Genomic DNA, 113852 nt, shown 5'->3' on the forward strand with positions numbered 1-113852 from the left:
CTGTTCCCCGCGATTGGAGAAGCTCGCCTGCCAGCGGCCATTGGCCGTTTCCACCAGCCGATTGCTAGTGACCGGCAGGTCGATCCCGTTGGCGTGCAACAGGTGAATGATGGCGAGATCAAACCCGTCGGACACCACGGAGACGGTCGCGCCGCGGAGCCAGGCCCGGGTGACGAAGGCGGCGAAGTGCGGATCGAGCTTCACATCGGCGAGGGCTGTCAACATGGCGGCGCGGGGCGCTTCCAGCAAAGCGACCTGCCGCGACATGCATTCCCGCGAGCCGATGCGGCCGGCGCACCATTCTTCTTCGATTTCCTGCCAGGTCCTATCCGCGAATGTCGCGAGCAGAAGATCCGTGGTGTCGACGAGGCTTATGGTGCCGTCAAAATCGAGAGCGAAGTGAAGTTGCATTTGGCCTCACGAACTGCGCGCCGTTCCCAACGCAAGCGTGGTGCCAATTGCTAACCGACTGATGCAACTACGTTATCCGTGGAGGCGTGATGGCAGGCCGCCCCGAGATGCGAAGGTTCCTCCAAAAATTGGAGAGGCGCCCAGGCGGAACGCCATAGAGACGCGCTTCTCGCCCGCGCCGTGATGGGGCGGCGCATGGATCGAAGTCAGCGCGCTACGCGCCGCCGGCCTCGATCGATCCGAACTTGCCGCGATAGTCCTGCGGGTTCACGCCCAACCGCCGGCGAAAGGCGCGCCGCATCCTCTCTTCGTCGGCGAAGCCGCAGCGCACCGCGATTTCCTTGATGCTCTGCCGTGTCTCCTCGAGTGCTCGGCGGGCGGCATCGAGCCGCAATTCCTCCACCACCTTCGCCGGTGTGCGGCCGGTCCGCGCGGCATAGAGCCGGGCGAAGGTGCGCGGGCTCATGGACACGCGCTCGGCGAGCGTCTCCACCCGCAGGTCCTGGTCGAGGTGGTCGCTGATCCAGCTGTGCAGGGCCTCGAAGCCGCCGTCGTCCGCCGCCTGCAAGGCCAGCGGAACGCTGAATTGGGTCTGCCCTCCGCCACGCTTCAGGAAGACCACCAGCCGCTTGGCGACGCGGATGGCCTCGGCGTGGCCGCGGTCGTCCTCGATCAAAGCGAGCGCCAGATCGATGCCCGCGGTCACGCCTGCGGAGGTCCAGACGGGACCGTCGTGCTCGTATATCGCATCCGGCGACACCGTCAGGTCGGGATAGCGATCCTGAAGCAGCCGGCAGGAGCCCCAGTGCGTCACCACCCGCCGCCCGCCCAAAAGCCGGGCTGCCGCCAGCACGAAGGCGCCCGTGCAGACGGAGCAAACCCGGCGGATGCCCCCGGCGCGATCGGAGATCCATGCCAGCAGGCGGGGCTCGCATGCGGCCAGGTGCACCCCCGGCCCACCGACGACCACCAGCGTATCCACCTCACCCACGCCGGAGAGCGGCTGGCTCATCAGCTCCAGTCCCGACGACGTTCGCACCAGCCCGCCCGCCACCGACGCCACCGTCAGGCGGTAAGGCGGCGCGGCGCCTTCGGAGGTCTCGCAGGACAGCTCGAACGCTGCCAGCGGACCGGAGAGGTCGAGGACCAGGGCGTCGGGGAACACCACGAAGACGACGTGTCGCTGCTGCAAGCCGCCCTCCATCGCGTTGCCGGTCGTTGGCAGGAAAGGTGGGTAGAATGTCGTTTCCGCCGCGCCCTGTCATGCCCAATCTCATGCCGCAGCATCGAAAGGGAACGACGTGACAAAAACGACATTGGACATCGGACTTCTCTTTTTCCCCGGCATGACCCAGCTGGACGTCACGGGACCATTCGAAGTCCTGGCCCGCCTGCCCGGCGCCCGGATGCACCTGCTGTGGAAGTCCATCGAGCCGATCACGAGCGACGTGGGGCTTACCCTCATGCCGACGACCACTTTCGCGGACTGCCCGCAACTGGATGTGCTCTGCGTCGGTGGTGGTCCAGGGCAGATGGCGCTGATGGATGACGAGGAGGTGATGGCCTTCGTCGCCCGGGCGGGCGCGGGTGCGCGCTATGTGACGTCCGTGTGCGCCGGGTGCTTCATCCTCGCGGGTGCCGGGCTGCTCGATGGCTACAAGTCCGCGTGCCATTGGCTGTCGCGCGATCAGCTCGCAATCCTCGGTGCCATCCCGGTCAAGGAGCGCATCGTGGTGGATCGCAATCGCATCTCCGGCGGCGGCGTCACGGCGGGAATCGACTTCGCCTTCCAGGTGGCGGCCGAGCTGTGCGGCGATGATGTCGCCAAGCGGGTCCAGCTGATGCTGGAGTATGACCCAAAGCCGCCCTTCGACATCACCGAGGACAACGCTCCGGCCGCGCTTTTGGCCGAGGTCCGGTCCGCCGCGCGCCCGCTGCTCGAGGAGCGGCTTCGCTCCAGCCAGCGGGCCGTCGCGCGGATGCAGCAGGGCAGGGGCCCGCGGGAGGCTCATCCCGCCGCGTTCCCGTCCAGCACCGGGGCATCGTGATGACCTTGCAACTGACCCGCATGGAGGAAGACGGCCAGCTCATCTTCCGGTTCGAGGATTCCGACTGCGACCTGTCGGGGGTCATCGTGGTGGACTCGCTGGCGCTGGGGCCGGCGACCGGAGGCTGCCGCTTCTGGCACTATGACGATGCGGCCGCCATGCTCTCGGATGCCCGCCGCCTCGCGCGCGGCATGAGCTACAAGAACGCGATGGCGGGCCTGCCGTTGGGTGGCGGAAAGTCCGTCATCCGGCGGCCCGATGGCACCTTCGACCGCGCCGCCCTGTTCCGCGCGTTCGGTCGGGTCCTGGAGGAGATCGGCGGCGACTATCTGGCGGCCGAGGACGTGGGCACGACGCCGCGCGACATGGAAGTCGTGCGCTCGCAGACGCCATTCGTCTTCGGGCTTCCGGCCGATGCAGATCAGGCCGGCGGCGATCCCTCGCCGTGGACCGCCCTCGGCGTGTTCCTCAGCATCGCCCATGTGTGCGCACGGCGGGGCCGTCCGCTTTCGCAGAGCCGGATCGCGGTGCAGGGCCTCGGCAGCGTCGGTGCGGACCTCTGCCGGCGCCTGCAGGGGGCCGGCGCCGCGCTGGTGGTCGCTGACGTGCATCCGGAGGCGGCGGAGCGCCTGCGCACGACGATCCCCGTGGAGGTGGTGTCGCCGGCGGCGATCCATGCGTCCGACGTCGACCTGTTCGCGCCCTGCGCGCTCGGTGCCGGGCTGAACGAGGTCACCATTCCGCAGATGCGCGCGCGGCTCGTCGCCGGTGCGGCGAACAACCAGCTCGCAACGCAGGCGGATGCCACCCTCCTGCACGAGCGGGGCATTCTCTACGTGCCCGACTTCGTCGCAAATGCCGGGGGCATCATCAATGTCGCGGCAGAATATCTCGGGCATGACCGCGGCATGGTCCATGACGCCGTGCACCGCATTCCCGGCCGCCTCGCGCAGGTGCTCGATCGCGCTGAGGCAAGCCGGACGTCGCCTGCGCAGGTGGCGGACGTCATGGCCCGGGAATTGATCGCACGGGCCACCGGGGCGATGGCAGAAAACGAGGGAAAACGGCCGTTGTAGCCTTCCGCCTCACAGCGCAGGATTTGCAAAGGACCAGGCGACGGCGGACCATTTTGCCCGGTTCCACCCGCCGCCTGCAACCAATCCAGGAAGCCGATACGGCTCGCAGGGGAACACCGGAAAATGAACCACGATCAAGGCATGCGGAGCCGCAGGGGTCTCCTGCGCGCGTTCTGGATATCAGGTGTCGGCGCCCTCACGGCCCTCGCCCTCGCGGCGACGCCGGCGGCTGCGGAAATCTCGGATGGAGTCGTCAGGATTGGCATCATCAATGACCAGTCCGGCCCGCTATCGGATCTTTCCGGCAAGGGATCTGTGGTCGCCGCCAAGCTTGCCATAGAGGATTTCAGGAAACGCTCGCCCGACATCAAGGTGGAACTCCTCGTCGCCGATCACCAGAACAAGGCGGACGTGGGCGCCCAGATCGTGCGGCGCTGGTTCTCCGAAGGTGTCGACATGGTGGCCGACATCGGAAATTCGGCAGTTGCCCTCGCCATCCAGTCTCTCGGGCGAGAAAAGAACAAGCTGGTCATGTACTCCGCCGTGGGCACGGTGGAGATCACCGGCAAGCAGTGCGCGCCGACCGGGCTGGCGTGGCTCCACGATAACTACAACCTGGTCGCAGGCCCCATCCGCAAGCTGGTCGGCCAGGGGCAGGACAAATGGTTCTTCATCGCGGCCGATTACGCCTTCGGACGCAACATGGTGGCTGAGTCCGAACGCATGCTGGGCACCGTGGGCGGCATATCCGTCGGCTCGGTGTTCCACCCGCTTGGCAATGCGGACTATTCCTCCTTCCTCCTCCAGGCGCAGAGCTCGGGCGCCAAGGTCGTCGCCTTCGCCAACGCAGGTGAGCAGCTCGTTTCTTCCATCAAGCAGTGGAACGAGTTCAACATGAATGCCGGTCCCCAGACCCCGGTCGCGCTGCTGATGTTCCTCACCGACATCCACGGCATGGGCCTGGAGATGGCGAAGGGCCTGACGGGTGTCACCGCCTGGTATTGGGACTTGAACGACAACACCCGCGCCTTCGCCAAGCGCTTCTATGCCCTGCACGGCGCCATGCCGACGGCGCCGCAGGCCGCGGTCTATTCCGCCGTGTTCCACTATCTGAAGGCCGTGGCAGCCATCAATTCGGACGACACGGATCGCGTGATCGAGAAGATGCGCGCGACGCCGGTCGACGACTTCTACGCCCCGGGCGCCAGGCTCAGGGCCGACAACAAGCTGATCCACGATTTCTATCTGGTGCAGGTGAAGGAGCCGAAGGAGCTGGAAAAGCCCTGGGCCTACTACAAGGTCCTGGAGACGATCACCGCCGATGTCGCCTATCGCCCCTTGAGCGAGAGCGACTGCCCGCTGGTTGCCGGCAAGCCGAAATAGACCGAGCGCGCCAAAAGTGGCGCGGGTGGGCGGGCATGTGAAGACGGGCGGAGGCGGAACGTCGTGCCGAGCGAAGCTTTCGATTGCATCATTTCCGGGGGCCGGTTGATCGATCCCGAGACCGGCCGCGACGAGGTCGCCGATGTCGGGGTGAGGGACGGCGGCATCGTGCAGATCGGACGCATCCCGGAAGCGGACGGGATGCGCCGGATCGATGCGACCGGACGCGTCGTGTGCCCCGGCTTCATCGATCTCCACGCTCACGGCCAGTGCGTCGCTGCGGATTGGATGCAGGCGTTCGACGGGGTGACGACGACGCTCGAGCTGGAGGTTGGCGTCCTTCCGGTCGGCGCCTGGTACGAGCGGCAGGAGAATGCCGGGCGGGTGCTCAATTACGGGGCTTCCGCCAGCTGGATCTTTGCCCGCAAGCAGGTGATGGCCGGCATCGTGCCCGATCCGGGCCGGCATCCGATGGAAATGATGGGGGAGGGGGCCGACAATCGCGGCGGGTGGTCGAGCGAGGTTGCGGGGGCGCGCGCGGTCGAGGACATCTGCTCCGTCATCGAGGCCGGACTGCGTGAAGGGGGGATCGGCATCGGCATCGCCCATGGCTACGCGCCGGGCGCCGGCATCAAGGAGATGACGCGGGTCTGCGACCTCGCCGCCCGCCATGCGGCGCCAACCTTCACGCACATCGCCCATATGGCCAATGCGGATCCGCTGAGTTCCGAAGACTCCTATGTCCGCATCATCGGCCTCGCCGCGGCCACCGGCGCGCACATGCACATCTGCCACCTCAACTCGACCTCGCTGCACGACATCGCGCGTTGCCGGGCGCTGATCCAGCGCGCACAGGCGCGCGGTCTGCCGGTCACGGTGGAGGCTTACCCCTACGGGACAGGCTCGACGGTGATTTCGGCGAGCTTCTTCGCGGCTACGGATTTTCCGGAGCGGACCGGGTCGGGATATGACAGCATCGAGCTGATCCACAATCGTCAGCACCTGAGGGACAGGGCCGACCTCCTTTCGGCGCGGGACGCGGACCCCGCCGCGCTGGTGGCGTGGCATTTCCTCGATATCGAGAGCGAACCGGCGTTCCAGAACCTTCTCGACCTGTCGGTGCTCTACCCCGGCGGCATCATCGCCTCGGATGCAATGCCATGGGTGGAGCCCGACGGCGCCATCTATCGTGGCGAGGAATGGCCGCTGCCCCGGCGCCTGTCGTCCCACCCGCGCTCAGCCGGAACCTTCACCAAGTTCATCGGCGAGTATTGCCGCGACCGCAGCAAGATCGGCCTCGTGGAGGCGCTGGCCAAGTGCACGGTGCTGCCGGCCCGCCTCATCGAAAGTTGCTCGCCCGAAATGAAGCGGAAAGGGCGCCTCCAGGAAGGCTGCGACGCGGATATCCTTGTGCTCGATCCCGCAACCATCGCCGCCCGGGCCAGCTTTTCCGACATGACGGCGCCGGCCGCAGGGGTCGAGGCGCTGCTGGTGGGTGGGCGACCGGTCATTCTGGACGGCCGGCTTGACGCGCGCGCCCGGCCGGGGCGTGCGCTGCGTGGCCGAGGGCCGGCGCATGCATGAGGACCGTGCCGCGCGTCCTGTTCCCGTTGTCGTGGTCACGGGCGCGCTCGGAGCCGGAAAGACGAGCCTGATCAATGCCATGCTGGGCGGCGACTTGAAGTTGTCCCTGGCTGTCATCGTCAATGATTTCGGCGCCATCGCCATCGACGAGGCGATCCTCTCCGCCACCGGCCTTCCGATCTTTGCACTGAAGAACGGATGCATCTGCTGCTCGTTGCAGGGCGACCTGCTGCGCACGCTTGCAGGGGTGTTGTCGGTCGGCCGACCAATCGATGCCATCGTGATCGAGGCAAGCGGCGTGTCCGACCCGCGCGGGATCATCGAGGCGCTGCATGATCCCGTCTTGCAGAAGGCCGTGCGGCTCGACGCGGTGGTGACGGTGGTGGACGCCGAGGCGCATGATGTTGCCGACGACCTCTGGCAGGCCCAGGTCCGGGCTGCCGACATCATTGTCCTCGCCAAGGTCGGCGAGACGGCCGCCGCCGATCATGCAAGCTTGCGGGTGAGGCTGGAGGGCATGGGCAAGTCGCTGGTCTTCGTCGCGGACGAGGGCGGCGGCATTCCGCTGGAGCTTCTCTTCGCCCAGCCCTTTCCGCGCGAGCCGGCCGCTCCCGCCGAGGCCCCTGTGATCCGCGACGATCGCTTCGTCCAGGTCGAATGGATGTCGCTGCGTGCCGTGGTCCTCGCGCGGTTCGGGGCCGTCATCGAGAACCTTACGCCGCGTCTCGTGCGGGCCAAGGGCCTGATCCGAGTCGCCGAGCGGCCGGGCCAGACCTTCCTGTTCCAGCTCGTCGGCCGCCGCGCCAGCCTGCTGCCCTCGGATCTGCCCGTGGAGGGCGCGCGGCTGGTGCTCATCGGACGCACGGGCATCTTCGACGCAGCGGCGGCAACGGCCGAGCTCGAAGCGATGGCTCAGGAATAACAGTACAGTCTGCGGCCCTCACGCGGGCGGCTCTCGGGGAAGCAGCATGGCTGAAATTGCAGTTCTCGGTGCCGGCATGGTCGGCGTCGCCACGGCGCTGGCTTTGCAGGAGCGGGGACACGACTGTGTCGTCATTGATCGCGCGCCACCCGGTTCGGAAACGAGCTACGGCAATGCGGGCATCATCCAGGCGGAAGCTGTCGAGCCGTACGCGCTGCCGACAAGTCCGCTGGCGCTCCTCGCGATGGCTGGAGGCGCCAGGAACGCCGTCAACCTGCACTGGCCGTCTCTGCCTGGGCAGGCGCCCGCGCTGTTCGGCTATTGGCGGTCATCCCTGCCCGGTCCGCTGGGCAGGGTCATTCCGCTCTGGCGCCAACTGGTATCGGAGGCCGTGCCCCGTCACGCCGCCCTCATCGAGGCGGCGGGCGCCGACGAGCTGATCCGCCGGGACGGCTATTGGGAGGTCCATGATACGGAGCAGGGCCTTGCAGCCGCCGTGCGGGAGGCGGAGCGCAAGGGGCGTGAGCATGGTGTCACCTTCTCCGTCGCCGACAGGGCGGGGCTTGCCGCAGCCGAGCCTGCCTTGCGGCGGGCGCCGGCAGGGGCCGTTCACTGGACAGCGCCCTGGACCTGCCTTGCACCGGGAGGGCTGGTCGATGCCTACGCGCGGCTGTTTGAGGATCGCGGCGGTCGGATCGTCGCCGGCGATGCACGGACCCTCCAGCGCTCCGGCGCCGGCTGGCAGGTCGCGGGAATGGACGCGAAAATCGTCGTCGTGGCGCTCGGGCCCTGGTCGCCGGAGTTGCTCCGGCCCCTCGGCTATCGCGTACCGATGGTGCGCAAGCGCGGCTATCATCGCCACTATGGCGGCACCCACGGCCTCACCCGGCCCATATTGCTTGCCGACCACTCCGTGGTGCTGTCGCCCATGCGAGACGGCCTGCGCATTGCCACCGCCGCAGAGCTGTCCGCCGCCGCGCCCGCCGCCAGCCCGCGCCAGCTCGCGCGGGGGGAGGCTGCAGCCCGGTCTCTCGTGGATCTGGGATCGCCCGTGGAAGCAACGCCCTGGTCCGGCACGCGCCCCTGTCTGCCGGGCCTTCTGCCGCTCGCCTGCCGCGCGAGGCGCCACCCCGGCCTGTGGTTCCATTTCGGCCACGGCCACCAGGGGTTTACCCTTGGGCCTGTCACGGCCGAGCGTCTGGCACGGGCCATTGACGGCGATGCGGCCGCGGTCGACGGTCTCGACCGCGGGATAAAATAGCCGCCGATGACCGGCTCACCGCCCGCGGGCCGCTGCCGCTCTGGCAAGGTCGAGCCGGCGCGCCTTCGCCACCTTCATCCTCTCCTGAAGCAGCGCCAGAACGTCGGCCGGGGCCGTCTCCGGCGATCCGGCGTTGAACGGGGGCGCAGGATTGTATTCGAGGCGCAGCTGGATGGCTTCGGCGGTCCTGCGATCCACCAGCTCGGAAATCACAGTCAGGCCGAGATCGATGCCGGCGGTGATGCCGCCGCCCGTGATGCGGTTTCCGTCGATGCACACCCGCTCGCGGCTCGCGGTCACGCCGAAGATGGGCAGGACATCGATGGCGCTCCAGTGGGTGGCGGCCTTGCGACCCTCCAGCAGCCCGGCCGCGGCAAGCACCAGCGAGCCCGTGCAGACCGAGGTGACGAACTTGGCGCCGGCGGCCTGCGCGCGCAGGAAATTCAGCACCTCGTCATCGCCCATCAGGTCGTCGGTACCGTAGCCGCCCGGAACACAGATGACGTCGAGTTGGGGGCAGTCGGCGAAGGCGGTGGTGGGCAGGATGGACAGCACCGTGTCGCTCTGCACCGCCTCGATGCGCTTCCAGACCAGATGGATCTCAGCGCCGGGCAGGCTGGAGAACACCTGCAGGGGCCCGGTCATGTCGAGCTGCGTGATGCGGGGAAAGACGAGCAAGCCGAATTTCAGGGATGAGGACATTCTACGACCTTCGGGGTCCGATCTTGACCCGCCGAGCATGGCATGGTGCGATCATATGTAGAATGTCACGGTTCCCTCGTTTTCAGCCATAGCGATGATCGGCATCCTGATCTTCCCGGATTTCCAGCTTCTGGACGCATCGGGCCCGGCATCGGTGTTCGAGATCGCGCGCCGCCTGGTTCCCACCGCGCCGAACGTGCAGATGATCGCCGCACAGCCCGGGCCGGTCCGCAGCTCCTGTGGCGTGGAGGTGGTGGCCTCCAGCCTCAAGTCGGCCAAGGCCATCACGACGCTCGTCGTCGCCGGCGGGCTGGGGGTCGAGGCCGCCATCGACTGCCGGACGACCCTCGCCTTCGTCCGCCGCCATGCCACGCGTGGCGGACGGGTGGCGAGCGTGTGCTCCGGCGCCTACGTCCTGGCGGCGGCGGGACTGCTGGACGGCCGCAAGGCCACGACCCACTGGTGCCGCACCCAGGATTTCGTCTCCCGCTATCCAAAGGTGCGGCTCGATCCCGATCGCATCTTCCTGCGCGACGGCAACGTCTGGACCTCTGCCGGCATCACCGCCGGGATCGACCTCGCGCTGGCCATCGCCGCCGAGGAGCACGGGGATGCGGTTGCAAAGGACATCGCCTGCCAGCTGGTGCTCTACCATCGCCGCAGTGGCGGGCAGTCGCAATTCTCCTCGCTGCTGGAACTGAAGACACCGAACGGACGGTTCGGCACCCTGCTCACCTGGGTGCGGGAGCATCTGGACAAGCCGCTCACCGTCGACATGCTGGCCGACCGGGCGGGGCTGAGCCCCCGCCATTTCGCGCGCATTTTCACCGCCGAGACCGGGACGACGCCCTCCAAGGCCATAGAGCGCTTGCGCCTGGAAGTCGCGCGAGAGCACGTGCAGTCATCTTCGGACCCCATCGAACGGGTCGCAGAAGTGACCGGCTTTCGCGATCCGGAGCGCATGCGCCGCGCCTTCGTCCGCGCCTTCGGCCAAGCCCCGCAGTCGCTGCGGCGGGCGGCTCGGACCATCTAGGACCGCGCTTGAACTCTTACCCTGGCTCTAGGTTCAAGAACCTGCGTCCCGACCGTCACAGTTGTGCTGGATGCTTCGGTGGAGGCGCAGCCGCTTTCCCAATTCGGGGTCATCCAGGGCATCGCTGCGGCATCCATCCCCGCAGGTGGCTCCACCGCCGACAAGGCGCTGGAGGTGATCGACCAGGCGCAGGGGGGCATTGACCGGATCTCTCCGGCGACGAATTCCGACCCCGGTCCCGGCAGCGCAGGCAGTAACGGTTATGGCGCATGCGGTATCGTTCGAAGACTTCGTCGCGCAGGCCTGTCAGCGCGCTCGGAGCCGTGCGGCAATGCGTGCCACTTCGGGATTGTCCGGCTGAAGGCCCGCCAGGCGTTCCGCAAGCGCGCGGGCGCGGCTGACGTCTCCGGCGCCCAGCGCCGCGTTAAGGACAAGTCCGATCAGCGCCGGATCGTTCGGGCTCTGCTCCAGCCCCTGCCGGGCCACGTCCTGTGCTTCGGATTGGCGGCCGAGCGATTGCAGGGCGATCGCCTCCACATAGGCGTAGCGCGCTTCGGCGGGCGCCAGCGCGCGGGCGGTGGCGAGCGCCACCAGCGCGTCGTCATAACGCTTCTGCCGCACGAGGGTGAGCCCGAGCGCATGGTGGAGGGCGGCGTCATTGCGCATGGCGAGGCCCTCGCGCAGCACCGTTTCGGCCTCCGCCTCGCGCTTCTGCCGCCGATAGAGGTCCGCCATGTTGACGCGCAGGGGCGCGAAGGTCGGATCGAGCTTGAGACCGGCGCGGTACTCCATCTCCGCCCCGGCTCCATCGCCCCGGCGCAGAAGGAAGGTGCCGAGATTGGCCCGCGCATCCGCCCGGTCCGCATTCAGCCTCTGGGCCGCCTCGTATTCGCTGAACGCAGCGAGGAGGCGGCTGCGCTCAGGCTCGACCACCTCATCCGGCGGGACATCGGCGAGCTGGTCCGCCGCCTCCAGCCGCACCGCGGCGGACGGGTCTGACAGAAGCGGCGATGCCCTCCGCCAGCGCTCCGCGCGCGGCAGGCCGGCCGCCGCCCGCAGCCCCGCCACACGAACCATGGGATCGGGATCGGCGAGGGCTGCCCGAACCGCGTCGTCGCTTGTGCGCGCCGGGAACTGCGCCAGCGCCCCGACGGCGGTGGCCCGAACGAGGCCCGGCACGTCCCGATTTCCAGCCAGCGCGACAAGGGCCGCACGGGCCTCTGCTGCCCCAAGGCGCGCGGCATGAAGCGCCGGCCCCCAGCTCTGGAAGCCCTTGCGCTCCGGCCCATGCCAGCGCTCGACCGCCTCGGCGGCCCAGATCGCAGGCTTTTGAGTGTGGCAATCGGTGCAGGCATTGGGCGTGTCGAGCGCAACGGAGAGATCCGGGCGCGGAATGCGGAAGGAATGGTCGTGGCGCGCGTCGACCACCATGTAGGTGCGCTTCGGCATATGGCAGCCGATGCAATCCGGCGCGCCGGGTCCCGGGGCGTGGCCGGTGTGGCTCTGGACCGCGAAGCGCTCCGGCAGGTGACACTGGCTGCATACCGCCGCGCCGGGCGCCTTCAGGGCCGCGGTGTGCGGATCGTGGCAATCGGAGCAGGCGACGCCGCGCTTGTACATCAGGCTCTGCTTGAAGGCGTGATCGTTGAACACCTCGTCCTGATTCTGCCCGTCGGGCTCGAACAGGCCCTGCTCCAGCAGCACGGGCATGTGGGTCTGCGTCAGCGGCTGGCCGGGTTGCCAGCTTTCGGAGGAGACGCCGCGGCGGGCGTGGCAGCGCGCGCAGGTCTCGACAGCGTCCCCAGCCGGCCGGTCCACACCTTGGGCCGGGCTTCCGGTCTTCGGATCGGGAGTCCAGTCCACGACGGGCCGGGGTGCGGCCGCGCTGGCAAATCCTGCATTAGATATCGCGCGATCGCGCGGCCCCTTCGCCCAGGCAAGATGTCCTGCCCCGGCACCGTGGCAGCTCTCGCAGCCGACGCTGATCTCGGAGACGCGCGTGTCGAAGCGGTCGGCCGCCGCATCGTAGGCCTTGCGCAGCGCTGTGGAATGGCATTCCGCGCACATGTGGTTCCAGTTCTGCTGCGGCCCGGTCCAGAACAGAGGGTCGCTTGGCAGGGGCGCGTCGTCGCCATAAAGATGGAACCAGCGCTGGCCGCCCTCGGAGGCCGGTCGGGTGTCATAGGCAAAGGGCAGCGCCTGCACGCGCCCGTCCGGCATGGCGACCAGATATTGCTGGAGCGGGTAGAGCCCGAACGTATAGGCGATGGGGTAGACCGTCCGCTTCCCGTCCGAGCCGGCGATCTCCACGCGATAGCCCGTCCCCTCCCGGAAGAAGCGAGCGCTCGCCGGACCTTGACCGACCTCCGCCCCGTCGAAGCGACCCTTGACGGTTGCGTCCGTTGGAAGGCTCATGGCGCCGGAATGCTGCGAGGCCAGCCAGGCCTTGGCCTCCGCCGCATGACAGCCCGCGCATGCCGCCGAGCCGACATATCCCTCCGGCGCCTGCGGCGTTAACGCCCCGATGCCGCCGGACGAAAGTTCGGCAGGTGCGGCCAGGGCACCCGCTTGGCGACCTCGGTCGCTCCGCGCCGCCGCGATGAACGAGATCATCAAGGCTGTGAGGACGCCAGCCAACAAGACTGACAGGATGCTCCTGAGCCGCATCCTCTTCTACCTTCCACGGTACAGGTCCAGCAACGAAGACTATGACCCGGAGCGGTCTCGCCGCCCCGCCGGGGCCGACCTCATCTCTACCGCACTCATCGCCCCCACGCATCAGCCAAGGTCGCGTACCGACAGGGGACCATAGCTGATTTCGCCTTTAGAGATCATTGGATGGCCGTGATCGGGCGCGAGGGCGGCCGGCGCGACCTTCCCCTCGCTCGGCCAGCGCACTCCCATCGCACTGCATGGCCTTGGCACGCAAATTTTGAATGAATTGACTGACGTCAAGGCTATAATCGAACCTCCGATATCCTGATATACATGTAATTATGTTCAGAGGTTTCAGAGTAGCGACGCCAGACTGAGCGTGTAGCGGTGGTAAATTCGAGACGCGGGATAAAAGCGGGTCGGCTGACGTGAGCGGATATCTGGTCCGGCGCCGGCCAATGCCATGCATGAAAAGAAGAACGCGATCACAATCGCCAACCAGGGAGGTCCGCCATGAAGCCAGCCACTCTCCTTTCGATGGCCTGCATCGGCCTCGGCGTGGCCATCGCCGGCCCCGCCGCGGCCCAGCAGACCCAGCCTGTGGGGCCTTACAAGGACTTCAAGGGCAAGATCGAGCTTGATGTGCGCGACTCGGTGGCGGATTGGGGTCCATTCACGCCCAGGAAGGCGCCGGAAGGTGCGCCCAACATCCTGTTCGTGCTCTATGACGACACCGGCCTGGCTGCATGGTCGCCCTATGGCGGGCGGATCAATATGCCGACTTTGGACAAGCTGGCTGCGGAAGGGCTGACCTATACGCAATGGCATACGGCGGCGCTGTGCTCGCCCACGCGTTCGACACTGCTGACCGGCCGCAACCACACGCTCAACGGCATGGCCGCGATCACCGAGGGGGCCAACGGATTTCCCGGGGCGAGCGGGCGTATTCCCCCGCAGGCTGCGACCATCGCCGAAATCCTCAAGGACAATGGCTACAGCACCTTTTGGCTGGGCAAGAACCACAATGTGCCGGAGCAGGACGTGGCTTCGGGTGGAAATCGCAGCACCTGGCCCCTGGGCATGGGCTTCGACCGCTTCTACGGCTTCATCGGCGGCGAGACCAATCAATGGTATCCAGATCTCGTCGAAGACAATCGCTTCATCGAGCCGCCTTCTGCACCGCAGGACGGCTACCATTTCTCGAAGGATCTGGCCGATCAGGCCATCCGCATGATCCGCGACCAGAAGGCCACCAACCCTTCGAAGCCGTGGTTCATGTGGTACAACCCCGGCGCCAATCACGCTCCGCATCAGGCGCCGCAAGACTTTATCGACAAGTACAAGGGCAAGTTCGACGACGGCTACGAGGCCTATCGCGGTTGGGTGCTGGCGCGCATGATCGAGCGAGGCGTCCTGCCCAAGGACACGCAGCTGACGCCGCTCAACCCGCTGCCGGCGGACGCTGCCTATGCCCCGGACATGGTGCGGCCCTGGGACAGCCTCTCGCCCGACGAGAAGAAGCTGTTCTCGCGCCTCGCCGAGGTCTATGCCGCCTTCTCGGAATACACCGATGTCCAGATCGGTCGCATCATCGACTATCTGGAAAAGTCCGGACAGCTTGAAAACACCATCGTCATCTACGCGGCGGACAATGGCGCCTCCGGCGAGGGCTCGCCGAACGGCTCGGTCAACGAGAACAAGTTCTTCAACGGCTATCCCGACGATATCGCCGAGAACATGAAGCTGATCGACAAGCTCGGCGGCCCCGACACCTACGAGCATTTCCCCACCGGCTGGGCTGCGGCGTTCTCGACCCCGTTCCAGATGTTCAAGCGCTATTCGCAATATTCGGGCGGCACGGCGGACCCCCTGGTCATTTCCTGGCCGAAGGGCATCAAGGCGCGCGGCGAGATCCGCAATCAGTACCACCACTCGGTGGACATCGTACCGACCTTGCTTGATATCATCGGCATCGAGATGCCCAAGGTCTATCGGGGCGTGGAGCAGTTCCCCCTGTCCGGCGTCTCCATGCGGTATACGTTCGACGCCGCGCCCGACGCCCCCACGCAGAAGAAGCGGCAGTTCTATGCGATGCTGGGCACGCGCGGCATCTGGGAAAATGGCTGGCTGGCGTCCGCCGTGCACGCGCCCTTCACGGGCAAGGGCAAGTTCGATCAGGACCGCTGGCAGCTTTACAACGTCGAGGCGGACCGCTCGGAATCAAAGGATCTGGCCGACGCGCACCCCGAAAAGCTCGCGGCGCTCATCAAGGCCTGGAACGAGGAGGCGCGCACCAATCTGGCACTGCCGCTTGATGACCGCACCGCGCCGCAGATGCTCGGCGTCGAGCGACCCAGTGCCGAGCCAGTGCGCGACCGCTACATCTATTATCCCGGCACGGCGCCGGTGCCGGAGGGCGTTGCGGTCAACGTGCGCAACCGGTCCTACAAGATTCTCGCCAATGTGGAGATCGACACCCCCGATGCGTCCGGCGTGATCTTCGCCCACGGCTCGCGTTTCGGCGGGCATGCCTTGTTCATCAAGGATCACAAGCTCTACTACGTCTACAACTTCCTCGGCATCAAGCCGGAGCAGACCTTCATTTCCAATGTCGATCTGAAGCCCGGTAAATACACGCTGGGGATGGAATTCACCCGCACAGGCGCCGGTCCGCACAGTGAATCGCTCGGCACGACCAAACTTTACATCAACGACAAGGTCGTGGCCGAAGGACCCATGCGGACCCAGCCGGCCAAGTTCACGCTCTCCGGCGACGGCCTCTGTATCGGCTATGACAGCGGCGACGCGGTGAGCCAGGACTATACGTCGCCCGGCACGTTCAGGGGTGGCACCATTCAGGGCGTTGCCGTGACCGTGGAGAAGGCCGCCTACACCGATCTTGCCCAGGAGGCCCAGCGTGCGCTTGCCCGCGACTGAGGCCATCGGCACATCGCAAGCGGCCAGTGGCCATCTGGGTGCGACCGCTGGGCGGCGGCGCGGGGCGTGCGCGCGGTCATGATCCCGACCGCAATCCTGATCGTCGCGCTCGTCATCGTCGCGCTGAGCGCGCTGATCGTGGTGGACATCCGAACCGGCGGTGACAACCCGCAACTGGGTCTGCTGCGTCAGTGGCAGACGCTGATCGGCACCATGCTTGGCTTCGTGACAGGTGCGGGCATCCTGGCCATCTCCACCGCCATTTCTGCGGAAACCGAACAGGCGCGCAAGGCCGACGAACTGCGGCGTGTCGGCGAGGCCCTGCTTGTGGAAGCCAGCACGCTCAACGAGGTCCTGAAGCGGGCCGAGGGGCTGCAGGCCAAGATCGACAGTGCCAATGGCTCCTGCCCCTCGCAGGTGCTGGACATCAACGCCTCCATGGCGCGCGACACGCCCATGTTCGATGCAGCCGTTCCGCATTTCGTCGCCGTAGGCGCGCCCAACCTGTCGCTCTTCGTCGGCTTCTACGCCACCTATGGCGAGCTGCGGCGCAATCTGGCGTCGTATGTGAGTCACGGCTGCCCGCCGGTCAGCCCTGGGACTGCGGTATCGGTATTCGAGAAGCTGGCGTCGGCACGAAAGGCGTTTGACGTGATCGAGGCGCATTACCGCAAGGGGTAGGTTTCGTTGCAATCGTGACGACCACGCGGACAGACAGCCACCGTTCCGAGCCGCGTGAACACAGCCGGCCGCACCATGATCGCCTCACCGAAAACCGAACAGCTTCGTCGATCGCCCATCAGGCCCGGGAGCCGGCGTTTTGCGTGAACAAGCTGGTCCTCAGAGGGAGCCGCGCTTCAGTCCACGCCGGAAACCCTCCGGCGCAAGGCCGATTGCCTTACTAATCAGGGTGATCGCTTTATACTTTCTGTTTAGATAGTTCAGATTGTCGTTTTTGATGGGTGTCGGCATTCGTTGGAATTTTCAGTGCGCAACCCGCGCTGCGCGACGGCGCGATTCGCGCGACGAGACGAGTGGTTGATACTATAAGTAGACGATAGTCCGATGCATGGAGTCTGCGTCCAGATGCCGAACGAAAAGCGTGCGGGCCCTGCATCGAATGCGAAGGCCGCATCGCGGAACCGTGCCGTGCTTCAGCTGTTTGAGCGCAACTGCTCGGTGGGACGCACGATCTCGATCATGTCGGATGCGTGGAGCTTCCTGGTTATCCGCGAAGCGTTCTTCGGCGCGCGTCGCTTCGAGGAGTTCCGCACCGCGCTCGGGCTGCCCCGCGGCACCCTGGCGGAACGGCTCAAGCGCCTCACGGTGCGGGGAATTTTTCGGCAGGTCAGCTATTCGGCCAGTTCCAGCCGGGCGGAGTATCACCTCACCCGCTGCGGGATGGAGCTTTATCCGAGCTTCGTCGCGCTCATCCGGTTTGGCGACCGCTGGCTTTCGGGTCCGGAGGGGCCGCCGCTCAAGCTTATCCACGCCACCTGCGGGCAGGAATGCGAACCCTATGTGGCGTGTTCCCACTGCCTCGGCGAGGTGAAGGCGAACCGCGTGAGCTACCGCGACGGGCCGGGCGCCGGCCGCACCCCCGTGGAACCTGCGAAGCGGGCGCGGCGTACCGCGGAATCCGCGAGCTTCTCGCGTGGGCGCCCGAGCTCGGTGTCGCGCTCCCTGGAGATCATCGGCGACCGCTGGAGCTTTCTCATCCTGCGCGAGGCATTCTTCGGCGTGCGGCGCTTCGACCGGATGCAGACCGAGCTGCGGATCGCGCCCAACATCCTCACCGAGCGGCTCGGCCGGCTCGTGGCGCGCGGGGTCTTCGATCGGGTCAAGTATCAGGATCTGCCCGAACGCTACGAATATCGGCTGACCGAGATGGGCAAGGACCTCTACGGCGCATTCATCACCATGGGCGCCTGGGGTGACCGCTGGCTGTCCTCCGGCGATCCGCCTCTGATCCTGACCCATCTCGACTGCGGCCACGATTTTTCCGCCGTGGTCGTCTGCGACAAGTGCCGCAAGCCGATCGAGGCGCCGGACATGCGCTACCGCCTCAACTACGATCCTGCGCGGTATGGCGCCCCGCAGGCCGGCGACCGGATGGTTGCTGTTCTGGTGCCGGGCGAGGATGCGCCGGCGCAGGATGTGCCGAGGCCGGAGAAGCAGGCGGCCCCGCGCCGGGGCCGCCCGGCGCGCGCTACTTCTTGACCAGCGGGCACTGGCTCTGGGACAGCGGGCGGAACGCCTGCTCGCCCGGGATGACCTGCACCAGCTTGTAATAGTCCCACGGGCCCTTCGATTCCGACGGGCTCTTCACCTGATAGACGTACATGTCGTGGATGAACCGGCCGTCCGCGCGGATGTAGCCGTTCTTGGCGAAGAAGTCGTTGACCTTCATCTCGCGCATCTTGGCCATGACGGCCTGCGCTTCGTCGGTCCCCGCCGCCTCGACGGCCTTTAGATAGTGCATGGTGGAGGAATAGTCGCCCGCGTCGCCCATGTGCGGCTTGCGGCCCATGCGCGCCTCGAAGCGCTTGGAGAAGGCTCGGGTCTCGTCGTCCCGATCCCAGTAGAAGGCATTGGTGAGCACAAGGCCCTGGGCATTTTCGAGACCCATGGAATGGATGTCGGTGATCCATACCAGAAGTCCGGCGAGGGACTGCTTGCCGGACTGCGTCAGCCCGAAATCATGCGCGGCCTTCACTGCGTTTATGAAGACGGTGCCAGAGCCGGCAACCGCGATCACGTCCGCTCCCGATCCCTGCGCCTGAAGCATGAAGGAGCCGTGATCGAGCGTGTTGATGGGGTAGCGCACAGAGCCCACCACGTTGCCGCCGCCGGCCTTCACCACCGACGCGGTGTCGGCCTCCAGGGCGTGGCCGAAGGCATAGTCCGCGGTCAGGAAGAACCAGTTCTTCTTGCCCTGCTTGATGAGCGCATTGCCGGTGCCGACGGCCAGCGCGTAGGTGTCGTAGGCATAGTGGATCGAGTTCGGCGTGCACATGTCGCCGGTGAGGCGCGAGGAGCCCGAGCCGTTGATGATGGCGATGCCGTTCTTCTCCTTCGCCACCCCGGCGACGCCGATGGCCACGGCCGAATTGATCAGGTTGGCGATCATGTCGACCTTGTCGACGTCGAACCATTCCTTCGCCTTGGCGATGGCGACTTCGGTCTTGTTCTGGTGGTCGGCGACGATGACCTCGATGGGCTTGCCGAGGACCTTCCCGCCGAAGTCCTCGACGGCCATCTTCACCGCCGTGACGGATCCCTCGCCCGCTTCGTGGGAGAACTGCCCCGACATGTCGGTGAGAACACCGATCTTCACCACGTCGTTGGAAATCTTGCCGGCGGCTGGCGGAGCCGCGGGGCTCTGGGCATAGGCCGGCAGCGACATGGCAAGCGCGGCGCAAATCGTCGCCACGTGTGCGATCCTGGACATCCGTCTTCCTCCTGCATGATCCGGCGCGCCTTTCCGGCTTAGCGTCCGGTTGGTCTGTCCCTGCGCCGACCGATGTCTTTCATAAATGGACGTTTGAATTGCCGCGTCTCGGTCGCCCTATCCTGCAATGCAGTATGGATGGGTGCTTGCTGCAGGAAATGCTGTCGAAGGCCGGGCAGTTGGTCCCGTGTCGGTCGGTGCGGCATTGACAACAGCACTTTCAGTCTATTAATGCAAGTTACGAATTGATCAGCGGAACCGATCACCGCGGTCGCCATCGGGCGGCCTGGAGCGGCGGGCAAAAACCGCAGGTGCCTGCCCGCGGGCAGTCCTTGAAGGGAGGCGTCAGGTGAGCGCAGGCACAACGCCGGACCGGCGGCAGGACTACCCACACTTCCGGGAAATCGCGACGCGGTGGATGGACAATGACGTCTACCAGCACGTGAACAACGTGGTTTACTACTCGTTCTTCGATACGGCTGTCGGCCATTACCTGATCGAGACGGGCGCGCTGGATGTCCAGGCAAGCCCTGTCATCGGGCTCGTGGTGGAGACGCGCTGCCAGTATTTCTCGTCCCTGTCGTTTCCCTCGACGGTGCATGCGGGCCTGCGCGTCGGGCGTCTCGGCACCACCAGCGTGCGATACGAGATCGGCATCTTCCGCGATGCGGACCAGGTCGCGGCCGCGCAGGGGCATTTCATCCACGTCTATGTGGACCGCGCCACCAACCGGCCTGTTCCACTCCCGGACAAGCTGCGCCAAGTTCTTGCGCCCCTCGTCGTCGACGAGGCGGGCACCGGGACCAAGGAGGGCTGAATGGCGGATATCGAAGTCGCCGTCGAGGACCACATCGCGACTGTCACGCTCAATCGTCCGGCGCAGCGCAATGCCATGACGCTCGCCATGTGGCGGGACGTGGCGCGGATATTTTCCGAACTTGGCGCGGACCGCGACGTGCGGGCGATCCTGCTCGCGGGGGCTGGCGCGGATTTCAGCGTCGGCGCCGACATCTCCGAGTTTCCCTTGGTGCGCCATACGCTTGAGCAGAGCGTGGACTACGAGGTCGCGGTGGATGCGTCGTCCGACGCCATCGCCGGGGCGGGCAAGCCGACCATCGCCGTGGTCTCCGGTTATTGCCTCGGCGGGGGCTGCCACCTCTCCATGTCCTGCGATTTCCGCATTGCCGCGCCGACCGCCATTTTCGGCATTCCGGCGGCAAAGCTCTCCATCGTCTATGGCGTGCGCAGTACCCAGCGCCTGCTGTCCCTCGTCGGGCTCACGCAGGCGAAGCGCATCCTCTACACCGCCGACCGCATCCCCGCCGGGGAGGCCTTGCGCATCGGCTTCGCGGACGAAATGGCCGACGACCCGATGGCTGCGGCCCGGACCCTCGCTGGACGCATCGCGGCCAATGCACCGCTCTCTGTGAGCGGGGCGAAGTTCATCCTCGATGGTCTCGCCATGGGGCCCGGTGCGCTCGATCTCGATGCCGCGCAGGCGCGCATCGACGGTGCATCCCGCAGCTTCGATTATCAGGAGGGGCGCAACGCCTTCGCCGAGAAGCGCCCGCCGCGCTTCGAGGGACGGTGAGCGGTCCCGCACGGGAGGAACAGCCATGAAGATGCATGTGCTTTCGGGCGGCCGCCTCCGGATGAAGCGGCACATCTACCAGCCCGACGCCGACCGCAGCGAGAGCATCGAGCTGCCGGTTGCCTCCATCCTGTTGCGCCACGCCCAGGGCAACGTCCTGTTCGACACGGGCTGCCACCCGTCCGTTGTGGACGACGCCGAGGCCCGCTGGGGCGGGATGGCGCGGGCCATGACGCCGATCATGGGGCGCGAGGACAATGTGGTCTCCCAACTCGCCTGCGTGGGGCTTGGGGCGGATGACATCGACGTGGTGGTGTGCTCGCACTTCCATCCCGACCATTGCGGCTGCAACGGCTTTTTCCGCAAGGCGACGGTCGTTGTGCATGCGGCGGAACTCGCCGCGGCGAAGGCGGAGAATGCCGCTTCTGCGGGCTATCTCCCGGTGGAGTGGGATCAGGGCAATCCGCTTGAGCTGATCGACGGGGAAAAGGATCTTTTCGGCGATGGCCGCGTGACACTCATCCCGTTTCCCGGCCACACGCCGGGCCTCACCGGCGCGCTCGTCGCGCTGGACCGCGACGGCCCCTTCCTGCTCGCCTCGGACGCGGTGAGCGTGCGCACCAGCCTCGACCCCGGCGTGGTGCCGAAGAACACCTGGAACGTCGATCTGCATAACCGCTCCATCGCAGAAATCCGCAGGATCGAGGCGGGCGGCGCCACCGTCCTGTGCGGCCATGACGATGCCCAGTGGCAGACCCTGCGGAAGGGGGCGGACGCCTACGAGTGAGGCGCGGGCCCGTTTCCATCCATCATCTCACGCAAGGCGGATTTTCCATGGATCTCAATCTGAAGGGCAAGGTTGCGCTGGTCACCGGCGGCGCGCGCGATGTGGGGCGCGAGATCTCGCTCGCCCTCGCCGCGGAGGGGGCGACGGTCGCGCTGAACTATCGCAATTCGGCGGAAGAGGCGCAGGCGGTCGTGGATGAAATCCGCGCGCGCGGCGGCGAGGCCAAGGCCTACAAGGCGGACGTGGCGGATTTTGCCGCCGTCAGGGCGATGGTCGAGGCCATCGTTACTGATTTCGGCGGCCTGAATATCGTGGTCAACAATGCCGGCCTCGCCATCCGGCAGAAATTCACCGACTCCACCGAGAAAGAGTGGAAGGCGCAGATCGATACCTGCCTCTATGGCGCCATCCATCTCGCCCACGCGGCCGTCCCGCATCTGGAGAAGGCGGGCGATGGGCGTCTCATCGCCATCGTCGGCGACTCCTCGCGCGTGGGCGAATCCGGCCTCGCCATCGTTGCTGCGGCGCGGGCGGGCACCATCGCCCTCATGAAGTCGCTGGCCCGGGAGCTGGGCCGCAGCGGCGTCACGGCCAACACCGTGTCCCTCGGCCTCGTCGAGACCGCCCATGACCGCTCGTGGGTGGAAGCCAACCGCGACAAGCTCACCAAATTCTATCCGCTGCGCCGTCTCGGCCAGCCGGAGGACATCGCACCCACAGTTGCCCTGCTGGCCTCGCCCAAGGGCTCGTGGATCACCGGGCAGGTGATCTCCATCTCCGGCGGCTTCTGCATGGTGTGAAGACAGCCGCGCACAAGAACGCGGTGATCAATGGGGAGGAACAGATGCTCAAGGCCGATCTGATCGCTCCGGTACCGGAGCTGTTGCGGCGGCATGCGACGGAACGCGGCGCGAAAGTCGCGTTCCGCGATGCGCGACGCGCCGTCACCTATGCCGAGCTGGAGCGGCGCACGGCGAACCTCGCCGGGCATCTCGCCGGGCTCGGCGTCGGGGCCGGGGACCGGGTGGCGATCCTGCTGCCGAACTGCGTCTCCTGGGTGGAGGCCTGCCTTGCCATCGTCCGGGCCGGGGGCGTCGCGGTGCCCATCAGCGCGGATGCGGCGCCGGGCGAAGTCTCCTACCGCCTGTCCGATGCCGCATGCCGGATCGTCATCACCACAGCCGCCCGCGCGGAGATGGTGGAGGGATTGCGCGCCGAGGCGCCCAGCGTCGCCGGCCTGCTATTGGTGGACGCCCCCGCCGGCGACCTGCGCAGTTTCGAGGCGCTGGCGGAGCTGCCGCCCGCCACGCCTGCCCGCGATCCCGCAGATATCGATGCGGCGTCCTTCATCATCTACACGTCCGGGACCACTGGACGTGCCAAGGGTGTGCTGCTCACCTGCCGCAGCATGCTGTGGGTGACGGCGGCGTGCTGGAGCCCCGTGGTCGGCCTCGGCAGCGCGGACAATGTGCTCTCGCCGCTGCCCCTGTTCCACTCCTACGCCCTCAACTTCTCGGTGCTATCCATCCTCGCCACCGGTGCGAGCGAATACATCCTGGAGAAATATTCGACGCGCGAGGCCATGCGCCTGCTCGGGACCGGCGAATTCACCGTCTTCCCCGGCGTGCCCACCATGTTCCATTATCTGATGGAGGCGGCGCAGGCGGAGGGACGAAAGATTCTGCCGGGCCTGCGTGTATGCGTCTCCGCGGGGGCGATCATGCCGGCGACGCTGAACACCGCCTTCGAGACTCAATTCGGCGTGCCGCTACTGGATGGCTACGGCATCACCGAGACCTCCACGATGGTCACGATGAACGCCGCCGCGTCCTCGCGCGTCATGGGGTCGTGCGGCCTGCCCCTGCCGGGCGTGGCGCTGCGCATCGTCGATCCGGCGAGCCTGCGCGACCTTGATGCGGGACAGGAGGGTGAGCTGATCGTGCGCGGGCCGAATGTCATGCTCGGCTATCACAACAAGCCGGAGGAAACGGCCAAGGCCCTGCGCAACGGCTGGTACCACACCGGCGACCTCGCCCGCGCCGACCGCAATGGCTTCGTCACCATCACCGGCCGGCTGAGGGAGCTGATCATCCGCGGCGGGCAGAACATCGCGCCAGCAGAGATCGAGGAGGTGGTGCTGCTGTTCTCCACCGTGCTCGATTGCGCGGTCGCGGGTGTGCCCCATCCCCAGCTCGGCGAGGTGCCCGCGCTGTATGTGGTGCCGCGCGATGGCAGTTTCGATGCCGACCTGCTGCTCGACCACTGCCGCCATCACCTCTCATCCTACAAGGTGCCCCATGTGGTGCATCAGGTGGACGAAATCCCGCGCACCGGCTCCGGCAAGATCATCCGCTTCCGGTTGAAGGAGATGGTGCAGTCTTAGCCCTGACACGGCTGCATCGACCTTCCCGTGGAGCGACGGGCGCCGGATCCTCAGGGTTCGGCGCCCGATCCGCTTCCGCGGATCGCAGCCGGAGCATGGTTCAGGTGGACGTTGAGGCCCGTGCGGCCTGAACCATGCGGAACAGGCGATCCGGCGTCACAGGCAGGGTGTCCACCTCGATGCCGAGCGGCGCGAGGGCGTCCGACACCGCATTGGCGATGGCGGCCGGCGCGCCGATGGTGCCGCCCTCTCCCATGCCACGGAACCCGCCGATATTGTTCGGCAGGTCCGCCTCCACGTGGAGGATCTCGATCTCAGGCATGGTGCTGGCGATGGGCACGAGATAGTCGGCGAGGCTCGCGGTCAGCAATTGGCCACCCTCATCGTGAACCACTTCCTCCAGCAGGGCGGCGCCGATGCCCTGGGCGACGGCGCCGTGTACCTGCCCGTCGACGATGAGCGGATTGATGATGCGCCCGCAATCCTCCGCCACCGCAAAGCGCTTCACCGTCACCGCAAAGGTCGCGGGATCGACCTCCACCATGGCGAAATGGGTGGAGGCGCAGGCCGTGCCGAGATAGGGGTCATAGCTCTCGGAGCCGACGAGATCCTCCCGCTGCTCGTGGGGGATGCGCCCCATCTGCGCATAGACCGCGTGGGCGACCTCCCGGAAGGTCATTGTCGCATTGGAGGAGCGGGCGCGGATGACGCCGCCTTCGGCCTCAAGGTCGTCCACCGGAACGTCCATGAGGAAGGCGGCGGCCTTCAGCACCTTCGCCTTCACCACGCGCGCCGTCTTGGTGGCGGCGCCGCCGCCCAGCACCGCCGAACGGCTGGCATAGGTGCCCGTGCCCATGGGCACGAGGGCGCTGTCGCCGTGCTGGATCTCGATGTCCTCCATGCGGCAGCCCAGCTCGTCGGCGACCACCTGGGCGAGCGTCGTCTCCAGCCCCTGGCCGTGGGAGGAGATGCCGAAGGCGGCCGTCACGGCACCGGTGGCATCGATGCGGATGGAGGCGGTCTCCGTGCCGGTGTTGATGGGCATGCCCGGCGCGACGGCGATGCGCGAGCCGATGCCCGTCAGCTCGGCATAGCTTGCGAGCCCGATGCCCACCCATCGCCCCTCGGCCCGGGCCGCGTCGCGCTGGCGCAGGAGGGCAGGGTAGTCCACCAGCTCGCAAACGCCCTGAAGGCATTCCTGGAATGCGGAGCGGTCCCAGATGATGCCGGAGCCGGTGCGGTAGGGAAACTCCTCGGCCGTCACGAGGTTGCGGCGCCGGATTTCGGCGGGGTCCATGCCGAGCTTGCGGGCCGCCATGTCCATCAGCCGTTCCATGGCGAAGGTGGAGGAGGGGCGGCCGACGCCGCGATAGGGACCGGTGGGCGGCTTGGGGGTGAGCACGCCGCGCACCTGGCCGCGATAATGCTCCATGCGGTAGGGGCCGGGCAGGAAACTCACCACCTGCACCGGCTCCAGCGCGCCGGTCCATGGGTAGATGGAATAGGCGCCGATATCGCCGATCACGTCCGCCCGGAGGCCGAGCAGGCGCCCGTCCGCATCCACCGCCAGCTCCGCCTCGATGGTTTCGTCGAAGGCCTGGCTCATGGCGGTGAGGTCTTCCATGCGGTCGGCGACGAACTTCACCGGCCGCTCCAGCTTGCGCGCGAGCACGCAGACCAGCATCTCCTCATGGTTCAGCGAGCCCTTGCCGCCGAAGCTGCCACCCACGTCGGGCGCCACCACCCGCACCAGATTGCCCGGAAGGTCGAGGCAGGAGCCGAGCACGTCGCAGATGATGCCGGGGATGTTGGTGGAGGAATGCAGGGTGAGGGCCTGTCGCCGCCTGTCCCACTCGGCAAGGTAGGAGCGGGTTTCCATGGGCATGGGCGTCTTGCGCGTCATGCGGAAGCGCCCCTTCACCACCACTGCCGCCGCGCCGATGGCGGCATCCACATCGCCGCGGGCGAAGGTGCGGGAGATGATGACGTTGGTGCCGGCCTCGTCATGCAGGAGCGGGGCGTCGTCCGCGGCCGCCTCTTCCTTCGCAATGGCGACGGGCAGCGGCTCGTAGTCGATGGAGATCAGCTCCAGCGCGTCCTCGGCGGCGTAGCGGCTTTCGGCGACCACCGCGACCACGGGCTCGCCCACGTAGCGCACCTTGCCCTCGGCGAGGGGGCGGAAGGGCGTCGCGTAATAGCCCTTCATGCGGGAGGTAGGGATGGCCGGCTTGAAGTCCCCGGCGATGTCACCGGCGTCGAAGATAGCGACCACGCCGGGCACCGCGAAGGCCTCCCCGACATCGATGGACCGGATGCGCGCATGGGGCTGGTCGCTGCGCAGCACCGCCACATGCAGAAGGCCCTGCGGGGCCATGTCGTCCACATAGCGACCCGAACCGGTCAGCAGGCGCGGATCCTCGGTGCGCTTGATGCGCTGGCCGACCAGCCGGGGGCGCATCTCCACGGAAGCGTCGAAGGCGGTCATGTCAGCGGCCCCCGTTCGCGCGCCAGCTCGCGCACCGCATCCACGATGTGCTGATAGCCCGTGCAGCGGCAGATGTTGCCGGAGAGCGCCTCGCGGATCGCGTCGTCGGTCTCCAGCGGGTGGTGGCGCAGCATGTCGGTGATGGTCATCAGGAAGCCCGGCGTGCAGAAGCCGCACTGGAGGCCGTGGTGCTCGCGGAAGGCCTGCTGGACGCGGCCGAGATCGCTCATCCGGCCGAGCCCTTCCACTGTCTCGATGGTCGCGCCGTCCGCCTGAATGGCGAGGGTGAGGCAGGACCGGGCGCTGCGCCCGTCCAGAAGAATGGTGCAGGCGCCGCACACGCCGTGTTCGCAGCCCACGTGCGTGCCTGTCAGGCCGATCTCGTGGCGCAGGAAATCGCTCAGCAACAGCCGCGCGTCCACCGCGCGGGTATAGGTGAGCCCGTTGATGGTGAGCGTGATGGTGGCCTGGTCCTGCATCACGCCGTCCCGCCGGTGGCTTCGCCCGTCCGTTGCCACGCCTCGGCGAGTGCGCGCCGCGCGAGGGCGCCTGCGAGGTGGCGGCGATAGTCGGCGGAGGCATTGAGATCGGAGTTCGGCTGGATGGCCGCCTGGAGCAGCGCTGCGGCCTCATCGAAGGCCGCAGGAGTGCCCTCGCGCCCCTCCAGAGCCGCTTCCACGTCTGCGAACCGCAAGGCGGTGTCCGCGATGCCCATCATGGCGATGCGCACGTTCCGCATCCGTCCGTCCGCCCGCGCCATGAGCACGGCGACGGCTGCCAGCGCATAGTCGCCGTGGCGGCGCGAAAACTCCTCGAATGCCCAGCCCGTGCCGTCCTCGGGAATGGCCAGATCGACGGCCACGACCATCTCATCCGGCTCCAATGCGGTGGAGAGGGAGCCGACCAGAAAGTCCCGTGCCGCCATGGTTCGGTCGCCGCGCGGGGAAGCGATATGGACCGTGCCGTCGAGCAGCAGCGTCATCATGGGCATCTCGGCGGCGGGGTCGGCGTGACACACGCTGCCGCAGAAGGTCCCGCGGTTGCGCACGGTGAGATGCGCCACATGCTTCATGGCGGCGTGGAGCACCGGGATGTGCCGCGCCACCAGCCCGTCCTCCGCCGTCATGCGGTGGCGCACCAGCGCGCCGAGGCGCAACACGCCAGCCTCATGCGTGATGCAGTCCAGGCCGGGGATGCGGTTGATGTCCACTAGGACCGATGGCTTCACGAGGCGAAAATTCATCATGGGCATGAGGCTCTGCCCGCCCGCGAGCACCTTCCCGTCGCCGCCCGCGCCAGCAAGCGCCTCCACCGCGTGGGCGATGCTCTCGGCGTGCACATAGTCGAACCGGGCGGGCTTCATCGGCGCATTTCCGGCATGTCTGGTTCCGATCCCTAGTGACTTGCATTATTAGACTATGATAGATCGTGTCAAGCTGCCCGGAGTTGGCGGCAGGCGCGTTCGACGACCGTCAGGGAGCCTCAAAGCCATGAAGATCAAAGCCGCCGTCCTGCGCAGCATGGGCGCGCCGATGCCCTACGCGCAGAGCCAGCCGCTCCACATCGAGGAGGTGGAACTGGACCGCCCCGGCCGCGACGAGGTGCTGGTGAAGATCGCGGCGGCGGGCCTGTGCCACTCGGACCTTTCGGTCATCAACGGCAGCCGCCCCCGGCCCATGCCCATGGCCATCGGCCACGAGGCGGCGGGTGTCGTGGTCGAGGTCGGCGACGGGGTGGACGACCTGAAGCCGGGCGACCACGTGGTCATGGTGTTCATGCCCAGCTGCGGCCATTGCCAGCCCTGTTCGCAGGGCCGCCCCGCCCTGTGCGAGCCCGGCGCGGTGGCCAACGGCAAGGGCGAATTGCTGACCGGCGCGATCCGCCTGCACGAGGGCGAGGAGACCATCCATCATCACCTGGGATGCTCGGCCTTCGCTGACCATGCGGTGGTTTCGCGTCGCTCATTGGTCCGGATAGACAAGGATATCCCCCTCGATGTCGCTGCGCTGTTCGGCTGCGCGGTGCTGACGGGGGTCGGCGCCGTGGTGAACACGGCCCGTGTGCAGGCGGGGGAGACGGTGGCTGTGGTCGGTCTTGGGGGCGTGGGTCTCGCCGCCGTCCTCGGGGCTCTGGCGGCGGGCGCCGCGCGGGTGGTCGCGGTGGACCTGTCGCCGGAAAAGCTGCAACTGGCCAAGGACCTCGGCGCCACCGGCGTCGTGGATGCCCGCGCGCCCGATGCCATCGAGCAGGTGCGCGCGCTCACCGGCGCCGGGGCCGACTTCGTGTTCGAGTTCGCCGGCTCCGCGCGGGCGCTGGAGAATGCTTACAAGATGACCAAGCGTGGCGGCACCACCGTCACCGCCGGTCTGCCGCCGCCGGATGCGGTGCTGCCGGTGAACATCGTGAGCCTCGTGGCGGAAGAGCGCACGGTGAAGGGCAGCTATATCGGCACCTGTGTGCCGGTGCGCGACGTGCCGCGCTACATCGAGCTTTACAAGGCGGGTCGTCTTCCCGTGGACCGCCTCATGAGCGGGCGCATCCCGCTCCAGGACATCAACGCAGGTTTCGATCGGCTGCATGACGGCTCCGTCGTGCGGCTCGTGGTGGACTTCCAGGGCTGAGAGAACGCAATGACCGACAAGCATTCCGCCACCCTGCTCGGCCTCGCGGACTGCCTCGGCGGCATCGACGCACCGGCCTGAAGGGGAAGGGAGACACGCACATGGACATGAGCGGCGAACAGTTGATCCCGGCCCCGCGCGAGGTGGTCTGGCAGGCGCTCAACGATCCGGAGATCCTCAAGCTCTGCATTCCGGGCTGCCAGGAGCTGGTGAAAAGCTCCGACACGCAGATGAGCGCCAGGGTGGTGCTCAAGGTGGGGCCGGTCAGCGCCCGTTTCGAGGGGGCCGTGACCCTTTCGGACCTCGATCCGCCCAACGGCTATCGCATCAGCGGCGAAGGGCAGGGCGGCATGGCCGGCTTCGCCAAGGGCGAGGCGAGGGTCACCCTCGAGGCGGCCGGGGCGGACACCATCCTGCGATACGAGGTCAATGCGCAGGTGGGCGGAAAGCTGGCTCAGCTCGGCGCCCGCCTCATCGACGCGACCGCGAAGCAGATGTCGGGCGCCTTCTTCAAGCGCTTCGCGCAGGAGATCATTGCACGCCGGACCCTCGGGCAAGGGGATGCGCCGGCATCGGCTGCCATGCCTCCGCCGCCCCCCACCACTGCCGCTCCTGTCGCGCATTCGCTTGGCGCACCTTCTGCCGCGGCACCTCCGCCCCACGCCGTGTCCGCCGGAATGCGCCTCGCCGGGCTCGGTATCTTCGCGGCTTCGCTCGTCGCTTCCGCCTATTTCCTTTCAGGGGCAGGGGAGCATGGCGGTCGAACGGGAGTCTCTCCCGACTTTTCGGCGGCGGTGATCCTCCTCCTGACGGCAGGCTTGGGATACCTTCTTGGTCGCCTGCAAGGCGTTGTGACGACAGTGGTCACGATCAGGCACGAGGCAAGTTAGACCAGGGCCGGCGCGGGGGGCGAATGCGGCGCTGGGCCGGGCGAGGCGGGGCCGGGGATGAAGGCGCCGAACGCATCGGCACCGCTCATCGTCCGCACCCGCAGCCGGGAAAGTGCAGTTTCGCCCGCTCCCGCGTCAAGGTGCGCCGACCGCCCTTGAAGGCCGCGAGGACAGGCGACAGCTCGGCCACCGCATCGCGCGGGGAGGGGCTGTCGATGATGACGAAATCCGCCGCCTTGCCGACTTCCAGCCCGTAATCGGGAAGGTTCATGAGGCGGGCGGGGCGGCTCGTCACCATGTGGAAGCACTCGGTCATGTCGTGGGCCGAGCCCACGTGGCAGATGTTGGCGTTGAGGTTCGCCATCCGCAATTGCGAGCAGTCGCCGAACGGGGTGAAGGGGTTCAGCACATTGTTGGTGGAGAGCGAGCAGTTCACCCCCTGCTGCAGCAGCAGGTGCGCGGGGGTGACGCCGCGCGTCTTGGCGAAGGTGCGATCCCGGCCCATCAGGAACAGGTCGGTGGAGGGCAGCACGGTGAGCGCGACGCCGGCATCGCGCATGCGCGTGGCGATCTCCACCAGCCGCTCCGGTTCCACGTAGGCGAGCTTGGTGACATGGCCGATGGCCACCCGCCCGCCCCAGCCGAAGCGTTCGGTGAGCGTGCAGACGTATTCGAGATCGAGCGCCGTGGGATCGGCGCCGAAATCCAGATGCATGTCGATGTCCACGTCGAAGTCGCGGGCCATCTGGAACACCCGGTCGATCTGTCCGTGCGGGTCGGTGTCCGTATAGGGCGCCGCGCCCACCGCCTTCGCCCCGCGCTGCAGCGCCTCCACCATCAGCTCTGCGGTGCCCGGATTGTTGGTGAGGCCCTCCTGCGGGAACACGCAGACCTCGATGTCGATGGCCCAGCGATAATCCGCCACCAGTTGCATCACCCCCTCGAAGCCGCGCAGGCCGATGCCGGGGTCCACCTCCAGGTGGGTGCGCATGTGGGTGGTGCCCTGGGCGATGGCTTTCTCGATGGTGCGCCGGCCCCGGGCGTACACGTCCTCCGGAGTGAAGTCCTTCTTGGCGCGGGCCACCTCGGCGATGGCCTCCTCCAGATCGCCCCGCCGGGAAGAGCAACGATCGAGGATGCAGGACTTGTCGAGGTGGATGTGGGTTTCCACGAAACCGGGGGCGACGAGGCATCCCCCGGCATCCACCACCTCGGCGTCAGCCGTGATCTCGGGCGCGATGGCTTCGATGCGGCCGGCGGTGATGGCGATATCGACGATAGGGTCCGGCGCGTCCGGCAGGCGGGCGTTCTTGACAATCAGGTCCATGGGGGGCCTCGACGGCTGGCAGGGGTTGATTTCCGCGATTTCACTTCACGCTGGCGCGGGCCTTCTCGCCCTTGAGCTTGGCGCGCCAGGTTCCGGCTTCGACCATCTCGGCGATGACATTGGCCATCACCTTGGCCACCGCCTCGGAGCCGCGCGGGTTCATGCTGCGCTGGGAGACGACGACGGACAGCCGCCAGGACGGCGTCGGATCGAGGATGGGGACGGCGACCATCTCGCCGCGCGCCATCTCGTCCATGAAGGCGAAATGCGGCATCACCCCCAGCGCCCGGCCGGAGCGCACCAGACGGGCGATGGTGGGCAGGCTGTCGCAGGCCGTGGCGATGGGCTCCACGTCGTTGCGGGCGGCGAACTGCTCGATCACCGTGCGCATCACGTTGGGCGCGCCGGGCAGCACGATGGGCCACGCGAACATGTCGCGGAACGCGATGGCGCCCTTGGCTGCCAGAGGGTGGTCGGGCGCTGCGAACAGCATGAGGTCTTCGACCATCATCTCGGTCCAGGCCACATGCTCGAACGCCTTGTGGTCGTACAGCAGGGCCACGTCCAGCCGGCCGGCCTGGAGGAGGTCGTCGAGATAGCCGGTCATGGCCTCCACCACGTGGAGGGCGATCTTGGGCTGCTGTTCGGCCATCGCCGAGATCAGCGGCAGTCCGAGGCCCCGGCAGGCGGAGGTGGGCAGCCCCACCGACACCCGTCCCGATGGATTGAGCGACGTGGAGCGAACCTGGTCCTTCACCCGGTCCACTTCCTCAAGGATGCGGCGGGCATGGTCGTAGAATTGCTGTCCCAGCTCGGAGGGCGTGACGCCACGCGCATGGCGCATGAGCAGTTCGACGCCCAGCTCTTCCTCCAGATTCTTCATCTGCTGGCTCAGCGAGGGCTGAGCAATGCGCAAAACCTCTGCCGCACGCGAGAAATTCCCGCTCTCTGCAATCTGGACGAAGTATTTGAGCTGACGAAGGTCCATGGCTCACCTTTGCATTATCTGAAATGGCATTGCCTAAAGGCGATTGTCAAATTGCATGATATATAGCCATATGCACAAACTATGGGCTATAAAGTGGCATAAGCCGATAATAATCAATGGTTTGGTATGGTTGATTTGGGTTTGGTGCAGCCTATTAAAGCACCCTATAGGCTGGGCCTATATATGTGATCGGAAAATAATCTTTGTCCTGAGGCAGCGCCTATATCAGCCTCATCTCGCAGATGATTTTCGGGCGGTCATGCCCGGCGCGTCCTGTACACGGCAGGAGAAACAGACATGCCTCCACAGAGCATTTTGCGCGGCCAGCTCCTGGCTGCGACGGTGGCGCTCGGCCTTTGCACCGGCCTCTCGGCCACGGCGCTGGCCGATCAGGAACCCTGTATCGGCAATTCCGCCGCCGTCACCGGCCCGGCCGCCTTTTCGGGCCTCGCCATCAAGATGGGCGCCGAGATCGCCATCGACGAGATCAACGCGGCCGGCGGCGTGCTCGGCAAGAAGCTGCGGCTGGTGCAGTATGACGATGCCGGCGCCCCGCCGCGCGGCGTCGACAACACCCGCCGCATCGCGCTGGCGGACAAGTGCATCGCCGTGCTCGGCGGCTTCCATTCCACCGTCGCTCTGGCGCAGGTGGACCCGATCCACGAGATCGGCATTCCCTACATGGGCGTGTGGGCGGCCAACACCAAGGCCATCGAGAATGGGCGCGATCCCAACTTCATGTTCCGCGTCTCCGCCAAGGACAAGTGGGTCGCCCGCTTCCTGGTGGACGAGGCCCTGAAGGCGTCGAAGACCGGCAAGGTGGCGTTCTTCTACGAGAACACCGGCTGGGGCAACGGCGCCTTGCCGGACGTGAAGGCCGCGCTTGCCGCCAAGGGCAAGGAGCTGGTGGCCGCCGAGACCTTCAACTGGAACGATCAGGACATGTCGCCCCAGGTGATCCGCGCCCGCGACGCCGGGGCGGACGTGGTCATCGTGTGGTCCCTCGACCGCGAGGCCAACCAGATCCTGCGGTCCATGGACAAGGCGAGCTGGAAGCCGGCCATCATCGGCGCCTGGGGCATCTCCGGCAATCTCGGCGAGCTGGCCGGTCCCCTCGCCAACGGCGTGCGGGTGATGCAGACCTACTCCTTCCTCACCCCGCAGAGCGAGGCGGGCAAGAAGCTGCTTGCTGCCGTCGAGGCCAAGACCGGCATCAAGGACCCGAAGGACATCAAGGCGCCGTCCGGCATCGCGAATTCCTATGACGCGGTCTACGTGCTGGCCGACGCCATCAAGATCGCCGGCTCCTTCGACTGGAAGAAGGTGCAGCAGGCCCTCTACCAAGTGAGCCGCGACGGCCTCGTCGCCCCCTACAAGCCGGCCTTCGACAAGGCCGATCCCGAGCGCCAGGACGCCATCCTGCCGCAATACTACCTGCTGACCGTTTGGCACGACGGCAAGCTGATCCCCCTCAAGGGCTCGCCCTACGACAAGTGAGCCCGCGCGGGAGGCGGTTTCCCTCGCCGCCTCCCGCTTCTGCCTCTCCCGCGCAGCCGCCCCGCGCCTCGACCGGCCACGGCCGGGTCCCCTCCCATCAACAGGTCGCCCGCAATGACCACAGTGGTGCAATACATCCTGTCCGGCCTTGCCATCGGCGGCATCTACGCCCTGGTGGCACTCGGCTTCCACATCATGTGGTCGTCCGCCAAGGCCGTGAACTTCGCCCATGGCGACACGCTGATGATCGGTGGCCTGCTGGCCGTCTATCTGCTCGCTGCCGGCCTGCCGTTGGGCCTCGCCTGTCTCGTGGCGGTGCTGGCCGGCGGCCTGTTCGGGCTGGTGCTGGAGCGCATCGCGGTGCGCCCCTTCCTGTCCCAGCAGGGCTCGGTGGGGTGGATGCTCACCACCATCGCCGTGGGCATCATGGTGGAGAGCTTCGCCACCATCCAGACCCAGGGCTACGCCCGGCCGCTGCCCTCGCCGGGGGTGGCCTCCTCGGTGCATATCCTCGGCGCCGGCATCTATCCGCAGGAACTGGTGATCCCGCTGGTGGCGGTGGTGGCCATGCTTGGCCTTCGGGCCCTCCAGCGCCACACCCTGGTCGGCCGCGCCATGCGGGCGGTGGCCCATAACAAGAATGCCGCGGCCCTCATGGGCATCAACGTGAATGCGGTGGTCGCCTTCTCCTTCGCCCTCGCCGGGCTTCTGGGCGCGGCGGCCGGCGTGCTGGTGGCGCCGGTGGTGCAGGCCTCCGCCGCCATGGGCGTGCTGCCGGGCCTGAAGGGCTTCGCCGTTGCCATCATCGGTGGCATCACCTCGGCGCCGGGGGTGGTCATCACCGGCCTCGTCTACGGGGTGATGGAGAAGTTCGTCGAGGGCTACATCTCCACCGCCGCGCGCGAGATCATCGGCTTCTCCCTCATGATCCTCACTTTGCTGGTGTTCCCCCAGGGCCTGTTCGGCAAGCGGGAGGTGATGAAGGTATGAGACACCTCACCCGCCATCTCACCCTGCTGGGTTTCGCGGCCCTCGCCGCCATCCTGGTGATCGTGCCGCTCACCTCCGGCAACGAATATGAGCTGCGCCTGTTCATGCTGTTCCTGATCTACGGCATCATCGCCGTGGGCCTGAACGTGCTGGTGGGGCTGACCGGCCTCGTCTCCCTCGGACAGGCGGGCCTGTTCGCGCTCGGCTCCTACACCGGCGCCATCGTGGCGACGCGGCTTGGCTTCGACATGATCTCGTCGAGCCTCATCGCCGCGATCGTGGCGGCCGGGTTCGGCGTGCTCCTCGCCTATCCCACGGTGCGGGTGCGCGGGGTCTATCTCGCCGTCGTCACCATCGCCTTCGGCCTCATCGTGGAGAATGTCGCCATCGAATGGCAGTCGCTCACGGGCGGCACCACCGGCATCACCTCCATTCCCTCGGCCAATGCGTTCGGGGTGCGGCTGTCCGGCTATGCCTTCTATGGCGTGCTGGCCGTGGTGCTGTTCCTCGCCACCGCAGCCGCGCACAATCTCAAGGTTTCGCGCTACGGCCGCGCCATGCTGGCGGTGTCCCAAAGCGAGATCGCGGCGCGGGCGCTGGGCGTGGACGCCACCGCCATGCGCACGCTGGCCTTCGTGGCGGCGGCTGTGACGGCGGGCCTCGCCGGCACCTTCTACGCCTTCCTCAATTCCTACATCTCGCCCGACATTTTCACCTTCTCCGACAGCGTGCGCTTCCTGCTCATGGTGATCCTGGGCGGCGCCGCCTCCACCTTCGGGCCGGTGCTGGGCGCCTATATCCTCACCTATCTGCCGGAATATCTGCAGGAGTTCGCGGTGTGGCAGAAGTTCGCCTATGGCGCGCTGCTGCTGGTCGTCATGTTCGTGATGCCGCGCGGCATCATGGGCTCGCTCGCCGCCGGCCTGAAACGGCTGGTGCCGGTTCCCCGCGCGGTCGCCGCGTCCGAAGGCCTGCCCGCCGAGGACACGCTGCGGCTCGATCCCCGCGCGCAGAAATCCGAGCTGGTGGCGCGCGACCTCACCGTGCGGTTCGGCGGGCTCACGGCGCTGGCGAAAGCCTCGCTGCGGGTGAAGCCGGGCGAGGTGCATGCCCTCATCGGGCCGAACGGCGCCGGCAAGTCCACCTTCGTCAACACCATCTCCGGCTTCTACCAGCCGAGCGAGGGCGCATTCGAGCTGGACGGCATCCAGCTCGCCGGCAAGCCTTCCCACGAGATCGCCCGCGCCGGCCTCTCGCGCACGTTCCAGAACACCGAACTGTTCGGCGAGATGACCGTGCTGGAGAACGTGATGGTGGGCTACCAGCAGCGCCTCGGCTACGGGCTCCTCGCCGCGGTGCTCCGCACCGGGGCCATGCGGCGGCAGGACGAGGAATGCCGGCGCGCCGCCATCGGCCTGCTCGTGTTCGTGGGGCTTGAGGACTATGCCAACGAGGAGGCGCGCTTCCTGCCCTTCGGCCTCCAGCGCCGCCTTGAGATCGCCCGAGCCCTCGCCCCCCGGCCGCGCCTGCTGCTGCTGGACGAGCCCGCCGCCGGGCTCACCACCCAGGAGATCGACGAGCTGGAAGCCATGATCCGGCGCATCGCGGCGCTCGGGGTCTCGGTGCTGCTCATCGAGCACCATGTGGAGCTCATCATGGCAGTGGCGGATACGGTGACCGTGCTGGACTACGGCCAGGTGATCGCCAGCGACACGCCCGCCGTGGTGCAGGAGAACCCGCGCGTCATCGAGGCCTATTTCGGCACCTCCCTCGATCACGCGAACCCGGCCGAGGTGACGGCATGACCCCTCCCGATACCCACACGGCGGACGTGCTGCTCGACATCCAGTCCATGGAATTGCGCTACGGCGCGGCGGTGGCGGTGCGCGACATATCCCTTCAGGTCAAGCGCGGCCAGCTGGTGGCGGTGATCGGCAACAATGGTGCCGGGAAGTCGTCCATGGTGAAGGGCGCGACCGGCCTCGTCGCCCCCTCCGGCGGCAAGGTGCTGTTCCGCGGCGCCGACACCACCCGCATGAGCGCGAATGCCAAGGTGGGCCAAGGCCTCGTCATGGTGCCGGAAGGCCGGCTGATCTTCCCCGACCAGAGCGTGGAGGACAATCTCATCCTCGGCGCCTACGTCCATGGCGGGCTGAAGGGCGCGCGGGCGAAGCAGACCCGCGACAAGGTGCTGGAGCTGTTCCCGCGCCTGAAGGAGCGCCTTACCCAGCAGGCCGGCTCCATGTCCGGCGGCGAACAGCAGATGCTGGCCATCGCCCGCGGGCTGATGGCCGAGCCTGAGCTGCTCATCATCGACGAGCTGTCGCTCGGCCTCGCGCCCAAGATCGTCGACCAGCTCATGGGCGTGCTCTCGACCCTCAACAAGGCCGGCCTCACCATCCTTCTGGTGGAACAGCTCGCCTCCTATGCGCTGGCCATCGCCGACCATGCCTATGTCATCGCCAACGGCCGCGTCGCGCGGGAGGGGCCGAGCCAGGTGCTCGCCCGCGATCCCGAGGTGATGGAAGCCTTTCTCGGCCGCAAGAAACCGGCGGCCTGAGCCTCATCATTTTGCAAGTCCGTCCAGTCCAAGGAGCCCCCATGTCCAGAATCGTCGATCTCAGCCTGCTCATCGAAGACAACATGCCGGCCCACAAGCTGTTTCAGCGGCCGGTCATCACCACCCACATGAGCCACGAAAGCTCGAAGGCGCTGGGCCTCGGCGTGCCCGGCGACGCCATGACCTTCCAGACGAATTTCATCGCCATGCTCGACCACGTGGGCACCCATGTGGATGCCTTCCGCCATGTGAAGCCGGACGGCGCGCCCATCGACGAGATGCCGCTGGAGATGTTCATGGGCAAGGCCGTGTGCTTCGACCTGCGCCACATCCCGGACCTCGGCGAGATCACCGTCGAGGATATGGAGAAGGCCGAGGCGGCCGCCGGCGTGAAGGTGGACGGGCACATCGTGCTGTTGTGCACGGGCTTCCACAACCGCAACTATCCGAGCCTGGATTCCGTGTGGAAGAATCCGCTGCTCACGGCGGAAGCCACCAAGTGGCTGTATGACCGCGGCTCGAAGATGCAGGGCGTGGAAGGCCCCTCCACCGACAAGCCCTCCGACAACATCTTCGCCCAGCACCGCCTGTGCCGTGACCTCGGCATGAGCCACTGGGAATGGCTGGTGAATCTGGAAGAACTGGTGGGCAAGGGCGAATTCCAGTTCTTCGGCGTGCCGCTGAAGTTCAAGGGCGGCTCCGGATCGCCGGTGCGCGCCTTCGCTATCCTCAACTGATCATTGCGAATACGTCTCTTCTGCCCTGACTAGACGTATGGGTCTGCTGGATGGTCACTGCCGACCATCCAGCAGCGCTCATTTTGCGGTCTTCACCCAAGATCAATCCCGCGCCGGAGCAGCCCCATGTCCGCCGAGTTCGACACCCTGAGCGCGACGGCCCTGCGCACGCTGGTGGCCCGGCGCGACGTCTCACCGGTGGAGCTGACGCGCCGCGCGCTCGATCGCGCCATCGCCACCCAGCCGACCCTCAACGCCTTCTTCCTCATCCTGGAGGAGGAGGCCATGGCCGCCGCCCGCGTCGCCGAGGATGCGGTGATGAAGGGCGCGCCGCTCGGCCTCATCCACGGACTGCCGTTTTCCGCCAAGGACCTGATGGCGGTGAAGGGGGTGCGCTATGCCTCCGGCTCCCGCGCCATGGCCGACAATATCGCCGAGGTGGACGCCCCCGCCGTGGAGCGGGCGAAGGCGCAGGGCGGCATCCTCATCGGCAAGACCACCACCAGCGAATTCGGCTGCAAGCCCATCGGCGACAGCCCGCTCACCGGCATCACCCGCAATCCGTGGAATCTCGCCATGACGCCGGGCGGCTCCAGCGCGGGAGCGGCGGCCTCGGTGGCGGCGGGCATCACCCCGTTCGCGCTGGGCACCGACGGCGGCGGCTCCATCCGCATTCCCTGCGCCTTCAGCGGGCTTTCGGGCCTGAAGGGCCAGTTCGGCCGGGTGCCGGTCTGGCCCACCTCGGCGACGCCGACGCTGGCCCATGTGGGTCCCATCGCCCGCTCCATGAGCGATGCGGCGCTGCTGTTTTCCGCCGTGGCCGGGCACGACCGGCGCGATCCCTTCGCCGTCGCCGGCCCGGTGCCGGACGTGATGGGCGCGGCGCAGGCCTCGGTGGCCGGCATGCGCGTCGCCTACAGCCCCACCTTCGGCTACGCCCGCCCCGCGCCCGAGGTGATTGCCGCGACCGACCGTGCCGCCCAGACCTTCGAGGCGCTGGGCTGCCATGTGGAGCAGGTGGACGCGGTGTTCGACACCGACCCCGCCGATTTGTGGACGGCGGAATTCTATGCCGGCGTCGGCACCCGTCTGCGCGATGTGCTGGAAAACCGCCGCGCGCTTCTGGACCCGGCGGTAGCGGACATCCTGATGCCGGCCCTCGGCCAGGAGATGAAGAGCTACTATGCCAGCGTCTTTGCCCGCTACGCCTTGCGCGAGAAGATGCGCCTGTTCTTCGAGCGCTACGACCTGCTGATCTCGCCGGTGCTGCCGGTGAGCGCGCTGGAGGCCGGGCGCAACCTGCCGGAGGGGCTGGAGGACCGCAATCTCGTGTCCTGGGTGTTCTACACCTACCCCTTCAACCTCACCGGCCAGCCCGCCGGGGCGGTGTGCGCCGGCCTCTCGCCTCAGGGCATGCCCATTGGCCTTCAGATCGTCGGCCGCTCCTATTGCGAGGACGATGTGGTGCGCGCGGCGGCGGCGTTCGAGCGCGCCCAGCCGCCCGGCTACAACCGCCCGTCGGCAGGGGCCTGAGGCGTCCCGGTCCTGAACCCGCCCGTACCCAAGGCCGACGTTCGGCAGCAGTTTCCGGTGCGCCTGACGCGATTGGCTTCCCGGCCTAAATCCAGCGCTGGTCTAGCGGAAGGCCGCGAGCGCCTGCTCCGACTGGCGCGCGAGGATGCCGGCATCGACGCCGATGGCCGTGAAGGTGGTGCCGAGATCGATGCAGCGCTTGGCGAAGGCGGGGTCGCCCGTGAGGATGCCCGCCGGCTTGCCGGCGGCGTGGATGCGGATGATGGCGTTTTCCACGGCATCCACCACGCGGGCATGCTTCAGGTCGCCCACATGGCCGAGGCTCGCGGCAAGGTCGCCGGGGCCGATGAAGATGCCATCGACCCCCTCGACAGCGGCGATGGCGTCGATCTGGTCCAGCGCTTCCTGCGTTTCCACCTGCACCAGCAGGCACAATTCCCGCGCGGCGGCGTGGGGATAGTTCTTCACCCGGCCGAAGCGGGTGGCGCGGGTGAGGGCGGATACCCCCCGGATGCCGTCGGGCGGATACCGGGTGGCGGCCACCGCGGCGCGGGCCTCCTCGGCATTCTGGACGTAGGGGATCAGCAGGCTCTGTGCGCCGATGTCGAGCAGGCGCTTGATGAGCACGGTGTCATTGGCCGCCGGCCGCACCACCGGGGATACCGGATAGGCCGAGACCGCCTGCAACTGGGCGAGGACCGTCGTCAGCTCGGCCGGGGAATGTTCCGTGTCGAGGAGCAGCCAGTCATAGCCGGCACCGGCCACCACTTCGGTGGCGTAGGCGCTGGAGAGGGTGCACCAGAGGCCGAGCTGCTGGCGGCCCTCGATGAGGGCCGCCTTGAAGGCGTTGCGGGGCAGGTCCATGGGAAAGCCTCAGGTGAAAGCCTCAGGTGAAGGAGACGCTGATGGCGCCCACCGGTCCATAATCGGCGGTTATCACGTCGCCGGCGGCGATGTCCACGGGCCGGGTGAAGGAGCCCGCCAGCACGATCTGCCCCTTCTCCAGCTTCGCGCCCACGGCGGAAAGCTTGTTCACCAGCCAGGCGATACCGGCCGCCGGATGGCCCATGATGGCGGCCGAGACGCCGCTCTCCTCGATGATGCCGTTCTTGCTCAGCGTTGCGCCCACCCAGCGGATGTCGATGTCCATGGGGCGGATGACGCGCCCGCCCACCACGATCGCGGCGAAGGCGGCGTTGTCGGCGATGGTGTCCACGATGGCGCGGGGCACCTCGGTGCGATAGTCGATGATCTCCAGCGCTGGCACGACGAACTCGGTGGCGCGCATCACGTCATAGATGCGCACGCCCGGCCCTTCGAGGTCCTCGCCCATCACGAAGGCCAGCTCCACCTCAAGGCGCGGCTTGATGAAGCGCGCGGCGGGGATCTGGGCGCCGTCGTTGAACAGCGCGTCGTCGAGGATGCGGCCATAGTCCGGCTCGGTCATCTTCGAGGCCATCTGCATGGCGCGGGAGGTGAGGCCAATCTTGTGGCCGGCCACGCGGGCGCCGTTGGCGATGCGCGCCTGCGCCCACAGATCCTGCACGCGGTAGGCGTCCTCGATCTCCATGTGCGGGAAGGTACGGCTCAGCTGGACGACGGGCTTGCCCTCCCGCTCGGCCTTGAGAATGGATTCTGCGCCGAGGCGGCGCTCCTCTTCGGTCATCATGGGTGCGTGTTCCGGCGCGGGGTCACAGGAGGGCGAGGGGGCGGACCGGCGAGCCCGTGGCGCCGGTGATCCGCAGCGGCTGAGCGACGAAGGCGAAGGAGCCCTGGCCCGCCGCGCCCAGCTCGTCGAGGGTGAGGTTCTCGATGATGTGGATGCCGTTCTGGGCGATGAGGATCATGTGCACCTCCAACGTGATGTTGTGGTGGTTCATCACCTCGAACGCGGACGTGTCGGAGCCCACGGAGAACGGCTTGCGCGCCGCGAGCCAGCGTCCGCCCTCGACGCCCGGCCCCGGCGCGCCGGCGGAATCGAGACCGAGATATTTCGGCGAATCCTGCCAGTAGGCGGCCCAGCCGGTGCGAACCAGCACCACGTCGCCCGCCCCCACACGGGTGCCGGATGCGGCCTCGGCCGCCTCCAGCTCCGCCACGGTGATCTCGTGGGCGGGATCGAGCGCCTCGACACCGAGCGCGCGCGCCACGTCGAGCAGCACGCCGCGCCGGAAGATGGGGGCGATGGTTTCCGCCCCGTGCACCTTGAACAGGCCGGTGCCCTGCTGCTCCTTGCCCGCATCATACTTGCCATAGAGCGCGCCATGCTCGGAGACATGGCACAGGGCATCGATGTGGGTGGACGAGTGGGTGCTCGTCACCATCAGCTCGTTGGACGAGGAGTGGCCGCAGGAGCGCAGCACGTCGCCGTGCCGGTTGTTGAGGGTGATGTGGAAGGGGGGATGCGCCGGGTGAATGGGCATTCCCTTCTGCATGGGGTGGCTGAGGTCGATGCTGCGGGCAGCCTCGGCGGCCTTCAGCCAGTCCTCGAAATCGAAGCTGCGGGACGGCGCGGAAGTGACGGCATTCATTGGAGCTTGGCTCCCTTCGTCTCGGGCAGGAAGATGAGGACGATGAGACCGGCGAGCAGGAAGAAGCCGGCCGTGAAGGCGAGGGCACCAGAGAGGCCGTAGCTTGTCGCAAGGAAGCCCACCATCATCGGGGCGAGGGCGCTCACCGCGCGACCCGCGTTGTAGATGAAGCCCTGCGCCGTGGCCCGCACGTTGGTGGGGAACATCTCGGCGAAGGTGGGGGCGAAGCCGGAATAGAAGCCGGTGCCGAAGAAGGCGACGACAGGGCCGAAGGCCAGCAGCGCCGTGGGCGTGGAGATCATCGTGTAGACCGGCACCGCGATGGCCGACAGCACGAAGTAGACGATGAACGCCACCTTGCGGCCCAGCGAATCCGCCACGTAGCCGAAGGAGATGAAGCCGAGCGCCGCGCCCACCTGCATCACCACGATCCAGGTGGTGGACTTCACGAGGTCGAGGCCGGGGCCGCCATTGGCGACGGGGGTGGCGAGCCAGGTTGGAATCCAGGTGAACAGGCCCCAGTAGCCGCACATGGCCGCCGCGGTGAAGGCGAAGCACACCAGCGTGCTGCGTCCATGCTCGCCGCTCAGCATCCGCACGGTTTCCATGAAGGTCAGGCGGCGGGTCTGCTGCTTCCAGATCTCCGGCTCCGGCGTGTGGCGGCGGATCCAGAAGGCGAGCATCGCCGGGGCGATGCCGAAGAAGAACACGCCGCGCCAGCCGATCACCGGCAGCAGCACCGCCGCGACGATGGCCGCCAGCGCGTAGCCCGACGCGAACGCGCTCTGCACCCAGGCCATCACCTTGCCGCGGTGCTGGGCGGGCCAGGTCTCGGTGATGAGGGCCGCGCCGGCCGACCACTCGCCGCCGACACCGAGGCCGACGACAACGCGGAACAGCAGCAGTTGCGCGATGCTCTGCGAGAAGCCGCACAGCAGGGTGCCCACCGAGTAGCACAGGATCGAAAGCACCATGGACCGGGTGCGGCCGATGCGGTCGGCGAGGAAGCCGAAGACGAGGCCGCCGAAGGCGGTGGCCACGAGGCTCGCGGAGGCGATCATGCCGGCGGTGGACCGCTCCATGCCGAGGTCCGCGCTGATGTGGCTGATCAGCATCGCGAACAGCAGGAGGTCCATGATGTCGAGGGCCCAGCCGAGATAGGCGGACCAGAACGACTGCCATTGGGCCTTGGTGGCGCCCACATACCAGCGCGCGCCGGCGGCCGCAGGGCGGCTGCCAGAGACATCGAGGCTCATCGGTATTCCTCCACGATTATTGCTTGCCGCGCCTTTTGCGCGGGCCTTTCCGCCTCGGCCACGAAATGCCTTGGCGAACAGGGCTTTGGACCTTGATAGGAATGGCGGGTGCGCGCCGCAATTGGTCAATTTTCAAGCGGGATGTGAGCGGAATTGACATGCGGGCGGCGGGGCCTCATGCCTCAAGGGCATTTATCCGTGGCCGCATGTGAAATTGGAATGTCTCAACTCTATCGCTCCCTGCCGTCGCTCCAGACGCTGCGCTGCTTCGAGGCGGCGGCGCGCCTTGGCAGCTTCACGTCGGCGGCCGAGGAGATGTGCATCACCCACAGCGCCGTGAGCCACCAGATCCGCGCCATGGAGGAGGCCGTCGGCCAGCCGCTCTTCACGCGGCAGGGCAACCGTATGGCGCTCACCGTGGTCGGCCGGAGCCTCGCGGCGGAGACGAGGCGTGCGCTCGACTATCTCAGCCAGGCCTATGCGGTGGCCCACGCCCAGGCGGTGCCGCGGCCGCAGATGCTGAACCTGTCGCTCCAGGTGGCGCTGGCGGAGCATTTCCTGCTGCCGCGCCTCAATGAGTTCAAGCAGGTGCTCGGCCCCGTCGTGCTGCGCATGACGAGCCTCGCGGACCTTGAGGAAAAGTGCCCGGATGACACCGACATCGCGCTGGTCTACGGCACCGGCGACGTGCCCGGCATGATCGTGGAGAAGATCGCGGACGAGGAGGTGTTTCCGGTCTGCAGCCCCGCCTTCCTCGCGCGCTATCCGGACCTGTCGCTGGAGCGCATGCCCGAGGTGCCGCTGCTGCTGCATTCCCAGGTGACGTGGAACCTGTGGCTGGAAAAGGCGAACCTGCCCATCGTCTACCCCACCCAGTCCACGCTTCTGGACGACATCGCCCTCACCATCCGCGGCGCGCTCGCTGGGCAGGGCATCGCCATGGCGCGCTCCCTCGTCGTGCGGGACTATCTCAGGACGGGCGAACTCGTGCGCCTGTTCGACCTCTCGGTGCCCGGCATCTTCTCCTATCACCTCGCCTGCCGCAGCCAGGATGTGCGCACGCACTATGCGCCGCAGATCGACTGGATCGTTCGCGCCATGCGCGCGCTGCGATAGGCGCGCGGCGACGGTGCGGGCGACGCTGGCCGCTGTTCAGGTCGCACCGCGGGCGCCCCCCGCCTGGTGGCCGAAACCCAGTTCTTTCCGCAGTTGCTGCAGCGCGCGGGATGCGGCGACCGTCAGCAAGCTGTTCGTCCGGCAATAGATCGAGAAGCTCCGGCTCGATTGCATCTGCGCCTGTCTCACATCCAGCGCGACGAGAGGCGAAGCGACCCCTTCAAACAGCATCGGCGGTAGCCAGGTCAAAAAGCCGGCCCGCTCCACCAGGGCCTTCATGACCAGCAGGGATTGCGTCTCGACGCGAACGTCGGGGGCGGGAACGCCGTTGCGGGCGAATACCTCGCTGACCTGGGAGCGCACCGAAGTGCCTTCGGGCGGAAGCACCCAATTTGCCTCCCGGATATCCTCCAGCGACAGGTTGGCGCGCGATGCGAGCGCGTGCCCCCTGCCGGAGACGAAGCAGCAGCCCTCGTGCGAGGGGCCGCGGACAAGACACTGAATGTCCTGTCCCTCCGGCAAATGGAAGGCCACCGCCAGATCCAGCTCACCGTGCACGAGGCGCACGGCCAATTCGTCTTCGAGCCCGACGACGATGGAGAGCACCGTCTCCGGAAATGCGGCCCCCATGCGCATGATCGACGGCGGAAGAAGGACTTCGGCCGCGCTGGACACAACCCCGAGCCGGACGCTGCCCTGCCCGATACCCCGCAGCGCACGGATCTCCGAGAGCGTGGTCTGGGTCTCGCTTTCAAGGATGCGCGCGCGGCGCAGCAGCACTTCGCCGTAGGCGGTCAGCTTCATACCGGTCGGCTGGCGCTCGAACAGTGGCGCGCCCACCTGGGCCTCCAGGCGCTTGATCGTGCGGGTCAGGGCGGGCTGGGTCAGGTTGAGCACCTGAGCCGCGCGGCTGAGAGAGCCCTGCTCGGCGACCGCGAGGAACGCCGTGACCAATCTCGAATCCAGGGGCATGATTTTTGGTTATGTCCTTAGCTCACACGGCATTGGATTTCGCAGGACGGCTGCTGCAGCTTCACCCCCGCCCAAACATGGCTGAAAGAGATGATAGGGAGCATCCTGGGTGATGAACAACGATAAAATGCAGCAGTCACTGCTGCGTCGCGCCACCTTGCGCCACCGGGTCAGCGATGGGGAATGGGCGGCGCGCGTCGAGCTTGCCGCATGCTACCATCTGTGCGCCCACTACGGGATGACCGATATGATCTACAATCATATCTCCCTGCGCATCCCCGGCGAGAACGAGCATTTCCTCATCAATGCCTTCGGCCTGCTCTATGAGGAGGTGAATGCATCGAACCTGGTGAAGGTGGATATCGACGGCAACCAGCTGGATGACGACCCGCTGGATGTCAGCCCCGCCGGCTTCGTCATCCACTCGGCCATACACCGCGCGCGACCGGACGCACGATGCATCTTCCACACGCACACGGCCGCCGGCGTCGCCGTCTCCGCGCGGAAGGAGGGGCTGCTGCCCATCTCTCAGCACGCCCTGCGCTTCTTCGAGCGGATCGGCTATCATCCGTTCGAAGGCATCGCCCTCGATCTCGACGAGCAGACGCGTCTCGTGCGCGATATCGGCTCGCACAACGCACTCATTCTTGAAAATCACGGGCTTCTGACGTGCGGAAAGACGGTCCGGGACGCGTTCGAGCTCATGTATTACCTGGAGACGGCCTGCAAGATCCAGGTGGCCGCCCAGTCTGCCGGCTCGTCCCTCATCTTTCCGTCCGAGGCCGTCGCCCGGCGGACCGCGAAGCAGTTCGAGGATATCGACCCCTTCATCGACGAGCGCGACTGGAAGGCTCTGCTGCGCCTGCTGGAGCGCCGGCAGTCGAGATACGCGGCGTGACGTGCAAACAACGATAATATGAATTCGGGGGAAGCCACATGAGCTCCGATACAACAGCAATCGCCAGCGCGGGCGCCAGTGACGAGGACGGGAGCCTGTTCGCAAGAATAAGCTGGAAATTCATCCCGTTCATCATGCTGTGCTACCTGTTCGCCTATATCGACCGGGTGAACGTGTCGTTCGCGAAGATATCCATGGCGAAGGACCTGCAATTCAGCGACTCCGTGTACGGGTTCGGCGCAAGTATTTTCTTTATCGGATACTTCTTCCTCGAGGTGCCGAGCAACCTCATCCTCGATCGCGTCGGCGCCCGGCTCTGGCTGGCGCGCATCATGATCAGCTGGGGCGCCATCAGCTGTGCGACACTTTTCGTGCAGGGCGAGGTCTCATTCTACATCCTGCGTTTCCTGCTCGGGGTTGCGGAAGCCGGGTTCTTTCCGGGTATCATCTACTTCCTGACCACATGGTACCCGAGCAGGCTGCGCGGGCGCATCATGGCGGCCCTGATCTGCGCCATTCCCATCTCCGGCCTGATCGGCGGCCCGGTCTCCGGTTGGCTCCTCGATGCGCTGCATCAGGTCGGTGGGCTGAAGGGGTGGCAGTGGCTCTTCCTGGTCGAGGGCTTTCCGTCCATTCTCCTGGGAATTGCCTGCCTTTTCATCCTGCGCGACGGGCCTGATGATGCCGAATGGCTTTCGCCGGACGACCGGGGGCGGCTGAAGCAGATCAAGGTGGAGGAAGCCCATGCGACCCCGGGCCATTCATTCCGCGACGCGCTGACGTCCCTGGCGCTGTGGAAGCTGACCTTCATCTACTTTTCGCTGGGCGCCGGCTTCCTCGGAATTGCATTCTGGATGCCCACCCTGCTCAAGGAGGCGGGAGCCGGGTCGAATACGATGATCGGCCTTCTGTCGGCCATTCCGCACCTGTTCTCCATCGTTGTCATCATCGGTGCGGGGTGGTCTTCGGATCGCTTCCGCGAGCGGCGCCTGCATCTCGTCATGCCCATCCTCGTCGGAGCCCTGGGCATCGTGATCGCCGTCAAGTCCAGCGGCGATCTCACCACGGTGCTGATCGGGCTGACGATGGGAGTGGCGGGAATAAGCTCGGCCATCGCCACGTTCTGGACGCTGCCGGGTCTTGTCCTCGGCGCCCCGGCATTGGCAGGCGGCCTCGCGCTCATCAATTCCGCCCTCGCGCTGGGCGGGTTCGCGGCGCCCTTCGCGATCGGGTGGCTGCGCGATCATGTCGTTGATGGTGGCATGGTTGCCCTGCACACCCTGGCGGCAATTCTGGTGCTCGGCGCGGTGATGGTCCTGACCTTCAGCGGCCGCGTCGTGAACCGCTAGCTTTGGCGGGCGTGTCTCAGGGCTCGCGCGGCCGTCCTGGCCGGTCGCGAGCCCTGAGCGCCAAGGGGACCTGAGATTGTTGGCGCACGCCAGAACCCGCGGCGTGCGTTCACCGCCAAGACGGCGGGGCGCCATCCGCCGCCGCGAGCCGCCGATACCCGCCGTCGAAATAGAGCAGCGGCTCGGCACCGCGGCAGCTGACGCCGACCACCTCGCCGACGAAGATGGTGTGCGTGCCGGCGTGGTGGCGCTCGCGCAGCCGGCACTCGATCACGGCCACCGCCTCGGCGAGAAGGGGACAGCCGGTCTCGCCCAGTCCATGCGCCACATCCTCGAACGGCCGGTCGAGCCGGCGGGCGAAGCGGCCCGCCAATTCCTGCTGGTGTGCGGCGAGAATGTTCACCGCGAAGGCGCCGCTGTCGGCGATCAGGCCGTGGGAGGTGGTCTCGCGGTTCACCACGGCGAGGATCTGGGGCGGGGCGGTGCTGACGCTGCACACCGCCGTCGCCGTCATGCCATTGAGCTGGTCGCCGCGGCGCGAGGTGATGACTGTGACGCTCGCCGCCAGAACCCGCATGGCGGCCTTGAAGTCGGCCGCATCCACGGGCGGCTTCTCCGTGGCGGAGGAGGGACGCATCAGGCCGCCCCCTCGGTGAGGAGGTCGCGCAGCTGCCCGCCGCCATACCCGCGCCGCAGGTAGCCGCGCGCCTGCAAAAGCGGCACGACCTCCCTCACGAAATCCTCGAACGTGTCCGGCAGGAAGGCCGGCGACACCACGAAGCCATCCGCCGCGCCACTGTCGATGATGGCGATGAGCTGGTCCGCCACGTCCTCTGCCGTCCCCACGGCGCGCGGGCACATGACGCCGCGCGCATAGACGCCGCCCGCCTCGGCGATGGTCATGCCGCCATCGGGCGTGATGCTGCGGAGCGCGGCGAGGTTGCCCTGACTGCCCGAGGCGGCGATCTCCTTCACCGTGGCCTCCATCGGCAGGCTGGAGAAGTCGGTGTTGGCGTGGGCGGCCAGCGTGGAGAGGCCGGCGACCGGATCGGCCAGGGAATCGTGCAGGGCCTCCTTCGCCTCCGCCTCGGCGCGGGTGGCGCCGATAAAGGGCATGATGGCCATCAGCACCTTGCTCGCCCCCGGCGGACGGCCCGCCGCTTCGAGCGCACCCGCCACATCGGCCTTGAAGGCGCGCATCCGCTCCATATTTGGCTGGAGCGCGAAGATCACGTCGGACCAGCGTGCCGCGAACGCCTTGCCGCGCCCGGAGGAGCCCGCCTGCACGATCACCGGCCGGCCCTGCGGGCTGCGCGGGATGTTGAGCGGCCCGCGCGACTGGAACCACGGCCCGCGATGGTTCACGTAATGCACCTTGGCGGGATCGGCGTAGATGCCGGCCGCCCGGTCGAGGACGAGGGCATCTTCGTCCCAGCTGTCCCAGAGGCGGAAGGCGAGTTCCATGAACTCGTCGGCGCGGTCGTAGCGCTCGTCATGGCCGAGATGCGGCACGGTGCCGAAGTTCAGCGCCTCCCCGTCGTTCATGGAGGTGACGACGTTCCACGCCGCCCGCCCGCCGGAGATATGGTCCAGCGTCGCGAACTCGCGGGCGATGTTGTAGGGGGCGTCATAGGTGGTGGAGCGCGTGGCGCCGAGGCCGATATGGCGCGTCACCGCCGCCATGGCGCCGAGGATCGGCATGGGGTCCATGCGTGTCGCGTCCTGGTCGCCACGGGCGAGGCCGGCGGCATGGCTGTCGCCGTAGCGATCAGCGATGGCGAGACGATCAGCGAAGAACAGGAAGTCGAAGCAGCCCTGTTCCAGCAGGCGTGCGATGCGCACGTAGTGGTCAAGGCTGAGGAACGGCGTCTCGTGCGCCGGATTGCGCCAGATGGCGTGGCTGTGCACCACCGGGCCGGCGATGAGGAAGCCGCACAGATGCATGGGTTTTGGCATGGTAGATCCTCCCTGTCCCGATCCTGGGCAAGGCTTTCCGGTTCACGCGCCGGATGCCCTGCGCATGCTGATGATGAGACCTTGGTGCTTTGACTGAATGGTCATCCCCCGGCCGGGCCGGGGGATGGGAGCCTGGGCGTCAGGTAATGATGCCGAGGGAGACGTTCTTTCCGCCCTTGATCTCCTGGACCAGGAAGGAGCGGTTGATCTGGTCGCCACGGGCGTCGAAATCGCAGGTGGCGCCGGCACCGACGAACTTGATCTTCTTGCCGGCGCGGATGAGCTCAAGGCCCTTCACCACGTCGTCCACCTCCTCGCCGGGCGGATTGCAGACCTCGAAGACGGATTTGGCCCACACCTTCGCGTCGGATGACTTGGCGTGCTCCATGGCGAGGGCGGTGACGCACATCTGGTCGTGGGCGTTGCCGGCGAAGAGGAAGACGGTGCCGGGCGCCGCGCCCATCTCCTTCACGAACTTCTTGTAGGACGGCGAGTCCAGCGGCGGCGCGGGCTGAAGGTGGTAGATGCCGTTCGCCACCTCCGGTCCGACGGCCTGGAGGAACTTGCCCTCCGCGTCGGCGCCGATGGACAACGCGACGATCTTGGACTTGAAGCCGCCGCGATAGACTTCCTTGGCGATGGAGACGAAATCCGTCAGCAGGGAGAGGCAGAACACCGCGTCCGGATCGCCACCGAATGCCTTCTCGACTTCCGAGCGGTAGGAGGGCTGGTCCGGGTTGTACATCACCACGTCGAGCACCTTGCCGCCGAGCTTGGCGAACTCCGCCTTGAACGGCTCGATCATGGCCACGACGAAGGGGTTCTGCTGGGCCAGCACCACCGCCGTCTTGGCGCCGATGGTCTTCATCACCTTGGCCCCGGCCGGGCCCCAGGACGTGCTTTTGGCCTGGAAGCGGAAGACCATGCCCTTGGTGTCGCCCTCGGTCACGGCATTGGCCGAGCACGAGACCATCTGCACCTTGTCGGCGGCGAGGATGATGGGCTTGGCCGCCAGCGCGATGGGGCTGCCCCAGAAGCCGCCCACCAGCTCCACCTTGTTCACTTCCAGCAGCTTCTTGGTGCCGGTGACGCCGACGGTGGGATTGGTCTCGGAATCCTCGATGAACAGCTTCAGCGGGCGTCCGCCGAGGATGCCGCCGGCATCGTTCACCCATTTCACCGCCATCTCGGCGGCCTTCTTCATGTCCGGGCCATAGGGGCCGGTGGCACCGGAGAAGGGCAGCACCATGCCGATGGGGATCTCCGCCGCCTGAGCCACCGCCGGCCGGCCCAGCAGGGCGGCCGCCGGAAGCGAGGCGAGGCCGGCGACCACGTGCCGGCGAGTGAGGGGCAGACTGCGCGTCACGGCTGTTCTCCTGCTGCTGTGTCGGGTTCGGGATGGAGGTGGAGCAGCGCCTCGGCGGCGCCGTCGTCGATCTGCAGTGCGTCGTTGAAGCGGTTGAAGAAACCGGCGAGCGCCGCGCGCAGCGTCAGTTCGACGATCTGCGCTTCGGTGAAGTGCTGCCGTAGGTCATCGAACACGTGGTCGCGGATGCCCCAGGCGCGCTGGGTGACGAGCCGGGCGTAGTCGATCACTGCGCGGTCGGCCGCATCGAAGGCGGGATGGTCGCTCGCGGGGAGGGCGGCCACCGCCTCCTCGGGCACGCCCTCCACCTCCAGCAGGGGGGTGTGGTGGGAGACGCAATAGGGGCAGGCATTGAGCTTCGAGACGGTCACGACCGCCAGCTCGATGTAGCGGAACGGCACGCCTTCCCGCGCCCGCAGCTCCATCAGCATCCGGTAAAGATGGTCGAGCGCGGGCGGCACATGGGCGAGCACCGACGCCTGATCGCGGAAATCGGAATAGCCGTCAGCGAAGGCTGTGAAGACCTCCGCATAGGGGGGCGGCAGGTCGGCCGCGGTGAGGGGGGCGACGCGGGGCATCAGGCTTTCTCGCTTTCGGGCGGGAAGAAATCGGCGAAGCGGCGCTTCGGCTCGGAGACGAGGCCTTCCGGGCGAAGGATGAGGAGGAGGACGATGCCCACCCCGATCATGCCGAGCCGCAGGGCGGAGAGCTGGACGCCATCGACGCCCGGGATCACGTCCTTCAGGAAGCGCGTCGCCTCCAGGATCAGCATGATGGAGCCGGCACCGAGGACGAGGCCGAGGTTGGAACCGCGCCCACCGGCGATCACCGCCATGAAGGCATAGGCGGTGATGATGGGGGTGAACTGGCTCGGGTCGATATAGGTGAGGAAGAAGGCGTGCAGCGCCCCCGCGAGCCCCATGATCGCCCCGCCGATGGCGAAGGCGCGCACCCGCAGGGCCAGCACGGGCTTGCCCAGTGCCGCTGCGGCTGTCGCATCGTCGCGCACCGCCCGCAGCGCCCGGCCGAAGGGCGAGCGGACCAGCGCCTCGCTGAAGACGAAGACGACCGCTACCAATCCCACCGCGAAGGCGAGGATCACCGCATCGCCCCATCCCGCCGGCGTGATGCCTGCGAAGGGTCTCGGGATGTCGGCGATGCCGAGCGCCCCGCCGGTCAGCTCGCCGAGATTGAGCAGCAGGATGCGCACGATCTCCGCGAAGCCGATGGTGACGATGGCGAGGTAATTCTCTTCCAGCCGGATGGTGAGCAGCGACAGCAGCATGGAAAGGCCCGCGCAAACGGCCGCAGCGAGCACCATACCGGCGAGCCAGCCCACATGCGGCGCACTGATGGCCAGCGTGTAGGCACCCAGCGCGACGAAGCCGGCGACGCCGAAATTGACCAGCCCGGCAAGCCCCCATTGCAGGTTCAGCGCCAGCCCGACGAGGGCCGCGATGGCGACGAGGATGACGACGGTGACGAGGTAGGAGATCATTGCCGCACCCTCACTTTCGGATGGCCTTGGCCCCGAACAGGCCATTGGCGCGGAACAGGAGGAGCAGCAGGATGACGCCGAAGCTCACGATCTGCCGGAAGGAGACGGGCAGGACGAGGGCGGACATCTCCTCCGCCAAGCCGATGAGAAGCGCGCCCGCCACCGCGCCGATGGGGCTGCCGAGCCCGCCGAGGATGGCGGCGGCGAAGATGGGGATCTGGTAGTTCCAGCCCATCAGCGGATCGATGGCGCGATCCAGCCCCGCCAGCACGCCGGCGAGCCCGATGAGCGCGCCGGTGAGGGCGAAGGTGATGCGGGCGATGGTGCGCCGCTCCACGCCGCGCACGGCGGCAAGGGAGGCATTGTCCGCCACCGCCCGCATGGCCCGGCCGAGCGGCGAGGCGGTGATGAGAAGGTGCAACAGCACCAGCGCGATGATCACCACGCCGGCGGTGATGAGCTGTTCGTGGTTGATGCGCAGACCGTTCCAGCGCATGGGCCGGGCCACCGCGAGATCGAAGCTTCTGGCGGCATTGCCGAAGATGAAGCGGCAGATGTTCTCCACCACCAGCGACACGCCCATGGAGGCTACCAGCAGCGTGATGGAGCCGCGCGTCCGCAGCCGCTCGAACACCAGCGCATCGGCAATGAGGGAGGCGAGCGCCACCGTACCCGCGGCGAAAGCGGCGGCGATGGGCAGCGGCAGGCCGAGCACCACATTCGCCGTATAAGCCGCATAGGCGCCGAGGGTGAGGAGCGCCCCCACCGCGAAATTGGCGAAGCGCAGGATGCCGAACACCAGTGTCAGCGCCAGCGCCGGCAGGGCGAGCAGCAGGCCGGTGACGAGGCCGTTGAGGAAGAGCTGAAGCGCCATGGCTCAGGCCGCCTTTCCGAAGAAGAGGCCGGCGAGGTCCGCCTGGCGGATGTCGGCGGCGGAGGCGCGGAGTGTGAGCCGGCCGGCGACCAGCACCACCACCTCGTCGGCGATGCCGAGCGCGGCGGCGACGTTCTGCTCCACCAGCAGCACGGTGACGCCGGCCTCCCGCACGCGCACCACCGCTTCCATGGTCTCGCCGACAATCTTGGGCGAGAGACCGGCCGAGGGCTCGTCGAGCAGCAGCACCTCGGGATTGGCAAGGAGGGCGCAGGCGAAGGCCAGCATCTGCCGTTGGCCACCGGAGAGGTTGCCGGCGAGCGTGCGCGGCCGCTGCCGCAGTTCGGGGAAGAGATCGAGCACCTTCTCCCGCTGCTCCGGACCGACGCCGGCGCGCCCGCGCAGGAATTCGGTGGCGAGCTTCAGGTTCTCGGCGATGGTGAGGGTGGCGAAAATGTTGGCTTCCTGAGGCACATAAGCGAGCCCCGACGCCACCCGGCGTGCCGGCGAGAGCGTGGTGATGTCCCGCCCCGTCACCGTCACCGTTCCGGCCCGCGTCGGCACAAGGCCGGCGATGGTCTTGATGAAGGACGATTTGCCCGAGCCGTTCGGGCCGATGACGGCGACAATGCTCTCCGCCGTCTGGGCGAGATCGATGCCGCACACGATATCGCCGCCCCGGCCGTAGCCGGCGCGCAGGCCCGAGACGGCGAGCGCGAGGGAAAGTTCTTCCGCCTTCGGATCGCAGGGGCGCGCAGTCATGCCGCCACCCCGAGATAGGCGGAGACGACGCGCGGGTCTGCCGTGGCCTCGGCGAAGGTACCGGAGACGAGGGCGCGCCCCTGGGCGAGGACGTGAACGTGGTCGCACACCTCCTCCACCAGATGCATGTCGTGCTCGACGATGCCGAAGGACAGGCCCTCCGCCTTCAGCTCCCGTACCAGCCGCACGATCTCCAGCCGCAGCGGCGGCGAGACGCCGGCGCCCGGCTCATCCAGCAGGATCAGTCTCGGCTTCATCAGCAGTGCGCGGGCCATTTCCAGCAGCTTCTTCTGGCCGCCGGAGAGCATGGCGGACGACTGGTCGGCGAGCTTCACGAGCCCCACCCGCTCCAGCAGCGCACGGGCGAGATCGGCGTTGGCGCGCTCCTGCGCCCACCATTTGCGGCGGCCGAACAGGGCGCCCGTCACCGTCTCCCCACTCTGGGCCGGCGGGGCGGCGAGAAGGGTCTCGAACACGGTGAGGCTTGAGAGCTCCCGCACGATCTGGAAGGAGCGGACCACGCCCTTGGCAGCCATCACGTGGGCCGGAAGGCCGGTGACGTTCTCGCCCTCCAGGAGCACCGTTCCGGCCTCCGGCCGGGCGAGCCCCGTGAGTGCGTTGAGCAGCGTCGTCTTGCCGGCACCATTGGGGCCGATGAGGCCAGTGACCTGGCCACGGGCGAGATCGAGGGTGACGCCGTCGAGTGCGGCGACGCCGCCATAGCGCCGGGTCAGACCGTGGACCTGAAGGAAGGGGCTGGGGTTCACATCGCCTCCACGGCGCAGGGCGACAATGCCTTGCGGTTGCGCAAATGCCTTTTTGATGTGCATCAAAATCGCAGATCTTGAGCAGGTATTGGACAGTCGATCGCGACCGCTCATAGATTAGACAGATGCATTGCGATCAAATCAAATTTATATTGCTTTGCTCTTGGCAAAGTTATTTTAATGGGCGGCATGTCCCGGCCGCTGGAAATTGCCCTGCTGCGCACCTTCGTTCTCCTGGTGGAGGAGAAGAGCGTGACCCGTGTCGCCCGGCGCCTGAACCGCACCCAGCCGGCCGTGAGCCTGCAGATCCGGCGGCTGGAGGCGGCGGCGGGCTTTCCCCTGTTCGAGCCGGACCTGCGGCATCTCAAGCTGTCGCGGCACGGCGAGATGCTGCTGCCCCATGCGCGCACCATGCTGCGGCTGGATGAGGAAGCCCGGCTGCGGCTTTCCGCCGACGATGTGGCGGGCCGCGTCACGCTCGGCTGCCCGGATCTCTATGCCGCCTTCCTCCTGCCGGAGACGCTGGCCCGCTTCCGCGATACCTATCCGGGCGTCGAGGTGACGGTGCGCTGCGCGCTGTCGCGGCAGCTGGCGCAGGACATGACCGAGGGCCTTCTCGACATCGCCATTGCCACCCGCATGCCGGGCGTCTCCCCGCGCGTCGGCACCGGAACGCTGCTGCGGCCCGAACCGCTGATCTGGCTGGGTGCGGAGGGCGGCAGCGCCCACCTTGCGGACCCCATTCCGCTGGCCATGCTGCCGGACGGCAATCTCTACCGGGACTATGCACTGGCGGCGCTCGACCATATCGGCCGACGCTGGCGCATCGCCTGCATCTCGGAGAGCATCGCCGGCCTGCAATCCATGGCTCTGGCGGATTCCGCCGTATGCGTCCTCGCGCAATCTGTCCGCACGCCGGGGCTTGTGCGTCTCGGCAGCGCGGAAGGTCTGCCGCCGCTCGAAAGCGTGGATCTCATCCTGTGGGAGCGCCACCCCGGCGGCTCGTCGGCGGCGGATCACCTCGCCGCCCACATTCGCCGGTCCGTGTCGGACCGGGACTGATCGCGCCGGTCCCGGGGTGGGCGTTCAGGTGAGCGCGAGCAAGCGGGCAAGGGCCTGATCGTCGGCGAGGGCGGCGGCCTTTTCCTTAGGCGAGAGCCCCGTCAGCGCCTCCGCGCGCGAGCGCGCATCCTCGATCTTCGCCCGCGCGACGAGGCGATCGGGGCGGACATCGCCGGGCAGGCGCTTGCCCTGCGCGGGCAACGCATTGCGATGGAAGGCGAGGAGGTCGGGATCGCCGGCGAGGTGCGCGACGGCCTCCGCCGGACCGTCGGTTCCGGCGAGGGCGGCGCGCAGGTCCGTGGCCGAGCGCAGGACGGCCGGAGGGGTCTTCGCCTCCGGCGTTTCCAGAAGTCCGCCGGGACGGCGCGGACGGCTGGTCCACACCGCGAGCGGCACCGCCATCAGAAGCCCAAGGATCACCGGCGACATCCAGGCCATCAGCGGCCACGCGATGGCGGCGGTCGCGGCCGCAAAGCCGAGGCCGAGGAGCGTGTGGGGCCAGAAGTGCCGGAACGCCTCCCGCCAGCCGAGGCTGCCGTCGTCCCGCCGCTGCGGATTCCACCCGCCGTCCCGCCCCATGAGGATGCTGACCACGGCGAAGGACTGGGACACCATGGTCACCGGCGCCATGAGGCCCGAGAGCAGGATCTCGCTGATCATGCCGAGGAAGGTCCGCCCCGCGCCGCCGAAGCCGCGTCGCACGGTGCCATCACCGAGCATCAGCGCGAAGGCGATGAATTTCGGCATCAGCAGCACCGCCATGGTGGCGCCGAACACCCAGGCCGCGCGTACCGGGTCCTGCGCCGGCCAGACCGGGAACAAAGCGAAGCCGGAGGGGAAATAATCCGGCGGCACGAAGCGCGCCTGAAGGGAGGTGAGAAGGCCCGCCAGCAGCATCAGCAGCCACAGCGGCGCCGAGACATAGGAGCCGATGCCGGTGAGCAGATGAATGCGGCTCGCGAAGCGGAGCCCGCGCACTGGCAGCACGGCCGCGTGCTGGAGATTGCCCTGGCACCAGCGGCGGTCGCGCACGGCGAGATCGGTGAGGGAAGGGGGCCCCTCCTCATAGCTGCCGGGAAGGCCGGCCACCATGTGGACGCCCCAGCCTGCGCGCACCAGCAGGGCCGCCTCCACGAAATCGTGGCTCAGGATATGCCCGCCGAACGGCTTGCGCCCCTTGAGGTGCGGCAGGCCCGCCGCCTCGGCGAAGGCGCGGGTGCGGATGATGGCATTGTGGCCCCAATAATTGCTCTGCGGTCCGTGCCACCAGGCAAGTCCGTGGGCGATGAGGGGGCCATAGAGGCGCCCGGCGAATTGCTGGAGCCGGGCGAACAGCGTGCGGCCACCCACGATCACCGGCAGTGTCTGGATCAGCCCTGCATCCGGATTGCGCTCCAGCGCGTCGGCGAGGCGGACCATGCAGTCGCCGGTCATCACGCTGTCGGCGTCGAGGATAAGCATCGCCTCATATGCCGTGCCAAAGCGGGTGACCCAATCGGCGATGTTGCCGGCCTTGCGGTCCGTGTTCTGCGCGCGGCGGCGATAGAAAAAGCGGCCGCCGGTGCGCCGGCGCAGGGCGAGGAAGGCGGCTTCCTCCGCGACCCAGACATCCGGATCGGTGGTGTCGCTGAGGATGAACACGTCGAACAGGCCGGCGCGCCCGGTCGCCTCCAGCGAGCACCATGTGGCTTCCAGCCCGGCGAAGACGCGGTTCGGCTCCTCATTGTAGCAGGGCATGAGGAGGGCGGTGCGGATGGTCGGAGCGGGCAGGGGGGCGTCCGGGTCGATGCCGAGCGCCTTGCGGCCCGACAGAAGGCTGATGGCGCCGCCGAGGGCATTGGTGAAGGCGAGGGCGATCCACGCGAAGAGGACGACGAACAGCACCAGAACCGCGTATTCGAGGTAGGTCAGCCCGCCCACGTCGAGCACCTTGTACATCTCGTAGGCGGCAAGGCCGGTCAACGCGATGGCCCCGCCGAACACGAAGGCACGGCGGACGATGAGCGATGCGCCGAGCCGCGTCCCGGACCTGACCCGTTCCGGCCTGCGACGGAAATCCTGCGCCGGCATGGCGAGGGGCGCTTCGGGCGGCAAAGCGGGCGCCGGGGCCTGGCGCGTGGCCGGCCGGGCGTGCGCTAGGGCGTCCATCGATAGAGCCAGGTTTCGGTGAGGGGCATATCGCCCTTCATGAGACGTGCCCGCAATTCCGAGAGGTTCGCGCCCTTCGGCTCGAAGGCGAAGGAGAGACGGGCGCCGGAGATTTCCGGATTGGGCTGGAGCACCACGTCGCGGACCTCTCCCGCGCTGGCGGAGACATCCAGCCGGATGCCGTCCGGCGTCAGCCCCGCCATGGGGCCGTCCACCAGATCGATGACCAACAGTCGCCGCTCGTCGGTCCCACCCGCACGCGTGCCCGCCACGCGGCCGAGGGCCGGCGGGGTGGGCATGTCCCACGTCCAGTGCAGGCGATAGGTGTAGGTGTATTCGCTGCCCTTGCGCAGGGTATCCTTCGGGCGCCAGAAGGCGACGACGTTGTCGTGGACTTCCTGCGGCGTGGGGATTTCCACCAGATGCACCGCGCCTTCGCCCCAGTCGCCGATGGGCTCCACCCACACGCTCGGCCGCTTCTCGTAGCGTGCTTCCAGATCCTGATAGTCGAAGAAGGAGCGCTGGCGCTGCATCAGGCCGAAGCCGCGCATGTTCGAGCCCGAGAACACGCTGATCTGAAGCCGGCCGGGATTTGAGAGCGGCCGCCAGAGCTGTTCGCCCGTGCCGTCGGTGATGGCGAGGCCCTCGGCATCGCGAACGGCGGGGCGGAAATCGTCAAAGCCGGCATGGTCGGCCGGTCCGAACAGGAACATGCTGGTGAGCGGCGCGATGCCCGCCTCGGTCAGGTCCGTGCGGGGGTACAGTGCCATCTCAACGGTCATCACGGTCGCATCGCCGGGGCGGATGGTGAAGCGATGGGCCGCCGTGGCGCTCGGGCTGTCGAGCAGAGCGTGAACCACGATGGAGGGCACGTCCGGTCGAGGCTGCTCCACATAGAAGGCCTTGAAGACAGGGAATTCCTCGCCGGAGGCCGAAGCCGTCTTAACAGCCAGACCCCGCGCGGACGTCCCGTAGCCCTGCCCCTTGGCGACGGCGCGGAAATAGCTCGCGCCCTGAAACACCGCGATCTCATCGAGATAATCAGGCCGGTTCAGCGGTCCGTGCAGGCGGAAGCCGGAAAAGCCGAGGTCGGTGCCGGGCTGGGGCGTCTTCAGCCCGTGCTCGAAACGGAACAGGCCGGGATCATAGGCGATGCGCCGTGCCCGTCCCTCGGCCACCACGAAGACATCCACCTGATCGCGGAACAGGAAGCCTCGATGCAGCAGCTGCATCTCGAACGGCAGCCGTTGCCCCCGCCAGATTGAGCGGTCCGCGTTGAAACGGATGTTGCGGTAGTCGTCATAGCTGAGCTTGTCGAGCTCCGCCGGCAACGACTGGTTGCCCTGCTTGAAGGGCTTGGCGGCAAGCTGGCGCGCCGTGTTGCGTACCGTGTCGGCATCGAACCGCTCGCCCTCCTGGGCAAGCGCGGGATGAGCTGCGGCGGCCTGAAGAGCCGAAAGCGCAGTCGCACCCAGCATGAATGATCGGCGGTCGAGCAATGCGTCCCTTCGCCCCCGGATGTTCGGACATGCCTCCGCGGCATCTCGGAAGGAAGGCGCGAAGGCGGGTCCGGGTTCCACGGCGGGAGCGCGACATTGGGTCTCGCAGGCGGGGGACGGCGGGCAACGGCGGTTCGTGTAAAGAACCGCCGTCCCGGTCCTAGCGGCCTTGCGTTCCGGTCGGAACCGCCGCGTCGGCAAGGGCGCGGATGCCCGGCCGGTAGGCTTTCCCCGTGGGGCCGGTGGGAAGCGCGGCCACCACATGGATGGCGTCCGGCACCTTGAACCGCTCGATGCGCGCCGCGCACCACGCGCGCAGTTCATCGGCAGAGGCACCGCTTCCCGTCCGCAGCACCACGGCTGCATGGAGCGCCTCGCCGAGGCGCGGGTCGGGCACGCCTGCCGCGAGGGCCTGGGCGACGGCGGGATGGGCGCAGAGCACCGTCTCGATCTCCGCCGGAGCGATCTTGTTGCCGCCGCGGGAGACGATCTCCTTGATGCGGCCGACGATCTCCACGCACCCATCCGGCCGACGCCGTGCCACGTCGCCGGTGCGGAAAAAGCCGTCCCGGAAGGCGGTCTGCGTGAGGTCGGGATTGTCGAGATAGCCGATCATGCCGAAGGGCGTGCGGATGAGCAGTTCGCCCGCCGCGTCCGGCCCCGCGCCCGTGGCTCCGGCGGCAGGATCGTCCGAGATGAGGTAGTCGATGCCCGGCGTCGGCCGGCCGATGGAGCCGCGCCCCGTCTCCGCGTCCGCCGGCCTCAGGCAGAAGTCGCAGGAGCCGGTCTCGGTGAGACCGTAGAGGTCGAACACCCCGGCACTGGGCAGTTGGGTCGCGATCGCCCCGGCCAGATGCGTTCCCAGCCCTTCGCCGCCGGTGAGGATGGTGCGCAATTGCGGTGCCGCCACCTCGCCCTCGCCGAACAGGGTCCGCAGCATGGAGGGGACGGTCGCGAGCACGGTGGCGTCGGGAAGGTGCGCCTTGAGGCCGGCGGGCGTGAACTTGCCCACCAGTTCGAGCCGCGCGCCCGTCTTCAGGGAGAGCAGCGCCACCCACAGGCCGAAGATGAAGATGAGCTGGAGCGGCAGCACCACCTTGTCGTTGGGCGTCAGGGCGAGCAGGTCCTGAAGCGCATCGAGTTTTCCGGCGAAGCGGTCATGGGCGAGCACCACGCCCTTGGGCTTGCCGGTGGAGCCGGAGGTGAAGACGATGAGCGCCGCGCCGTCGAGCTGCGGGCGGGCCGGCGGCGGCGGCGCCGCAAGGCGCGCCACGGTGCCATCCGCCACGAGGAACCGGGCGCCGGTCTCCTCGAGGATGGTGGCACGGGTCATCTCGGCCGCGCCGGCGTGGAGCGGCACCGCGACGCCGCCCGCCTGCCAGACGCCGAAGAAAGAGGCGAGGTCCGCGGCGCGATTGGCCAGGGCGACGATCACCGGCTCATCCGGCGCGAGCCCGTCCGCGCGCAGCTTCGCAGCGAGGTCGGAGGCGGCGAGGCGCAGGGCGTCGGCGGTGTGCGATGCGCCGCCGTCCTCGGCCACGGTGCCGGCCGCTTCGTCCAGGATGCGGCAGAGCGTGCCCGGTTTCGCCATCACGGCCTCCTCAGCCTTCGCGGGTCGGGAAGCGCGCATCGCGCCAGGCGATGGCGGCGCGCAGGCCCTCGCGGCGCGCGACATCGAAGAAGGCGATCTTGTCGGCCGAGCCGGCGCCCTCGATGGAAAGGTCGATCTCCAGCGCGCTCTCCAGCGCCTGCAACATGCCCTGCGTCTCCAGTGCGCGGTTGAGGGCGCGCTTGGTTTCCTTCACGAGGCTGGGATCAATGGCGCCGATGTGCCGGGCGATGCGCAGCGCCTCGTCCTCCAGCCGGTCGGCGGGAACGACGCGGTTGATCATGCCGATCTCGGCCGCGCGTTGTGCGCTCACCCGATCCTCGCCGAGCAGGATGATTTCCTTGGCGATCTTGGGGCCGACGATCCACGGCAGCAGCATCACCACGATGCCGGCGCCGAACTTCAGCTCCGGCTCGCCGAAGAAGGCGTCTTCCGAGGCGATGGTCATGTCGCAGGCCAGCGCCAGCTCACAGGCGCCGGCAAGGCAGGCGCCGCGCACCATGGCGATGGTGGGCTTCGGGCAGTGCCAGAAGCGCATCACCGTGTCGAAATCCTTGCGCAGCACAGGCCGCCACGCATCGACGCCCACCGGGCGCGCCTCCATCTGCGCCTTCAGGTCGAAGCCGGAGGAGAAAGCATTGCCGGCGCCGCGCACGATCACCGCCTTCACGTCCGCATCCGCCTCGGCGCGGTCCATGGCGGCGTTGATCTCGCCCAGCATCTCCTGGTCCAGCGCATTGGTGCGCTCGGGCCGGTTGAGGGTGAGGAGGGCGATGCCGTCGCGGGTTTCGTAAGCGATCTTGGTGAAGGTCATGAAAGCCTCGTGGAGAGGGATCAGCGCCGCCCGCCGGCCATGGCAGCGGCTTCCGGCCGGAGCCGCAGGCGCAGCATGGCGAGGACGCCGAGGAAGGGGCCGATGGCGAGGATGAGGAAGGCGAAGCGCCAGCCGAACGCATCCACCGCGTAGGGCAGCAAGTGGATGCTCACCAGCGTGATGAGAAAGCCGACGCAGGTCTGTACCGTCAGCATGGTGCCGATGAGGCTGCGGTCGGACAGCTCCGTCACGGCGGCGGAGAATTGGGCGGAATCGGAAATCACCGTCACGCCCCACACCAGCGCCAGCGGCAGCACCAGCCAGATCGAGGCCCCGAACAGGAAGCCGATGCCCGCTGCGCACAGTCCGCTCACCGCCATGGAGAGCGCCGTGACGAAAGTGCGCCCCAGCCGGTCGGCCGCAAAGCCGCCGCCCAGCGCGCCCACGGCACCGATGGCAACCACGCAGAAGGTGGCGAGGCGCGGGTCGAGGGGCGGGCCATCGCCATAGCGCGCGGCGAAGCTCGCGGCGAAGAAGGCGCCGATCCACGCCCACATGGCGTAGAGCTCCCACATGTGGCCGAAATAGCCGAGATTGGCGAGCCGGAGCGCCGGCCGCCGGAACGCATCGAGGGCGTTGGATAGCTTCAGCGGCGGCGCCTTCGCATGGTTGGGGCCGACCTTGGCGAAGCGGATGAGGAGGGCGGCCACCAGCGCGCTCGCCGCCGCGCCCGCCACCGGCGCGCGCCAATCCAGCCCGCCCACCGCCGCCATGGCGTGGGGCGAGGCCGAGCCCAGGGTCAGGGCCGCCACCAGCATGCCGATGAGGAGGCCGAGATCCCCCTTCGCCCAGGTGGCCGCGAGCTTCATACCCACGGGATAGACCCCTGCCATGCACATGCCGGTAAGGAACCGCAGCAGCGGCACCGCCGGATGGGTGGGCTCGAACAGCAGGATGGCCCCGTTTGCCAGCGCGGCGACGAGGGCGGAGACGGAGAAGAGGGTCCTCAGATCGGCGCGGTCCGCCAGAGAGAGCAGCGCGCTAAGGAGGGTGCCGGCGACAAAGCCCGCCTGCACGGAACTGGTGAGCAAGGCCTCCTGAAAGGGCGACAGGCTCCACTGCGCCCGGATCGCCCCCAGAGAGGCGGTGGTGGCGAACCAGGTCGCCATTGCCGCCACTTCCGCGACCACGAGGATCGCGAGGGAAAAGGCCTTGCCGTCCGTGCGGGCGGCTGTCGCCGGCGTTGTCACCTCAGCCGGCCTTCTTCAGCATCGGGCAGGCCTCGGGCGACATGGGCCGGAAGGCCTCGTCGCCGGGGATGGTCGCCACCAGCTTCAGATAGTCGTAGGGGCCCTTGGACTCCTCCGGCGTCTTCACCTGCCACAGGTACATGTTGTGGATGGTGCGGCCATCGGCGCGGATGTGGCCCTTGCCGAACAGCGGGTCTTCGGTGGGCATGGCCTTCATCTGCGCGACCACGGCAGCGCCGTCATGGGCCTTCGCCTTGTCCATGGCGGCGATGGCCTTCATCCAGTGCAGCGTGGCGGCATAGGTGCCGGCCTGGTTCATGGTCGGCATGCGCCCGTTGTTGCGCGCCCCGAACGCCTTGCCGAAGGCGCGTGTGCCGTCGTTCAGGTCCCAGTAGAAGGCATTGGTCAGCATCAGGCCCTGCGCCGTCTTCAGGCCCAGAGAATGGATGTCTGACAGGAAGATGAGAAGGCTCACGAGCTTCTGCTTCTGCGACAGGCCGAACTCCGCGGCCTGCTTCACCGAGTTGATGGTGTCGCCGCCGGAATTGGCCAGCGCCACCACCTTCGCGCCCGAGCCCTGCGCCTGAAGGATGAAGGAGGAGAAATCCGAACTCTGGAACGGTGCCAGCGCATGGCCCAGCACCTTGCCGCCGTTGGCCTTCACCACCTCGGCCGCGTCGCGCTCCAGAGCATGGCCGAAGGCGTAGTCGGCGGTCAGGAAGTACCAGGAATCGCCGCCCTGCTTGATCATGGCGCGGGCGGTGCCGTTGGCGAGCGCCCAGGTGTCGTAGGTCCAGTGCACGGTATTCGGCGTGCAGGACTTGGCGGTGAGGTCGGACGTGCCGGCGCTCGCCACCAGGAAGACCTTGTTCTTGTCGCGGCTGATGTCGGCGACGGCGAGGGCCACCGAGGAGGTGGGCACGTCGACGATGGCGTCCACCTTGTCGAGGTCATACCAGCGCCGGGCGACGGAGGAGCCGATGTCCGCCTTGTTCTGGTGGTCGGCGGAGACCACTTCCACCTTGAAGCCGTGCTTCTCCGGATTGAAGTCCGCGACCGCCATCTGGGCGGCGGTGACGGAGCCGGGGCCAGCGATGTCGGAATAGAGGCTCGACTGGTCGTTCATGACGCCGATGCGGAACGTCGGCAAGTCCTGAGCTGAAGCCCTGTGAGCGGTCGTGATCGGGACGGCGACGGCGCACGACAGCACGGTCGCCGCTACGAGGGCAGCGCGCATTTTTTCTCTCCCGGCGTTTCCAGTGTCTTCTTGTGCCGCGGCATCTCCGTCCGCGATCTGTGGAACCAAAAGGCTCATTTGAAGATTTGTCAAACGAATAATTTTTAGGTTGATTTGAAGCCGCCGATCTGAGACCAAGGGGATGACCACAGGCGTCCCCGGAACGGATCAGATGGAACCGAGCTACGGCCAGATCGTCACCACCAGCGCGGCGAGCCAGATCGCCGATCAGCTCCAGCAGGCCATCATGGACGGCCGGCTGAAGGTGGATGAGCGCTTGCCGACCGAGGAGGAGCTGGCCGCGCAGTTCGGCGTCTCGCGGCCCACCGTGCGTGAGGCCCTGAAGCGGCTCGCCGCGCGCCACCTCATCCGCTCCCGGCGCGGCCCCACCGGCGGCACCTTCGTCACCGGCCCGTCGCCAGAGGAGCTGGCCACCAGCCTCGGCACGTCCGTCACGCTCCTCGTCGCCACCGGTGGCGTTTCGCTGGAGGAGATGGCGACGGCGCGGCTGGAGATGGAAGCCGTGTGCTGCCGTCTCGCCGCCCTGAACCGCACGGACGCGCACCTTTCGGCGCTGGAGGCGGAGATCGCCCTGCAGCGGACCGCCAGCCTGTCGGATCAGGATTTCTGCGCCTCCGACGTGCGCTTCCACCGCACCATCGTGGACGCGGCGGGCAATGCCCTGCTGCGCTTCCTCATGAATGCGGTGGTGGAAGCGCTCATGCCGGTGAGCAACATGATCATCTTCCGCGTCCGCGACCGGACGGAGATCGTCGCCCACCACGAGACGCTCCTCGCCGCGCTGCGGGATCGCGATGGCGAGGCGGCGGTGACCGCACTCGGCGGTCTCGTGCGCTACATCCGCGCCCAGTACGAGAAGGCCGAAGAGGCCCGCAAGGCCATCCGGCCCTGAGCCGAGGCCCCTGATCCGCGCCCGCGCGGTCCACGCACATCACAGGGAAACGTCCAATGAGCACCGAGACCTTCCGCGCCCTCATGGCGCGCAAGACCGACGCCGGGCAGGCCATTGCCATCGAGACCATCACCGAGGCCGAGCTGCCGGCCGGCGACGTGACGGTGGACGTGGAATATTCGTCCTTCAACTACAAGGACGGCCTCGCGCTGAAGGGCATGAGCCGCATCCTGCGCGCGCTGCCCATGGTGCCGGGCATCGATTTCGCCGGCACGGTGCGCGCGAGCGACAATCCGGGCTTCGCCCCCGGCGACAAGGTGGTGCTCACCGGCTGGGGCGTCGGCGAGAACTGGTCCGGTGGCTTCGCCGAGCGGGCGAAGGTGAAGGGCGAGTGGCTGGTGAAGCTCCCCGAGGGCCTCACCGCGCGCCAGGCCATGGCCATCGGCACGGCCGGCCTGACCGCCATGCTGTGCGTGGATGCGCTGGAACGCTATGGCATCGCGGCGGGTGGTGATGTCCTCGTCACCGGCGCGGCCGGCGGCGTGGGCAGCGTCGCGGTGCGCCTGCTCTCGCGTCTCGGCTACAAGGTGAGCGCGCTCACCGGTCGTCCGGCGGAAGCCGACTTCCTAAAGAGCCTCGGCGCCACCGATATCGTCGATCGCGCCACCTATGCCGCCGCGGGCAAGCCGCTGGCCGGCGAGCGCTGGCATGGCGCGGTGGACACGGCGGGCGGGACCATCCTCGCCAACGTGCTCGCCGCCACCCGCTACGGCGGCGCGGTGGCCGCCTGCGGCCTCGCGGCGGCGACGGATCTGCCGACCACCGTCTTCCCCTTCATCCTGCGCAACGTGGCGCTCTTGGGCGTCGATTCCGTCAACTGCCCGACCCCGCGCCGTCTCGCCGCCTGGACCCGGCTCGGCGAACTCCTCACCGAGGCCGATTTCGATCTCGTCACCCGCGAGGTCACGCTCGAGGACCTGCCGCAGGTGGCCGAAGACATCATCGCCGGTGGCGTGCGCGGGCGCACGGTGGTGCGCATCTGAGCGGACAAAACGGGCGCGCTGCGGTGGCGCGCCCGGCCGTGACGATGGCCTTCATCAGGTCCGGGTCGCGCCCTGCGGCCGCTTCGTCTTCGACGCCGTGCCACAGAGGCCGCTGTGGAGGCTGAAACTGGATGCCTGACGCGACCCCAGCGTCAGGCCGGCATGACGACGACCTTGGTCTTGACCGGCGTCTTTTCGTAGAGGTCGATCATGTCCTGGCTGAGCAGGCCCACGCAGCCGCTGGTGACGCCGGTGCCGATCGACTCGGGGTCGCTGCTCGCATAGATCGTGTAGAGCGTATACTGCCCGTTCTGGTAGAGGTAGAGCGTGCGGGCGCCGAGGGGGTTTTCCAGTCCACCCGGCATGCCGTTGGCCCATTTGGCCGCTTCGGGCTGGCGCTTGATCATCTCCTTGGGCGGAGTCCAGACCGCCCACTCGCCCTTGCGCCCCACATAGGCGTCGCCACTCCACAGGAAGCCGGCGCGGCCCACATTGGCGCCGTAGCGGGTGGCCTTGCCCTCGCCCTCGACGCGGTAGACGTAATAATTGCTGGGATCGACGATGATCGTGCCGGGCGCTTCATTGCTCTCGTAAGCGACGGTCCGGCGGTAATATTTGGGGTTGACCTTGCTGATATCCGGCGCGGGGATCGGGAATTTCTCGTTGGGCATCGGCCCATAGAGCTTCTGCGCCTCGGCGAGGCTCATGACATCCGACGAGCAGCCGGCCAGCCCGAGCGCGCCGAGGCCGAGGGCAGAGCCGAGCAGGAAAGAGCGGCGGCTGAGAGTGCCGGACCCGAGCCCGGACATGGCAACTTCGTCCCTCATGATGATCTCGCAGTGTCCCTTGATCCCGTTGCCAACGGTGTGTGCGCACCAGACGCAACCGTTAAGCATTTTTCGGCGCGGACTTTGCCGTCAAGCGGCGCGGCTGGCAAGCGGCAGCCTTCGCCGCGCAGGGCAGCCATGCACCAGAGACGCCAGCATCGGCGCCGTTTCGGCCAAGTTGCGACGGGGGCGGGGAGAGGGTGTCCAAGCGTGAGGTGCGGCAATTATGCCCGTCGCCGTCCCGGATGCCGCGGCGCACCGCCGGCGGGGATCACGGGCCTTGCCCCGAACTTTGGCGGGTCTTGCTGCTTCAGGTCTTGCTGCTTCAGGTCTTCCTGCTTCAGGCCTTGCGGCGGCGCTTGGGCGGCGGCGCGGCCGGGGCTTCCCGTTCGCTGGCCTCCCGCAGGGCCCGAAGCCGCGCGCTCTTCTCGCGCACCGCTTCCAGTTCGCCCTTGTTGCGCTCCATGGCCCGCTCGATGGATTCGTCCAGCTGGCGGCGGCTCTCGGCGCTGGAGAGCGTGTTCTGATGTGTCGTGATTGGGGTCATTCCGAAGGATATCATGATCCGGGTCGAAGCCCGAGAACTAAGATTTGAGAAAAATGGATAAAGAAAAAGGCCCCGCCTGTTCAGGCGGAGCCCTTCTTGAATTCATGATGCATTAGTCCAGCGGCCAGTACATCCGTGGTCCGCCGGAGCAATGTCACGCGGCCTGGAGATTCCCGGCCGAATTCTTTCCGGACTTGTTGTCCCGGACGATGTCGAACTGGAGCTTCTGGCCTTCGGCGAGGCCCTGCATTCCAGCGCGCTCGACGGCCGAGATATGCACGAACACATCCGCGCCGCCGTTGTCGGGCTGGATGAAGCCGAAGCCCTTGGTGGCGTTGAACCACTTCACGGTGCCGATATTCATGACGATTTCCTTTCAATCGCGCGTAGGAGTTCCGCCCGAGAGGTCGAGCAGAACAAGAGTTAGAAATTGAAGGGAGGTATCGTCAGACGCGGCTTGGCGTCAGAAAATCAGCCGTCAAATTCAGACAAACGGAACATAGGGGGCTATTGTGTTGATAGCAAGGCCTGGATTTATGTCCGGCCAGCTTCTCTGTTCGCCGCCTCTATTTCTCCGCCTATATTTCCCCGGGATGGCGAAGTTCGGATTCGCGAGCGATGCGTTCGAACGCCTCGTTCTCGCCCTTCACGCGATAGCTCGGCTCGCCCTTGTCCTGAGGCATGATGCGGACGATCTGGAACCGCCCTTGCGGCGATCGGAAGCCCGCAATGAACTCAACCCAGCCATTGGCGTTAAATTTCGTAACCATGCTTTTCCTTTAGCACACTTTCTCGCCCAAGCGTGCTCAATTCTCGTTCAGATGAGAGATTTATCGGACAGTTTTAATCACGCGTCCGAGCATGTTCATGATAGGATTGAAACGGTTTCGATGCCGAGACCGAAGGAGCTGCCATGAAAAAAGCGTGCGTCTTGATCTGCCTCCTCTGGGCAGGTGCATCACCCGCTTGGGCGAACTCCCCCGTCATGACACTGGATTTCACATGGATCGGAACGACCCTGTGCGCGCCGCGGCCAAGCAGCCCGGAATTCCAGGTGGATAATGTCCCATCCGGGACGGCACGGCTGCGGTTTGCGCTGATGGGCCCCAGCGGACGTGAGCTTGGCGGGGCCGATGTGCAGCTTCCCGCTCGCGGAGCCATCCCCAAGGGCGCTGTCTCCTACCGGTCGCCTTGCGTCGGTGGGATCTACACCTGGACCGTTGAAGCCATCGACGCCGAAGGCAAGCTCCTCGCCTCCGCCAGCCTCGCGCGGCCGTTCTACTGAACGCGGTCGAGGGGCCGGGACAATGTGCCCCCGGCCCTCTGACGGCTGAAGGGATCAGCGGCCGGTGAAGGTCGGTGTGGTGCCGGGTGCCGGGCCGCGGGCGTTGGTGGGCCGGACGCGGCGCTTGGGGGCGGCGATCAGGCCTTCCCACTGCGCCTTCTTCCGGGCGGCCTTGCGATGCCGGCGGATCGCCTCGTCATGCTCGCGCGCCTTGCGCTCGGAAGGCTTCTCATAGGCCCGGCGCTGCTTCATCTCCCGGAAAACGCCCTCGCGCTGCATGCGCTTCTTGAGAACCTTGAGGGCCTGCTCAACATTGTTGTCTCTGACGAGAACCTGCAAAAGATATCCAATCTGAAGGTCGTCCCGGGTCCCCGGCCAGATGTCTGACCGCTCGCCCGGATGCCGGCCGTGGCCGGTGTGTGGTGAGTGTAGAGCGATATGGCCGCTAAAGCGATGCGCCCTATTGCGTCATCGCCTCACGGGGCTTCCGGGGCTTCGACGGTCAACACCTTGAAGGAGGTGAGCGTCGAAGGGCCAAAGGATGTCACGAGCGCCACATCGGTCGCGTCCCGCCCGCGTGCCATCAGGATGCGGCCGATGCGCGGCGTGTTGTGCCGGGCGTCGAACGTGTACCACCGCCCGCCGAGATAGACCTCGAACCAGGCGCTGAAGTCCATGGGCGCCGGATCGGCGGGAACGCCGAAGTCACCGAGATAGCCGGTGCAATAGCGGGCCGGGATGTTCATGCACCGGCACAAAGTGACGGCGAGATGGGCGAAGTCGCGGCACACGCCCTGCCGGCTGGTGTAGGCGTCGAAGGCGGTCTTCAGTGGGCTGGCGTGGGCATAGTTGAAGACGATGTGGCCGTGGACGAAATCGCAGATCGCCTGCACCAGCGGCCAGCCCTTGGGCAGGTGGCCGAACTGCGACCAGGCGAACGCGCTCAGGCGATCGGTCTCGCAATAGCGGCTGCCCAGAAGGAAGAGGAGCACGTCCACCGGCAGGTCGCCGAGGGCATGCTGGGGCGCCTCGGGGGCCACGTCGTCGGGCAGTCCGCTGTCGCGGATCTTGAAGTCCGTGCGCATGGTGAGCCCGCCGGCGGGCGCGGAGATGACGTGGCAGAAATTGCCGAAGCTGTCGTGATAGGTGTTGGCGGGAATCGGCGGGTCGAACATCACCCGGTCCGGATTCAGGAGATCGGTGATCCGGGAGGGATGGACACTCAGGGTGAGAATCATGGGCGTCGGCTGCGGGCAGCCGTAGGTAATTTCGTAGCCGGCGTGAATCAGCATCTGGGCCTCAGCTCTGTGCGGACATGGCCCGCAGATCGGTTATGGTGCGCGCAGCCTCGGGGCTGTCGCGTCAGGTGCGTGGCCCGTGCCGGAAAGGTCCTGACGTGAGCGCGCCTGTTTCCTTACTGACGGCGGACGACATTCCGCCGGTCACTGTGATAAATCCCGAAGGGCGTTCCGCGTTCCTTATCGTCTCGGATCACGCGGGAAACAGGCTGCCCCGCTCGGTCGGAACGCTGGGCCTCCCGGCGGTGGACCGCGAGCGCCATATCGCGTGGGACATCGGCATTGCCGGCGTTTGCCACGCGCTTTCAGAATTACTCGATGCCACGCTCATTCAACAGAACTATTCTCGCCTGCTGATCGACTGCAACCGGCCACTGGGCGCCGCGCAGTCCATCCCGGCGGAGAGTGATGCGTCGCCCGTTCCCGGCAATCAGGGGATCGGCGCGGCGGAGCGCCGGGCACGCGAGGCCGCGATCTTCCTGCCGTATCACGCGGGCATCGCGACCGAACTCGACCGGCGGCAGGCCGCGGGCGCACCGGCCATCCTCATCGCCATGCACAGCTTCACGCCGGTTTTCGCCGGCTTCGTGCGGCCATGGCACACCGGCCTGCTCTATCATCGCGACAGCCGCTTCGCGCGGGCGCTCCTCCCCCTGCTGCGCGCCGATGCCGCGCTCACGGTGGGAGACAACGAGCCGTATGCGGTGAGCGAGGCGACGGACTGGACCATCCCGGAGCACGGCGAGCGGCGCGGCATTCCCCACGTGGGCATCGAGATCCGGCAGGATCTCGTCGGCCGGCCGGAAGGCCAGCGGCAATGGGCCGAGCGGCTCGCACCGTTGCTCGTCGCCGCTGCCGCGCGGCTCGAGGAGACGGGAGAATTGGGCGCGGACCGCACGGCGCTGCTTCAGGATTTGCCTTAAGCTCCCCTCCGGCGGCGCGATCCTTGCTTGCCAATGGGGTCTGACTTTCGAGATCGAGGCTGACTTCCTCCGCTCGGCACTTCAGATGGCCGTCGCTGTCCTGCGCAGGCCATACGCGCGAACGGGAAGTGTGAACATGGCCACCTCGGTGCGGCAGCGCAGCGTCTGCGAATGGGACGATCTCGCGCCCGAAGACATCGCCATCGGCGCAATTCTCGCCGGCGATGGCGATCACCTGCTGCCGCCCTTCCATCTTCTGTCCACGCCCGGCGTGAGCGCGAAGCAGCAGCGGGCGTGTTCGGAATTGTGGACCCGCGCGCGCCGGACCGCGGCCGGGACGGCAGATTCCGGGCTGCGCTATGCCTTCGATGACGGGCGTGGCCGCAAGATGCGCCTCGGCTATCTCTCCAACGATTTTCAGGAGCACGCCACCGCCCACCTTCTGATCGAGGTGCTGGAGGCCCATGCCGGTGCGGATTTCGAGGTGCTTGCCTATTCCTTCGGCGCGGACGACGGTCAATCCATGCGCCGCCGGACCATGGCCGCCTGCGACCATTTCATCGACATCTCGGACATGGACGACCAGGCTGCGGCCGCGCGCATCCATGCCGACGGCGTGGACATTCTCATTGATCTGAAGGGGTTCACGTCAGGGGCGCGCAGCGGCATCGTCCTCCTGCGGCCGGCGCCGATCATCGTGAACTATCTCGGCTATCCCGGCACCATGGGCGCAGGGATGTGCGACTACCTCATCACCGACCGCTTTCTCACGCCCGCCGCCAGCGCCCCGGATTATGCCGAGGCCCTGGCCTACATGCCGCACACCTATCACCCTCACGGCCGGCGGACGCCTCCGGGCACGCGGCCGGGGCGGCGGGAGGTCGGGCTGCCGGAGGAGGGCTTCGTCTTCTGCTGCTTCAACCAGCCCTACAAGATCTCCCCCGACATCTTCGCAATCTGGTGCCGGCTGCTCGCCCTGGTGCCCGACAGCGTGCTGTGGCTGCTCGACCATCCCCATGCCGCCGGCAACCTCCGTTCGGAGGCAATCCGCCATGGCGTGGATGCGCGGCGGCTGGTTTTTGGCGCAAACCTGCCACAGGCGGCCCATCTCGCCCGACTCCAGCTCGCCGACCTGATGCTCGATACCGCGCCATTCAATGCGCACACCACGGCGAGCGACGCGCTCTGGGCCGGCGTGCCGATCGTGACTTGTCCGGGGGAAACCTTTCCGTCGCGGGTGGCGGGCTCCATCCTGCACGCGGTCGGTCTCGGCGAGCTGGTCGCCGAGGACCACGCCGACTATTTCGAGTTGGCCTACGGCATCGCCACGGAGCCCGGCCGCCTCGCGGCCCTCAAGGCGCAGCTTGATGCCAACCGGCTGGCGACGCCTCTGTTCGACGTGTCAGCCTACACCCTCGCCCTCGAAGGCCTCTACCGGGCGATGATCGTCCGCCACCGCGACCGGCTGCAACCAGCAACAATCGGTGCGCCCGTGCCCTGAACGCGTCGAACTCCATGCGCTTGCCGCGTTCGGACGCGCCCGGCGGGGCGGGATGCCGGCGTCAGCTTCCCAGATACGCCGCCCGCACGTGGGGATCGTCGATGAGGTCCGCGCCCTTGCCGGACATGACGATGCGCCCGGCCTCCAGCAGATAGGCGTAGTCGCACAGTTCCAGCGCGGCGAAGGCGTTCTGCTCCACGAGGAGCACGGTGGTGCCGGCGTCGCGGATGGAACCGATGATGGCGAACATCTGCTCCACGATGTTGGGCGCCAGCCCGAGCGAAGGCTCGTCGAACAGCACGAGGCGGGGCCTCGACATGAGCGCGCGGCCGATGGCCAGCATCTGCTGCTCGCCGCCCGAAAGGGTGCCGGCCATCTGGTGGCGGCGCTCGGCGAGGCGGGGAAAGCTCGTGTAGATGCGCTCGTAATCCGCCTTCAGTCCGGCATCGCTTGCGCGCAGATAGGCGCCCATGGCGAGGTTTTCCGAAACGCTCATGTGTGGGAACACCCGCCGGCCTTCCGGGCAGTGGGCGACGCCGAGCTTCAGCATCTTCTGCGGCCCGGCGCGGGTCACGTCGTCGCCCTGAAGGCGGATGGAGCCGGCGCGCGCCGGCACGAGGCCGGAGATGGTGCGCAGCGTCGTGGACTTGCCCGCGCCGTTGGCGCCCACCAGCGCCACCAATTGCCCTTCGCCGACGCTGAGCGAGATGCCCCGGAGCGCCGCCACCTGGCCGTAGCCGCAGACGAGATCGGAAATCTCAAGCATGGGCCACCTCCCGCTGCTCCAGCTTCGCGGCGCTCTTGCCGAGATAGGCCTCGATGACTTTGGGATCGGTGCGGATGGCCTCGGGCGGCCCTTCCGCGATCAGCCGGCCGTAGTTGAGGCAGACGATGCGGTCGGAGACCTCCATCACCATGGGCATGTCGTGCTCCACGAGGAGGATGGTGACGCCCTCGTCCCGCACCTTGCGGATGAGGCGCACGAAGCCCTGCGTCTCCGAGGCGTTCATGCCGGAGACCGGCTCGTCCAGCAGCAGCATTTTCGGCTCCACGGCCAGCGCCAGCGCGAAGCCCACGAGCCGCTGCTCGCCATAAGAGAGGGAGCCCGCCTTGTCGCCGGCGCGGGCGGTGAGGCCCACCATATCAATGATGGCATCCGCGCGCTCGCGCACCGCGTTCTCCGCCCGTCGTGCGGCGGGGGTGGGGAACAGGCGGTCGAGGAGGGCTGCCGCGCGCGTGTCGTCGCCGAAGCGGTGGAGGCCGATGAGCACGTTGTCGCGCACCGTATCGTCGGCGAACACGCTGGTGCGCTGGAAGGTGCGGGCAAGGCCCAGCCGGGCGATCTCGTTCGGCCGCGTCTGCGAGAGGTCGCGGCCCCGGAACAGCACCCGGCCCTGCGTGGGCTTGAGGAAGCCGGTCATGATGTTGAAGGCGGTGGTCTTGCCGGCGCCGTTGGGGCCGATGAGGCTGAGGATCTCGCCCTCTTGCACGTCGAAATGCAGGTCGGCGATGGCCGTGAGGCCGCCGAACTTCATGCCCACATGCTCCACGTTCAGGATGGCGCTGCTGCTCGTCGTGCTCATGGGTTCGCTCCCATCTTGGCAGGCATCACGTCCGTCGGCTTGTCGCCGGCCTTGCGGCGGGCGGCGATGCGTTCGCCGAGGCCTTCCAATGCCGGCACGATGCCGCGCGGCATCAGGAACAGGATGGCGATGAGGATGGCGCCGTAGACGATCCACTGGGCTTCCGGCGCCATCACCGGGCGCAGTGCCACCGGCAGCAGGCCGAACAGGATGCCGCCCACCAGCGGCCCCGCCAGCGTGCCCTTTCCGCCGGACACCACCATGATGACCATGGTGACGGTGTAGGAGAACAGGAACACGTCGGGATCAATGATGCGGATGTAGTGGGCATAAAGGCTGCCCGCCGCCCCCGCCATGGCGGCGGAAATGGTGGCCGCGACGGTGAGCGTGCGCGTCGCGTTGATGCCGAGGGACAAAGCGAGGGATTCGTTCTCCTTCAGCCCCCGCATGGCGCGGCCGAAGCGCGAGGCGACGAGGCGCGCGATGAGGAGATAGCTCGCCACCGCCACCGCCAGCACCAGATAATAGTTCTGCATCTTGGAGCGCAGCGCCATGTCGCCGAGGCCCGGCACCGGCAGCACCATGTTGGGAATGGCGGTGAGGGCGAGGGGCCCCTGCGTCAGCTCCACCCAGTTCAGCGCGACGAGCCGCACCACCTCGGCGAACGAGATGGTGACGATGACGAAGTAGGCGCCGCGCACCCGGAACGACAGCCGGCCGATGAGATAGCCGGCGAGCCCCGTGATCAGGATGGCGAGCAGGAAGCCGAGGAGCGGCGCGCCGCCCTCGTGCGTCACGCGCAGGCCGAAGGGCAGGCTCACGTCGAAGCCCAGCGCGGTGAGCGCGCTCACATAGGCGCCGATGCCGAAGAAGGCCACATGCCCGAGGCTGAGCTGTCCGGTAAAACCGAGCAGTAGGTTGAGGCTCATGGCGCAGATGGTGAGGATGCCCGTGATGATGAGGGCATTCAGCAGATAGGGGTCGGTCAGGCCGAGCGGCAGCAGGGCGAAGACGACGAGGAAGAGGGGGGCGATGAAGCGCGTCATCCGATCCGCTCCGCACGCGCGAACAGGCCGGTGGGCTTCACCAGCAGAACCGCGATGATGATGAGGAAGCCCATGGCGTCGCGATATCCCGAGGAGATGTAGCCGGCGCCCAGCTCCTCGGCGAAGGCGAGGATAAAGCCGCCGATGGTGGCGCCCGAGATGGAGCCGAGGCCGCCGAGAATGACGATGGCGAAGGCCTTCACCGCGGCGAGGTCACCCATCTGCGGCGTCACCACATAGACCGGCCCGAGCAGCGCACCCGCCGCCGATGCCAGCGCCGAGCCGATGGCGAAGGTGGCGGTGTAGATGAGGGAGACGTTGACGCCCATGAGAGACGCCGTGTCGTGGTCCTGGAAGGTGGCGCGCATGGCGCGGCCGAGCTTGGTGCCGTTGATGGTGAAATAGGTGATGGCGATGAGCGCCACCGCCGCGCACAGCACGAACAGGTTCACATAGGACAGCGACACCGGCCCGAAGGTGAGCGGCTGGGCCGGGAAGGGCGTCGGCACGGCCTTGGCGACGCCGCCGAAGATCCAGAGCGTGCCCGACTGCATGATGATGCCGGCGCCGATCATCACCAGCATGGTGGTGTCGATGTCGGAGCGGCGCAGCGGCCGCAGCAAAGTGAATTCGATGAACGCGCCGACCAGGAGGCCCGCCACGAGGGCCACCGGCAGCGCCACGAAGAAGTTCAGCCCCAGCGCTACCGCCGCCAGATACATGGCGTAGCCGCCGAAGGTGTAGAGGGCGCCATGGGTGAAGTTCACCACGTTCATGATGCCGAAGATCAAGGTGAGGCCGATGCCCAGCAGCGCATAGGTGCCGCCGAGCACCAGCGCGTTGAAGATGTGTTGCAGCAATTGGTCCATCTGGCCTGTCCGGTCTGGCGTTCGGGGCTGAAGCATGTCCGCTCGGCGAGAGCGGGGTGAGGGCGGGCGGCGTGGCCGGGCAGTCGGTCCCGCGCGCCCGCCTTCACCCCGAAGCCCCCGCCCGAAGGCGGGGGAATGCGCGAGGCGCCGGATCAGCCGCCGAGCTGAACCTGGTTCACCTTTCCGCCGGAAATCTCGATGATGTAGACGTTGGGCTTGGACTGGCCGCTCTCCTTGCCCGCCGGGCCGCTCTTGTTGAACTTGATGGGGCCGTTGAGGCCCTTGAAGTCCACCTTCCAGAAGCCCTTCTGGATGGAGGCGGGGTCGGTGCCGCCGCCCGCTGCGATGGCGGCCGCGACCGTGCGGATGCCGTCATAGCCACGGAAGCTCTCGGTGGCGCCGGCGAAGTCGAATCCGCGCTTCTTCCACTCGCTGAGGAAATAGGCGGTGGCCTCGGGGTTCGGGGTCTTCTCCGGCCACCAGGGCAGGAAGGTGGTGAGGTGCATGGTGCCGTCCGCCGCAGCGCCGGCCTGGGCGATGATCTGGTCCGGGTTCTGCGAGCCGCCGGTGGTGATGATGCGCTTCTTCAGGCCGAGGGCCGCCATCTGCTTGAACAGGAGGGTGAGCTGATCCACGGCGCTCGTCACCATGATGGTGTCGGCGTCGGAGGCCTTCAGCTTGGCGAGCTGGGCGCTCATGTCCTGGGCCGACTGGTCCATGGTCTCCACGAGGCCGACCTCGACGCCGTTGGCCTTCAGCATCTTGGAGAAGTCGGCGGCGGCGCCGCGGCCCCAGTCGTTGTTGATGACGAGGAAGTCCACCTTCTTCAGGCCGAGCTTCTTGACGCTGGGCTCGAACGCCTCGGCTTCCACGGAGGAGGGCGGCGAGATGCGGAAGATGAAAGGGTTGCCGGAGGTGGTGATCTTGCCGGAAGAGGAGGTCTCCACCAGCATGGGCACGGAATATTCCTCCAGCTTCGGCATGGTGGCCAGCGTCAGCGAGGAGCCCCAGGCGCCCATCAGCACCGGCACCTTGTCGGAGGTGATGAGCTTTTCCGCCACCGAGGCGGCCTCGGTCGGGTTGCTCTTGTTGTCCTCGATGACCAGCTCGACCTTCTTGCCGAGGATGCCGCCCTTGGCGTTGATCTCGTCGGCGGCGATCTTGGCGCCGTTCACCACATAGGTGCCGGAGGCCGCAAAGGCGCCGGTGAGGGGCTCGTTGACGCCGATCTTGATGGTGTCGGCGGCGAAGGCCGTGCCGGCAAGGAGGCTGAAGGCGAGAGCGGCGAGTGTCGTCCGGCGTGACATCAACATTGTTGGTCTCCAGTCTCGAGAAGGGCAGTCAGGGTCAAGAAGTGGGACCGCCACGGCGCCACAGGCGGCCGATGCGATCGGAAACGAGCGAGATGAGAAGCTTGAGCGGGTCGAGGCCGCGCGCCTGCGTCGGCGAGGGCTGCGTGCCGCCGAGGCGGGCCTCGAGGTTGGCTGCGAACTCGGCGATGAGACGGCCCGCCACCTCGCGCACGAGGCCGGGGCGGCCGAACTGGGCGAGCGGCCCCTTCAGCGTGTAACCCACGTCGAGCACCACGCGGGCGGTGCCGGGTGTTGCGCCGTCCGTCACGCGATAGCGGATGAGGCCTTCCGTGCGCGAGCGCCCGTCCGCCCCCGCGCCATGGATGGTGCCGCTCTTCGTCGCGTCGTCGCGGCCGATGCGGGCGCTGCCGCGAAAGGTGGTGGCGATGGGGCCGAGCTTCACCCGCATCCCGCCCTGCACGTTTTCCGGCGAGGGCATGGCATCGATGACCGCGCCGGGCAGGCAGGCGGCCACCTCCTCGATACGGCCGAAGAAGGCGAACACCTCGGCCGGCGGGAAGGGCACCTCGAAGCTCTGCTCGAAGCTGTGGGCGGGGGTAAAATCCTCGGCGAGAGCGGTGGTGGTTGCCGAGGGCGCCGCTGCGGTCGCGACGGTGGTCGGCAAAGCGGCGGAAACCGCGCCGCCAGCCCGCGCGCCCACCGGGCCGAGAGGCCGCTCGGCGGTCAGCGGGCCGATGCCCTGCGCCCGACGCGCTGATATGACGGAGGCCACCGCCTTCACGATGCCCGCATAGCCGGTGCAGCGGCAGAGATTGCCAGCGAGCCCGAGGCGGATGCGCGTCTCGTCCGCTTCCGGAAGGCGCAGCACGAGGTCGCGGGCCGAGACGAGCATGCCCGGCGTGCAGAAGCCGCACTGGAGCGCGTGCTCGCGATTGAAGGCGGCGCGCAGCTCGGCGGTGACGGGATCGTCGTCCAGCCCCTCGATGGTGACGACATCCGCCCCCTGGCAGGCGCCGGCGAAGGAGAGGCAGGCGCGCGCCGGCTCGCCGTCCACGAGGATGGTGCAGGCGCCGCACACGCCGTGCTCGCAGCCGAGATGGGTGCCGGTGAGATTCAGCGTGTCACGCACGAAATCGGCGAGGTTGGTGCGCCCCTCCGCCGCGGCCGTCACGGGGCGGCCGTTGAGGGTCAGCGAAATCATGCGGGACGCGCCCATGGCGAGGGTCTCGGGCCTTGGCGAAGCGGTCATGCGGCGCTCCGCGTGTCGGTGAAGAGGCTGGCGGCCTGCGTGGCGGCGCGGCGCAGCACCTCCACATGCACATGGCGGTCGACCGCGTCCGTCAGGCCGGCGGCGACGAGCGCGGCATTGGCGGCGGATGCGTCGAAGCGGACGGCGAAACCGGCATCGATCCGGCCGCCGAAGAGCGGCGCGGCATCGGCGAAGACGAGGGGCGGCGCGTCGATGGCGCCCATCAGCGCGCGGCCGGTCCCGGTGGCGGGATCGATCAGTACGGCGCCGATGGCGTGGGCGAATTCGCCCACCTTGCGGCAGTGCTTCACATAGCCGAAGCGCGCGGTGGCAGGCACCTTCGGCACCTGCACGCCGACGAGAATTTCGCCCGGCTCGAGCGCCGTTGCGAGCGCGCCGGCAAGGAAGGCGCCCATGGGGAGGCGGCGCGCGCCGGCCGGGCCCGCGATCTCAACTTCGGCACCGAGCACGGACAGGGCGTTCACCCAGTCGGCGGCAGGATCCGCGTGGGAGAGGCTGCCGCCCATGGTGCCGCGGTTGCGCACGGCGCGATAGGCGATGCCGCCGGCCACGCGCCGCAGGATGTTCGTGCCCACGTCCGGCGCGCGACCGTCCTCCACGTCCGCGTGGGTGACGAGGGCGCCATAGATGATGTGCCCGGCCTCTTCGCGCACGGTGCGCAGATCGTCGATGCCGGAGAGATCGACGATGAGGTCGGGCGTCGCGAGGCGCAGATTGAGCATGGGGCCGAGGGACTGGCCCCCGGCCATGACCTTCGCGCCGTCTCCGCCCGAGGCGAGGAGCGCGACAGCGTCGGCGATGGTGCGCGGGCGCTCGATGCGGAAGGGTGCGGGCTTCATGCCGCGCTCCTTTCACCGGCGCGCACGGCCAGCACCTGCTCCACGATGCGCCGGGGCGTCACGGGTGCGCGCAACATCTCCGCGCCCAGCGGGCGCAGCGCGTCGTTGATGGCGTTGGCGATGGCGGCGGGCGGCGCGATGGCCCCGCCCTCGCCGATGCCCTTCACGCCGAACTTGGTATAGGGCGAAGGCGTTTCCATATGGCCGATAAAGGGCATGGGGACTTCCGGCGCGCCGGGCAGCAGATAGTCCGCCAGTGTCGAGGCGAGCGGCTGGCCGGAGGCATCGAACGCCATCTCCTCATAGAGCGCGGTGCCGATGCCCTGGGCGAGGCCGCCGATGATCTGGCCGTCCACCACCATGGGGTTCACCAGCGTCCCGCCGTCTTCCACGATGGCGTAGTCGAGGATCTCCACCTCGCCGAGGTCCGGGTCCACCGCCACCACTACCGCGTGGGCGGCGTAGCTGAAGGTGCCGCTGTCGCGCACCGGCTTGTAGCCGGCGGTGACTTCAAGGCCGTGCGGGTCCACGTCCGCCGGCAGATCCTGCGGGCGGCGATACCAGGTGTGCGCCACCTGCTGAATGGTCACGTCGCCCGACGGGCCGATGACGCGCCCGGCTTCGAGCCGCACGTCCTCCGGCCGCGCCTGGAGCATGTGCGCGCCGATGCGGCGGATGCGCTCGGATAGCTCGGTGCAGGCGGTGGCCACGGCGCCGCCGGCCATCACCATCACGCGCGAGCCCCAGCTGCCGGTGGAATAGGGCGTCATGGCCGTGTCGCCATGGACGAGGCGGGTGCGGGCGACGGGCATTCCAAGGATTTCGTGCGCCACCTGCGCCAGCGTCGTCTCCAGCCCCTGGCCGTGGGAATGGGCGCCGATGCGCAGTTCCAGCCCGCCATCGGGCGTGAGGCGTGCGCCGGCCTGCTCGTGGCCGGGCACCATGGGAATCCCCCAGCCGGAATAGACCGAAGTGCCGTGGGCCGCCTGCTCGCAATAGATGGAGAGGCCAAGGCCGATGCGGCGGCCGTCCGGCTCCCCCGCGAGCTGGCGCGTGCGAACCGCATCGGCCTTGATGGCGTCCAGCGCCTGCCGCAGCGCCTCAGGGTAGTTGCCGCTGTCGAAATGCTTGTTGGTGATGTTGTCGAACGGCATCTGTTCGGGCCGCACGAGGTTCTTCAGCCGCACCACTTCCGGCGCGAGGCCGAGTTCGGCCGCCAGCGCATCCAGCGCCACTTCCAGCGCGAAGCACACGCCGGTGCGCGCCACGCCACGATAGGGCAGGATCGGGCACTTGTTGGTGGCCACCGACCAGGTGCGGCAGCGATAGGACGGGAAATCGTAGGGGCCGGGCAGGATGCTCGCCACCTGCGCGGCTTCAAGGCACGCGGAGAAGGGATAGGCGGAATAGGCGCCGCTATCCACGCTCGCCTCGCAGTCGATGCCGCGCAGCGTGCCGTCGCGCTCGGCATAGAGCGTGATCTCGTAATGATGCTCGCGGCAGTTCGCGCTGGCGGTCAGGTGCTCGCGGCGATCCTCCAGCCAGCGCACCGGCCGGCCGATCTTCCGCGTGAGCCAGCCGAGGCAGACGTCCTCGCTGAGCAGGATGGCCTTGTAGCCGAAGCCGCCGCCCACATCCGGGGAGATGATGCGGATCTGCCCCTCTTCCAGCCCGAGGCATTCGGAGAGGCCCGAGCGGACGATGTGCGGCATCTGGCTGGCGGTGTGCACCACCAGCTGGTCGGTGCGGTGATCGAAATGCACCACCGTGCCGCGCCCCTCGATGGGCGCCATGCACTGGCGGGCTGTGGAGATGGTGCGCGACACCTTCACCGGCGCGTCGAAGGCGGCCTCGATGTTGATGTTCACGAGGCTTTCGAGAAAGACGTTGTCGCCCCAGTGCTCATGCACCAGCGTCGCGCCGGGCTTGCGGGCGTCCAGCATGTCGTGGAGCGCGGGCAGCTCTTCCAGGTCGAGTTCCACGCGGGCGGCCATGTCCTCGGCCTCGGCGCGGGTGTCGGCGACGCACATGGCGATCAGCTCGCCCACCTGCCGCACCTTGCCGGTGGCAAGCACGGGCTGTTCCGACACCTTGAAGCCGGGCAGGCCGGAGACGGCGCGGATGGGCTTCACCCCGTCGAGATCGGCGGCGGTGAAGACGCGGCCCTTCAGATCCTCCGGCACATGGATGGCGCGGATGCGCGCATGGGCGAGCGGGCTGCGCACGAACGCCACGTCCTGCATCCCCGCCATGCGGATGTCGGCGATGAACTGGCCGCGTCCGCGCATCAGCCGATCGTCTTCCTTGCGGGGAAGACGGGCGCCGACGCCTTCCTGAGACCGGGGTTCGCTCATGCGTGGGCTCCCGGCATCAGGTCGAGCGCCGCGCGCACCAGAAGGCCGTCGGGGCGGCGCAGTTCGTCGAGGATGGAGAAGTGGTTGGCGCCCAGGATGGGCAGCAGCGCGCCGGGCGCATGGGCCGCCACGCGCTTTGCCGCCAGCGCGCGGGAATCATGCACCAGCGCCGGCACTTCCGCCGTGCCGTAGGCGATGGCCAGCGGCTTCGGCGACGGGGCGTGGCGCAGCGGCGACCAGCCGGCGATCTCAGCGTCCGAGAGATCGAGCGCGGCGTTGAGGAAAGTGTCGCGCAGCGGCGCCAGCTCATAGACGCCGGAGATGGCGAGGCCGGCGGCGACGGCGGAATGGTCCAGCTGCATCACTGCGAGCTGCGCGCCCGCCGACCAGCCGGAGACCACCACCGGGCCGGTGACGCCATAAAGCGCGCCGTCTTTGGCGATGAGATCGAGCGCCGCGCCGATCTCGTCAACGATCGCGCCGAGGCGCGCCTGCGGCGCCAGCGTGTAGCTGGGCATCGCCACGGACCAGCCGTGGGCGAGGAGGCCTTCCGCATAATGGGCGAAGGCCTCGCGGGTGTTGCGCTGCCAGTAGCCGCCATGGATGAAGACGAGGCAGGGCGCGCCCGGCGTGCCGGGATAGATGTCCAGCTTCTGCCGGGCGCCGGAGCCGTAGGGAATGTCCAGATGGGCGGGCGTCGCGGCACGGAAGAGCGGGGCCGCCTTATCGCGCGCCTCGACCCATGCCGCGCTGTCCTTCACCGCGGCATTGTTGTTGTAGGCCGCATCCCGCTCGGCCTGGGACAGGGTGTCCCAGACCTCCTGCGGGGCAGGCCGAACGGCTGCGGATGCCGGGCTCACGCGGCCACCGCCCGGGGCAGGATGACGGCATCGGCATCGAACTTCTTGCCGGCGCGCAGGCAGAAGGCGGGGGTAAGCAGGCGCTCGGCCACCACCTTCGTGTCCTCGTTGTCGCGCAGCAGGAAGCGGCCGCGATTGTCGTCCAGCACCGAGATGTCGGCCGCATAGCCCACGGTGAGCGAGCCCACCCGGTCGGTCAGGCCGATCATCTTCGCGGGATTGATGGTGACCATGGGCACCACCTGTTCCAGCGAGAGGCCCAGCGCCATCATGGAGCTCATGGCCTGGGTCAGGCTGAAGCGGGCCTGGCCCTTGAAGGGGTGGTTCTCGTCGTCATAATGCTCCTCCGGCGTGCCGGCGGGGGCGGGGACATGGGTGTTGTAGCCGTGCATGTCGGCACCCAGCGTGTGGGGCACGACGCCGGCGGCGATGGCCTTCTTCGCGAGGCGGTAGGAGAAGTGGCTGCCGTGGCCCACGTCCACCTTCAGTCCACGGTCGAGCGCCGCCTGGATGACGTGATGGACCTCGCCCTGCTGGTTCACGAAGCCGCCGGGATGGCGGGTGAAGGGATGGGCCAGTACGTCGCCCTCCTTCAGAAGCGGGATGACCCGCTCGAGGATCGTGTCGGCATCCTCGCCGTTGGCGCCGCTCTCCGGCAAGCCCCAGAGCGTTCCGAAATGGACATAGAGCGGGATTTCGGCGCGGCGGGCGATTTCAGCCGCCATTTCCATCACCTTGATACCCCAGCGGGCGAAGCCGCCGATCTCGGCGTGGCCCTTGATGCCGCGCACGAGGTCGCGGTTGGCGATGGCCGAGCGCACGGTGGCGTCGATGTCCACGCAATCCGGGCTGTAGAGGTTGGGGTAGTAATGGCCCTCTAGGCCGCCCACGAGATAGGCGGAGAGGAAGGCGTAGATGCGGGTGTCGGAAGGCTCGACGATGAACTTGCGGAAGCCCGGCAGCGTCATGCAGGAAGGGCCGCCCTGGTCGATCACCGTGGTGACGCCGGAATGCACGCCCACCATGTCCGGGTTCAGGCCGAAGCGGCCGGTCACGTACTGGTAGATGTGGCCGTGGGTGTCGATCATGCCCGGCAGCACCAGCTTGCCGGAAACGTCGATGGTCTCGGTGGCGCTCGACGGGAGGATCGTCTCCTCCACTGCGGCGATACGCCCGTCGCGGACGGCCACGTCGCGGATGCCGTTGATGCCGGTGGCGGGGCAGATGACATGTCCGCCCTTGAGGAGGATATCGTAGCCGGCGGGTTCAGCCATCAGGGGTCTCCGTCCATGCATGTGCGGTCTCGGGACCGCCTTGGAAAAGCGAAGCATACGTCGCATTTTTCAAATGCAGGGCGCGTGCCAGTTTTGATTTAGATCAATTTTTCGAGAGCGGCGCCGCGCGCCGGAGGGGATGGACGTGACGAGATCGCGTGAAAAATCAAAGGGCTCCACGGTGGAGCCCGAGGCTGGGATGCATGAGGATTGGCCGCTTGCCGACCGCCCCGGCTTCCTCGCGCGCCGGGTGCATCAGATCCATGTCAGCCTGTTTTCTGAGCTGTGTGCTCCGTTCGGGGTGACGCCGGTGCAATACAGCCTGCTGTCGGCGCTCGCGGACCGGACCGAGGCGGACCAGACCACCCTGTCGCGCATCGTCGCGCTGGATCGCACCACCACCACCGGAGCGTTGAAGCGCCTTGAGGCGCGGGGCCTCGTGCGGCGCGGCACGTCGGCCACTGACCGCCGCTCGCAAAGCTGCTCGCTCACCGAGGAGGGACGCCGCATGCTGGAGGAGATGGAGGCCGGCGCCCGCCGCGCCCATGCGGTGACGGTGGAGATGCTGGCGCCCGAGGAGCGTCGGCAATTCATTGAAGCCATGAAGAAAATCGTCGCGGCCCACGGCGGGCGGCAGGCCTCGTCCGATCTGCTCTGATTTCGGTCGTTGGCGCCTAAGAAATGGGCGACTGGAAAATCGGCAGCGCCTACAGCACCGGGCCGAGCATGGCGATGGTGTTGTTCCACAGGCGGCGGGGCGCGCTGAAGGCGTCCGCATCGTCCTGCGTCACCGGCGTCGCGGCATCCAGGAACACCTGCTGGCGCGCCCGCAGGGTCCGGGTGAAGGTGGGGTCGTAGAGGAGGATGTTGTTTTCCGCATTCAGCTCGAAGCTGCGGCGGTCGATGTTGGCCGAGCCGATCAGGGTCACTTCGCCGTCGAGGGTCAGCGTCTTGGCGTGGAGCAGGCCGCCGACATATTCCCGGATCTCGACGCCTGCCTCCAGCAGCTCGTGGTAATAGCTGCGGCTTGCGGCGGCGACGATCCAGCTGTCGTTGCGCTTCGGAAACACGATGGTGGTCGCCACCCCGCGCCGGGCGGCGGAGCACAGCGCCGCCTGAAGCGGCTCGTCCGGCACGTAATAGGGCGTGGTGATGACGAGGTCGCGCCGCGCCGCATTCATCAGCGCCACGAACATCTCCGGCATGGCCGAGTAGCGCACGCCCGCCCCGGACCCGATCACCTGCGCGATGAAGCCGGGCTGCGGCGTCGGCAGGGGCTCGGCGAAGAGGGGGGCGAGGTCTTCCTCCACCTGCGCCATCCAGTTGCTGGCGAACAGGTGCTGGTTCTGCCGCACCACCGGCCCCTCGAAGCGCGCCATGACATCCACCCAGGGGGCGAACTTCGCCTTCACCGCGAAGGCGGCGTCGGCGCAGTTCTGGCTGCCGCAATAGGTGATGGTGTTGTCGATGACCACGATCTTGCGGTGATTGCGCAGGTCGATGCGGCCCTTGAACGGGCGCAGCAGCGGGTTGCCGATGGGCAGGGCCGTGGCGAGCCGCACGCCTGCCGCCGCCATATCCCGCCAAAAGGGGGAGCGGATGAGGGCGCGGGAGCCGAGATCATCCGCCATCGCCCGGCAGGTGACGCCCCGCGCCGCCGCGCGCTTCAGCGCCTCCATCACCGAGCGTCCGCTCGCATCGTCGAGCCAGATGTAGAAGAGCACGTGGACGCTCTGCCGCGCGGCGTCGATGTCCTTGACCATGGACGCAATGGCAGAGGCGGAATCCGGTAGCAGCTCGGCGCGGTTTCCCGCCACAGGCAGGAAGTGGTTCACCGACTGGCCGACCCGGAACAGCGGCACGTGGCGCTCGGGAAGTTCCGCCTCCGCCGAGGGGCCGGCGACACCCTCCGCAGGCGGCAGGGCGGCCACCGCCGCGCGCAGGCTTTCCACCGCCTTGCGGCCCAGATTGACCTCGCCGAACAGGACGTAGGCGAGCATGCCCACCACCGGCGCCAGCAGGATCACCAGCACCCACGCCATGCGCGAGGCGGGCTCGCGATGGGGGCGCAGCAGCGCGCGGATGACGAAGATGATCTGCAGGCTGAGGTGGGCGGCGTAGAACACCCAGGCGAGGACGGCGGAGTCTTGCATGTCGGCGGCACGCCCGGTGAGAGGAGCGCTGCCGTTCTAGAGCATTTTCAAGCGAAGTGGATTCCGGTTCGCATGAAGAAAATGCGTATCGCAAGACGCCTGCATCTTCGCCGCCTGCGCGAACGCCGTCAGGCGTTGTAGAGCCCGCGCACCACATCGGCCGTGGCGAGCGGGCGGTTGAGCAGCCGTGCGCCTCCTGCCGCGCGCCGCACCTGCGCGGCATTGTTCTCCGCCATCGTACCGTCCGGCGCGAAGAGATTGTTCTCGAAACCCACCCGCACATGCCCGACCAGGCCGGCAGCGACGGTGGCGCAGGCGTTCTCCTTCGGCCCGAAGGCGCACATGGCCCACAGCCGCGGCGGCGTGCCGGCGGCGAGGAAGGGCACCAGATCGGCCGGCGTGGAGACCTGCCCGCTGGTGTAGCGGCCGAGGACGAAGAGCGGGAAGTCCTCCCCCTCGCCCAGCACGCCGCGCCCCTTCAGCGTGTGATAGCGTAACACCTCCTCCGGCGAATAGAGGATGATCTGAACCAGGATGCGCTCGCGCCGCAGCCAGGCGAAGAAGTCGGCGGCAGCAGCCTCGTGCGCTTCATCCGGGATGATCTCGCGCAAGGCGAGGGAGACTGCCTCCGGCCGCAGGGCGCGGACCACGGCGATCTGCTCCGGCGCCTTGTAGCGCCCCGCCGCTTCGGACGTCGCCTGCACCACCAGCCTGTCCCCCACCTCGCGCCGGATGGCGGCGGTGGCCTCGCGATAGGCGTCCGCATCCAGGAGATGGCGGCCCTCGGAGTCGCGCACATGGATGTGGATGAGGGCGGCGCCCGCCTCGACGATCTCGGCCGCGTTGCGCGCCAGCTCGGCGGCGGTCATGGGCAAAGCCGGGTGGTCCGCCTTGGTGCGGGTCGCGCCATTGGGTGCGTTGGCGATGACGAGGGGCGGCCAGAGGAGGGCCTCGGCGGGGGCGGTAGCGGTCATGAACGGTCCGGATGTGTCAGTCGGTGGTGGTGAGGCCCAGCCGCTTCATGCGGTCGTGAAGGGTCTTGCGGGGAATGTTGAGGGCGAGCGCGGCAGCGGAGACGCGGTTGCCGGAGGCTTTCAGCGCATCCTCGATGACGAGGCGCTCCACCCGGTCCAGCAATTCGTTGAGGCTCGGGGCGGCGGCCGCGCCGCCGGTGAAGTCGGGGGCGAGGAAGCCCAGCATGTGGCGCTCGGCGGCGTTCTTCAACTCGCGCACATTGCCCGGCCAGTCGGAGAGCATTAACGCCCGCCGGAGCGAAGGGGGCACTTCCACCACCGGGCGCTGATACTTCACCGCCGCCTGCACCAGGAACAGCTCGAACAAAAGCGGGATGTCCTCCCGCCGCTCGCGCAGGGGCGGGAGGGCGAGCTTCACCACGTCGAGGCGGAAGAACAGGTCTTTCCGGAAGCCGCCGGCATCGGCCAGCGCGCCGAGGTCTTCCTTGGTCGCGGCGATGACCCGCAGGTCCACCGGCACCGGCGTGTTGGAGCCGAGGCGCTCGATGCGCCGGTCCTGCAGCACCCGCAGCAGCTTCACCTGCATGGCGAGCGGCATGCTCTCCACCTCGTCGAGGAAGAGGGTGCCGCCGGAGGCATGCTCGATCTTGCCGATGCGCCGCTTGCCGGCCCCGGTGAAGGCGCCGGCCTCGTGGCCGAACATCTCGCTTTCGAACATGCTCTCGGGGATGGCACCGCAATTGACCGCAACGAACGGCTTGTCGCGCCGCGCGCCCCCCTCGTGCAGCGCGCGGGCGACCTGCTCCTTGCCGGCGCCGGTCTCGCCCAGCACCAGCACGTCGGCGCTGGTGGAGGCGAGCTGGGCGATGTCGTCCCGCAGCCGCCGCATGGCCGCCGACTGGCCGACGAGATGCCGCTCGATGGCATCGCCCCGGTCGAGTGCCGTGCGCAGGCGCCGGTTTTCGAGCACGAGGGCACGCTTCTCCAGCGCCCGCTTCACCACCTCCACGAAGGCGTCGCTCACGAACGGCTTCTCGATGAAGTCGTAGGCGCCTTCCCGCATGGCGCTGACCGCCATGGCCACATCCCCATGGCCAGTAATGAGCACCACCGGCAGCTCCGGATCGCGGCGGCGGATATCCGCCAGAAGCTCCAGCCCATCGCGCGCGGGCAGGCGCACGTCGGTGACGACGATGCCGGGATAGTCCCGGCCGATGGCGGGCAAAGCGGCTTCGGCGCTTCCGAAGGCGGTCACGTCGATGCCGGCGAGGTCCAAGGTCTGCTCGATGGAGAGGCGGATCATCTCCTCATCGTCCACCAGCAGCACCCGGGGGCGGTTGGCGTGGCGGGGCGCTTCGGCCTCGGCGGAGAAGGCGCGTTCAGGAAACATGGCGCAGCGGCTCCGCGGGATAGGTCAGGTGCTCTTCGGCCTCGGCCGCGTCCATGACGAGATCGAACGCGGTGCCGCCTTCCACCCGATTGCGGGCGACGAGGGTGGCGCCGAAATCGCGGGCGATGGCGAGCGAGATGGGCAGGCCGAGCCCCAGCCCCTCACCCGCCGGCTTGGTGGTGAAGAAGGGGTCGAAGATGCGCGCCGCTGCCCCCTCCGCGAGGCCCGGCCCGTTGTCCTCCACGGTCAGCACGATGCGGCTGCCGTCGCGATGGGAAGCGATGCGGACCATTGCCTCCGGCCGTCCCTTTACCGCGTCGAGGGCATTGCCCACGAGGTTCACCAGCACCTGGCTGAGGCGGATTGGCTCGAACATCACCTGCGTGGCGTCGGGGTCCAGTGCGCTGACGACGCGCGCCCCGGACGCCCGAAGGCGCGGGGCGAGGATGGCGAGGCTTTCCGCCAGCACGGCGGCTGCGTCCACCGGCCCCTTCTCGCTGGACGTGCGGCGGGCGAAGGCGCGCAACTGGCCGGTGATCTTGCCGAGGCGATCCACCAGCGCGGCGATGCGGGCGAGGTTCGCCTCCGCATCCTCCTCGCGTCCGTGCTGGAGCAGCTTGGCGGTGTTGTCGGCCAGCGCCCGGAGCGCGGTGAGCGGCTGGTTCAGTTCGTGGGTCACGCCGGCCGCCATCTGGCCGAGGGTGGCCATCTTGGCAGCCTGCACCAGCTCGTCCTGGGCGGCGCGCAGGTCGTTCTCGGCGCGGCGCCGCTCCTCGATCTCGGCGGCAAGGCGGGTGTTGGCGGCGGAGAGGTCGGCGGTGCGTTCGGCGACCTTGCCTTCCAGTTCCCGATGGGCAGCCGCGAGTGCCGCCTGCGCGGCGAGGCTTTCGCGCGCCCGCCTGAGATGCTGGCGCCAGTAAAGGCCGATAAGGCCGAGAATGACCAGCGCCAGCGTCATGCCGATGCGCGCGGAACGTCCCGCGAGCACCACCGGTGCGGCATCGGTGAAGAGAAGGAGCCGCCAGTCGTAGGTCGGCAGGTCCTTCTCATCGCGGATGACGAGGCCGGCGGGGCTCAGGTCGGAGCCGGAGAGCACCTTCAGGCCGCCTTCGTCCTGTGCCTGCCCCATGCGCAGCAGGGGATAGGACTTGTGGCCATATTGGCGGGTCTTCGCGATCTCGGCGGCGGCGGTGGCATCGATGGGCCGGAGGGAGCGGAACTTGAACTTCGGGTCTGAGGCGAGGAAGACGATGCCGTGCCCGTCCGCCACCAGAACGGTATCGGCGGCCTCGTGCCAGACGGCTTCCAGCGGGTCGAGATTGACCTTGGTCGCCACCACGCCGGCCACCTTGCCGTCCACCATCACCGGCGCGCTGATGAAATAGCCGGGGACGCCGGTGAGCGTGCCCACCGCATAGAAGCGGCCGGTCTGGCCTGCGATGGCCTCGGTATAATAGGGGCGATAGCTGAAATCCGCGCCCACATAGGTTTGCGGCGTGTTCCAGTTGGACGCGGCGATGGTGATGCCGCCGGGCGCCAGCAGATAGAGCACGGTGCCGCCCGCGGCGCGGTTCAGCGTTTCCAGGTAGGCGTTCACCTGCGCCAGCTGTTCGGTGTCATGCGGGGTGGCGAGGAGGCGCTTCACATTGTCGTCGAGGGCGGCGGCGGTGGGCAGGTAGCCGAAGCGCTCGATGACACCTTCGAGGCTCTGGGCATAGATTTCCGCCCGGTGGCGCGCATCCGATGCGAGGCGCTCGCCCACCCGTGCCTCGGCCATCTCTCCGGCTTCGAGAACGGCGAACACCGCAGCCGCCGCCAGCACGGCGGACAGCACGGCACCGAGGGCCGTGATGCGGTTCGATCGCATGGAAAATTCCGCGTCCTCAAGGTGGTGCGGCCGGGCCTCGCGCGGCCCGGCCATGTCGCGGGGATGCTGGTCCGCCCTCAGTCGGTGGTCAAGCCTTTGACCTCCACCTCCTCGAAGCGGTGCTGCTCGGCGGTGACGAGGGCGGACAATTCCCGCTTCAGCTCGTTGAAGGCGGTTGAAGCCGAATCCCGCGGGCGCGGCAGCTCCACCTTGATGTCCCGCTTGATGGTGCCCGGCCGGTAGGTGAGCACGACGATGCGGTCCGCCAGATAGATGGACTCTTCGATGGAGTGGGTGACGAAGACGATGGTCTTGCCCGTCGCCGACCAGATGCGGATGAGTTCATCCTGCAGCGAGCGGCGGGTGAGGGCGTCGAGCGCGCCGAACGGCTCGTCCATCAGCATCACCGGGCTGTCGAGGGCCAGCACGCGGGCGATGGCCACGCGCTGGCGCATGCCGCCGGAGAGGTCTTTCGGGAAGCGGTCGCGGAACTCCGCGAGCTTCAGCATGGCGAGCAGCTCGTTCACCTTGGGCTCGATCTGGGCGCGGCTCATGCCCTTGATCTCAAGCCCGAAGGCGATGTTCTGCGCCACCGTCATCCACGGGAACAGGGCGTATTCCTGAAACACCATGCCCCGGTCCGGCCCGGGGTCCTTCACCGCGCGGCCGTCCACCGTGATGGTGCCGGTGGTGGGGGCGGAAAAGCCGGCGATGGCGTTGAGCAGGGTGGACTTGCCGCAGCCCGAGGGGCCGAGCAGGCACACGAACTCGCCCTCATTGATGGTGAGGTCGATGTCCTTCAGGGCGACGATCTCGCCGCCTGGAATGACGAAGCGCTTGTCGACACCCGAGACCACGATGTGCGGCCGGGCAGCGTGCGCGAGTGCGGCGGGGGAGGGGGCGGGGCTGGCCGCGAGGGGAGCTGCGATGGGCATGTCGGTCCTCACGATTCCAGGCCGCGATGCCAGCGCAGCAGATGATTGTTCAGGCGGCTGACGGCGAGATCGATGGCGAGGCCGATAAGACCGATGGTCAGCATTCCCGCGATGATCTTGTCCGACCAGAAGTATTCCCGCGCCTCCAGAATGCGGAAGCCGAGGCCGTTGTTGACGGCGATCATCTCGGCCACGATCACCACGATGAAGGCGGTGCCGATGCCGATGCGCGCACCCGACAGGATGTAGGGCGTGGCCGCCGGCAGGATCACCCGCCGGAAGATGGTGAGGCGGCTCGCCCCGAGGCTGCGGGCGGCGCGGATGTAGATGCTGTCCACGTGCCGAACACCGGCGATGGTGTTCATCAGCACCGGGAAGAAGGCGCCGATGGCGATGAGGAACACCGCCGGCGCGTTGCCGAGGCCGAACCACAGGATCGAAAGCGGGATGTAAGCGATGGGCGGGATGGGCCGCAGCAGCTGCATCAGCGGATTGACATAGCGATAGATGGAATCGCTCGTGCCCATGAACAGGCCCAGCGGCAGCGCGAGGCCAGCGCCCACGGCAAATCCCATCACCACGCGCGAGAGGCTGGCGAGGGAATCGTGGATCAATTCGCCTGAGAAGATCCACGCGATCCAGCTTTCCGTTGCCGGATCATAGGCTTCCAGTGGAGCAAGATAGCTCCACCAGCGCGCCGCGACGGCGGCGGGGGAGGGCAGGACCATGGGGTTCACCCAGCCTGCGGAGCAGGCCACCTGCCAGAGGAGCAACACGGCGACGGGCACGAGCAGCCCCTCGCCGAGCGCCTTGAAGCGCGAGATATTCATGGGGCCGCCCTCACTTGACGCCGTTGGACGCCTTGGCGGCATTGAGCAGGTCGAGCTTCACCCAATCCTCGGCCTTGGCGGGGGCGGACATCTTGCCGACGCCGTACTTGGCCATCACGTCCGTGGTCTTCTGGATGTGGTCGGCGCTCATGTCGAGGGAGTAGGGCGAGTTGGCGAGGGCTTCCTGGAATTCCTCGCCCGTCAGCTGGCCCTTGAACACGTCCTGCGTCACGAACTTCTCGGCGGCCTTGGGGTCGTTCATGAAGGTCTTCTGCGCCTTCACGAAGCAGTCCATCAGCTTCTTCGCCGTCTCGGGGTGTTCCTTGTAGAACTTCTCGCTCATCACCAGCGTGCGGATGGGCGAGCCGATGGGCGTGTCGTAGGGCTTCAGCACTTCCACGCCGAAGCCGCGGGCGATGGCCTGCGCGGACTGGGGCTCGGTCTGCATGATGGCGTCCACCTGCTTCTGCAGCAGCGCCTGGTTGAGGTCGGGATAGCCGAGATAGACGATGGTGATGTCCTTGGCGGACATGCCGTTCTTGCCCAATTCAGCGGCCAGCAGCACTTCCTGGATGGAGCCGCGGGTGACGCCCACGCGCTTGCCCTTCATGTCCGGCACAGACTTGATGCCACTATCGGGCGTCGCGAGGAGACGCGCGCCGCCGCTGGCGAAGCCGCCGACGATGTAGATGGGCGCGCCGTTGCCACGGCCGGAGATGGCGGCCTCGGAGGCGGTGGCGCCCACGTCCAGCTCGCCGGCGAGGATCGCCTGCATCACGTCCGGACCCTTGGGGAAGAGCTTGAGGTCGATGTTGATCCCGCAGCTCGGCGCGATCTCCTTCATGTAGGAGACGCCGGCGAAATGGGCGAGCTTGAGGTTGCCCACCCGCACCGTCTCCTGCGCCGAGACCGCCCCCGCTGCGACAGCGGACATCAGGACAGCGGACACAAGGGTGGCGGTGATGCGAAGTCGTTTCAGCACGGCGTTTCTCCCAGGGAGTCCGGCATTGGTGCCGGTTCGGATGATGCTCCCGCCCTTGCACCGCGCATGCCACCCCTGCGGAATGCGCGGGTCTGGCCTTACTCATTGAAATAACAAAATGTTTTCCAAGCTCGTCCGCATGGGGTGGCGGAAATCCGCCACCTGGGGTGCGAGCACGGCGGAAGTTCGCCGCGGGGCGCCGGCCTCCTCTCGTGGCGCGAGGGCCTTCCGGTGCCCCGAAACCGCCTCAAATTCTCCCCGCCCTGACCGCTCGCCTGTAAGCGAGGCGTAAGCTCAGCCTTGCAACGTCCGTGACAGAGCAATCAACGCACGAGCGGACGGACGAGCGGACATGGGATCTGCACATATTGTTGAACCCGGCGACGCCGAGCGCGCCGAGGTCGAAGCTTTCATCCGATCGGTCTATGCCCGCGAGTACGGCGCTCACGTCGGCACGTTTGCCGAGCGGCTTCTGTGCCGACGGAATGCGGCGGGCGAGATCCTGTGCGCCGCCGGTCTGCGCCTCGCCGAAGACGGCTTCTTCTCCGAGCTTTATCTGGATATGCCGGTGGAAGCCGCGCTCTCCCACGCCACCGGCCGCAGGCTCCGGCGCGCCGATGTTTATGAGGTGACGACGCTGGCCAGCGGCGCACCGCACGACCTCGTGCCGTTCATCGCCGATATCGTGGCCTTCGGTGGCGCCAACGGCCTGTCCTGGTGCTTCTTCACCCTCACCCGCCGCCTGAGCCTGCTGGTGCGGCGGCGCGGCCTGTCGCCGATCTATCTCGGCGATGCCGATCCCGCCCGCGTCGCTCATCCCGAGGTCTGGGGGCGCTATTACGAGACCGAGCCGAAGGTCTTCGGCGTGTGCGGCGTGGACATGCTCGCCGCCTATCGCCGGACGCAGACGGCTTCCGTTTGCATTCCGTCAGACGCCGGCCGGGTGCTGCACCATGCAGACATTCTTTGAGGCCGTGGCGGGCCATGCCCGCCGGGCACCGGACCGCGTCGCCTTCACCGATCCGGATGGCGCCATCACCCGCGCCGGGCTGCTGGCCGATGCGGCGCGCCTCGTCGCCGGGCTTCCCCCGGCCGCGCGGGTGGTCGGGCTGCTCCTGCCGAACGGGCGAGCCTATGCCGTGGCTCAGCTCGCATTGGTGGCATCTGGGCGCATCGCCGTTCCGCTGCCCGGCTTCTTCAGCCCGGCCCAGATCGCCCATGTGGTGCGCGATGCGGGCATCGAGCTGATCCTCGTCGCGCCGGGCGGGGAGGGGGCTGTACCGGAAGGCGTCGCCTGTCAGCCGGTCACCGTGACCGGCGCGCCGGGCGCCGCGCCGGCCTTCCGCGCGGGCTACGGCACGCTCATCTACACCTCCGGCAGCACCGGCCAGCCCAAGGGCGTGCGGCACGAGAGCGGGCAGGTGGGCTGGTCCGCCGCCGCGCTGGCGGAAGCCATCGGCGCGCGGGAGGACGACACCTATCTCTCCGTGCTTCCGCTCTCTTTGCTGCTGGAGAACATCTGCGCTCTGTTTATCCCGGCCCTCGTGGGCGGCAGCGTGCATTTCGACACCCCCGTCTCGGAGCGAATCGGCCGCGGTGCGGTCACCGGCATCGCCGAGGCGTTCGCCCGCCATCAGCCGACCACCGGCGTGCTGGTGCCCGAGCTGCTCCGGCTCTGGGTGGTGGAGCTTGCTGCCGCGCGGGCCCGCGCCCCGGACAGCCTGCGCTTCGTCGCTGTCGGCGGCGCCGCCGTTCCGCCCCAGGTGGCGGAGGCGGCATGGAACCTCGGCATTCCCGTGCACGAAGGCTACGGCCTGTCCGAATGCTGCTCGGTGGTGGCGGTGAACCGGCCGGGCCGGCGCGTGGCCGGCACCGTGGGCGAGCCGCTGCCGGGCCTGACCCTCGCCGTTGTCGATGGGGAGCTGCACGTGGACGGGCCGTGCGTCACGGACGGCTATCTGCGCGGCGCGCCCGCCCTCCGGCCATGGCCGACGGGCGATCTGGTGGCGCTGGACGCGGACGGCCGGCTGACGATCTCCGGCCGCAAGGACAATCTCATCGTCACGCCGCTTGGGCGCAACGTCAGTCCCGAATGGGTCGAGACGACCCTCCTCGCCGATCCCTTCATCGCCGCCTGCGCCGTCGCGGCGGATCCTGAGGGCCTCGCGGCTCTGGTGGTGCCGGTTCCCCCCGCGGCCGAATGGTTCGCCCATGCGGGCCGCGCGGCGGTGGAGGCGCGCATCTCCGCCGCCTGCGCGGGGCTGCCGCCCTATGCGCGGCCGGCCCGTGTGCGCGTCATCGAAATGGCTCCCGCCCGGGCCGCGGGCCTGTTCACCGACAACGGCCGCATCCGCCGTCGCGTGGCGCACGATCTGCTCGCTGCCGACGTGGCCGTGACCCTCTGACACCCCTTCCCGGCCATCATCAGAAAGGCATCGGCCATGAGCTTCCATGAACGCCTGACCCGTGAGACCGCGGCGGCGCGCGAGAGCTTCCTCGCCATTCCCCTCGTCGCCAACGCGCCCCGCACGGGCGGCACGCGCGAACTCTATCTGGCCTTCCTGACCGAGGCCTACCACCACGTGAAGCACACCTTCCCGCTGCTGGCGCTGGCCGCCTCCCGCACCACGGACGAGCGCTATCAGGCAGCCCTCCTCGAATACATGGAGGAGGAGCGCGGGCACGAGAAATGGATCCTCGACGACATCCGCGCCATGGGCGGCGATGCCGAGGCGGTGCGCACCGGCCAGCCGGGGCAGGCCTGCCGCGTGATGGTGGGCTTCACCTATTACGCCATCGAGCATGTGAGCCCCTATGCCATGCTCGGCAGTGTGCATGTGCTGGAGGGCATGTCGGTGCTGCTCGCCGACCAGCTCGCGGCGACGCTGGCCAAGACGTTCGGGAGCGCGGGCGGCGCCGGCTTCTCCTACCTCACCTCCCACGGCAGCCTCGATCAGGCGCACGTGGCCTTCTTCCGCGCGCTGGTGAACGGCATCGAGGATACGGCGGTTCAGGACATCATCATCGACCATTCCAGGATGTTCCATCGCCTCTACGGCGACATCTTCCGCGAGCTTGGCGCTCGCGCGGAGCTGAGCCGTGCGGCGTGAGGACATGTCGGACCAGGGCGCTCCCCGCACGGGCTTGCCGCGCGAGGTGAAGTGCGTGCTCGTCACCGGCGGCGGCTCCGGCATCGGCCGGGCGCTGGCGCTGGAGGCCGGCCGGCGTGGCATGTTCGTGGCGGTGTGCGGCCGCCGCGCCGCGGCGCTGGAGGAGACGGCGGCGGCGCTGCCGCCCTCCGCCCGCCCCATCGTCATCCCGGCCGATCTCACCCGCGCGGAGGACCGCGCCCGCATCGCCGCCGGGCTGAAGCAGGCCTGGGGCCGGCTCGACCTGCTGTTCAACAATGCAGGCCGCGTGGATGGCGGCGATGTGGAGCAGATGGCCGACGCAGCGCTGGAAAATCTGTTCCGCACCAACGTCCTCGCCCCCATGGCGCTGACGCGGGACCTCGCCCCGCTGCTGGCCGCCGCCCGTCCGTCGCGGGTGGTGAACGTGGGCTCGGTGTTCGGCGACATCGCCTATCCCGGCTTTGCCGCCTATTCCGCCTCCAAGTTCGCCCTGCGCGGCTATTCCAGTGCGCTGCGGCGGGAATGGAAGGCGCGCGGCATTGCCGTCACCTACGCGGCGCCGCGGGCGACGCAGACCGATGCGGCGGTGGCCTTCAGTGACCTCATCGTCCGGACCGGCATGCGCCTCGATACGCCGGAGAAGGTCGCCGCCCACATCTGGCGGGCGGTGGATGCGGGCCGCGATGCTGTCTATCCCGCCGGCCCCGAGCGCCTGTTCGTGCTGCTCCAGCGCCTGTTCCCGAAGCTGATTGACCGGTCCCTCGCGCGCTCCGGCGCCTGAGCCGACGGATCACATCCACGCATTGCACACCAAGGACATCACCATGCGCGCAACCCTCTTCCTCGGCGCTCTCCTCTCCGCCACTTTCGCCGTTTCGGCCCATGCGGCACCGGCCGCTTCCGCCCCCGCCGACGACCCCGTGCTCGGGCAGGTGAAGCAGATCCAGACCCGATGGGAGACCATCAAGTTCACCGTGCCGGAAGGCGAAAAGCAGACCGACGAGATGACCGCCCTCGGCGCCGATGCCGACAGCCTCGCCGCCAAATATCCTGACCGGGTGGAGGTGCTGATCTGGGACGGCATCGTCACCAGCGAGCGCGCCTCCCTGGTCAATCCCATCTCGGCGCTGTCGCTCGCCTCCCGCGCCCGCGACACGCTGGAGAAGGCCTACAAGATGAACCCCACCGTGCTCGATGCCGGCGCGCCCACCAGCCTCGGCGTGCTCTACTACCGGGTGCCGGGGTTTCCCGTAGCGTTCGGCGACAAGGCGAAGGCGCGGGCGCTGCTGGAACAGGCCACCAGGACCGCGCCGGACGGGCTCGACGCCTGGTATTTCTACGGCGATTTCCTGATGACCCAGGGCGAGTATGGGAAGGCCCGCGAGGCCTTCATCCACGCGCTCGCCATTCCCGTGCGCGCAGACCGGAAGGTGTGGGACGAGAACCGCCGGCTGGTCATCACCGAGAAGCTCGAACAGATCAAGGCCAAGCACTGATGGCGAACATCGCCTCCGCGGGCGTCGCCCCCCTGTGGCGCTGGCTCGGCCACCAGCTCGCCCACCCCGAGGGGGGAGGGGGCGTGCTGGTGGGGCGAGCGATGTCGCTCGCCAATCGCGCGCCTTACCGGCTGGCCATCGGGGCCCTTCGCCCCGCGCAGCGGGACCGCGTGCTGGAAATCGGCTTCGGGCCCGGCGCCGGCATCGCGGCATTGGCGGAGTGCGTGCCGGGTGGCCATGTGGCCGGCATCGAGGGCTCGCCGGCCATGCTCCGGCTCGCGGCGTCTCGCAATCGCGGTGCCGTCGCGGGCGGTCAGGTGGAGTTGAGGGAGGGGGACTTCCGCGCTCTGCCGTGGGCCGGTGCGAGCTTCGACGGGGTGCTCGCCGTCAATGTCGCCTATTTCTTCGATGCGGGGGGCGCCGCGGCGTCCGAGATCCGGCGGGTGCTGAAGCCCGGCGGGCGCGCGGTGCTCTACGTGACGGACCGATCGACCATGGCGCGCTGGCCGTTCGCCGGCGCGGATACCCACCGGACCTATGACGCGGCCGGGCTGCGGCGCCTCCTCGTCGAAGGCGGATTCCGCGATGCGGATATCCGCGTCGTTGCCCACCGGCTGCCGTTCGGGGTCGAGGGGCTGGTCGCCGTCGCACGGGCCGCGTGAGCGGTCAGGCCGCCGGCAGCCAGCCGGCATCGGGAAAGCGCATGATGGCGCGGCCGCCCGGGCCGGGATCGTTGGACAAGGTGAGGTCGCCACCGTGCGCCATCATGGTGCGCTCCACGATGGAGAGGCCAAGGCCCACCCCCTCCCGGCGCTCGCTGCGCACCCGCCCGCTGCGCCTCGCCTCGCGGTCGAGCACCTGCGCGGGAAAGCCCGGTCCCTGATCGCGCACGACGATGGCCGGCTCGCCGGTGATCTCCACCGAGATCAGCCCCTTTTCCGGCGTATGCTCAAGGGCGTTCTCGACCAGATTGCGCACTGCCCGGAACACGTCGTCCCGCCCGCCGGCCACGAGGACGGGGACATCCGGCGCGATCACCTCGATCATCCGGCCCCGGCCGACGATGCGGGGCGCGAGGAAGGCGGAGGCTTCGCGCGCCACCTCCCTCAGGTCCACGATCTTGCCGGGTTCGAGATTGAAGCGGCAGACCCGCGCGCGGTCGAGCAACTGCTCCACCAGACGCTCCATGGCGCCGAGGTCGTGTTCGAGGATGCGGGCGTGCGGGTCCTTCATGGTCGCCAACTCGGCCTTCATCACGGCAAGCGGCGTGCGCAGCTCGTGCGCCATGTCGGCGACGAACTCCTCCTGAAGGCGATGGGCCTCCCTCAGCCGCTCAAAGGCGGCGTTCACCGTGCGCACCAGCGCCAGAAGATCGTCCGGCAGCCCCTTCTCGGTGAGCGTCGCCGGCCCGCCGGGCTGGATCGCGCGCGCCTCCTCCACCGTCTGCGAGAGGGGGGAGAGGGCGATACGCACGACGATGACGTTGACCGCGAGAATGGCGAGCAGGAAGGGCAGCCAGATCCAGGCGATATCCTTCATGAATTCGTGCAGCACCGACTCGAAGATGATGTGCCCCTTGGGGAACATCAGCTGCACATAGACCGGCACCGGTACATCGGGAATGCGGGCCGAGAGGCCGTAATATTCGCCTTCCTCCGCCTGCCGGGGAATCCAGAAATAGAGCGGGCGAACTGTGCGGAACGAGGTGAAGCGCTCCGTCACGCCGGGGGAGGCGGCGACGATGTCGCCCTTTTCATCCAGCACGACGTAGCGGCCGGATTCGTCCGCGATGCGTTTGCGAGTGGTGGCATCCACATTGGCGGTCAGCTTGCCGTCGACGACATGGATGTCGTCGGCGATGTCGCCGATGAAGGCTTGCAGCGTGCCCTCGAAGAACAGCGAATGGGTGTTGTGGAAGCGCGTGTAGAGATAGAACGCGCCAACCGCCACCGCGACGAGGCTCACCCCCACGAGGCCCAGCACCAGCCGGCCGAACACGTCGCGGGGCAGGATTTTCAAGGCTCCTGCCTCATGCCCGCGGCTCCGCCAGCAGATAGCCGATGCCGCGCAGGGTCACGATCTCCCGGTTGGCGCCGGCGCCGGAGAGCTTCTTGCGCAGCCGGTGCACCAGCACCTCGATGGCGTTGACGCTGACTTCCTCGTCATAGCCGTAGAGCGCTTCCTCAAGCGCGGACTTCTGCACCACCCGCCCGGAGGAGCGCATCAGCATCTCCAGCGCGCCCACCTCGCGGCGGCTGAAGTCGATGGCCGTGCCATCCACCACGGCGCGCCGCTCGGAGGGATCGAGGGCGATGTTGCCTTCCGCAAGGACCGTCTGGAAGGCGGTGCCCGGACGGCGCAGCAAGGCGCGGATGCGGGCGATCAGCTCGTCCACGTCGAACGGCTTGCGCAGATAGTCGTCGGCACCCCGGTTGAGGCCCTGCACCACGGAGGCCTTGTCGTCCCGCGCCGTCAGCAGCAGTACCGGCGTCGAGGAGCCGCGCCGGCGCAGCGCTTCCAGCAGATCCATGCCGTCGCCGTCCGGCAAGCCGAGGTCGAGCACGATGCAGTCATAGGCGGTGGTCTCGGCGGCTGCGCGGGCGTCGGCGAGGGTCTCGAAGGCGTCGGTGGCGAAGCCGGCGGCGCGCAGGGCTCCGGCCGTCAGCGCCCGCAAGCGGGAATTGTCTTCGAGAATGAGAACGCGCATCGGCCGTCCGGGGAAGTGGTGCGCCTGAGGGTGCACGGCACCACCATGCGCTGCACTAAGGCATTTCCACGGCCACGCCGGTCCCCCTCGGGATGATACGGAGGGGGCGCGTTCCTTCCGCGCGCAGCGGACGATTCCGGCGCCGGTCTTTTCCGTTGGGGAAAGGATGGCCGCTTCCGTAGCGGCCATCCCTTGGTCTTCAGCCCCGGGCGGGCGCGGCTTCGAGCCCCCGGCGGCCCCGCCGCAGCAGCAGGGTGAAGGCGAGGCCCGCGAGGGCGGTGCCCGCACCGGCGAGGGAGACGGCGGGATAGCCGAGGCCGGCATCGATCACCGCGCCGCCCAGCGCCGCGCCCAGCGCATTGCCGAGGTTGAAGGCGCCGATGTTCATGGCCGAGGCCAGGTGCGGCGCTTCGGCCGCCTCGTGCACCACCCGCATCTGGAGCGGCGGCACGAGGGCGAAACTGGCGATGCCCCAGAGGAAGACCAGCGGCACCGTAGCGAGGTGCGAGTGCATGCCCGGCACGAACAGCACGAGGAGCACCGCCACCGCCGTCAGCGAGCCGATGAGCGTGCCGTCGAGCGAGCGGTCGGCGAAGCGCCCGCCCAGCCAGTTGCCCAGCGCGAGACCCAGCCCGTAGACCACCAGCATGGCGGTGACGAAGCCGGAGGCGGCGCCGGTCTCCACCTGCAGGATCGGCGCGATATAGGTGAAGACCGTGAACATGGCGCTGGAGCTGACCACCGTCAGCAACAGCGCGGCGAGCACCGGGCCGCGCATGAGCACCTTGAGTTCCGCGCGCATGTCGCTCTCGCCCTGAACCTTGAGCGGAGGAAGGGAGAGGCGCACCGCCACCATGGCGACGGCGCCGATGACGGCGATGCCGAAGAAGGCCGCGCGCCAGCCGATGGCCTCGCCCACCCACGCCGCGAGCGGCACGCCGCCGATGGTGGCGATGGTGAGGCCCGAGAACATGGCCGCGACCGCTCCGGCGCGCTTATGCGCCGGCACCACGCTCGCCGCCACCACCGCGCCGACGCCGAAGAAGGCGCCGTGGTTGAACGAGGTGACGATGCGACCGGCGAGCAGCATCCAGTAGCTGTCAGCGAAGGCGGAGATGAGGTTGCCCACGGTGAAGATGCCCATGGAGAGCACCAGCAGGCGGCGCCGGGGCATGCTGGCGAAGGCCAGCGTCATGATGGGCGCGGTGACCAGCACGCCGAAGGCATAGGCGCTGACCAGCAGGCCGGCGGCGGGAATAGAGACGCCGAGGTCCGTGGCGATGATCGGCAGCATCCCCATGGGGGAGAATTCTGTGACGCCGATGCCGAAGGCGCCGATGGCGAGCGCCACCAGCGGCAGGTTGATCTTCATGGGAGGAACTCCGGGGCAGATCGAGTTGTCCCGGAATATGGTTGACATTGCAGTGCGGCAATAGAGAGCATCCGAGACCAGCATCTGTGCGCCGGAGTCACGAATGGACCGCCCCGACCGGACCGGAGAGATGGCCGCGTTCCTCAAGGTTGCGTGTGCCGGCAGCCTCTCCGGGGCGGCCCGCGAGCTGGGGCTCACCCCCTCGGCTGTGAGCCGCATCCTGGCCCGCATCGAGGCGAGGCTCGGCGTGCGCCTGATGGTGCGGACCACCCGGCAGCTGCGCCTCACGGCAGAAGGCGAGGCCTATGCCCGCGCTGCCCGGCGCATCCTTGCGGACATCGACGAGACGGAGGCGGCGCTGGCTGATCGCGCCAATCCGCGCGGCCGTATCCGCGTCAGCGCCTCCATGGCCCATGGCCGCCTCGTCATCGTGCCGCTGCTCGGCGAATTCGTGGCGCGCTATCCGGATATCGAGGTGGAGATGGAGCTGAGCGACGAGATCGCCGACGTGCTCGGCGGGCGGGTGGACGTGGCCATCCGCTTCGGCCCCCTCGCCGACAGCCCGCTGACCGCCCGCCGCCTCGGCGAGACCGGGCGCACCGTCATCGCCGCGCCGTCCTATCTCGCCCGCCACGGCACGCCCCGCGTGCCGGCCGACCTCGCTCATCACAACTGCCTCGATTTCAGCTTCCGCCGCATCGAGCCCGGCTGGCCGTTCCGCGAGGACGGGCGCGACTACATGTTGGAGGTGAAGGGCAACATCACCGCCAACAACGGCGAGACGCTGGTGCAGCTCGCCGCGCAGGGCGTGGGCATCACCCGCGTCGGCAATTTCCACATCGATGAAGCCAATGCGCGCGGCGAATTCGCCAGCGGCGCATTGGTACCGCTGCTCGAAACGTTCAACCCGCAGGACAAGGAAAGCATCCACGCGGTGTTCGTGGGTGGCGCCAACACGCCGGCCCGCGTGCGCGTCTTCGTGGATTTCCTCGCCGAAAAGCTCCGCGGCGCCCATCCGGGGACGTGACGCGATCCCAAAGCCCACCGCGCGCGCCTCTTGTGCGCCGGCCGCGTTCCGGCTCATCTCGCCGCCTCGGGAGAGGAAGACCCATGTCGGCGACAGAACAGAAGACCACCGCACGGCAGGACAGCACGCGCCGGCCGCCGGCGCTCCGGCGGAGCTGGCTGTTCGCGCCCGGTGGCGACAAGAGTGCACTGATGGCGGCGATGGCCTGCGGTGCGGATGCGCTGATCCAGGAACTGGAGGACTTCACGCCGCCGGAACTCCGGGCCGCGGCGCGGTCCCTGTCTGCGGAGGTGATGGCGGCATGGCGCGCGGCGGGCATCGTCGCGTGCGTGCGCATCAATCCGCTGGAGGGCGACGGCCTCGCCGACCTCGCGGGCGTGATCGCGGGGCGACCGGACGCCATACACCTGCCCAAGATCGCCGAGCCCGAGCAGGTCATGGCGCTGGATGCGGAGATCAGCCGCCACGAGGCGCGGCTCGGCCTGCCGCCCGGCGCCATCGAGATCGTGCCCAACATCGAGACCGCGCGCGGCATCATGCAGACCTATGCCATCGCCACCGCCAGCCCGCGCGTGACGGCCGTTTTGTGCTCCACCGAGGATCTTGCGGAAGACCTCGACGCGCCGCGCAGCCGGGCGGCCGTGGAGCTGGCCTATGCCCGCCAGCGCCTGCATCTGGAAGCACGGGCGGCGAAGGTGCTCTCCATCGACTGCCCCTACACCTTTGCCGATCCCGAAGGCTGCGAGGCCGATGCCCGCGCCGGCCGGGCGCTGGGCTACAGCGCCAAGAGCGCCGTGGAGCCCGGCCACATCGCGCTCATCAACACGGTGATGACCCCTTCCGCCGCCGCTGTCGCCGAGGCGGAGGAGATCGTCGCGGCCTTCGAAGCGGCCCGCGCCGCCGGTCAGGACAGGGCGCGACTGGGAGATCTCATCATCGAGGTGCCGTTCTATCTCTCGGCAAAGCGACTGCTCGCGCGCGCGGCGGCGCTGGGGGAGGGCGCTCAGGCGGCTTCCGGGCGGTCCGCCATCCGGTAGCGGTTCCGGCCGTCCGCCTTGGCCTGGTAGAGGGCGATGTCGGCGCGGCGGATGGCGGAGGCGAGGGGCTCGCCGGGGGCGATCAGCGTGCCGCCGAGGCTGGCCGTGATGCGCCGCTCCTCCGGCAGCCAGGCGAAGCGCATCTGCTCCGCCCCGGTTCTCAGCGCGGCGGCGATGCGGGCGAGGGCCTCGACATCGGCGGCGGGCATCAGCAGGCAGAATTCCTCGCCGCCGATGCGGCCGCACAGGTCCCGCGGGCGCGCGCAGGCTGCGAGCAGCGCGCCGAACCGTCGGATCACCTCGTCGCCGGCCGGGTGCCCGAACCTGTCGTTGATCGCCTTGAAATGATCGAGGTCGCAGAGCAGCAGGCCGATGCGGGTGCCCGGCGGCGCGGCTTCCGCGAGGCGCTCCGCGCGTTCGAGGAAGGCCGTGCGCGTGAGGACGCCGGAGAGGCCGTCCCGCTCCAGCCGTCCGGTGGCTTCGGCGATGACCTCCCTCACGACGAGCGCGAGCAGCGCCACGCCGAGCATGAGCGAGAGGATGCTGCCGGCTGTCTGCGAATAACGGGCATAGGCGCTCGTGAGATAGTCCCGCACCCCGTTGTCGGCTCCCTCGAGGGGAATGAGCACCGCCTTCGCTGCGAACTGCAGAGCGCAGAGCCCCAGCACGCCGGCGAGGACAAGGTCCACCGCGCGCCCGGGCGCGTGCCGCAGCACGGTGCCGGCGGCGAACGCGAGGATGGCCGCGAAGGGCAGTTGATAGGTCAGCGCCTGCGCCCAGCCTCCGCGCGGCAGGTCGACGCCTGCAAGCGCCGTGAAGACCACCGCGAGGAGCGCCGCCGCGCCGAGCCAGCCGAGGCGCGAATCAGGCCGATAGTGGCGCCGCAGCCCCGCCGCGATCAGGGACAGCGCCGCCATGAGCGATCCGAACGAGAGGGTCGAGGCGAGCCTGACCGAGGGGATGTCCCGCGCCAGCGCCTCGATGAGGACGGTGGCGGCGGCGCAGACGAAGGCCGCGGCGCACCAGCGCCCCAGCTCCACCGACGAGCGCCAGGTGGTTCCAAGGAACGCCGCTGCGAATGTCAGGCCGATCGCGCCATTGATGAGCAGAAGGAATGTGGCGTCGGTCAATTTGGCGTCGGTCATGGCGCCCAGTGTGTCGCTCCCGTCCCGGTCGCCGTCGCGGCGCGTTGCATAGTTACCACATCGGCCAGCGAACCATCATGGCCCATTGGCCTGTCCGGCTGGTCGTGGAGGTTGGCGGTAACCGGGGCGGGCGATCTAACTATCGGATATCGCGGTATGAATTCCGCAGTTTGGCAAAAGTTCCCGTCATCTCCATACCACCAGTTTAGAGATATTCTATATCAATAAGGGTGCGGACCTGATTGACAAAGCATGGCCGCTCGCCCCCAATCCGGCCTCGTTAGCGGCGATTTGCGGGTCTTTTTCAGCCTTGCGGAAGGCCGCGCTGTAACATGGTAGTCGCGCCGGCGCGGTAGGGCAGTTCGGGCCTTCTGCTGCGCTCCTTCTGCCGATGGGGGAATTTAAGATGCTGGACACCGTGTTTCGGACCGCCGCCCGCGGCAGCCGCGGGGACCTTCCGGGTACGCGGACCATACTTGCCCGCTATCTCCTCGCCGGCGTCGCCGCCGGTGCGCTGCTGGGCGCACCCCTGCTCGGCACCGCGCACGCGGCCGACGTGGCGACCAAGGCGCCGGCCGCAGCCGCCCCCGCGGAAGAGGAGGCCGAGCCCTCCATCGCCCCGCAGCTCGGCTGGCTGGGCGACTGGGGCGGCTACCGTCCCAAGCTCGCCGAAGCGGGCATCAAGATCGGCGTGAACTATATCGGCGAACTCTGGCGCAACACCGAGGGCGGGCTCGGCACCGGCACCGCCTATAACGGCCGCTTCCAGTTCTCTCTCGATGCGGACCTCGACAAGCTGTTCAATTGGAAGGGCGCGACCTTCCACGCCAGCGTGCTGCAGATCCAGGGCTCGGGCTTCTCCGGCCAGTATCTCGGCAACATCATGGGCGTCAGCAACGTGGACGCCCTCTCCACCACCCGCCTGTTCGAGCTGTACATCGAGCAGGCGTTCGGTGACGGCAAGTCCTCCATCCGCTTCGGCCAGCTCTCCGCCGATTCGGAATTCGCCATATCGGACAACGGCTCGCTGTTCCTGAACTCGACGTTCGGCTGGCCGGCCCTGTTCGCCGCCGACCTGCCGAGCGGCGGCCCCGCCTATCCCCTCGCCACCCCCGGCGTGCGCGTGAAGTGGGTGCCGAACGACGAGTGGACGGTGCTCGTCGGCCTGTTCAACGGCAACCCCGCGCCCTGCTGCGGCGACCCCCAGGAAGAGAACAAGTACGGCCTGAACTTCATCGTCGATCAGGGCGTGTTCGTGATCGGCGAAGTGGCCTACAGCTACAACAAGGCGGAGAATGCGGCGTGGCTGCCCGGCACCGTGAAGGTGGGCGGCTGGTACAACTCCAATTCGTTCAACAGCCAAGTCTACGACATCTTCGGCGTGCCGCTGGCGAGCCCCGCTTCCATCGGCCTGCCCAACCAGATCCAGGGTGACTACGCCTTCTACGCCATCATCGACCAGATGATCTGGCGCAAGCCCGGCACCAAGGACAAGGGCATCAGCGTCTTCGGGCGCGTGACGGCGGCGCCCAGCGAGCAGAACCAGCTCGGCTTCTACTGGGATGGCGGTATCACCTTCAAGGGTCTCGTCCCGGGCCGCGAGGACGACTCGTTCGGCGTCGCCTTCGGCAATGCGCGTGTGACCAACGCGGCCCAGCAGGCCGACCTCTACACCGCCCTCTACAACGGGTCCTACTATCCCATCCGCAGCAGCGAGACGGTGCTGGAAGTGACCTATTCGGCGCAGGTGATGCCCGGTTGGACCATCCAGCCCGACTTCCAGTACATCTGGAACCCCGGTGGCGGCGTGCTGAACCCGAACGATCCCCTCGGCATCTCGCTCGTGAAGAACGCCGCCGTGTTCGGCGTGCGCACCACCATCAACTACTGATCGATCCAAAGAAAAGCCGGGCGGCCGCGAGGTCGCCCGGCTTTTTTGCGTCCGGCGTGCTGGCTGGCACTCACTCTGCGGTGGGAGCCACCTCGAACAGGCAGTGGTCGAAGCCCTCGGCGGCGCATTGCACCTCGCGCGCCTGAAGCCGGCGCGGTGCGCCTGCCTGCTCGCAGACGAATTCCAGCGCTCCGGCCAGCCACGGCGCGAACATGTAGCAGAGCTTGCGGCCAGCGCCCTTCGTCGCCTCGGTGACGAAGGAGGAGTGATCCAGCCGGATCGTCCCCGTCCCTGCCACCGGGTCCAGCGCGAGGATGGAGAAGCGCCCCCAGCCGCGCTGCGACAGCCGTTTCATGTAGTGCGCGAACACGTCGGTGCCGGCGAGGCCATAGACCTGCGCCTGCCGCTCGCACCACACGAAGGCCGAGAGCCGGCCGGCGGGCGCGAGCGTCGCGTCGAACGCCTCCGCCCCCAGCGCCGCCTCGATGGCGAAGTGGTTGTTGTTGTAGAAGTGCTGCGGCACCAGGATCATGGGCATCTTGTCCACGAACCAGCGGCCGGTGGCCTCGTCCACATCGATCTCGATTTCAGGCTTCGCCATCGGGACCTCGCTCCGGAGCAGGGGGACTCACTTCCCCCACACATCCTTCAGCAATTGCAGCCAGTTTCCACCCATCACCTTCTCGATGCGCCCCGTGGACCAGCCCCGCTTCTCCATCGCCGCGGTGAGGTTGGGGAAGTCGCCGATCACGCGGAAGCCTTCGGGATTGATGACCTCGCCGAAGTCGGTGAGCTTGCGGCCATTGCCCTTGTCGTGGGTGATCCAGTCGAAGAAGGGCTTGCCGTAGCCCTGGGTGAAGTCTGTGCCCACGCCCACCATGTCCTCGCCGGCGATATCGATGACGTATTCCATCGCCTCCACATAGTCCGCGACGGTGGAGGCCGGCCCCTTCTTCAGGAAGGGTGGGAACATGGTGACGCCGATGAAGCCGCCCTTGTCCGCGATGAAGCGCAGCTGCTCGTCGGTCTTGTTGCGCGGATGCGCCTTGAGGCCGGCCGGCAGGCAGTGGGAATAGGCGACGCGCTGCTTGGAGGCGAGGATGGTGTCTTCCGAGGTCTTCGGGCCGACGTGGGAGAGGTCGCACAGGATGCCGAGGCGGTTCATCTCCGCCACCACGTCGCGGCCGAAGTCGGAGAGGCCGCTGTCGCGGCCCTCGTAGCAGCCGGAGCCCACCCAGTTCTGGGTGTTGTAGGTCATCTGGATGATGCGCACGCCCAGCTCGTGGAACAGCTCGAGATATTCCAGGTGATCCTCGATGGCCGTGGTGTTCTGCCAGCCGAGGATGATGCCGGTCTTGCCGTCCTCTTTCGCCTTCAGAATGTCGGAGGTGGTGTAGACCTGCGAGATGAGGTCCGCATTCGCCGCGAAATCCTTCTTCCACCGGGCGATGTTGCGCATCGTCTCGGTGAAGTTGTCCCAGATGGAGCAGGTGCAGTTGGCGGCGGTGAGGCCGCCCTTGCGCATGTCCTCGAAGACGGGACGGGAGAAGTCGGAGATGATGAGCCCGTCGATGACGATGAGCTTGTCGTGAAGGTCGGACACCGGGTTTTCCCCTTTATTGGAAACGAAATTCAGGAAGGCTCAGGCGGCCACCAGCGTTCCGGCGTTTGGGTGCCAGGAGACGCGCACGGGCTGGCCGGGCTTGAGCGGTGCGGGGCCGCCGACGGCGGGTGAGGGGCGGCGGGCGATGAGGGCGAGGCCGGAGGCGGTGGCCACGCGATAGTCGATGACGAGGCCGCGATAGGTGGCGAGCTCCACCACGGCGGGAAGCGCGTTGTGGTCGTCCTCCGTGCCGTCTAGCACCAGCCGCTCCGGCCGCACGGCGAGGGAGAGGTCGCCGGAGAGGCCCGCCGGATCGACACGGACCTCCTCACCGCTCGCCAGCCGGAAGCGGCCGACACCGGCGAGTTCGCCGGGCAGCAGGTTCGTCACGCCCATGAACTCGGCCGCGAAGCGCGAGGCGGGGCGGCCAAAGAGGTCGTCCGGCGAGCCCTGCTGCTCGATCCTGCCATTGCGCATGAGCACCACGCGATCAGCCACCGACAGAGCCTCGTCCTGATCGTGGGTGACGAAGATGGTGGTGATGCCGAGCTGCTGCTGCAGGGTGCGGATCTCCGTCTTCATCTCGTGGCGCAGCTGGGCGTCCAGGTTGGAGAGCGGCTCGTCCAGCAGCAGCACGTCCGGCTCGATCACGAGGGCGCGGGCCAGCGCCACGCGCTGCTGCTGGCCGCCGGAGAGCTGCTTGGGCAGGCGCTCGGCGAGGTGGGAGAGCTTCACCCGGTCCAGCGCGGTCTTCACCTTCGCCGCAATCTCGGCCTTGGGAAGCTTGCGCATCTGAAGCCCGAAGGCGACGTTCTCGGCCACGCTCATGTGCGGGAACAGCGCATAGTTCTGGAAGCCGAAGCCCATGTTGCGCTTGTTCGGCGGCAAATGGGTGAGGTCGCGCCCGCCCACGAGGATGCGTCCCTCGGTGACGGGGATGAAGCCGCCCACCATGCGCAGCGTCGTGGTCTTGCCGCAGCCGGAGGGGCCGAGCAGGGCCACCAGTTCTCCCTCGCCGATGGTGAGGGAGACATGGTCCACGGCGGTCATGGCGTCGTAGCGCTTGACGATGGATTGCAGCACGACATCGGACATGGGGCTCGCTCCTCAGAAGGCGCGGGAGAGGCGGGCGTAGCGATCCGACACGAGGAGCAGCACGCCGATGATGAGGATCTGCACGGTGGCCACCGCCGCCACCGTCGAATCCAGGTTCCATTCGAGATAGGAGACGAGCGCGATCTGCAGCGTGGTGCGCCCCGGCCCCACGAGGAAGATCGACTTCTCCAGATCGATGAAGGAGATGACGAAGGAGAACAGCGCGGCCGCCACGATGCCCGGCTTGATGATGGGCAGCGTCACCCGGAAGAAGGTGGTGAGCCGCCCCGCCCCCAGCGATTGCGCCGCTTCCTCATAGGACGGGCTCATACCCACCAGCGAGGCGGTGACGAGCCGCACGGTCCACGGCAAGGCGATGAGGCCGTGGGCGACGAACAGGCCCGGCAGGGTGCCGGAAATGTCCACGTCCAGCAGGATCTCCAGCTCGATGAAGGCCATGAACAGCGCGGCGCCGCCGACGATGCCCGGCACCACCATGGGCGAGAGCAGAAGCGTCTGGATGGCATCGCGCCCGGGGAAGCGGTAGCGCACCAGTGCGAGGCTCGCCGGCACGCCGAGCGCCAGCGAGAGGGCCACCGCCACCAGCGCCGTCTCGACGCTGGTGATGAAGCCGTTGCGGAAGGAGTCGAGCTGCCAGGCGCGCGCGTACCAGTCCAGCGTGTAGCCCGTCGCCGGGAAGGAGAGGATGCGGTTGGCGAAGAAGCTGACCCAGATCACCGCGCCCAGCGGCAGCACCACGAAGGCGAGCACGAGGGCGGTGATGGCGGCATAGATGCGGTTGACGGCGAGAAGTCCCATTTGCCCCTCACTCGCTCCAGCGCCGGTAGCGGCGCTGCACCAGGACGTTGGCGGTGGTGGTGAGCACCAGAGTCACCGCCATCAGCACGAAGGCGAGCGCCGCGCCGAACGGCCAGTTCATGGCTTTCGCCACCTGCTGGTAGACGGTGGGCGCCATCATGTGGAAGCTCGGCCCGCCGATGAGGACGGGCGTCGCATAGGCGTTCATGGAGAGGATGAAGCAGAGCATCGTCCCGGCGAGGATGCCGGGCAGAGCCAGCGGCAGCACCACGCGCCACAGCACCGTGAGGTGGGAGGCGCCGAGCGACTGCGCGGCGGACTCAAGGTTCGCGTCGATGCCCTCGATGACGCTCTGCAGCGTCACGATCATGAAGGGCAGCAGCACCGAGACGAGGCCGATGACCACGGCGGTGGGCGTGTACATGAGCTTCACCGGCGAGAGGCCGACGGCACCGATGACGGCGTTGAACAGCCCCTTGTCGCCGAGGATGACCATCCACGCCGCCGTCCGCACCGCATTGCCCATCAGGAGGGGCAGCACGATGAGCAGGAGCAGCCGCCCCTTCCACTTGTCGCTGGCCTGCCGCACCAGAAAATAGGCGACCGGGAAGCCCGCCACGAGGCACAGCAGGGTGGAGAGGGCGGAGATCCACAGCGTGGTGCCCAGCACCTCCTGATAGAAGCTGTCGGCGAAGAAGCGGGCGTAATTGTCCAGCGTCAGCGCCTCCACCATCATCTGCCCCGGCACGAACCGGTTCAGCGAATAGCGGAACATGAGCGCCAGAGGCCCCATCAGCGCGACCAGCACGAAGATCGTGGCCGGCGCCGTGAGGCCGTAGGCGGGGGCGAGCCGCCGCCCCTCCCGCCCGCGCGGTGCGGGCGGAGACGTTGTTGCCACCGGCGCGGTGGCGCCGGAGCTTGCGGAGGAGGTCATGGGGGCCTCGCTCAGCGGGCGATGTTCTTGTTCCACCACTCCAGCCATTCCGCCGTATTCTTGGCCACGTGCGCGTAATCGGGGAACTTCAGTGCGGCGGCCTCGGCGGCGGTGAAGTCCACCTTCGCCTTGAGTTCGGGCGAAAGCTCCGCCTTGCCGTTGGCCGGGGCGTAGAAGCTCGCGCCGGCAAGGCCGGCCATGGCTTTCGGGTCCAGCATGGCGTTGAAATAGATGTAGGACAAATCCGGGCTCGGCGCCTTCTTCGGCAGGGCCGCGCCGAACATCACCGCGATGGCGCCCTCGGACGGATAGCCGATGGCGAGGGGGGCGCCGTCATTGGCCCATTGCAGGCCGCGCGCCTTGTAGTTCACCGCGATGTCGACCTCGCCGTTGACGAGGCCGGCGCCGAGCTGCTGGTGGGCGGCATAGATGCGCGGCTGGGTGAGTTCTTTCAGCTCGAGGAGGCGCGCCTTGCCTTCCTCGGTATTGGTGACGTTGCCGCCCTTAATCAGGCCGGCCATCATGATGTAGTTGAAATAGAGCTGGTTGGTGAGGCCGATCTTCCCGGCCCATTTCTTGTCCCACAGCTCGGCATAGGACTTGGGCGGCTTCGGCACCTTGTCCTTGTTGTAGATGATGGTCACGCCGCTGTAGAGCCACGGCACGAAGAAGGGCTTGGACTTCAGCGCGGGGACGACGTTCGCGTAGTTGGGCACCTTGGAGAAGTCGATGTTCTCGATCACCTCCTGCCCGTACAGCTCGACGCTGTCGCCCTCGTTGATGTGGATGACGTCGATGGTGCCGCGGCGCAGCCGCTTCTCGGCGATCAGCTTCGCCTTGCGCTCGGGCTCCATGCCGAGGTCGCGGACGATCTTGATGCCCTGGCTCTCCACGAGCGGGGCTTCCACGAACTTGATGGTGCGCTCGTTCCAGTCGCCGCCCCAGTTGGAGACGACGAGGGTCTTGTCCTGCGCGCGGGCGAGGCCGGGCATGGCTAGGGCGGTGGCGCCCGCGCCGAGGCCGGCAAGGACGGCGCGGCGGGAGGGAGCGCCGGTGAGCTGGGTGATGAGCTTGGTCATGTTCGCCTCTGGATTATGATTTGAAGTCGAACGCTTAAAACCGGCGGCGCTGGGGGCGCCACCGGCAGGTCTTGTCAGAAGTACTTCGGCCTCACGCGGCCGCCTTGGACTTGCCGCCCACCTCGTCGAGATAGGCGATGCAGCGCTCCAGCGGCTCCACGTCGGCGAACTTGGCGTCGATGTCGAACAGGTTCCACGCCACGGCGCCGGGCACGCGATCCCCGATGCATTCCTTCACCGCGATGGTGCGGAAGCCCTCGGCGAGGCCGTCGCACAACGTGGTGCGCACGCAGGCCGAGGCGGTGACGCCGGTGACGAGGATGGTGTCCACGTTGTTGGCGCGCAGGAAGCCGGCGAGATAGGTGCCGTGGAAGGCCGAGGCCCGCTTCTTGATGAGCACCTGCTCGCCTGCCACCGGCTCGATGCGGCTGTCGATGGCCCACAGCTCGGGCTTGGCCTGGTCCACCACCTCGATCGGGATCTTGTGGTGCCACAGGCCCATGTCGGTGGCGGTCTTGGTCTCGTCCGTCACCTGGTAGCAGGTGGTGACATGAACCACCGGATGGCCGTTGCGACGGCAGGCGGCGAGCAGCGCCTGCACGCCGGGGATGATCTGGTCGTCGATCTTCTCGCAGGTGAACGGGTTGCCCGGGCGGGTCCACGCATTGGCGAGGTCCACATTGATGAGCGCCGGCCGCCGGCCGAAGCCGACCCGCCGCTGGAAGCCGTTGCGCTGGTACAGCTGGGTTGCCTGCTCGAAGGCGCGCGTCAGCGCTGCGTCGAGGTCTTCCTCGAAGGCCATGTCCTTGATCCCTGATGGTTTT

105 protein-coding genes (1 of these 105 cut by a window edge) are annotated in these 113852 nt (G+C 67.9%); 42 read left to right on the plus strand and 63 right to left on the minus strand.

The window, feature by feature from the left end; translation table 11 throughout:
* Together V5F74_RS10585 and V5F74_RS10590 are read right to left on the minus strand one after the other, a co-directional pair.
* On the minus strand, positions 1-411 hold the 5' portion of the coding sequence (locus tag V5F74_RS10585; protein WP_394007888.1) for an HAD-IB family phosphatase. 264 nt of this gene lie to the left of the window's left edge; 411 of the gene's 675 nt are visible here — the first part of the coding sequence; it begins with the start codon at positions 409-411; its stop codon lies off the left edge, out of view.
* Between the two features lie 214 nt (positions 412-625).
* The gene (locus V5F74_RS10590; protein WP_449361628.1) at positions 626-1615 is read right to left on the minus strand and encodes a GlxA family transcriptional regulator; all 990 of its coding nucleotides are present in this window, start codon (positions 1613-1615) and stop codon (positions 626-628) included.
* Positions 1616-1727: 112 nt separating this feature from the next.
* Between V5F74_RS10590 and V5F74_RS10595 the strand changes: the two genes are divergently transcribed.
* From V5F74_RS10595 to V5F74_RS10620, 6 genes are all read left to right on the plus strand, one after another.
* Complete coding sequence (locus V5F74_RS10595; protein WP_394007892.1) at positions 1728-2459, plus strand: DJ-1/PfpI family protein; 732 nt, start codon at positions 1728-1730, stop codon at positions 2457-2459.
* Positions 2459-3535 (plus strand): Glu/Leu/Phe/Val family dehydrogenase, encoded by a 1077-nt coding sequence (locus V5F74_RS10600; protein ID WP_394007894.1) that lies wholly within the window; start codon positions 2459-2461, stop codon positions 3533-3535. Before V5F74_RS10595 ends, V5F74_RS10600 begins: the two co-directional genes overlap by 1 nt.
* Before the next feature lie 123 nt (positions 3536-3658).
* Positions 3659-4918 carry an ABC transporter substrate-binding protein gene (locus V5F74_RS10605; RefSeq protein WP_394007896.1) on the plus strand — a complete coding sequence of 420 codons (1260 nt, stop codon included), beginning with the start codon at positions 3659-3661 and terminating at the stop codon, positions 4916-4918.
* A gap of 63 nt (positions 4919-4981) precedes the next feature.
* Positions 4982-6502, plus strand: coding sequence for an amidohydrolase family protein (locus V5F74_RS10610; RefSeq protein ID WP_394007898.1), 1521 nt, complete (start codon positions 4982-4984; stop codon positions 6500-6502).
* Entirely contained in the window at positions 6495-7424 is a 930-nt protein-coding gene (locus V5F74_RS10615; protein ID WP_394007900.1) for a CobW family GTP-binding protein, read from the plus strand. The genes V5F74_RS10610 and V5F74_RS10615 overlap by 8 nt, the downstream gene beginning before the upstream one ends.
* A 46-nt stretch (positions 7425-7470) precedes the next feature.
* A complete protein-coding gene (locus V5F74_RS10620) occupies positions 7471-8685 on the plus strand; it encodes an NAD(P)/FAD-dependent oxidoreductase (protein WP_394007902.1) in 1215 nt (404 codons plus the stop codon).
* 15 nt (positions 8686-8700) lie between these two features.
* Here the strand turns inward: V5F74_RS10620 and V5F74_RS10625 are convergent, their stop codons facing one another.
* Positions 8701-9387 (minus strand): DJ-1/PfpI family protein, encoded by a 687-nt coding sequence (locus V5F74_RS10625; RefSeq protein ID WP_394007904.1) that lies wholly within the window; start codon positions 9385-9387, stop codon positions 8701-8703.
* A gap of 94 nt (positions 9388-9481) precedes the next feature.
* On the opposite strand from V5F74_RS10625, the gene V5F74_RS10630 reads away from it, so the two are divergent.
* Positions 9482-10420 carry a GlxA family transcriptional regulator gene (locus V5F74_RS10630; RefSeq protein ID WP_394007906.1) on the plus strand — a complete coding sequence of 313 codons (939 nt, stop codon included), beginning with the start codon at positions 9482-9484 and terminating at the stop codon, positions 10418-10420.
* Positions 10421-10726: 306 nt separating this feature from the next.
* On the opposite strand, the gene V5F74_RS10635 is transcribed toward V5F74_RS10630, so the two are convergent.
* Positions 10727-12835, minus strand: a complete 2109-nt coding sequence (locus tag V5F74_RS10635) for a tetratricopeptide repeat protein (protein ID WP_394007907.1) — start codon at positions 12833-12835, stop codon at positions 10727-10729.
* 753 nt (positions 12836-13588) lie between these two features.
* Here V5F74_RS10635 and V5F74_RS10640 point away from each other — a divergent pair.
* The 3 genes from V5F74_RS10640 to V5F74_RS10650 all read left to right on the plus strand — a co-directional run bounded on the left by V5F74_RS10640 (position 13589) and on the right by V5F74_RS10650 (position 18232).
* A complete protein-coding gene (locus V5F74_RS10640; protein WP_394007909.1) occupies positions 13589-16012 on the plus strand; it encodes an arylsulfatase in 2424 nt (807 codons plus the stop codon).
* Between the two features lie 66 nt (positions 16013-16078).
* Positions 16079-16693, plus strand: a complete 615-nt coding sequence (locus V5F74_RS10645; RefSeq protein WP_394007911.1) for a hypothetical protein — start codon at positions 16079-16081, stop codon at positions 16691-16693.
* Positions 16694-17161: 468 nt separating this feature from the next.
* Positions 17162-18232: a winged helix-turn-helix transcriptional regulator gene (locus tag V5F74_RS10650; RefSeq protein ID WP_394007913.1), complete on the plus strand. Its 1071-nt coding sequence runs from the start codon at positions 17162-17164 to the stop codon at positions 18230-18232.
* On the opposite strand, the gene V5F74_RS10655 is transcribed toward V5F74_RS10650, so the two are convergent.
* Positions 18222-19463, minus strand: coding sequence for an ABC transporter substrate-binding protein (locus V5F74_RS10655; RefSeq protein WP_024278076.1), 1242 nt, complete (start codon positions 19461-19463; stop codon positions 18222-18224). The two genes, V5F74_RS10650 and V5F74_RS10655, sit on opposite strands and share 11 nt — an antisense overlap.
* 349 nt (positions 19464-19812) lie before the next feature.
* On the opposite strand from V5F74_RS10655, the gene V5F74_RS10660 reads away from it, so the two are divergent.
* From V5F74_RS10660 to V5F74_RS10680, 5 genes are read left to right on the plus strand one after another with little or no spacing between them, the layout of a single operon-like run.
* A complete protein-coding gene (locus V5F74_RS10660) occupies positions 19813-20280 on the plus strand; it encodes an acyl-CoA thioesterase (RefSeq protein WP_394007915.1) in 468 nt (155 codons plus the stop codon).
* The gene (locus V5F74_RS10665) at positions 20281-21054 is read left to right on the plus strand and encodes an enoyl-CoA hydratase-related protein (RefSeq protein WP_394007917.1); all 774 of its coding nucleotides are present in this window, start codon (positions 20281-20283) and stop codon (positions 21052-21054) included.
* A gap of 25 nt (positions 21055-21079) precedes the next feature.
* The gene (locus V5F74_RS10670) at positions 21080-21841 is read left to right on the plus strand and encodes an N-acyl homoserine lactonase family protein (protein ID WP_394007919.1); all 762 of its coding nucleotides are present in this window, start codon (positions 21080-21082) and stop codon (positions 21839-21841) included.
* A gap of 47 nt (positions 21842-21888) precedes the next feature.
* Entirely contained in the window at positions 21889-22641 is a 753-nt protein-coding gene (locus V5F74_RS10675; RefSeq protein ID WP_394007921.1) for an SDR family NAD(P)-dependent oxidoreductase, read from the plus strand.
* A 44-nt stretch (positions 22642-22685) separates the two neighbouring features.
* Positions 22686-24224: a class I adenylate-forming enzyme family protein gene (locus V5F74_RS10680; protein ID WP_029554992.1), complete on the plus strand. Its 1539-nt coding sequence runs from the start codon at positions 22686-22688 to the stop codon at positions 24222-24224.
* 100 nt (positions 24225-24324) lie between these two features.
* Here V5F74_RS10680 and V5F74_RS10685 read toward each other — a convergent pair whose 3' ends face one another.
* The 3 genes from V5F74_RS10685 to V5F74_RS10695 are packed head-to-tail and all read right to left on the minus strand — an operon-like array spanning position 24325 to position 28072.
* Positions 24325-26709 (minus strand): xanthine dehydrogenase family protein molybdopterin-binding subunit, encoded by a 2385-nt coding sequence (locus V5F74_RS10685; RefSeq protein WP_394007923.1) that lies wholly within the window; start codon positions 26707-26709, stop codon positions 24325-24327.
* Complete coding sequence (locus V5F74_RS10690) at positions 26706-27188, minus strand: (2Fe-2S)-binding protein (protein WP_394007925.1); 483 nt, start codon at positions 27186-27188, stop codon at positions 26706-26708. Before V5F74_RS10690 ends, V5F74_RS10685 begins: the two co-directional genes overlap by 4 nt.
* A complete protein-coding gene (locus V5F74_RS10695; protein ID WP_394007927.1) occupies positions 27188-28072 on the minus strand; it encodes an FAD binding domain-containing protein in 885 nt (294 codons plus the stop codon). The genes V5F74_RS10690 and V5F74_RS10695 overlap by 1 nt, the downstream gene beginning before the upstream one ends.
* Positions 28073-28199: 127 nt before the next feature.
* On the opposite strand from V5F74_RS10695, the gene V5F74_RS10700 reads away from it, so the two are divergent.
* Together V5F74_RS10700 and V5F74_RS10705 are read left to right on the plus strand one after the other, a co-directional pair.
* A complete protein-coding gene (locus V5F74_RS10700) occupies positions 28200-29330 on the plus strand; it encodes a zinc-dependent alcohol dehydrogenase family protein (RefSeq protein WP_394007929.1) in 1131 nt (376 codons plus the stop codon).
* A 101-nt stretch (positions 29331-29431) separates the two neighbouring features.
* Positions 29432-30220 carry an SRPBCC family protein gene (locus V5F74_RS10705; protein WP_051678704.1) on the plus strand — a complete coding sequence of 263 codons (789 nt, stop codon included), beginning with the start codon at positions 29432-29434 and terminating at the stop codon, positions 30218-30220.
* Positions 30221-30305: 85 nt separating this feature from the next.
* On the opposite strand, the gene V5F74_RS10710 is transcribed toward V5F74_RS10705, so the two are convergent.
* Both V5F74_RS10710 and V5F74_RS10715 read right to left on the minus strand, forming a co-directional pair.
* Positions 30306-31547 (minus strand): amidohydrolase family protein, encoded by a 1242-nt coding sequence (locus V5F74_RS10710; RefSeq protein WP_394007931.1) that lies wholly within the window; start codon positions 31545-31547, stop codon positions 30306-30308.
* A gap of 40 nt (positions 31548-31587) precedes the next feature.
* On the minus strand, positions 31588-32535 hold the full coding sequence (locus V5F74_RS10715; protein WP_029554985.1) for a LysR family transcriptional regulator: 948 nt from the start codon (positions 32533-32535) through the stop codon (positions 31588-31590).
* Positions 32536-32832: 297 nt separating this feature from the next.
* On the opposite strand from V5F74_RS10715, the gene V5F74_RS10720 reads away from it, so the two are divergent.
* The 6 genes from V5F74_RS10720 to V5F74_RS10745 all read left to right on the plus strand — a co-directional run bounded on the left by V5F74_RS10720 (position 32833) and on the right by V5F74_RS10745 (position 39852).
* Positions 32833-34032 (plus strand): ABC transporter substrate-binding protein, encoded by a 1200-nt coding sequence (locus tag V5F74_RS10720; RefSeq protein WP_197022911.1) that lies wholly within the window; start codon positions 32833-32835, stop codon positions 34030-34032.
* A gap of 114 nt (positions 34033-34146) precedes the next feature.
* On the plus strand, positions 34147-35022 hold the full coding sequence (locus V5F74_RS10725; RefSeq protein ID WP_024278090.1) for a branched-chain amino acid ABC transporter permease: 876 nt from the start codon (positions 34147-34149) through the stop codon (positions 35020-35022).
* Positions 35019-36827 (plus strand): branched-chain amino acid ABC transporter ATP-binding protein/permease, encoded by a 1809-nt coding sequence (locus V5F74_RS10730; protein ID WP_394007934.1) that lies wholly within the window; start codon positions 35019-35021, stop codon positions 36825-36827. Before V5F74_RS10725 ends, V5F74_RS10730 begins: the two co-directional genes overlap by 4 nt.
* Positions 36824-37582 carry an ABC transporter ATP-binding protein gene (locus tag V5F74_RS10735; RefSeq protein ID WP_374253668.1) on the plus strand — a complete coding sequence of 253 codons (759 nt, stop codon included), beginning with the start codon at positions 36824-36826 and terminating at the stop codon, positions 37580-37582. The genes V5F74_RS10730 and V5F74_RS10735 overlap by 4 nt, the downstream gene beginning before the upstream one ends.
* A 41-nt stretch (positions 37583-37623) precedes the next feature.
* Positions 37624-38319 carry a cyclase family protein gene (locus V5F74_RS10740; protein WP_029554981.1) on the plus strand — a complete coding sequence of 232 codons (696 nt, stop codon included), beginning with the start codon at positions 37624-37626 and terminating at the stop codon, positions 38317-38319.
* 126 nt (positions 38320-38445) lie between these two features.
* Positions 38446-39852, plus strand: a complete 1407-nt coding sequence (locus V5F74_RS10745) for an amidase family protein (RefSeq protein ID WP_394007937.1) — start codon at positions 38446-38448, stop codon at positions 39850-39852.
* 102 nt (positions 39853-39954) lie between these two features.
* Here V5F74_RS10745 and hpaI read toward each other — a convergent pair whose 3' ends face one another.
* The 4 genes from hpaI to V5F74_RS10765 are packed head-to-tail and all read right to left on the minus strand — an operon-like array spanning position 39955 to position 43639.
* Positions 39955-40716: a 4-hydroxy-2-oxoheptanedioate aldolase gene (hpaI, locus tag V5F74_RS10750; protein ID WP_394007939.1), complete on the minus strand. Its 762-nt coding sequence runs from the start codon at positions 40714-40716 to the stop codon at positions 39955-39957.
* A 22-nt stretch (positions 40717-40738) separates the two neighbouring features.
* Positions 40739-41521: a 2-oxo-hept-4-ene-1,7-dioate hydratase gene (gene hpaH / locus V5F74_RS10755; RefSeq protein ID WP_029554978.1), complete on the minus strand. Its 783-nt coding sequence runs from the start codon at positions 41519-41521 to the stop codon at positions 40739-40741.
* Positions 41522-41543: 22 nt separating this feature from the next.
* Complete coding sequence (locus tag V5F74_RS10760; protein ID WP_394007941.1) at positions 41544-42383, minus strand: cyclase family protein; 840 nt, start codon at positions 42381-42383, stop codon at positions 41544-41546.
* A complete protein-coding gene (locus V5F74_RS10765; protein WP_394007943.1) occupies positions 42380-43639 on the minus strand; it encodes an MFS transporter in 1260 nt (419 codons plus the stop codon). Before V5F74_RS10765 ends, V5F74_RS10760 begins: the two co-directional genes overlap by 4 nt.
* 219 nt (positions 43640-43858) lie before the next feature.
* On the opposite strand from V5F74_RS10765, the gene V5F74_RS10770 reads away from it, so the two are divergent.
* Positions 43859-44755, plus strand: a complete 897-nt coding sequence (locus V5F74_RS10770; RefSeq protein WP_394007945.1) for a LysR substrate-binding domain-containing protein — start codon at positions 43859-43861, stop codon at positions 44753-44755.
* A gap of 36 nt (positions 44756-44791) precedes the next feature.
* Here the strand turns inward: V5F74_RS10770 and V5F74_RS10775 are convergent, their stop codons facing one another.
* Positions 44792-45727 carry a LysR family transcriptional regulator gene (locus tag V5F74_RS10775; RefSeq protein ID WP_394007947.1) on the minus strand — a complete coding sequence of 312 codons (936 nt, stop codon included), beginning with the start codon at positions 45725-45727 and terminating at the stop codon, positions 44792-44794.
* 112 nt (positions 45728-45839) lie between these two features.
* On the opposite strand from V5F74_RS10775, the gene V5F74_RS10780 reads away from it, so the two are divergent.
* Both V5F74_RS10780 and V5F74_RS10785 read left to right on the plus strand, forming a co-directional pair.
* On the plus strand, positions 45840-46625 hold the full coding sequence (locus V5F74_RS10780; RefSeq protein ID WP_081762565.1) for a class II aldolase/adducin family protein: 786 nt from the start codon (positions 45840-45842) through the stop codon (positions 46623-46625).
* A 38-nt stretch (positions 46626-46663) separates the two neighbouring features.
* Positions 46664-47974, plus strand: a complete 1311-nt coding sequence (locus V5F74_RS10785) for an MFS transporter (protein ID WP_394007949.1) — start codon at positions 46664-46666, stop codon at positions 47972-47974.
* 109 nt (positions 47975-48083) lie between these two features.
* Here V5F74_RS10785 and V5F74_RS10790 read toward each other — a convergent pair whose 3' ends face one another.
* The 8 genes from V5F74_RS10790 to V5F74_RS10825 all read right to left on the minus strand — a co-directional run bounded on the left by V5F74_RS10790 (position 48084) and on the right by V5F74_RS10825 (position 55197).
* Entirely contained in the window at positions 48084-48611 is a 528-nt protein-coding gene (locus V5F74_RS10790; protein ID WP_394007951.1) for a flavin reductase family protein, read from the minus strand.
* Positions 48611-49930 carry an LLM class flavin-dependent oxidoreductase gene (locus V5F74_RS10795; protein ID WP_394007953.1) on the minus strand — a complete coding sequence of 440 codons (1320 nt, stop codon included), beginning with the start codon at positions 49928-49930 and terminating at the stop codon, positions 48611-48613. The genes V5F74_RS10790 and V5F74_RS10795 overlap by 1 nt, the downstream gene beginning before the upstream one ends.
* Before the next feature lie 139 nt (positions 49931-50069).
* Complete coding sequence (locus V5F74_RS10800) at positions 50070-51296, minus strand: ABC transporter substrate-binding protein (RefSeq protein ID WP_394007955.1); 1227 nt, start codon at positions 51294-51296, stop codon at positions 50070-50072.
* On the minus strand, positions 51293-51874 hold the full coding sequence (locus V5F74_RS10805) for a carboxymuconolactone decarboxylase family protein (RefSeq protein WP_394007957.1): 582 nt from the start codon (positions 51872-51874) through the stop codon (positions 51293-51295). The genes V5F74_RS10800 and V5F74_RS10805 overlap by 4 nt, the downstream gene beginning before the upstream one ends.
* Positions 51874-52794, minus strand: coding sequence for a branched-chain amino acid ABC transporter permease (locus tag V5F74_RS10810; RefSeq protein WP_394007959.1), 921 nt, complete (start codon positions 52792-52794; stop codon positions 51874-51876). The genes V5F74_RS10805 and V5F74_RS10810 overlap by 1 nt, the downstream gene beginning before the upstream one ends.
* Before the next feature lie 10 nt (positions 52795-52804).
* Positions 52805-53668 carry a branched-chain amino acid ABC transporter permease gene (locus V5F74_RS10815; RefSeq protein WP_029554967.1) on the minus strand — a complete coding sequence of 288 codons (864 nt, stop codon included), beginning with the start codon at positions 53666-53668 and terminating at the stop codon, positions 52805-52807.
* 3 nt (positions 53669-53671) lie between these two features.
* Complete coding sequence (locus V5F74_RS10820; RefSeq protein ID WP_051678698.1) at positions 53672-54430, minus strand: ABC transporter ATP-binding protein; 759 nt, start codon at positions 54428-54430, stop codon at positions 53672-53674.
* On the minus strand, positions 54427-55197 hold the full coding sequence (locus V5F74_RS10825) for an ABC transporter ATP-binding protein (RefSeq protein WP_029554965.1): 771 nt from the start codon (positions 55195-55197) through the stop codon (positions 54427-54429). The genes V5F74_RS10820 and V5F74_RS10825 overlap by 4 nt, the downstream gene beginning before the upstream one ends.
* 189 nt (positions 55198-55386) lie before the next feature.
* On the opposite strand from V5F74_RS10825, the gene V5F74_RS10830 reads away from it, so the two are divergent.
* On the plus strand, positions 55387-56259 hold the full coding sequence (locus V5F74_RS10830) for a LysR substrate-binding domain-containing protein (RefSeq protein ID WP_029554964.1): 873 nt from the start codon (positions 55387-55389) through the stop codon (positions 56257-56259).
* Positions 56260-56283: 24 nt separating this feature from the next.
* Here the strand turns inward: V5F74_RS10830 and mdoH are convergent, their stop codons facing one another.
* The 6 genes from mdoH to V5F74_RS10860 form a co-directional block, all read right to left on the minus strand.
* Positions 56284-58407, minus strand: coding sequence for a glucans biosynthesis glucosyltransferase MdoH (mdoH, locus tag V5F74_RS10835; protein WP_029554963.1), 2124 nt, complete (start codon positions 58405-58407; stop codon positions 56284-56286).
* Positions 58395-59885, minus strand: a complete 1491-nt coding sequence (locus V5F74_RS10840) for a glucan biosynthesis protein G (protein WP_029554962.1) — start codon at positions 59883-59885, stop codon at positions 58395-58397. The genes mdoH and V5F74_RS10840 overlap by 13 nt, the downstream gene beginning before the upstream one ends.
* A 181-nt stretch (positions 59886-60066) precedes the next feature.
* Entirely contained in the window at positions 60067-61497 is a 1431-nt protein-coding gene (locus tag V5F74_RS10845) for a class I adenylate-forming enzyme family protein (protein ID WP_394007963.1), read from the minus strand.
* Between the two features lie 10 nt (positions 61498-61507).
* Complete coding sequence (locus V5F74_RS10850; RefSeq protein ID WP_250166261.1) at positions 61508-62329, minus strand: enoyl-CoA hydratase/isomerase family protein; 822 nt, start codon at positions 62327-62329, stop codon at positions 61508-61510.
* Between the two features lie 20 nt (positions 62330-62349).
* Positions 62350-63579 (minus strand): MFS transporter, encoded by a 1230-nt coding sequence (locus tag V5F74_RS10855; RefSeq protein WP_394007965.1) that lies wholly within the window; start codon positions 63577-63579, stop codon positions 62350-62352.
* A gap of 1 nt (position 63580) precedes the next feature.
* Positions 63581-64816, minus strand: a complete 1236-nt coding sequence (locus tag V5F74_RS10860) for an ABC transporter substrate-binding protein (RefSeq protein WP_394007966.1) — start codon at positions 64814-64816, stop codon at positions 63581-63583.
* 172 nt (positions 64817-64988) lie between these two features.
* On the opposite strand from V5F74_RS10860, the gene V5F74_RS10865 reads away from it, so the two are divergent.
* A complete protein-coding gene (locus tag V5F74_RS10865; protein ID WP_394007968.1) occupies positions 64989-65729 on the plus strand; it encodes a FadR/GntR family transcriptional regulator in 741 nt (246 codons plus the stop codon).
* Between the two features lie 56 nt (positions 65730-65785).
* Complete coding sequence (gene acuI, locus V5F74_RS10870; protein ID WP_394007970.1) at positions 65786-66772, plus strand: acrylyl-CoA reductase (NADPH); 987 nt, start codon at positions 65786-65788, stop codon at positions 66770-66772.
* A gap of 152 nt (positions 66773-66924) precedes the next feature.
* Here acuI and V5F74_RS10875 read toward each other — a convergent pair whose 3' ends face one another.
* From V5F74_RS10875 to V5F74_RS10890, 4 genes are all read right to left on the minus strand, one after another.
* Positions 66925-67599, minus strand: coding sequence for a L,D-transpeptidase (locus V5F74_RS10875; protein WP_394007972.1), 675 nt, complete (start codon positions 67597-67599; stop codon positions 66925-66927).
* Positions 67600-67939: 340 nt separating this feature from the next.
* Entirely contained in the window at positions 67940-68146 is a 207-nt protein-coding gene (locus V5F74_RS10880; RefSeq protein ID WP_024278119.1) for a hypothetical protein, read from the minus strand.
* A 154-nt stretch (positions 68147-68300) separates the two neighbouring features.
* The gene (locus tag V5F74_RS10885) at positions 68301-68510 is read right to left on the minus strand and encodes a cold-shock protein (RefSeq protein WP_024278120.1); all 210 of its coding nucleotides are present in this window, start codon (positions 68508-68510) and stop codon (positions 68301-68303) included.
* Positions 68511-68724: 214 nt separating this feature from the next.
* The gene (locus V5F74_RS10890; RefSeq protein WP_024278121.1) at positions 68725-68916 is read right to left on the minus strand and encodes a hypothetical protein; all 192 of its coding nucleotides are present in this window, start codon (positions 68914-68916) and stop codon (positions 68725-68727) included.
* Between the two features lie 215 nt (positions 68917-69131).
* On the opposite strand from V5F74_RS10890, the gene V5F74_RS10895 reads away from it, so the two are divergent.
* Complete coding sequence (locus V5F74_RS10895) at positions 69132-69431, plus strand: hypothetical protein (protein WP_029554954.1); 300 nt, start codon at positions 69132-69134, stop codon at positions 69429-69431.
* A gap of 54 nt (positions 69432-69485) precedes the next feature.
* Here V5F74_RS10895 and rpsU read toward each other — a convergent pair whose 3' ends face one another.
* Together rpsU and V5F74_RS10905 are read right to left on the minus strand one after the other, a co-directional pair.
* The gene (rpsU, locus tag V5F74_RS10900; protein WP_024278123.1) at positions 69486-69770 is read right to left on the minus strand and encodes a 30S ribosomal protein S21; all 285 of its coding nucleotides are present in this window, start codon (positions 69768-69770) and stop codon (positions 69486-69488) included.
* A gap of 137 nt (positions 69771-69907) precedes the next feature.
* Positions 69908-70723 (minus strand): transglutaminase-like domain-containing protein, encoded by an 816-nt coding sequence (locus V5F74_RS10905; RefSeq protein WP_394007976.1) that lies wholly within the window; start codon positions 70721-70723, stop codon positions 69908-69910.
* Positions 70724-70764: 41 nt separating this feature from the next.
* Here V5F74_RS10905 and V5F74_RS10910 point away from each other — a divergent pair, with 41 nt between their 5' ends.
* Together V5F74_RS10910 and V5F74_RS10915 are read left to right on the plus strand one after the other, a co-directional pair.
* Entirely contained in the window at positions 70765-71652 is an 888-nt protein-coding gene (locus V5F74_RS10910) for an N-formylglutamate amidohydrolase (RefSeq protein WP_394007978.1), read from the plus strand.
* 136 nt (positions 71653-71788) lie between these two features.
* Entirely contained in the window at positions 71789-73153 is a 1365-nt protein-coding gene (locus tag V5F74_RS10915; RefSeq protein ID WP_394007980.1) for an O-linked N-acetylglucosamine transferase, SPINDLY family protein, read from the plus strand.
* A gap of 61 nt (positions 73154-73214) precedes the next feature.
* Here the strand turns inward: V5F74_RS10915 and V5F74_RS10920 are convergent, their stop codons facing one another.
* From V5F74_RS10920 to V5F74_RS10965, 10 genes are all read right to left on the minus strand, one after another.
* A complete protein-coding gene (locus tag V5F74_RS10920) occupies positions 73215-73919 on the minus strand; it encodes an ABC transporter ATP-binding protein (protein ID WP_024278127.1) in 705 nt (234 codons plus the stop codon).
* Positions 73912-74736, minus strand: coding sequence for an ABC transporter ATP-binding protein (locus V5F74_RS10925; protein ID WP_394007982.1), 825 nt, complete (start codon positions 74734-74736; stop codon positions 73912-73914). Before V5F74_RS10925 ends, V5F74_RS10920 begins: the two co-directional genes overlap by 8 nt.
* Entirely contained in the window at positions 74733-75782 is a 1050-nt protein-coding gene (locus V5F74_RS10930; RefSeq protein WP_374253618.1) for a branched-chain amino acid ABC transporter permease, read from the minus strand. The genes V5F74_RS10925 and V5F74_RS10930 overlap by 4 nt, the downstream gene beginning before the upstream one ends.
* The gene (locus V5F74_RS10935) at positions 75779-76651 is read right to left on the minus strand and encodes a branched-chain amino acid ABC transporter permease (RefSeq protein ID WP_024278130.1); all 873 of its coding nucleotides are present in this window, start codon (positions 76649-76651) and stop codon (positions 75779-75781) included. Before V5F74_RS10935 ends, V5F74_RS10930 begins: the two co-directional genes overlap by 4 nt.
* A gap of 152 nt (positions 76652-76803) precedes the next feature.
* Positions 76804-77958 (minus strand): ABC transporter substrate-binding protein, encoded by a 1155-nt coding sequence (locus V5F74_RS10940; protein ID WP_029554947.1) that lies wholly within the window; start codon positions 77956-77958, stop codon positions 76804-76806.
* A 40-nt stretch (positions 77959-77998) separates the two neighbouring features.
* A complete protein-coding gene (locus tag V5F74_RS10945; protein ID WP_394007985.1) occupies positions 77999-79213 on the minus strand; it encodes a xanthine dehydrogenase family Fe-S subunit in 1215 nt (404 codons plus the stop codon).
* Positions 79210-80073: an FAD binding domain-containing protein gene (locus V5F74_RS10950; protein WP_394007987.1), complete on the minus strand. Its 864-nt coding sequence runs from the start codon at positions 80071-80073 to the stop codon at positions 79210-79212. Before V5F74_RS10950 ends, V5F74_RS10945 begins: the two co-directional genes overlap by 4 nt.
* Positions 80070-82427 carry a xanthine dehydrogenase family protein molybdopterin-binding subunit gene (locus tag V5F74_RS10955; protein WP_394007989.1) on the minus strand — a complete coding sequence of 786 codons (2358 nt, stop codon included), beginning with the start codon at positions 82425-82427 and terminating at the stop codon, positions 80070-80072. Before V5F74_RS10955 ends, V5F74_RS10950 begins: the two co-directional genes overlap by 4 nt.
* The gene (locus V5F74_RS10960; RefSeq protein ID WP_394007991.1) at positions 82424-83287 is read right to left on the minus strand and encodes an alpha/beta hydrolase; all 864 of its coding nucleotides are present in this window, start codon (positions 83285-83287) and stop codon (positions 82424-82426) included. The genes V5F74_RS10955 and V5F74_RS10960 overlap by 4 nt, the downstream gene beginning before the upstream one ends.
* Positions 83284-84561 carry an amidohydrolase/deacetylase family metallohydrolase gene (locus tag V5F74_RS10965; protein WP_029554942.1) on the minus strand — a complete coding sequence of 426 codons (1278 nt, stop codon included), beginning with the start codon at positions 84559-84561 and terminating at the stop codon, positions 83284-83286. Before V5F74_RS10965 ends, V5F74_RS10960 begins: the two co-directional genes overlap by 4 nt.
* 139 nt (positions 84562-84700) lie before the next feature.
* Between V5F74_RS10965 and V5F74_RS10970 the strand changes: the two genes are divergently transcribed.
* Positions 84701-85219 carry a MarR family winged helix-turn-helix transcriptional regulator gene (locus V5F74_RS10970; protein WP_024278137.1) on the plus strand — a complete coding sequence of 173 codons (519 nt, stop codon included), beginning with the start codon at positions 84701-84703 and terminating at the stop codon, positions 85217-85219.
* Positions 85220-85268: 49 nt separating this feature from the next.
* On the opposite strand, the gene cls is transcribed toward V5F74_RS10970, so the two are convergent.
* The 7 genes from cls to V5F74_RS11005 form a co-directional block, all read right to left on the minus strand.
* The gene (cls, locus tag V5F74_RS10975; RefSeq protein ID WP_394007994.1) at positions 85269-86714 is read right to left on the minus strand and encodes a cardiolipin synthase; all 1446 of its coding nucleotides are present in this window, start codon (positions 86712-86714) and stop codon (positions 85269-85271) included.
* A gap of 128 nt (positions 86715-86842) precedes the next feature.
* Complete coding sequence (locus V5F74_RS10980) at positions 86843-87688, minus strand: BKACE family enzyme (RefSeq protein WP_394007996.1); 846 nt, start codon at positions 87686-87688, stop codon at positions 86843-86845.
* Between the two features lie 16 nt (positions 87689-87704).
* Positions 87705-89078, minus strand: a complete 1374-nt coding sequence (locus V5F74_RS10985; protein WP_394007998.1) for a sigma-54-dependent transcriptional regulator — start codon at positions 89076-89078, stop codon at positions 87705-87707.
* On the minus strand, positions 89068-90945 hold the full coding sequence (locus tag V5F74_RS10990) for a sensor histidine kinase (RefSeq protein ID WP_394008000.1): 1878 nt from the start codon (positions 90943-90945) through the stop codon (positions 89068-89070). Before V5F74_RS10990 ends, V5F74_RS10985 begins: the two co-directional genes overlap by 11 nt.
* 77 nt (positions 90946-91022) lie before the next feature.
* A complete protein-coding gene (locus tag V5F74_RS10995) occupies positions 91023-91880 on the minus strand; it encodes an ABC transporter ATP-binding protein (RefSeq protein WP_081837380.1) in 858 nt (285 codons plus the stop codon).
* Positions 91881-91888: 8 nt separating this feature from the next.
* Positions 91889-92710 carry an ABC transporter permease gene (locus V5F74_RS11000; protein WP_029554937.1) on the minus strand — a complete coding sequence of 274 codons (822 nt, stop codon included), beginning with the start codon at positions 92708-92710 and terminating at the stop codon, positions 91889-91891.
* A 10-nt stretch (positions 92711-92720) separates the two neighbouring features.
* Complete coding sequence (locus tag V5F74_RS11005) at positions 92721-93692, minus strand: ABC transporter substrate-binding protein (RefSeq protein ID WP_250166276.1); 972 nt, start codon at positions 93690-93692, stop codon at positions 92721-92723.
* Between the two features lie 352 nt (positions 93693-94044).
* Between V5F74_RS11005 and V5F74_RS11010 the strand changes: the two genes are divergently transcribed.
* From V5F74_RS11010 to V5F74_RS11035, 6 genes are read left to right on the plus strand one after another with little or no spacing between them, the layout of a single operon-like run.
* On the plus strand, positions 94045-94662 hold the full coding sequence (locus tag V5F74_RS11010) for a thermostable hemolysin (RefSeq protein WP_394008003.1): 618 nt from the start codon (positions 94045-94047) through the stop codon (positions 94660-94662).
* Positions 94646-96097, plus strand: coding sequence for an AMP-binding protein (locus tag V5F74_RS11015; protein ID WP_394008005.1), 1452 nt, complete (start codon positions 94646-94648; stop codon positions 96095-96097). Before V5F74_RS11010 ends, V5F74_RS11015 begins: the two co-directional genes overlap by 17 nt.
* Before the next feature lie 36 nt (positions 96098-96133).
* The gene (locus V5F74_RS11020; protein ID WP_029554933.1) at positions 96134-96802 is read left to right on the plus strand and encodes a TenA family transcriptional regulator; all 669 of its coding nucleotides are present in this window, start codon (positions 96134-96136) and stop codon (positions 96800-96802) included.
* Complete coding sequence (locus V5F74_RS11025; RefSeq protein ID WP_394008007.1) at positions 96792-97604, plus strand: SDR family NAD(P)-dependent oxidoreductase; 813 nt, start codon at positions 96792-96794, stop codon at positions 97602-97604. The genes V5F74_RS11020 and V5F74_RS11025 overlap by 11 nt, the downstream gene beginning before the upstream one ends.
* A 43-nt stretch (positions 97605-97647) precedes the next feature.
* Positions 97648-98319, plus strand: coding sequence for a tetratricopeptide repeat protein (locus V5F74_RS11030; RefSeq protein ID WP_394008009.1), 672 nt, complete (start codon positions 97648-97650; stop codon positions 98317-98319).
* Positions 98319-98981: a class I SAM-dependent methyltransferase gene (locus V5F74_RS11035; protein WP_029554930.1), complete on the plus strand. Its 663-nt coding sequence runs from the start codon at positions 98319-98321 to the stop codon at positions 98979-98981. The genes V5F74_RS11030 and V5F74_RS11035 overlap by 1 nt, the downstream gene beginning before the upstream one ends.
* Before the next feature lie 4 nt (positions 98982-98985).
* Here the strand turns inward: V5F74_RS11035 and V5F74_RS11040 are convergent, their stop codons facing one another.
* From V5F74_RS11040 to V5F74_RS11050, 3 genes are all read right to left on the minus strand, one after another.
* Complete coding sequence (locus V5F74_RS11040; protein ID WP_394008011.1) at positions 98986-100338, minus strand: sensor histidine kinase; 1353 nt, start codon at positions 100336-100338, stop codon at positions 98986-98988.
* A gap of 10 nt (positions 100339-100348) precedes the next feature.
* Positions 100349-101026, minus strand: coding sequence for a response regulator transcription factor (locus V5F74_RS11045; protein ID WP_024278151.1), 678 nt, complete (start codon positions 101024-101026; stop codon positions 100349-100351).
* Positions 101027-101225: 199 nt separating this feature from the next.
* On the minus strand, positions 101226-102398 hold the full coding sequence (locus V5F74_RS11050; RefSeq protein ID WP_394008014.1) for an MFS transporter: 1173 nt from the start codon (positions 102396-102398) through the stop codon (positions 101226-101228).
* Positions 102399-102501: 103 nt separating this feature from the next.
* Between V5F74_RS11050 and V5F74_RS11055 the strand changes: the two genes are divergently transcribed.
* Together V5F74_RS11055 and V5F74_RS11060 are read left to right on the plus strand one after the other, a co-directional pair.
* Entirely contained in the window at positions 102502-103425 is a 924-nt protein-coding gene (locus V5F74_RS11055; protein WP_394008016.1) for a LysR family transcriptional regulator, read from the plus strand.
* Positions 103426-103508: 83 nt separating this feature from the next.
* Positions 103509-104462: an HpcH/HpaI aldolase/citrate lyase family protein gene (locus tag V5F74_RS11060; RefSeq protein ID WP_394008018.1), complete on the plus strand. Its 954-nt coding sequence runs from the start codon at positions 103509-103511 to the stop codon at positions 104460-104462.
* On the opposite strand, the gene V5F74_RS11065 is transcribed toward V5F74_RS11060, so the two are convergent.
* On the minus strand, positions 104429-105607 hold the full coding sequence (locus V5F74_RS11065) for a GGDEF domain-containing protein (RefSeq protein WP_394008020.1): 1179 nt from the start codon (positions 105605-105607) through the stop codon (positions 104429-104431). The genes V5F74_RS11060 and V5F74_RS11065 overlap by 34 nt on opposite strands.
* Before the next feature lie 406 nt (positions 105608-106013).
* Here V5F74_RS11065 and V5F74_RS11070 point away from each other — a divergent pair, with 406 nt between their 5' ends.
* On the plus strand, positions 106014-107498 hold the full coding sequence (locus tag V5F74_RS11070; RefSeq protein WP_394008022.1) for a carbohydrate porin: 1485 nt from the start codon (positions 106014-106016) through the stop codon (positions 107496-107498).
* A 70-nt stretch (positions 107499-107568) separates the two neighbouring features.
* Here the strand turns inward: V5F74_RS11070 and V5F74_RS11075 are convergent, their stop codons facing one another.
* The 7 genes from V5F74_RS11075 to V5F74_RS11105 all read right to left on the minus strand — a co-directional run bounded on the left by V5F74_RS11075 (position 107569) and on the right by V5F74_RS11105 (position 113830).
* Positions 107569-108099 carry a DUF5943 domain-containing protein gene (locus V5F74_RS11075; protein ID WP_394008024.1) on the minus strand — a complete coding sequence of 177 codons (531 nt, stop codon included), beginning with the start codon at positions 108097-108099 and terminating at the stop codon, positions 107569-107571.
* 27 nt (positions 108100-108126) lie between these two features.
* On the minus strand, positions 108127-109101 hold the full coding sequence (locus tag V5F74_RS11080) for a dipeptidase (protein WP_394008026.1): 975 nt from the start codon (positions 109099-109101) through the stop codon (positions 108127-108129).
* 39 nt (positions 109102-109140) lie between these two features.
* Entirely contained in the window at positions 109141-110196 is a 1056-nt protein-coding gene (locus tag V5F74_RS11085; RefSeq protein ID WP_394008028.1) for an ABC transporter ATP-binding protein, read from the minus strand.
* A 12-nt stretch (positions 110197-110208) separates the two neighbouring features.
* Positions 110209-111015, minus strand: a complete 807-nt coding sequence (locus V5F74_RS11090) for an ABC transporter permease (RefSeq protein WP_029554920.1) — start codon at positions 111013-111015, stop codon at positions 110209-110211.
* Between the two features lie 7 nt (positions 111016-111022).
* Complete coding sequence (locus V5F74_RS11095) at positions 111023-111949, minus strand: ABC transporter permease (protein WP_394008030.1); 927 nt, start codon at positions 111947-111949, stop codon at positions 111023-111025.
* 11 nt (positions 111950-111960) lie between these two features.
* Positions 111961-113028, minus strand: a complete 1068-nt coding sequence (locus tag V5F74_RS11100) for an ABC transporter substrate-binding protein (protein ID WP_394008032.1) — start codon at positions 113026-113028, stop codon at positions 111961-111963.
* Positions 113029-113119: 91 nt separating this feature from the next.
* On the minus strand, positions 113120-113830 hold the full coding sequence (locus tag V5F74_RS11105; protein ID WP_394008034.1) for an isochorismatase family protein: 711 nt from the start codon (positions 113828-113830) through the stop codon (positions 113120-113122).
* Positions 113831-113852: the final 22 nt, after the last annotated feature.

Source organism: Xanthobacter aminoxidans, from assembly GCF_043193615.1.
GTDB classification, from domain to species: domain Bacteria; phylum Pseudomonadota; class Alphaproteobacteria; order Rhizobiales; family Xanthobacteraceae; genus Xanthobacter; species Xanthobacter aminoxidans.

Coding starts and splice junctions, on each gene's coding strand:
- V5F74_RS10590 (WP_449361628.1), bottom strand. CDS start 1,615: ATGGAGGGCGGCTTGCAGCAGCGACACGTCGTCTTCGTGGTGTTCCCC.
- V5F74_RS10600 (WP_394007894.1), top strand. CDS start 2,459: ATGACCTTGCAACTGACCCGCATGGAGGAAGACGGCCAGCTCATCTTC.
- V5F74_RS10605 (WP_394007896.1), top strand. CDS start 3,659: ATGAACCACGATCAAGGCATGCGGAGCCGCAGGGGTCTCCTGCGCGCG.
- V5F74_RS10615 (WP_394007900.1), top strand. CDS start 6,495: ATGCATGAGGACCGTGCCGCGCGTCCTGTTCCCGTTGTCGTGGTCACG.
- V5F74_RS10620 (WP_394007902.1), top strand. CDS start 7,471: ATGGCTGAAATTGCAGTTCTCGGTGCCGGCATGGTCGGCGTCGCCACG.
- V5F74_RS10625 (WP_394007904.1), bottom strand. CDS start 9,387: ATGTCCTCATCCCTGAAATTCGGCTTGCTCGTCTTTCCCCGCATCACG.
- V5F74_RS10630 (WP_394007906.1), top strand. CDS start 9,482: ATGATCGGCATCCTGATCTTCCCGGATTTCCAGCTTCTGGACGCATCG.
- V5F74_RS10635 (WP_394007907.1), bottom strand. CDS start 12,835: ATGAGCCTTCCAACGGACGCAACCGTCAAGGGTCGCTTCGACGGGGCG.
- V5F74_RS10640 (WP_394007909.1), top strand. CDS start 13,589: ATGAAGCCAGCCACTCTCCTTTCGATGGCCTGCATCGGCCTCGGCGTG.
- V5F74_RS10655 (WP_024278076.1), bottom strand. CDS start 19,463: ATGTCCAGGATCGCACACGTGGCGACGATTTGCGCCGCGCTTGCCATG.
- V5F74_RS10665 (WP_394007917.1), top strand. CDS start 20,281: ATGGCGGATATCGAAGTCGCCGTCGAGGACCACATCGCGACTGTCACG.
- V5F74_RS10670 (WP_394007919.1), top strand. CDS start 21,080: ATGAAGATGCATGTGCTTTCGGGCGGCCGCCTCCGGATGAAGCGGCAC.
- V5F74_RS10675 (WP_394007921.1), top strand. CDS start 21,889: ATGGATCTCAATCTGAAGGGCAAGGTTGCGCTGGTCACCGGCGGCGCG.
- V5F74_RS10680 (WP_029554992.1), top strand. CDS start 22,686: ATGCTCAAGGCCGATCTGATCGCTCCGGTACCGGAGCTGTTGCGGCGG.
- V5F74_RS10685 (WP_394007923.1), bottom strand. CDS start 26,709: ATGACCGCCTTCGACGCTTCCGTGGAGATGCGCCCCCGGCTGGTCGGC.
- V5F74_RS10690 (WP_394007925.1), bottom strand. CDS start 27,188: ATGCAGGACCAGGCCACCATCACGCTCACCATCAACGGGCTCACCTAT.
- V5F74_RS10695 (WP_394007927.1), bottom strand. CDS start 28,072: ATGAAGCCCGCCCGGTTCGACTATGTGCACGCCGAGAGCATCGCCCAC.
- V5F74_RS10700 (WP_394007929.1), top strand. CDS start 28,200: ATGAAGATCAAAGCCGCCGTCCTGCGCAGCATGGGCGCGCCGATGCCC.
- V5F74_RS10705 (WP_051678704.1), top strand. CDS start 29,432: ATGGACATGAGCGGCGAACAGTTGATCCCGGCCCCGCGCGAGGTGGTC.
- V5F74_RS10710 (WP_394007931.1), bottom strand. CDS start 31,547: ATGGACCTGATTGTCAAGAACGCCCGCCTGCCGGACGCGCCGGACCCT.
- V5F74_RS10715 (WP_029554985.1), bottom strand. CDS start 32,535: ATGGACCTTCGTCAGCTCAAATACTTCGTCCAGATTGCAGAGAGCGGG.
- V5F74_RS10720 (WP_197022911.1), top strand. CDS start 32,833: ATGCCTCCACAGAGCATTTTGCGCGGCCAGCTCCTGGCTGCGACGGTG.
- V5F74_RS10725 (WP_024278090.1), top strand. CDS start 34,147: ATGACCACAGTGGTGCAATACATCCTGTCCGGCCTTGCCATCGGCGGC.
- V5F74_RS10730 (WP_394007934.1), top strand. CDS start 35,019: ATGAGACACCTCACCCGCCATCTCACCCTGCTGGGTTTCGCGGCCCTC.
- V5F74_RS10735 (WP_374253668.1), top strand. CDS start 36,824: ATGACCCCTCCCGATACCCACACGGCGGACGTGCTGCTCGACATCCAG.
- V5F74_RS10740 (WP_029554981.1), top strand. CDS start 37,624: ATGTCCAGAATCGTCGATCTCAGCCTGCTCATCGAAGACAACATGCCG.
- V5F74_RS10745 (WP_394007937.1), top strand. CDS start 38,446: ATGTCCGCCGAGTTCGACACCCTGAGCGCGACGGCCCTGCGCACGCTG.
- hpaI (WP_394007939.1), bottom strand. CDS start 40,716: ATGGACCTGCCCCGCAACGCCTTCAAGGCGGCCCTCATCGAGGGCCGC.
- hpaH (WP_029554978.1), bottom strand. CDS start 41,521: ATGATGACCGAAGAGGAGCGCCGCCTCGGCGCAGAATCCATTCTCAAG.
- V5F74_RS10760 (WP_394007941.1), bottom strand. CDS start 42,383: ATGAATGCCGTCACTTCCGCGCCGTCCCGCAGCTTCGATTTCGAGGAC.
- V5F74_RS10765 (WP_394007943.1), bottom strand. CDS start 43,639: ATGAGCCTCGATGTCTCTGGCAGCCGCCCTGCGGCCGCCGGCGCGCGC.
- V5F74_RS10770 (WP_394007945.1), top strand. CDS start 43,859: ATGTCTCAACTCTATCGCTCCCTGCCGTCGCTCCAGACGCTGCGCTGC.
- V5F74_RS10775 (WP_394007947.1), bottom strand. CDS start 45,727: ATGCCCCTGGATTCGAGATTGGTCACGGCGTTCCTCGCGGTCGCCGAG.
- V5F74_RS10780 (WP_081762565.1), top strand. CDS start 45,840: ATGAACAACGATAAAATGCAGCAGTCACTGCTGCGTCGCGCCACCTTG.
- V5F74_RS10785 (WP_394007949.1), top strand. CDS start 46,664: ATGAGCTCCGATACAACAGCAATCGCCAGCGCGGGCGCCAGTGACGAG.
- V5F74_RS10790 (WP_394007951.1), bottom strand. CDS start 48,611: ATGCGTCCCTCCTCCGCCACGGAGAAGCCGCCCGTGGATGCGGCCGAC.
- V5F74_RS10795 (WP_394007953.1), bottom strand. CDS start 49,930: ATGCCAAAACCCATGCATCTGTGCGGCTTCCTCATCGCCGGCCCGGTG.
- V5F74_RS10805 (WP_394007957.1), bottom strand. CDS start 51,874: ATGCCCCGCGTCGCCCCCCTCACCGCGGCCGACCTGCCGCCCCCCTAT.
- V5F74_RS10810 (WP_394007959.1), bottom strand. CDS start 52,794: ATGATCTCCTACCTCGTCACCGTCGTCATCCTCGTCGCCATCGCGGCC.
- V5F74_RS10815 (WP_029554967.1), bottom strand. CDS start 53,668: ATGGCGCTTCAGCTCTTCCTCAACGGCCTCGTCACCGGCCTGCTGCTC.
- V5F74_RS10820 (WP_051678698.1), bottom strand. CDS start 54,430: ATGACTGCGCGCCCCTGCGATCCGAAGGCGGAAGAACTTTCCCTCGCG.
- V5F74_RS10830 (WP_029554964.1), top strand. CDS start 55,387: ATGTCCCGGCCGCTGGAAATTGCCCTGCTGCGCACCTTCGTTCTCCTG.
- mdoH (WP_029554963.1), bottom strand. CDS start 58,407: ATGGACGCCCTAGCGCACGCCCGGCCGGCCACGCGCCAGGCCCCGGCG.
- V5F74_RS10840 (WP_029554962.1), bottom strand. CDS start 59,885: ATGCTGGGTGCGACTGCGCTTTCGGCTCTTCAGGCCGCCGCAGCTCAT.
- V5F74_RS10845 (WP_394007963.1), bottom strand. CDS start 61,497: ATGGCGAAACCGGGCACGCTCTGCCGCATCCTGGACGAAGCGGCCGGC.
- V5F74_RS10850 (WP_250166261.1), bottom strand. CDS start 62,329: ATGACCTTCACCAAGATCGCTTACGAAACCCGCGACGGCATCGCCCTC.
- V5F74_RS10860 (WP_394007966.1), bottom strand. CDS start 64,816: ATGCGCGCTGCCCTCGTAGCGGCGACCGTGCTGTCGTGCGCCGTCGCC.
- V5F74_RS10865 (WP_394007968.1), top strand. CDS start 64,989: ATGGAACCGAGCTACGGCCAGATCGTCACCACCAGCGCGGCGAGCCAG.
- acuI (WP_394007970.1), top strand. CDS start 65,786: ATGAGCACCGAGACCTTCCGCGCCCTCATGGCGCGCAAGACCGACGCC.
- V5F74_RS10875 (WP_394007972.1), bottom strand. CDS start 67,599: ATGAGGGACGAAGTTGCCATGTCCGGGCTCGGGTCCGGCACTCTCAGC.
- V5F74_RS10880 (WP_024278119.1), bottom strand. CDS start 68,146: ATGACCCCAATCACGACACATCAGAACACGCTCTCCAGCGCCGAGAGC.
- V5F74_RS10885 (WP_024278120.1), bottom strand. CDS start 68,510: ATGAATATCGGCACCGTGAAGTGGTTCAACGCCACCAAGGGCTTCGGC.
- V5F74_RS10890 (WP_024278121.1), bottom strand. CDS start 68,916: ATGGTTACGAAATTTAACGCCAATGGCTGGGTTGAGTTCATTGCGGGC.
- V5F74_RS10895 (WP_029554954.1), top strand. CDS start 69,132: ATGACACTGGATTTCACATGGATCGGAACGACCCTGTGCGCGCCGCGG.
- V5F74_RS10905 (WP_394007976.1), bottom strand. CDS start 70,723: ATGCTGATTCACGCCGGCTACGAAATTACCTACGGCTGCCCGCAGCCG.
- V5F74_RS10910 (WP_394007978.1), top strand. CDS start 70,765: ATGGTGCGCGCAGCCTCGGGGCTGTCGCGTCAGGTGCGTGGCCCGTGC.
- V5F74_RS10915 (WP_394007980.1), top strand. CDS start 71,789: ATGGCCACCTCGGTGCGGCAGCGCAGCGTCTGCGAATGGGACGATCTC.
- V5F74_RS10920 (WP_024278127.1), bottom strand. CDS start 73,919: ATGCTTGAGATTTCCGATCTCGTCTGCGGCTACGGCCAGGTGGCGGCG.
- V5F74_RS10925 (WP_394007982.1), bottom strand. CDS start 74,736: ATGAGCACGACGAGCAGCAGCGCCATCCTGAACGTGGAGCATGTGGGC.
- V5F74_RS10930 (WP_374253618.1), bottom strand. CDS start 75,782: ATGACGCGCTTCATCGCCCCCCTCTTCCTCGTCGTCTTCGCCCTGCTG.
- V5F74_RS10935 (WP_024278130.1), bottom strand. CDS start 76,651: ATGGACCAATTGCTGCAACACATCTTCAACGCGCTGGTGCTCGGCGGC.
- V5F74_RS10940 (WP_029554947.1), bottom strand. CDS start 77,958: ATGTCACGCCGGACGACACTCGCCGCTCTCGCCTTCAGCCTCCTTGCC.
- V5F74_RS10945 (WP_394007985.1), bottom strand. CDS start 79,213: ATGACCGCTTCGCCAAGGCCCGAGACCCTCGCCATGGGCGCGTCCCGC.
- V5F74_RS10950 (WP_394007987.1), bottom strand. CDS start 80,073: ATGAAGCCCGCACCCTTCCGCATCGAGCGCCCGCGCACCATCGCCGAC.
- V5F74_RS10955 (WP_394007989.1), bottom strand. CDS start 82,427: ATGAGCGAACCCCGGTCTCAGGAAGGCGTCGGCGCCCGTCTTCCCCGC.
- V5F74_RS10965 (WP_029554942.1), bottom strand. CDS start 84,561: ATGGCTGAACCCGCCGGCTACGATATCCTCCTCAAGGGCGGACATGTC.
- V5F74_RS10970 (WP_024278137.1), top strand. CDS start 84,701: ATGGACGTGACGAGATCGCGTGAAAAATCAAAGGGCTCCACGGTGGAG.
- cls (WP_394007994.1), bottom strand. CDS start 86,714: ATGCAAGACTCCGCCGTCCTCGCCTGGGTGTTCTACGCCGCCCACCTC.
- V5F74_RS10980 (WP_394007996.1), bottom strand. CDS start 87,688: ATGACCGCTACCGCCCCCGCCGAGGCCCTCCTCTGGCCGCCCCTCGTC.
- V5F74_RS10985 (WP_394007998.1), bottom strand. CDS start 89,078: ATGTTTCCTGAACGCGCCTTCTCCGCCGAGGCCGAAGCGCCCCGCCAC.
- V5F74_RS10990 (WP_394008000.1), bottom strand. CDS start 90,945: ATGCGATCGAACCGCATCACGGCCCTCGGTGCCGTGCTGTCCGCCGTG.
- V5F74_RS10995 (WP_081837380.1), bottom strand. CDS start 91,880: ATGCCCATCGCAGCTCCCCTCGCGGCCAGCCCCGCCCCCTCCCCCGCC.
- V5F74_RS11000 (WP_029554937.1), bottom strand. CDS start 92,710: ATGAATATCTCGCGCTTCAAGGCGCTCGGCGAGGGGCTGCTCGTGCCC.
- V5F74_RS11010 (WP_394008003.1), top strand. CDS start 94,045: ATGGGATCTGCACATATTGTTGAACCCGGCGACGCCGAGCGCGCCGAG.
- V5F74_RS11015 (WP_394008005.1), top strand. CDS start 94,646: ATGCAGACATTCTTTGAGGCCGTGGCGGGCCATGCCCGCCGGGCACCG.
- V5F74_RS11020 (WP_029554933.1), top strand. CDS start 96,134: ATGAGCTTCCATGAACGCCTGACCCGTGAGACCGCGGCGGCGCGCGAG.
- V5F74_RS11030 (WP_394008009.1), top strand. CDS start 97,648: ATGCGCGCAACCCTCTTCCTCGGCGCTCTCCTCTCCGCCACTTTCGCC.
- V5F74_RS11035 (WP_029554930.1), top strand. CDS start 98,319: ATGGCGAACATCGCCTCCGCGGGCGTCGCCCCCCTGTGGCGCTGGCTC.
- V5F74_RS11045 (WP_024278151.1), bottom strand. CDS start 101,026: ATGCGCGTTCTCATTCTCGAAGACAATTCCCGCTTGCGGGCGCTGACG.
- V5F74_RS11050 (WP_394008014.1), bottom strand. CDS start 102,398: ATGAAGATCAACCTGCCGCTGGTGGCGCTCGCCATCGGCGCCTTCGGC.
- V5F74_RS11055 (WP_394008016.1), top strand. CDS start 102,502: ATGGACCGCCCCGACCGGACCGGAGAGATGGCCGCGTTCCTCAAGGTT.
- V5F74_RS11060 (WP_394008018.1), top strand. CDS start 103,509: ATGTCGGCGACAGAACAGAAGACCACCGCACGGCAGGACAGCACGCGC.
- V5F74_RS11065 (WP_394008020.1), bottom strand. CDS start 105,607: ATGACCGACGCCAAATTGACCGACGCCACATTCCTTCTGCTCATCAAT.
- V5F74_RS11070 (WP_394008022.1), top strand. CDS start 106,014: ATGCTGGACACCGTGTTTCGGACCGCCGCCCGCGGCAGCCGCGGGGAC.
- V5F74_RS11075 (WP_394008024.1), bottom strand. CDS start 108,099: ATGGCGAAGCCTGAAATCGAGATCGATGTGGACGAGGCCACCGGCCGC.
- V5F74_RS11085 (WP_394008028.1), bottom strand. CDS start 110,196: ATGTCCGATGTCGTGCTGCAATCCATCGTCAAGCGCTACGACGCCATG.
- V5F74_RS11090 (WP_029554920.1), bottom strand. CDS start 111,015: ATGGGACTTCTCGCCGTCAACCGCATCTATGCCGCCATCACCGCCCTC.
- V5F74_RS11095 (WP_394008030.1), bottom strand. CDS start 111,949: ATGACCTCCTCCGCAAGCTCCGGCGCCACCGCGCCGGTGGCAACAACG.
- V5F74_RS11100 (WP_394008032.1), bottom strand. CDS start 113,028: ATGACCAAGCTCATCACCCAGCTCACCGGCGCTCCCTCCCGCCGCGCC.
- V5F74_RS11105 (WP_394008034.1), bottom strand. CDS start 113,830: ATGGCCTTCGAGGAAGACCTCGACGCAGCGCTGACGCGCGCCTTCGAG.